Source organism: Enterobacter sp. 22499 (genome assembly GCF_052044815.1).
Taxonomy (GTDB): domain Bacteria; phylum Pseudomonadota; class Gammaproteobacteria; order Enterobacterales; family Enterobacteriaceae; genus Enterobacter; species Enterobacter bugandensis.
In genome coordinates this window covers 344,529-459,044 of record NZ_JBQENR010000002.1, presented here as the reverse complement: position 1 = coordinate 459,044, position 114,516 = coordinate 344,529, and the positions used below count along the sequence as shown (strand labels likewise).

Genomic DNA, 114,516 nt, shown 5'->3' with positions numbered 1-114,516 from the left:
AAATCCACCGCCCACGCCAAGGTGCTGAATGCGACCTCGAACGTCGGCGGCCTGCTGCTGTTTATCATTGGCGGCAAGGTTATCTGGGCAACCGGGTTTGTGATGATGGCAGGGCAGTTTTTGGGCGCGCGCGCAGGCTCGCGTCTGGTATTAAGCAAAGGGCAAAAACTGATCCGCCCGATGATTGTTGTCGTCTCGGCGGTGATGAGCGCCAAACTTCTTTATGACAGCCATGGACAGGAGATCCTCACCTGGTTGGGGATGAACTAATGAACAGTACGCATAAATACGAACAGCTGATTGAGATCTTCGATAGCTGTTTTGCTGATGATTTTAATACCCGTCTGATTAAAGGCGACGACGAACCGATCTATCTTCCTGCTGATGCAGAGGTTCCATACAACCGCATCGTCTTTGCCCACGGCTTTTACGCCAGCGGTTTGCACGAGATTTCGCACTGGTGCATCGCGGGGAAAGCGCGTCGCGAGCTGGTGGACTTCGGTTACTGGTACTGTCCGGACGGGCGCGACGCCGCCACCCAGGGCCAGTTTGAAGATGTGGAAGTGAAGCCGCAGGCGCTGGAATGGCTGTTCTGCGTGGCGGCGGGCTTCCCGTTCAACGTGAGCTGTGACAACCTTGAAGGCGACTTCGAGCCAGACCGTATCGTCTTCCAGCGCCGCGTGCATGCGCAGGTGATGGAGTATCTTGAGAAAGGCATCCCGGAACGTCCGGCGCGCCTGATCGAGGCTTTACAGAATTATTACCACACGCCGGAGATCACGGCGGAATGCTTCCCTTGGCCGGAAGATCTTTAACAGAGGAAAGAAGATGATCGCAGAATTTGAATCACGCATTCTGGCGTTAATTGATGACATGGTGGAACACGCCAGTGATGATGAGCTGTTCGCCAGCGGTTATCTGCGTGGTCACCTGACGCTGGCGGTAGCCGAGCTGGAAGCAGGTGACGATCACTCTGCCGACGCCGTTCACGCTGAAGTCACGCGCAGCCTGGAAAAAGCCATTCTGGCCGGGGAGCTCTCTCCGCGCGACCAGTCTCTGGTGCTGGGGATGTGGGACAATTTATTCCAGCAGGCTAAACGCTAAGCCGCTGCCCTCTCTTCCCTCTCCCCTTTGGGGAGAGGGGATTCGACCGCACCCTACTTAACCATTTTCCCCTTCAGCAGTTTCCGTACCCACAGTCGATTCGGGTTCAGCCCCGCAAGCGTGGTTCTGTCCAGCGGAACAGGCTCATTACTCATTTGCGCGGCTAACGTTTCAGCCAGCAGCGGCGCGGAGCACAATCCTCGCGATCCTAATCCGCCCAGCATGAACAGTTCCGGATAAACCGGGGCACTTACCGCCGTTTCCTTGTTTTCTGCCAGATCCTGATAGGCCTCAAGCGTCGTGTCGTAGTCCGGCACGTTTCCCGCCATCGGCAGATGATCGCGGGTCGCGCAGCGCACGCCGCAGCGCGCTTCGCCCTCGCTCACGTCAACCTCTTTCGCCCACGCCGCGTCCGGGAAGCAGTCAATCAGGCGCTGGCGGTTTTGCTGCTGATCCGCTTCGCTGTAGCGCATATCCGCTTCGCCACGATGGTAGCTGGCGCCGATGCAGTGATGGCCGTTGGACGGATTTTGTGGCGTCAGATAGCCGTCATAGCACAGCACCTGGCGCAGCTTGCTCAGTTCGGGCGCGGTCGGAATATGGCTTACCTGGCCGCCGACCGGATAAACCGGCAACGTCTCGGTCTGGATAAACTGGCTGATGTTATGTCCGTTTGCCAGCACAACGCTGGCATGGTGTGCCGCTTTGCCATCAGCAAAATGCAGAGTCCACCGTTCTGACCGGCTAAGCGATTCAACCTTATGAGCATAATGCACCCTTAGCCCGCATGACTGCGCCAGGCTAATCGCCGCCGCGGTCAGTTCAGCCGGGCACAGCCAGCCGCCGAGCGGATATTGAATGCCGCCACAGCCGGTTTCCACGCCCGCGGTGTCTGCCACCTCTTGCGCACTGACCGCGCGGGCAATCTCCTCCGGCAGACCCAGCGACAGCATCTGGGCGATTTTTTGCTGGCTCTTTTCATCCCAGCCGAGCTGCGTCACGCCACACCAGTCGTGGTCGAATGCCACTGGCAGCGCGTCGTACAGGCGACGGGCGAAGGTAAAGGCCGCGGGGAAAAACTGGAACAGGGCCGGGTCGTGCGCGCTTAAAAGCGGGTAAAGCGCGCCCTGGCGGTTGCCGGACGCGCCGCTGGCTGGTGCCTCGTCAGCGCAGTAGAGCGTCACCTGCCAGCCCCGGTGCAGCAGCGCGAGAGAGAGCAGGGCGCTGGCAATTCCTCCGCCAACGATCGCCACTTCGCGCGATGCGCTGGCGCTGCGCGCAAACCAGGGAGCCCGAGCGGGAACGTCCAACGTCCGTTCCATCGTGCCGACCAGCATGTCGCGCTTGCGGCCAAAGCCTTTGGTCTTCTGCATGGTAAAGCCCGCGTCCTGCAGGCCGCGGCGAACAAAGCCGGCCGAGGTAAAGGTGGCGAGCGTTGCGCCGGGACGCGCCAGCCGGGCCATCGCGCTAAACAGATGCTGGCTCCACATGTCCGGGTTCTTGGCGGGCGCAAAGCCGTCAAGGAACCACGCGTCCACCGTCTGGTTCATCGCGTCGTCGAGCGTATCGGTCAGGTCGTTAATGTCGCCCAGCCATAAATCCAGCGTCACCCGTCCGCCGTCCAGAATCAGACGGTGGCAGCCGCCGATATGCGGCGGCCACTGCGCCTGAAGCTGCTCCGCCCAGGCTGCAAGCTCCGGCCAGCGCTGGTGGGCGAGCCGCAGATCGTGCGCGGTAAGCGGAAATTTTTCAAAACTGATGAAATGTAATCTTTGTAGCGTAGCCTCAGGGTGCGCAGCGTGAAACTGGTCAAACGCCTGCCAGAGGGTTAAAAAATTGAGCCCGGTGCCGAATCCGCTTTCCGCAACAACGAACAGGCTGCGCGGGTGCGCAGGGAAGCGGGCGCTGAGCTGGTTTCCCTCGAGGAAAACATAGCGGGTTTCTTCGAGTCCGTTATCATTAGAAAAGTAAACGTCATCAAAATCTCGGGAAACAGGTGTACCCTCAGCGTTGAATTCGAGGTTGGCGGGTTGTATAGCGTTTTGTTTCACGTAAGTTACTCGTCTGACAGGCAGTGGCACGATCTTAACGATGTGAGTCCATCGGTGCAAATTTCCGCAGAAAATGTCTGATCGGACTTGTTCGGCGTACAAGTGTACGCTATTGTGCGACTCGAAACTTTTTATAGTGCGACTTACAGAGGTATTGAATGAAACGTGCAGTGATTACTGGCCTGGGCATTGTTTCCAGCATCGGTAATAACCAGCAGGAAGTCCTGGCATCTCTGCGTGAAGGACGCTCCGGGATCACTTTCTCTGAAGAGTTTAAAGATTCAGGTATGCGTAGCCACGTATGGGGTAACGTCAAACTGGACACCACCGGTTTGATTGACCGCAAAGTGGTTCGTTTCATGAACGATGCCTCTATTTATGCTTATCTCTCCATGCAGGAAGCGATCAAAGATTCCGGCCTGAGCGAAGAGGTTTATCAGAACAACCCGCGCGTGGGCCTGATTGCCGGTTCCGGCGGTTCCTCTAAAGCGCAGGTATTCGGTGCTGACGCAATGCGTAGCCCGCGTGGTCTGAAAGCGGTAGGTCCGTACGTGGTCACGAAAGCTATGGGTTCTGCGGTTTCCGCGTGCCTGGCGACCCCGTTCAAAATCCACGGTGTGAACTACTCCATCAGCTCCGCGTGTGCGACTTCCGCACACTGTATCGGTAACGCTGTTGAGCAGATCCAGCTGGGTAAACAGGACATCGTATTTGCTGGCGGCGGCGAAGAGCTGGGCTGGGAAATGGCCTGTGAGTTCGACGCGATGGGCGCACTGTCCACCAAGTACAACGAAACCCCAGACAAAGCCTCCCGTACCTATGACGCGCACCGTGACGGTTTCGTCATCGCGGGCGGCGGCGGTATGGTTGTGGTTGAAGAGCTTGAGCACGCGCTGGCGCGCGGCGCGCACATCTACGCTGAGATCGTGGGCTACGGCGCAACGTCCGACGGCGCCGACATGGTTGCTCCGTCCGGCGAAGGCGCGGTGCGCTGCATGAAGATGGCGATGCACGGCGTTGACACCCCAATCGACTACCTGAACTCCCACGGTACCTCTACTCCGGTAGGTGACGTGAAAGAGCTGGGTGCGATCCGCGAAGTGTTCGGCGACAACAGCCCGGCTATCTCTGCCACCAAAGCCATGACCGGTCACTCTCTGGGTGCGGCGGGCGTGCAGGAAGCGATCTACTCTCTGCTGATGCTGGAAAACGGCTTTATCGCCCCAAGCATCAACATCGACGAGATGGACGAGCAGGCGGCTGGCCTGAACATCGTGACCAAACCAACGGAAGCGACGCTGACCACCGTCATGTCCAACAGCTTCGGCTTCGGCGGCACCAACGCCACGCTGGTTATGCGCAAGCTGAAAGCATAAGCGTTTGAATGTATAATAGAAGGGAGCCGGAAGGCTCCCTTTTTTTATGCCTGAACACGGAGTTATGCATGAAGGCTGTTACCCCCGAGAAGGGCACTCCTTCCGGGAACCTTTCTCTTTTCCGCATCGCCTTTGCGGTATTCCTGACCTACATGACCGTTGGCCTGCCGCTGCCGGTGATCCCGCTGTTCGTTCATCAGGAACTCGGCTATGGCAACACCATGGTCGGCATTGCTGTGGGCATTCAGTTTTTAGCCACGGTATTAACCCGCGGCTACGCAGGACGGCTGGCCGATCAGCACGGTGCAAAACGCTCGGCGCTGCAGGGCATGTTTGCCTGCGGTCTGGCGGGGGGCGCGTGGCTGCTGGCCGCTCTCCTGCCGGTCGACGCCGCGTATAAATTTGCGCTGCTGGTGGTGGGCCGTTTAATCCTTGGCTTCGGTGAAAGCCAGCTGCTGACCGGCACCCTGACCTGGGGGATGGGGCTGGTGGGGCCTGCGCGCTCCGGCAAAGTGATGTCCTGGAACGGGATGGCGATTTATGGCGCACTGGCTGCAGGTGCGCCGCTGGGTTTGCTGATCCACAGCCAGTTTGGTTTTGCGGTACTGGCAGCAACCACCATGGTATTACCGCTGCTGGCGTGGGCTTTTAACGGTTCGGTACGCAAGGTACCCGCCCATAAAGGCGAACGTCCTTCGCTGTGGAGTGTGGTGGGGCAAATCTGGCAGCCAGGGCTGGGGCTGGCGCTTCAGGGAGTAGGCTTCGCGGTGATTGGTACCTTCGTCTCCCTCTATTTCATGAGCCGCGGCTGGGCAATGGCGGGCTTTACGCTGACGGCCTTTGGCGGCGCGTTTGTCCTGATGCGTGTCCTGTTCGGCTGGATGCCGGATCGCTTTGGCGGCGTGAAGGTGGCGGTGGCATCGCTGGTGATTGAAACCGTTGGGCTGGTGCTGCTCTGGCAGGCGCCGGTCGCCTCCGTTGCGCTGCTTGGTGCGGCGTTAACCGGCTGCGGCTGCTCGCTGATCTTCCCGGCGCTGGGCGTTGAGGTGGTGAAGCGCGTGGCGCCGCAGGTCCGCGGTACGGCGCTGGGCGGCTATGCGGCGTTTCAGGATATCTCATACGGCGTAACCGGGCCGCTGGCGGGTCTGTTAGCCACCTCGTTTGGCTACCCGTCCGTCTTCCTGGCCGGCGCGGTTTCTGCGGTGGTGGGGATCGTGGTGACGCTGGTGGCGTTTCGCAGAAATTAACTGTTGTCGCCGGGTGGCGGCTGCGCCTTACCCGGCCTACGGTTCGAGCCGTTCTAGGCCCGGTAAGCGTAGCGCCACCGGGCAAATCCTCAGGCAACCAGCCAGAAAATCGCCAGCGCAATCAATAATGCAATCAACATTAATCCCGGGCGGGCAGAGAGCGTTCTGAACGTCTCCACAACGGGCGCAAACAGCGGGCTGTAGATCGGCTGAACGTTTCTTACCTCCGGCACGCCGCCTTCCCGCTCGGCGCGGCGAACAAAGATCTGATTCAGCACATCCTGCACCTGCGCGGTGGTCAGTACCGTTTGCGGCGTGGCCTGCCAGTTCTGCTGGGCGTAATCCCGAATCACCTCGAACTCGTGCGGTTCCAGCGGCTGTTTAAGCGCCGCCTGAACGGTATGCAGGGTAGGGGCGCTCTGGGTGCTGAGCGTCTGGCGCGCCTGGAGCCAGGTCACCAGATGGGTAAACTGTTTGGCCGGAATCAGCTCGCCCGCCTTCACGCCGGACAGTTCCAGCATGGATTGCCAGATAAGCTTCGTCGACTCGCCGGTGGCGGCGGCCAGTTTGGTCACCATCTGGTTCAGCGTGTTGTGCTCGGCAGGCTGCAGCGGGCGCTCGGTTGAGGGGCGCACCTGAGGCTGCGGAATAGACAACTGATTGTTCTGCAACAGCGTCAGCACGGTTTTAAGCTGGTCTGGCGTCAGCTGGCTCAGGGCGGTCTGGCCATACTGCTGACGGATAAAGTCACTGACAGCCTGACGGTTATTTCCCTGGCCCAGCAGCTCGGTCAACTGCGTGACAATCTGACGCGTGGTGTGGTTCTGCTGCGCGGTCGTAATACGCTGGTTGAGATTTTGCTCGGCGGCAGGGAAATGGCGCGACTGCAGCGGTGCGTCGTTCCTCACGCCTAAATCATGCTTTACCCCGGCCCAGACTTCCGCGTTTTGCTGCGAAGTCAGCGCTATCAGGCGCGTGATCAGTCGCTCCAGCACGGTGCGCTGTTGCGTGGATAGTGGCTGTTCACCGGCAACGTTTGGCGTGACAGGGCCCTCACCCGGAGGGCGTGGCGGCGTACCTGAAATGGGCTGCATCGTCAAAAATCCTTAAAGTCAAAACTCAGCGTAAACCCGGCATACGTATATGCCTGGCGGCCAGATTATGGCACACTTGGCAGGTTTTCTTCCTCTCAAACAGGTACTCAGACGTGAAAATCCTCGTTGATGAAAATATGCCTTACGCCCGCGAGCTGTTTAGCCGCCTCGGCGACGTTAAGGCTGTCCCTGGTCGCCCGATCCCGGTTAACGAACTGGATGACGCAGACGCGCTGATGGTGCGCTCGGTGACCAAAGTAAATGAGGCGTTGCTTGCCGGTAAAGCGATTAAGTTTGTCGGAACCGCAACGGCAGGGACCGATCATGTGGATGATCAGTGGCTGAAGCAGGCCGGAATCGGTTTTTCCGCCGCGCCGGGCTGTAACGCCATTGCCGTCGTGGAATACGTTTTCTCCTCGCTGCTGATGCTGGCCGAGCGCGATGGTTTTGCGCTGAAAGACCGCACCGTGGGAATTGTCGGCGTGGGTAACGTCGGCGGACGTCTGCAAAAGCGCCTTGAAGCGTTAGGTATCCGCACGCTGCTGTGCGATCCGCCGCGTAAAGACAACGGTGACGACGAGGATTTCCGCGCGCTGGATGAGCTGGTTGAACAGTGCGATGTGCTGACGTTCCACACGCCGCTGTTTAAAGAGGGGCCGTATAAGTCCCTGCATCTGGCGGACGAGGCGCTGATTCGCCGTCTGAAGGCTGGCACTATTCTGATAAATGCCTGTCGTGGCCCGGTGGTGGATAATGCCGCGCTGCTGAAATGTCTGAATGAAGGACACGATCTCAGCGTGGTGCTGGACGTCTGGGAGCCGGAGCCGGATCTCAACGTTGAGCTGCTGAACAAGGTTGACGTTGCCACCGCGCATATCGCGGGCTATACGCTTGAAGGCAAAGCGCGCGGCACGACGCAGGTGTTTGAAGCCTATAGCGCCTTTATCGGCCATCCGCAGCAGGTGGCGCTTGATACTCTACTCCCCGCGCCTGAATTTGGCCGCATTACCCTGCATGGCCCGCTCGATCAGGCAACGCTGAAAAGGCTGGTGCATTTGGTGTATGATGTGCGCCGCGACGATGCGCTGCTGCGTAAGGTGGCGGGGATCCCGGGTGAATTTGATAAGCTGCGCAAGAACTACGTTGAGCGCCGCGAGTGGTCTTCCCTGTATGTGATGTGCGACGACGCAGCGGCTGCGACGTTGCTCAAGAAACTGGGTTTTAACGCCGTTCATCACCCGGCGCATTAATGTCTTCTTAATGCTCCCTGTCGGATACGCCGACAGGGACGCTTTTTTATTTCTGGAGTAAACCACCATGTCTGAAGGCTGGAACATTGCCATTTTAGGTGCCACGGGTGCCGTGGGCGAAGCCCTGCTCGAAACTCTTGCCGAGCGTCAGTTCCCGGTGGGAGATATCTATGCGCTGGCGCGCACCGACAGCGCGGGCGAACATCTGCGTTTTGGCGGTAAATCCGTGATGGTTCAGGATGCGGCCGCGTTTGACTGGACCCAGGCGCAGCTGGCGTTTTTTGCCGCAGGTGCTGAAGCCACGGCGTCTTACATTGAAGAGGCGACCAATTCGGGCTGCCTGGTGATCGACCTGAGCGGTCTGTTCTCCCTGGAGCCGGACGTGCCGCTGGTGGTCCCGGACGTCAATCCGTTTGTGCTGGCTGACTACCGCAACCGTAACGTTATCGCGGTACCGAACAGCCTGACCAGCCAGCTGCTGACTGCCCTGAAACCGCTGATTGACGACGGCGGCCTGTCGCGCATTACCGTCACCAGCCTGCTGTCCGCGTCGGCGAACGGTAAAAAGGCCGTTGACGCGCTGGCCGGGCAGAGTGCGAAGCTGCTGAACGGCATCCCGATCGACGAAGATGATTTCTTTGGCCGCCAGCTGGCGTTCAACATGCTGCCGCTGCTGCCGGATCGTGAAGGTTCCGTGCGCGAAGAGCGTCGTCTCGTCGACGAAGCGCGCAAGATTCTGCAGGACGAGGGGCTGATGATTTCCGCCAGCGTCGTACAGTCCCCGGTCTTCTACGGCCACGCGCAGATGGTCGGTTTTGAAGCCCTGCGCCCGCTGGCGGCAGAGGAAGCGCGCGACGCGTTTGGCCGCGGTGAAGATATCGTCCTTTCCGAAGAGAGCGAGTTCCCGACCCAGGTGGGCGACGCCACCGGCAGCGCGCATCTTTCCGTTGGCTGCGTGCGTAACGACTACGGTATGCCGGAGCAGGTTCAGTTCTGGTCCGTTGCCGATAACGTTCGCTTTGGCGGCGCGCTGATGGCGGTCAAGATCGCCGAGAAGCTGGTGCAGGAGTATCTGTACTGATGTCCGAAGTGGATCCAAAGCCGGTTCATAAAATTGCCCTCGGTATTGAGTACGATGGCAGTAAATATTATGGCTGGCAGCGTCAGAATGAGGTGCGCAGCGTTCAGGAAAAGCTGGAAAAAGCGCTCTCTCAGGTGGCAAACGAGCCGATTAACGTCCTGTGCGCGGGGCGTACGGACGCGGGTGTTCATGGCACGGGGCAGGTGGTTCACTTTGAAACCACCGCCGTGCGTAAGGATGCCGCCTGGACACTGGGTGTAAATGCGAATTTACCTGGTGACATCGCGGTGCGTTGGGTGAAAGCTGTGCCGGATGATTTTCACGCGCGCTTCAGCGCAACGGCGCGTCGCTATCGCTATGTCATCTACAACCAGCGTCTGCGCCCGGCGGTGTTAAGCCAGGGTGTGACGCATTTTTATGAACCGCTCGATGCAGAACGCATGCATCGCGCGGCGCAGTGTCTGATTGGTGAAAATGACTTTACGTCGTTTCGTGCGGTGCAGTGTCAGTCCCGCACGCCGTGGCGTAACGTCATGCACATTAACGTCAGTCGTTATGGCGCGTATGTGGTGGTGGATATCAAAGCCAATGCCTTTGTACATCATATGGTGCGGAATATCGTGGGCAGCCTGATGGAAGTGGGCGCCGGACACCAGCCGGAGAGCTGGATTGCAGAACTGCTGGCAGCGAAGGACAGAACGCTTGCGGCAGCAACGGCGAAAGCGGAAGGGCTTTATCTGGTCTCGGTAGACTATCCGGATCGGTTTGACCTGCCAAAACCGCCAATGGGCCCGCTGTTTTTAGCGGACTAAACAAAGGTGCAATTAAGGCTTAAACAATATGGACGTAATACGTTTTCTGATTGATTTCATTCTGCATATTGATGTTCACCTGGCGGAGCTGGTCGCGCAGTACGGCGTCTGGGTTTACGCCATTCTGTTCCTGATTCTGTTCTGTGAAACCGGTCTGGTCGTTACCCCGTTCCTGCCGGGGGACTCGCTGCTGTTTGTGGCCGGTGCGTTGTCGGCGCTGCCCACCAATGATTTGAACGTGCATCTGATGGTGGTGTTGATGGTGATTGCCGCGATTGTCGGGGATGCGGTCAACTATACGATTGGCCGGGTGTTCGGTGAGCGGTTGTTCAGTAATCCGGACTCGAAAATTTTCCGCCGCAGCTATTTAGACAAGACCCATGCCTTCTATGAACGTCATGGTGGAAAAACCATTATCCTTGCGCGTTTTGTGCCTATTGTGCGCACATTTGCACCGTTTGTGGCGGGAATGGGCCATATGTCCTATCGTCATTTTGCAATGTATAACGTGGTGGGCGCACTGCTTTGGGTGTTGCTCTTTACCTATGCAGGCTACCTGTTTGGCGACTTGCCGGTGGTTCAGGAAAACCTTAAGTTACTGATTGTAGCGATTATTGTGCTTTCCGTTCTGCCGGGTGTTATCGAAATCATTCGTCACAAACGCGCGGCAGCAAAGCAAGCGAAGTAAATGCACGCTGGCGGTTCGACCACTTTTTTATCCAAAGTTTCGGGCTGTTATGTTTTAATGTGCAACATTCATGGTCTGTTGGAGGCAAAAATGGCATTATTCGCCTCTTATAGCAAAACTGGCATACGACCAGGTTCAGGCAGAAAGGTTATCAATGAGCTGGATTGAACGAATTAAAAGCAACATTACCCCGACGCGCAAAGCGAGCATTCCTGAAGGGGTATGGACGAAGTGTGATAGCTGCGGCCAGGTTCTGTATCGCGCAGAGCTGGAACGCAATCTTGAGGTGTGTCCGAAGTGTGACCACCACATGCGTATGTCGGCGCGCAACCGCCTGCATAGCCTGCTGGACGAAGGTTCTCTGGTAGAACTGGGCAGCGAGCTTGAGCCAAAAGACGTGCTGAAGTTCCGCGATTCCAAAAAATACAAAGATCGTCTGGCCTCTGCACAGAAAGAGACCGGCGAGAAAGACGCGCTGATCGTCATGAAGGGCACCCTGCACGAGATGCCGGTGGTTGCCGCTGCGTTTGAGTTCTCCTTTATGGGCGGCTCAATGGGCTCCGTGGTCGGCGCGCGTTTCGTGCGTGCCGTTGAGCAGGCGCTGGAAGACAACTGTCCGCTGATCTGCTTCTCCGCCTCCGGTGGTGCGCGTATGCAGGAAGCGCTGATGTCCCTGATGCAGATGGCGAAAACCTCTGCGGCGCTGGCGAAAATGCAGGAGCGCGGTCTGCCGTACATCTCCGTGCTGACCGACCCAACCATGGGTGGCGTCTCCGCAAGCTTCGCGATGCTGGGTGACCTGAACATCGCTGAGCCAAAAGCGCTGATCGGCTTTGCCGGTCCTCGCGTCATCGAGCAGACCGTTCGTGAAAAACTGCCGCCGGGCTTCCAGCGCAGTGAGTTCCTCATTGAGAAAGGCGCTATCGATATGATCGTCCGCCGTCCGGAAATGCGCCTGAAACTGGCCAGCATTCTGGCGAAGCTGATGAATCTGCCAGCGCCTAACCCGGATGAGCCGCGCGAAGGCGTGGTGGTACCGGATCAGGAACCCGAGGCCTGATAACTGAAAAGGGCAGGGCCAGATGGCGCTGCCCTTTTGCTTTATAACCTGTTAATGACAACCGGGCATTATGGAAAATAAAAGCATTCCCCAAGCCACGTCGCCCCTGGCCGCGTGGCTTTCTTATCTGGAAAACCTGCACAGTAAAACCATCGATATGGGCCTTGAGCGCGTAAGCCAGGTTGCCGCGCGTCTCGACGTGCTGAAACCGGCTCCGTTCGTGTTCACTGTTGCAGGTACTAACGGTAAAGGGACGACCTGCCGCACGCTGGAGTCAGTCCTGATGGCGTCGGGGTACAAGGTTGGCGTTTACAGCTCACCGCATCTGGTGCGCTATACCGAGCGCGTGCGGGTGCAGAACACCGAGCTGGCGGAATCTGCCCATACGGCGTCGTTCGCGGCTATCGAAGCGGCGCGCGGGGAAACCTCATTAACCTATTTTGAATACGGCACCCTGTCGGCGCTATGGCTGTTCAAACAGGCGCAGCTGGACGTGGTGATCCTGGAAGTGGGGCTGGGCGGGCGTCTGGATGCCACCAATATGGTGGATGCGGACGTGGCGGTGGTCACCAGCATCGCGCTGGATCATACCGACTGGCTGGGCCCGGACCGTGAAAGCATTGGCCGCGAGAAGGCCGGTATTTTCCGGGCGAATAAGCCCGCCGTGGTGGGCGAGCCGGACATGCCGCATACCATTGCCGACGTGGCGAAAGAGAAGGGCGCACATCTGTTGCGCCGAGGCGTTGACTGGCAGTATGAGGTGCAGGGCAACGGCTGGCGCTTCAGCGATGCGCAGGGCGTGCTGGAGAATCTGCCGCTGCCGCAGGTGCCACAGCCTAACGCTGCAACCGCGCTGGCGGCACTGCGCGCCAGCGGATTAGCTGTAAGTGAGCAGGCGATCCGTGACGGCATTCAGAATGCGCTGCTGCCGGGTCGTTTCCAGATAGTCAGCGAGTCACCGCGTCTGATTCTGGATGTGGCGCACAACCCGCATGCGGCGGCGTATCTCGCAGGACGTCTCAAATCGTTACCAAAAACCGGGCGCGTGCTGGCGGTTATCGGTATGCTTCATGATAAAGATATCGGCGGCACGCTAGCCTGCATGGAGAGTGTGGTCGATAGCTGGTATTGTGCTCCTCTGGAGGGGCCGCGCGGTGCGACTGCTGAGCAGTTGATGGAACATCTCGGCAAAGGTGCAATCTACAGTAGCGTGGCGCAGGCCTGGCATGCCGCGATGGCGGATGCTAAACCAGAAGATACCGTGCTGGTGTGTGGCTCTTTCCACACGGTGGCACATGTCATGGAAGTGATGGACGCGGGGAGAACCGGTGGCGAGTAAGTTTCAGAACCGTTTAACAGGAACCATTGTGCTGGTCGCGCTCGGGGTGATTATTCTTCCCGGGCTGCTCGACGGGCAGAAAAAACATTATCAGGACGAGTTTGCAGCCATTCCGCTGGTGCCGAAGCCGGGCGACCGCGATGAGCCGGATATGCTGCCTGCGGCGACTCAGGCGCTGCCTGCTCAGCCGCCTGAAGGGGCGGCGGAAGAAGTTCGCGCGGGCGATGCCGCTGCACCGTCACTCGACCCGTCGCGTCTGGCGGCGAATAACAACATCGAGATCGATCCGGTACCGGTAGAGAAGCCTAAGCCTGCTGAAAAACCGAAGCCGGTAGAGAAACCGCAGCCGAAGCCTCAGCAACAGCGAGATAAAGCAGCAGAGCAGCTGGCTGCAGCGTCTGAAACCCCACCACCGGCGAAGCAAGACGCAGCGCCGACCGGCAAAGCCTACGTTGTGCAGTTGGGGGCGCTGAAAAACGCCGATAAAGTCAACGAGGTTGTGGGTAAACTGCGCAGCGCGGGCTATCGCGTTTACACTTCACCTTCCACGCCGGTACAGGGTAAAATTACCCGTATCCTCGTGGGGCCGGAGGCGTCGAAAGACAAGCTGAAAGGGTCGCTGGGCGAGCTGAAGCAGATCTCCGGGCTGAGTGGTGTGGTGATGAGCTACAGCGCGAACTAAGTACGACCTGCTCCTTTAGAGAGAGGCGATAAGCCACGGCGTTGAACATTTTTTCAGCGCCTTTTTTATTTACGCGCGGGAAGGAAATCCCTACGCAAACGTTTTCTTTTTCTGTTAGAATTCGCCCCGAACTGGATGACAGGGCGTTTAATCGTGGGACACATATGGTCTGGATTGATTACGCCATCATTGCGGTGATTGGTTTTTCCTGTCTGGTTAGCCTGATCCGTGGCTTTGTTCGTGAAGCGTTATCGCTGGTAACCTGGGGTTGTGCTTTCTTTGTTGCCAGTCATTACTACACTTACCTGTCTGTCTGGTTCACGGGCTTTGAAGATGAACTGGTCCGAAATGGAATCGCCATCGCGGTGCTGTTTATCGCGACGCTGATTGTCGGCGCTATCGTGAATTACGTGATAGGTCAGCTGGTCGAGAAAACCGGTCTGTCAGGAACGGACAGGGTACTCGGGATCTGTTTCGGGGCATTACGAGGCGTGCTGATTGTGGCCGCGATCCTGTTCTTCCTGGATACCTTCACCGGGTTCTCCAAAAGCGAAGACTGGCAAAAATCGCAGCTCATTCCAGAGTTCAGCTTCATCATCAGATGGTTCTTTGACTATCTGCAAAGCTCGTCGAGTTTTTTGCCCAGGGCATAAACCCTGAGATGTGGCTTAACGAGGAAAAGACGAATGTGCGGTATTGTCGGTATCGCCGGTTTCATGCCGGTAAACCAGTCGATTTATGACGCGTTAACGGTGCTTCAGCACCGTGGGCAGGATGCTGCGGGTATCATCACCATTGATGCAAACAACTGCTTCCGTTTACGTAAGGCCAATGGCCTGGTAAACGATGTGTTTGAAGCCCGCCATATGCAGCGTCTGCAAGGTAATATGGGGATCGGTCACGTTCGTTATCCTACTGCTGGCAGTTCCAGCGCCTCTGAGGCACAGCCTTTCTACGTCAACTCACCGTATGGCATCACGCTTGCCCATAACGGCAACCTGACCAACGCTCATGAGCTGCGTAAGAAGCTGTTCGAAGAGAAACGTCGCCACATTAACACCACCTCTGATTCAGAAATCCTGCTCAATGTGTTCGCCAGCGAGCTGGATAACTTCCGTCACTACCCGCTGGAAGCAGACAATATCTTCGCTGCCATTGCCGCGACCAACCGCCAGATCCGCGGTGCGTACGCCTGCGTGGCGATGATCATCGGTCACGGCATGGTCGCCTTCCGCGATCCAAACGGCATTCGTCCGCTGGTGCTGGGCAAGCGCGACCTCGGCGATGGCCGTACCGAATATATGGTTGCCTCTGAGAGCGTGGCGCTGGATACCCTGGGCTTCGAATTCCTGCGCGACGTTGCGCCGGGCGAAGCGGTGTATATCACCGAGAAGGGCCAGCTGTTCACCCGTCAGTGTGCCGACAACCCGGTCAGCAACCCGTGCCTGTTTGAATACGTCTATTTTGCCCGTCCGGATTCATTCATCGACAAGATTTCCGTCTACAGCGCGCGCGTCAATATGGGCACGAAGCTCGGCGAGAAGATTGCCCGCGAGTGGGACGATCTCGACATCGACGTGGTGATTCCTATCCCGGAAACCTCCTGCGATATCGCCCTGGAGATCGCCCGCATTCTGGACAAGCCGTACCGTCAGGGCTTCGTGAAGAACCGCTACGTTGGCCGCACGTTTATCATGCCGGGCCAGCACCTGCGCCGTAAGTCCGTTCGCCGCAAGCTGAACGCCAACCGCGCGGAATTCCGCGACAAAAACGTTCTGCTGGTGGATGACTCCATCGTTCGCGGCACCACCTCTGAGCAGATTATCGAGATGGCGCGCGAAGCGGGTGCGAAGAAAGTCTACCTGGCGTCTGCCGCGCCGGAGATTCGCTTCCCGAACGTGTACGGCATTGATATGCCAACCGCCAACGAGCTGATTGCTCACGGCCGTGAAGTGGATGAGATTCGCCAGATCATCGGTGCCGACGGCCTGATTTTCCAGGATCTGAACGATCTCATCGACGCGGTGCGCGCCGAGAACCCGGAGATTCAGCAGTTCGAATGCTCCGTGTTCAATGGCGTCTACGTGACGAAAGACGTTGACCAGCAGTACCTCGACTACCTTGATTCGCTGCGCAACGACGATGCGAAAGCCGTTCAACTGCAAAACGATCTCGAAAGCTTAGAGATGCACAACGAAGGTTAATCTCTCCGCAGGTGAGGGCGCTCGCCCTCACTTGCAACTCCCCGCAAAATCCTGCACAGTCAGCCCAGAATTCAGCAAGGGCGAAATCATGAAACGACTCATAATAGGCATCAGCGGTGCCAGCGGCGCGATTTACGGCGTACGCCTGCTACAGGTTTTGCGTAACGTGGCAGAAGTGGAAACGCATCTGGTGACGAGCCAGGCGGCGCGGCAAACCCTCTCCCTTGAAACGGATCTCTCCCTGCGCGATGTCCAGGCGCTGGCGGACGTGGTTCACGATGCCCGCGATATCGCCGCCAGCATCTCCTCAGGCTCGTTTAAAACCGCCGGTATGGTGATCCTGCCCTGTTCAATCAAAACGCTCTCCGGGATTGTGAACAGCTATACCGACACGCTGGTAACGCGCGCGGCGGACGTGGTGCTGAAGGAGCGCCGCCCGCTGGTGCTCTGCGTGCGGGAAACGCCGCTGCACCTGGGCCATCTGCGCCTCATGACCCAGGCCGCCGAGTTGGGCGCAGTGATCATGCCGCCGGTGCCGGCGTTCTATCACCGACCGCAGTCGCTGGACGATGTGATCAATCAGACCGTCAATCGCGTGCTGGATCAGTTTGACATCGACCTGCCCGAAGACCTCTTCACCCGCTGGCAGGGAGCCTGATTCTGTGCACAAATGCTGTGCATGAAAAAAGACGTTGCCCTGTTTCAGGGCAATTATGCAACGGCGATCATATCCTCGACATTTAATTCGCTTTTTCCCTTTTTCTCTTTCCGGTTCGTTCGGCAGACCTGCTATCTTTCACCATTAAGGCAATATCGCAACGTTTTATTAACATATTTAACGTCGAAGTTTTGACCAGACGGCAATGTGGCATAAGACCTGCAAGAGAAGCCTGCAACACAACACACAACACAATACATAATAAAATCACGGTACTTGAGGGTAAATGTATGAAGAAGACGGTTCTGGCTCTGTCTTTGCTGGTGGGGTTAAGTGCGGCGGCAGGTAGCTACGCAGCGCTTCCACAGACGGTTCGTATCGGTACAGACGCAACCTACGCGCCATTCTCTTCCAAGGATGCGAAAGGCGATTTCGTGGGGTTTGATATCGATTTGGGAAATGAAATGTGCAAACGTATGGAAGTGAAATGCACATGGGTGGGCAGCGACTTCGACGCGTTAATCCCGTCGCTGAAGGCAAAGAAAATCGACGCCATTATCTCTTCTCTCTCCATCACCGAAAAACGCCAGCAGGAGATTGCCTTCTCTGACAAGCTCTACGCTGCGGATTCGCGTCTGATTGCCGCGAAAGGTTCCCCGATCCAGCCGACCATCGACTCGCTGAAAGGCAAGCATGTGGGCGTGCTCCAGGGCTCGACCCAGGAAGGTTACGCGAATGCCAACTGGCGCGAGAAGGGCGTCGACGTGGTGGCTTACCAGAACCAGGATCTGATCTACTCTGACCTGGCGGCAGGCCGTCTGGATGCCGCGTTCCAGGATGAAGTCGCGGCGAGCGAAGGCTTCCTTAAGCAGCCGGCCGGTAAAGATTACGCCTTTGCGGGCCCGTCCGTGAAAGACAAAAAATACTTTGGTGACGGCACCGGCATCGGCCTGCGTAAGGACGATAAAGAGCTGAAAGCCGCCTTTGACAAAGCATTCACGGAACTGCGCAAAGACGGTACCTACGACAAACTGGCGAAGAAATACTTCGACTTCAACGTCTACGGTGACTAACGCACCAGCGTGGTGCGTCGCGGGTGTGGATGATTCAATATGGTGCAATTTGTGCACCATATTGGGTCGCTACGTGCATACTTAAGCATTTATAATGCAAAAATTCCCGTCTGAAAGGCATTATTCTTTGCCTGACAGCGTGGATTAATGGCACATTAACCCCACCCCGTCGTCGTAAAAAAACCGTATGAAGACAGTTTGTTGAGGACAAATATGAAAAAACTCGTGTTGTCATTATCTCTGGTACTGGCCTTTTCCAGCGCCACCGCGGCCTTCGCAGCCATTCCGCAGAAAATTCGTATTGGCACCGATCCAACCTACGCGCCGTTTGAATCGAAGAATTCAAAGGGTGAACTGGTGGGTTTTGACATCGATCTGGCCAATGAGCTGTGCAAACGCATCAAAGCACAGTGTACTTATGTAGAGAACCCGCTGGATGCGCTGATCCCTTCACTGAAAGCTAAAAAAATAGACGTGATTATGTCCTCGCTTTCCATCACCGAGAAACGTCAGCAGGAGATTGCCTTCACCGACAAGCTCTATGCGGCCGATTCACGTCTGGTAGTGGCTAAGTCTTCTGACATTCAACCGACCCTTGAGTCGCTGAAGGGGAAACGCGTAGGCGTGCTGCAGGGCACCACGCAGGAAACCTACGGTAACGAACACTGGGCGCCGAAGGGGATCGAAATCGTCTCCTATCAGGGCCAGGAAAATATTTACGCAGACCTGACGGCAGGCCGTATTGATGCGGCATTCCAGGATGAAGTCGCGGCAAGCGAAGGTTTCCTGAAGCAGCCGGTAGGTAAAGATTACAAGTTCGGCGGTCCGTCCATTAAGGACGAGAAGCTCTTTGGCGTGGGTACCGGTATGGGCCTGCGTAAGGAAGACAACGAACTGCGTGAGGCGCTGAACAAAGCGTTTGCTGAAATGCGCGCTGACGGTACCTACGACAAACTGGCGAAAAAGTACTTCGATTTCAATGTGTACGGCGGCTAATCGCTCCGTCAAATAACGTGCGGCCCCTCCCGCTGGGGGAGGGGATAAGACACGGTTTACCACTCACGATACGACAGGGCTCGCGGTATGCTGTACGGATTTTCTGGCGTTATTTTACAGGGCGCGCTTGTCACCCTTGAGCTGGCTATCAGCTCCGTGGTGCTGGCGGTGCTGATAGGTCTGGCGGGCGCAGGGGCGAAGCTTTCGGCTAACAAACCGCTGGCGCTCATTTTCGAAGGCTATACCACGCTCATTCGCGGCGTACCCGATCTGGTGCTGATGCTGCTTATTTTTTACGGCCTGCAGATTGCCCTGAACAGCGTGACGGATGCGATGGGCATGGGACAAATTGATATCGACCCGATGGTGGCCGGTATTATCACCCTCGGTTTTATCTACGGTGCCTACTTCACGGAAACCTTCCGTGGCGCTTATATGGCGGTTCCCAGAGGACACATTGAAGCGGCAACCGCATTTGGTTTTACCTCTTCACAAACGTTTCGCCGGATTATGTTCCCGGCCATGATGCGCTATGCGCTGCCGGGCATCGGCAACAACTGGCAGGTTATCCTCAAAGCGACGGCGCTGGTCTCGCTGCTCGGTCTGGAAGACGTCGTGAAAGCGACTCAGCTGGCGGGCAAGAGCACCTGGGAGCCGTTCTACTTTGCGGTGGTCTGCGGCGCGATCTATCTGGTCTTTACGACCGTCTCCAATGGTGTGCTGCTTCTGCTCGAGCGTCGCTACTCCGTGGGAGTGAAGAGGGCTGACCTGTGATTGAGATTATTCAGGAATACTGGAAATCCCTGCTGTGGACGGATGGCTACCGCTTTACCGGCGTGGCGATCACGCTCTGGCTGCTGATTTCTTCCGTGGTGATGGGCGGCATTCTGGCGGTGTTTCTCGCCATCGGTCGCGTGTCGAACAATAAATTTATTCAGTTCCCGATTTGGCTGTTTACCTATGTGTTTCGCGGCACGCCGCTGTACGTGCAGCTGCTGGTGTTCTATTCGGGGATGTATACGCTGGAGATCGTAAAAGGCACGGAAATGCTGAATGCGTTCTTCCGCAGTGGCCTGAATTGTACGGTGCTGGCGCTAACGCTCAACACCTGCGCCTATACCACCGAGATTTTCGCCGGGGCCATTCGTTCCGTGCCGCACGGTGAGATCGAGGCGGCGCGCGCGTACGGCTTCTCCTCGGTGAAGCTTTACCGCTGCATTATTCTGCCGTCGGCGCTGCGTATTGCGTTACCGGCGTACAGTAACGAAGTCATTTTGATGCTGCACTCGACCGCGCTTGCCTTTACCGCCACGGTGCCGGACCTGCTCAAAATCGCGCGCGATATCAACTCCGCGACCTATCAGCCGTTTACCGCGTTTGGTATTGCGGCGGTGCTCTATTTAATTATCTCTTATGTTCTGATTAGCCTGTTCCGTAAGGCTGAAAAACGCTGGTTGCAGCATATAAAACCTTCTTCGACGCACTGAGAAAGATGATGGCTGAGAACAAATTAAACGTTATTGATTTGCACAAACGCTACGGCGAACATGAAGTGCTGAAAGGGGTGTCGCTGCAGGCTAACGCGGGCGACGTGATCAGTATCATCGGTTCATCCGGCTCGGGTAAAAGTACCTTCCTGCGCTGCATTAACTTCCTCGAAAAGCCGAGCGAAGGCTCGATTGTGGTGAGCGGGCAGAACATCAACCTGGTGCGTGACAAAGACGGCCAGCTGAAGGTGGCGGATAAGCATCAGCTGCGCCTGCTGCGTACGCGCCTGACGATGGTGTTCCAGCATTTCAACCTCTGGAGCCACATGACGGTGCTGGAGAACGTGATGGAAGCGCCGGTTCAGGTGCTCGGCTTAAGCAAGCAGGAAGCCCGGGAACGCGCGGTGAAATACCTGGCGAAAGTGGGTATCGACGAGCGCCAGCAGATGAAGTATCCGGTACACCTTTCCGGCGGCCAGCAGCAGCGTGTCTCTATCGCCCGCGCGCTGGCGATGGAGCCGGAAGTGCTGCTGTTCGACGAACCGACCTCTGCGCTGGACCCGGAACTCGTCGGCGAAGTGCTGCGCATCATGCAGAAGTTGGCCGAAGAGGGCAAAACGATGGTGGTGGTGACGCACGAGATGGGCTTCGCCCGCAACGTCTCGAACCACGTGATTTTCCTGCATCAGGGGAAAATTGAAGAGCAGGGGCACCCTGACGAGGTGCTGGCAAACCCGCAGAGCCCGCGTTTGCAGCAGTTCCTTAAAGGATCTCTGAAATAAAGAGGGCATCAGCCCGCAGTGCAGCCCAATCGCCCGGTGACGCTTCGCTTACCGGGCCTACAAAACCCCAGGCCGGGCAAACGCAGTACCGCTCGGCATTCAGGCCGCACCACACTCCAGGCGATACACCCAGTCGTCATACCGCACGCCGTCAATCTCATACGCCTTTTCAAGCACCTGCGTGCGCACAAACCCGGCTTTCTCAAGCACCCGTACAGAGCCGCCGTTGTCCGCCAGCACGTACGCGTTAATCGCCTTCACGCCGGTCTGGTTGAACGCATAATCACACACCGCGCGCAGCGCTTCGCTGGCGATCCCTTTTCCCTGCGCGGCAGGCACAACCGTATAACCGATATCCGCCTCTTCACGATTCTCAGGACTGATTTGCAGGCCAATATCGCCCAGCGGCGTATCTTCATTCAGAAAGCGGATCACGAAGACATGCTCCGCCATCAGGCGTGCGGCAAACACGCGTCGGGTCTCTTTCTCAGGCGCAATCGCGGCCATATAGCGCATAATATCGCGGTTTTCGCGCAGCGAGCGGAAGAACGCCCAGTCAGAGGGTTCGAAAGGGGTGAGATGAAGCCGGGGAGTGGTGATGGTTGCCATTGTTACGCCATTTCATCGGAACATGGCGTATCACTGTAACATATTCAGCGTACCACATCCCCCAGCGCCTCTTCTAAGTCATACCAGCGAAACGCAAACCCGGCCGCTTCCAGCCGTTTTGGCAGCGCGCGCTGACCGCCCAGCACCAGCACGGACGCTTCGCCCATCAACAGGCGAATTGCCGTCGCAGGCACGCGTAATATCGCCGGGCGATGCAGGGCATGCCCCAGCGCGTGGGCAAACTGTTCATTTCGCACCGGATACGGCGCAACCATGTTAAACGGCCCGCGCAGATCGTTATCCAGCAGCCAGATAATGCCGTTCACCATATCGTCGATATGGATCCAGGCCAGGTACTGTCGCCCGTTGCCGATCGGCCCGCCGAGCCCCAGCCTGAAGGGCGGAAGCATTTTACCCAGAATGCCGCCTTTCGGCGCAAGCACCACGCCGGTACGCAGCAGGCAGACGCGGGTATTATCGCTTTGCGCCGCGCAGGCGATACGCTCCCACTGGGCGCAGAGTTTATGGGTGAACTCGTTGTGGGGCGGCTCTTCCTCGGTCACCACCACTTCGCCGAGATCGCCGTAATAGCCCGTCGCAGAGCCTGAAATCAGCACCGACGGCGGGGTCTGGCTGTTGCGAATCAGCTCAACCAGCTTCTCGGTGATGTTCCAGCGGCTGCTGCACAACCGCTGTTTCTGCTCTTCGGTCCAGCGCTTATCGGCGATGGGTTCGCCCGCAAGGTTGATGACGGCGTCGAAGCCGTCCAGATTCTGCCTATCGGCCAGCCCTTTCCAGATATCGACTCCCGCGCCCAGCACCTGGCGCGCTTTCTCCGGGCTGCGGGTCACTACGGTAATGTCGTGATGCAGCGCCTGCAAACGCGCAATGAGATGGCGCCCAATCAGGCCTGTACCGCCGGTCAGCAGAATCTTCATACAACCTCCAGGTTTACGCCTGGCGTCGCCAGCTTAACGTCATGGAGACGGAGTCGGCATAGCGCAGGGCGTGAAGTTTATCGATCTCTACTTCAGCATAAGTGACCCAGTGATGATCGCGTGCGATATCGAGCACATCCTGAGTTAATTTCTCCAGCAGCGAGAAGCGGTTGTTTTCCACGTACTGGATGATGTTTTTGGTTATCGTGCGATAGTTCAGCGCGTCATTGATGTCTTCACTGGCCCGCGCTTTGTCTGCCGGGTAGTGAATCACCACATTAATGACAATATCCTGACGGTTGGCAATCTCTTCCTCTTTGATACCAATGAACGTGCGCAAGCGTAAATTTTTTATACGAATAATAGCGTCTGGCTGTGACATTGCAGGTCTTCTCCGTGTCAGTATTTCCCGCCCATAATACATGAGTGCCTCTCAGCCACCCAGCCTCATAGGTGATTAAACCTGCTGGATTTTTTGCATTGCGCGTTCGGTGGCCGGGCGGGTCCGGATACGCTCAAACCAGTTGTTCACTGCCGGGTAAGACGCTAAGTCAATCCGGTGTTTATCATGCGTATTTACCCACGGCCAGCAGGCGATATCTGCAATGCTGTAATGGTCGCCCCCGAGCCACGGCGTTTTCTCCAGCCGCTGGTTCAGAACGCCGTAAAGACGCTGGGTTTCAACCTGATATCGCTCAATGGCGTAAGGAATGGTCTGCGGCGCGAAGGCGGTGAAGTGGTGGTTCTGCCCCAGCATCGGCCCAAAGCCGCTTGACTGCCAGAAAAGCCACTGCAGAGTGTGGTGACGCTCGCGCAGTTCACCGCTCAGCAGCTTGCCGGTTTTCTCTGCCAGATAAAGCAAAATTTCACCGGATTCAAACAGGCTTAACGGCCTGCCTCCGTCCGCCGGCTGGCTATCAATAATGGCCGGAATTTTATTGTTGGGCGAAATAGCCAAAAACACAGGGTTGAACTGTTCGCCTTTGCTGATATCCACGCGGATGATTCTGTAATCCAGTTCAGCTTCTTCGAGAAAGAGGGTGATCTTGTGGCCGTTTGGGGTAGGGGCGTAATAAAGGTCAATCATTCTCAACTCCTGTCCATGCGAATAGTGGTGCCATGACAAATGAGTATAGGTGCTTGTTGTAAATCGTGAGTTTTCATCAAGTGACAGCGAAGCAAAGAGATTATATGTTGAGTAAAAACCGATCAGCCGATGAGGATGTTATGAACCAGCCCGTAATTACGTTGTGGTCCGATGCAAATTTCTTTTCTCCCTATGTTATGAGCGTTTACGTCGCGCTGGCCGAAAAGGGGCTCTCTTTTACGCTGAAGACCGTCGATCTCGACGGTGGTGAACACCTCAAACCCCAGTGGCAGGGTTACGACCTGACGCGACGCGTGCCGGTGCTGGAACTGGATGGTTTTGCACTGAGCGAATCCTCGGCGATCGATGAATATCTGGAAGATCGTTTTGCGCCGCCGGAGTGGGAGCGCATCTATCCTCACGATCTGCAAAAGCGCGCCCGCGCCCGGCAGATCCAGGCGTGGCTGCGTAGCGACCTGGTGCCGATTCGCGTCGAGCGCTCTACGGATGTCGTGTTTGCCGGTGTGAAAAAGCCAGCGCTCAGCGCTGAAGGCGTCGACAGCGCGCAAAAGCTGATTGAAACTGCAGCCTCGCTGCTCGCTCACGGCAACCCGAACCTGTTCGGTGAATGGTGTATTGCCGATACCGATCTGGCGCTGATGCTGAACCGTTTGATCCTCAACGGCGATGAGGTCCCTCAACTGCTGGTGGACTATGCGGCGTTCCAGTGGCAGCGAGCCTCCGTACAGCGCTATGTGGCACTCTCCGCTAAGCGCGCGGGCTGATAAGCCCTGACGCTTCAGGTATGATAAGGGGAGTTTTTTTACCAGGGAGTGACGGATGAAACTGATGTTTGCGTCAGATATCCATGGATCGCTGCCCGCGACCGAGCGAGTGCTTTCTCTGTTTTCGCAAAGCGGGGCCCAATGGCTGGTGATTCTGGGGGATGTGTTAAATCATGGTCCGCGTAATGCGCTGCCGGAAGGCTATGCCCCGGCGCAGGTGGCGGAAAAGCTTAACCCGTTTGCCTCGCGCATTATCGCCGTTCGCGGTAATTGCGACAGCGAAGTCGACCAGATGCTGCTGCATTTTCCCCTTACCGCGCCATGGCAACAGGTTCTGCTGGAAAACAGCCGCCTGTTTCTGACCCACGGACACCTTTTCGGCCCGGATAATCTCCCGGCGCTCGCGGCTGGCGATGTCCTGGTTTACGGCCATACTCATATTCCGGTGGCTGAAAAACGCGGTGAGATTTACCACTTTAACCCGGGGTCGGTCAGCATCCCGAAAGGCGGATATCCTGCGAGCTATGGCCTGCTCGATGGAAATACCCTGAGCGTTATCGCACTTAATGATCAGCAAGTTATTGCGCAGGTAGCGATTAATCCGTAAGTTACACCACAACTGCAAACGCGCCGAAAGAGCGCTTAGACGAGAAGGTTTCCCGATGGTGGAGCAGAATCATTTGGCAAGTACTGAATGGGTTGACATTGTCAGCGAAGAAAATGAAGTGATCGCGCAGGCGAGCCGCGAACAAATGCGTGCAGAGCGCCTGCGTCACCGTGCAACGTACATCGTTGTGCATGACGGCATGGGCAAGATTCTGGTCCAGCGCCGCACGGACACCAAAGATTTTCTTCCGGGCATGCTTGATGCCACCGCAGGCGGCGTCGTGCAGGCCGATGAAGTGCTGCTGGATTCCGCACGTCGTGAAGCGGAAGAAGAGTTAGGTATCGCCGGGGTGCCGTTTGCCGAGCACGGGCAGTTCTATTTCGAAGACGAACATTGCCGCGTCTGGGGTGGACTGTTTAGCTGCGTTTCCCATGGGCCTTTCGCCCTGCAGGAAGAGGAAGTGAGCGAAGTCTGCTGGATGACGCCGGAAGAGATTACCGCCCGCTGCGACGAGTTCACGCCGGATTCGTTAAAAGCGCTGGCGCTGTGGATGACCCGCAACGCCAAAAACGAATCCGCTAAGCCGGAAAACAAAGCGGAAAAAGAGGAAGAGGCTGAGTAAGCCTTAACAGCTTTCCCGCAGGCACAGGCTGGACGCGATGGTTTTTTGGTCGCGCCAGTCTCCGTCATTCAGACGTTCCAGTAGCGCTTTACCTGCCTCAATCCCAATCTTTCGATGCGGTACCGCCATCGTCGTCAGCGGCGGCTGGCAGACGCGGCTCACATCGCTATCGCCAAAGCCCACGACAGCCAGATCGTCCGGCACTTTAATGCGTCGACGCTGACACTCATACAGCGCGCCGCAGGCCAGCTCGTCTGATACGCACACCAGCGCATCCAGCTCCGGCCACGCCAGCAAGAACTCTGGCAGTTGTGCCGCGCCGGTCGAGAAGCTCGGCGGCATCGCCGCGTTAATCACCCGGTTTGGCGACAGATGATGGCGCAGCATCGCCTTGTACCAGCCCTGCAAATGCTGCTGGAAAATCCACTGCTCCTGGTTGGCGCACAGCAGGCCGATATTCTGGTAGCCGCGCCTAATCACCATTTCTGTCAGCTCGTACATGGCCGCCACGTTATCGATCCCGATATTCATATCGATCGGATCGGCGCGCATCGCACCCATCTCCATTACCGGAATCGAGGCGTTTTTCAGCCAGTGGCGAACAGTGTCGGTGTGCTCGACGCTGAGCAAAATCGCGGCGGCGATATTTGACGCCAGCAGGGTCTCAAGCAGCTTCTCTTCCTGCTCAAGCCGATGCTGGGACTCTGCCAGCATGATCTGGTATCCGGCGGGCTGCAGCACCTGCTGTAGGCCCGCAAACATTTCAGAGCAACCGGCTTCGGAAAGGTTGGGAACAACCATCGCAATCGTCCATGAGGACGCGGATGCCAGTGCGCTGGCGGCGAGATTGGGCATATAACCCAGCTCCTGCACCGCAGCTTCAATTTTTTCACGCAGTTTATCGGAAACCTGTTCGGGCGTGCGGAGCGCACGGGAGACGGTCATCGTGCCGACTCCGGCAAGCTGCGCGACATCAGCGAGCGTGACTTTTCCGGTACTGCGCCGTTTTCGGGTTAAAGACATACACCTTCCTGCTGACCAGACGCGTTCTTTTTCCTTCATTTCAGGTGACAGGCAGTATACGCCTTAAATCCCTTTTTTTGCTGTGATTTCACACCATGATTACATTTTGATAGCGCTATCACATTTCTGCATGTTGGTAATTGGTAGCGCTATCTTTGTGATCGCGATCGCAGTCAATGATTGATGGGTTGAATAAAGTTTGCCCATCTTTAGCGTTTGGCGGGAGGGAAAATGCTCAAAAAGTGGATATATGATACAACCATCACGCTGCAGGATAGCGTGGAAAGCTGGCCACAGGCGCTGGAGATATGCGCGAAACCGCTGCTGGATCTGCAGGTGATTGCACCGGAGTACGTGACGGCAATCATTCAGCAGCACCATACGTTAGGACCCTATTATGTGCTGGCACCAGGGCTAGCCATGCCGCATGCGCGGCCGGAGGAAGGCGCCAAAGGACTGGGCTTGTCATTACTAAAACTAAAACAGGGCGTCTCTTTTGGTGCCGGAGAGTTTGACCCTGTCGATCTGATTATTATGCTTGCGGCACCGGATAAACATAGCCATATCGAAATGATATCCGCGCTCGCTGAATTATTTTCCAGCGACGAAGATATGGAGAAATTACATCAGGCGAATACCCTGGAGGACATTAAAACCATTATTGACCGCTTCTGATTTAATTTTTTAATCCGATTATTCACAACATTACGCGCCAGCGTGATGGGGCGTGCTCTACTCAAAATAAGGGGACAACAATGAAAATCATGGCTATTTGCGGTTCTGGCCTGGGCAGCAGTTTTATGGTCGAAATGAACATTAAAAAAGTGCTTAAAAAGCTGGACATTGAGGCCGAGGTTGAACACTCCGATCTCTCCTCCGCCACGCCGGGCGCGGCGGACCTGTTCGTGATGGCGAAAGACATTGCGGCCAGCGCCAGCGTGCCGGAAAGCCAGCTGGTGGTGATCAACAACATCATTGATATCAACGAACTCGAAGCGCAGCTGCGCGCCTGGTTCGACAGACAATAACCCTGATAAGGCGAGGTGGATATGTTTATCCTTGAAACGCTGAATTTCGTTGTCGATATTTTAAAAGTCCCTTCGGTGCTGGTGGGTTTAATTGCGTTAATTGGTCTGGTCGCGCAGAAAAAAGCATTTTCTGATGTCGTGAAAGGCACAATTAAAACGATTCTCGGCTTTATTGTACTGGGCGGTGGCGCCACGGTGCTGGTGGGGTCGTTAAACCCGTTAGGCGGCATGTTTGAGCACGCTTTTAATATCCAGGGCATTATTCCAAACAATGAAGCGATTGTGTCGATCGCGCTGGAAAAATACGGTGCCTCGACCGCGCTGATCATGGCCTTCGGCATGGTGGCGAACATTGTCGTCGCGCGCTTTACCCGCCTGAAGTACATCTTCCTGACCGGGCACCACACCTTCTACATGGCGTGCATGATCGGCGTGATCCTGACGGTCGCGGGCTTTGAAGGGGTGGGGCTGGTCTTTACCGGTTCACTGATCCTCGGCCTGATTATGGCCTTTTTCCCGGCGATTGCGCAGCGCTATATGAAGCGTATTACCGGCAACGATGAGATCGCCTTCGGTCATTTCGGTACGCTGGGCTACGTGCTGTCCGGCTGGATTGGCAGCAGGGTCGGCAAAGGCTCGCGCTCCACCGAAGAGATGAACCTGCCGAAAAACCTCAGCTTCCTGCGCGACAGTTCGATCTCCATCTCCCTGACCATGATGATTATCTACCTGATCATGGCGGTAAGCGCCGGGCGTGAGTACGTGGAATCCACCTTCAGCGGCGGGCAAAACTACCTGGTCTACGCCATCATCATGGCGATCACCTTCGCGGCGGGCGTGTTCATCATCCTGCAGGGCGTGCGCCTGATTCTGGCGGAAATCGTCCCGGCCTTTACCGGCTTCTCGGAAAAACTGGTGCCGAACGCGCGTCCGGCGCTGGACTGCCCGGTGGTCTACCCGTATGCGCCAAACGCGGTGCTGATTGGCTTCCTGTTCAGCTTCCTCGGGGGAATTGTGGGGTTGTTGATCTGCGGTCAGTTTAGCTGGGTGCTGATCCTGCCGGGCGTAGTGCCGCACTTCTTCACCGGCGCAACGGCAGGCGTGTTCGGAAACGCCACCGGTGGACGCCGCGGGGCAATGATAGGCGCCTTTGCTAACGGCCTGCTGATTACCTTCCTCCCGGTCCTGCTGCTGCCGGTACTGGGTGCGATTGGTTTTGCTAACACCACCTTCTCGGACGCCGACTTCGGCGCGGTCGGGATTGTGCTGGGCAACCTGGCGCGCTTCCTGTCACCGCTTGCCATCACCGGGCTGGTTGTGGCGCTGTTCGCGCTGCTGGTGGCCTACAACATCTTCGCGAAAAACAAACCTGCGGGTAGTAACGCGCAGGAAAATACCGGAGCCAAATCATGAATGAGAACGAGATAACCGAACTGGCGCGTCAGATCCGTCTTGAAACCCTCAAATCCCTGACGCAGCTGGGCTTTGGGCACTACGGCGGCAGCATGTCGGTGGTGGAAACCCTGGCGGTGCTGTACGGCGCCGTGATGAAGATCGACCCGGCGGATCCGGACTGGCCTGAGCGCGATTACTTTGTGCTGTCGAAAGGTCATGCAGGCCCGGCGCTCTACAGCACCCTGGCGATTAAGGGCTACTTCCCGGTTGAAGAGCTGAGCACGCTGAACCAGAACGGCACGCGTCTGCCCAGCCACCCGGACCGCCTGAAAACGCGCGGCGTGGATGCTACCACCGGCTCGCTGGGGCAGGGGATCTCCATTGCGGGCGGTATGGCACTCTCGCACAGGTTGGCCGGGCGACCGAATCGGGTCTTCTGCATCGTTGGCGACGGCGAGCTGAACGAAGGCCAGTGTTGGGAAGCGTTCCAGTTTATCGCTCACCATCGTCTGAACAACCTGACCGTGTTCGTGGACTGGAACAAACAGCAGCTCGACGGCGAACTGGACGAAATCATCTGTGCCTTCGACCTTGAGGGCAAATTCCGCGCCTTTGGCTTTGATGTGGTGACGGTCAAAGGGGATGACATTCCGGCACTGCTGAAGGTGACTTCAAGGGTACCGGAGGCCGATGCGCGTCCGCGGGTGGTGATCCTCGACAGCATCAAAGGGCAGGGGGTGCCGTATCTGGAACAGCTCAGCAACTCGCACCACCTGCGATTAACCGCGGAGAGCAAAGCGGCCCTCAATGAGACGATTCGCCAACTGGAGGCTTCACATGATTAAGGTTGCACCGGCAGGACAGAAAGACGCCGTTGAGATGCGCAAGGTCTACGCGGGCTTTGTGGCAAAGCAGATTGAGGCTGGCAGCGAGATTATCGCCCTGGAAGCGGACCTGATGAGCTCAATGGCGATGGACGGCGTAGCGCGCGATTATCCGCAGCACGTGATTAACTGCGGCATTATGGAGGCCAACGTCATCGGCACTGCGGCGGGGCTGTCGCTCACCGGCCGTAAGCCGTTCGTGCACACTTTCACCGCGTTTGCCAGCCGCCGCTGCTTCGACCAGCTGTTTATGTCCCTGGACTACCAGCGCAACAACGTGAAGGTGATTGCCTCGGATGCGGGCGTGACGGCCTGCCACAACGGTGGGACGCACATGTCCTTCGAGGATATGGGCATCGTGCGCGGTCTGGCGCACTCCGTGGTGCTGGAGGTGACCGACGCGGTGATGTTCGAGGACGTGCTGCGCCAGCTTATCGATCTCGAAGGCTTCTACTGGGTGCGCACCATCCGCAAGCAGGCGCCGAGCGTCTATGCGCCGGGCTCAACCTTTACCATTGGCAAAGGCAACGTGTTGCGCGAGGGAAGCGATATCACGCTGATTGCCAACGGCATCATGGTGGCGGAAGCGCTGGAGGCGGCGCGCCAGCTTGAACAGGAGGGGGTAAGCGCAGCGGTCATCGACATGTTTACCCTGAAGCCTATCGATCGGATGCTGGTGAAAAACTATGCCGAGAAAACCGGGCGCATCGTCACCTGCGAAAACCACAGTATTCACAACGGTCTCGGGTCAGCGGTGGCGGAAGTGCTGGTGGAGACCTGCCCGGTGCCGATGCGTCGCGTGGGCGTGAAGGAGCGTTACGGCCAGGTGGGCACACAGGACTTCCTGCAAAAAGAGTATGGCCTGACGGCGCATGACATTGTGTCGGCGGCGCGGGAGCTGCTGTAATAAAAAAAGGCGACCGTGTGGTCGCCTTTTTGTTGCCCGGTGGCGCTGGCGCTTACCGGGTCTACGGTCCTGTAGGCCGGATAAGCGAAGCGCCATCCGGCAAAACATTACTGCTGCTGCGAAGACTGAATCGCCGTCAGCGCGATGGTGTAGACGATATCGTCAACCAGCGCACCGCGGGACAGGTCGTTCACAGGCTTGCGCATGCCCTGCAGCATTGGCCCGATGGAGATCAGGTCGGCAGAACGCTGTACCGCTTTGTAGGTGGTGTTACCGGTGTTCAGATCCGGGAAGATGAACACGGTAGCGCGACCGGCAACCGGCGAGTTCGGCGCTTTGGATTTCGCCACGTCAGCCATTACCGCGGCGTCGTACTGCAGCGGGCCGTCGATCATCAGGTCTGGACGTTTTTCCTGCGCAATACGGGTCGCTTCACGGACTTTCTCTACGTCGCTACCTGCACCAGAGGTGCCGGTGGAGTAGGAGAGCATTGCTACGCGCGGCTCGATACCGAAAGCGGTCGCGGAGTCCGCAGACTGGATAGCGATTTCTGCCAGCTGTTCTGCGGTAGGATCCGGGTTGATCGCGCAGTCGCCGTAAACGTAAACCTGTTCAGGCAGCAGCATGAAGAACACGGAGGAGACCAGCGAGCTGCCCGGTGCGGTTTTGATCAGCTGCAACGGTGGACGGATGGTGTTCGCGGTGGTGTGAACCGCACCGGAAACCAGACCGTCAACTTCGTCCTGCTCCAGCATCAGCGTGCCCAGCACGACGTTGTCTTCCAGCTGCTCGCGCGCAACGGCTTCGGTCATGCCCTTGTTCTTACGCAGCTCAACCAGACGGGCAACGTAGCTTTCGCGCACCACTTCCGGGTCAACGATTTCGATGCCTGTGCCCAGCTCAACGCCTTGAGACGCCGCAACGCGGTTGATCTCATCCGGGTTACCCAGCAGCACGCAGGTCGCGATACCGCGCTCTGCACAGATGGCCGCCGCTTTAACGGTACGTGGCTCGTCGCCTTCTGGCAGAACCACGCGTTTGCCCGCTTTACGCGCCAGCTCGGTCAGCTGGTAGCGGAAGGCTGGAGGAGACAGACGACGGCTGCGCTCGGAGGTAGCAGTCAGGGATTCAATCCAGTCTGCGTCGATGTAGCCCGCAACGTATTCCTGAACTTTCTCGATACGCTCGTGGTCATCAACCGGCACTTCCAGGTTGAAGCTTTGCAGGCTCAGAGAGGTCTGCCAGGTGTTGGTGTTCACCATGAAGACTGGCAGGCCTGTCGCGAACGCACGTTCGCACAGCTTGCTGATGCGAGCGTCCATTTCGTAGCCGCCGGTCAGCAGGATTGCACCGATTTCCACGCCGTTCATCGCCGCCAGGCAGGCAGCAACCAGCACGTCCGGACGGTCTGCGGAGGTCACCAGCAGGGAACCTGCGCGGAAGTGCTCCAGCATGTGCGGAATGCTGCGTGCGCAGAAGGTCACGGACTTCACGCGGCGGGTGTTAATATCGCCTTCGTTAACGATGGTCGCGTTCAGATGACGCGCCATATCGATTGCACGGGTGGCAATCAGATCGAAGCTCCAAGGCACTGCGCCGAGTACAGGCAGCGGGCTGGATTCCTGCAGCTTTGCCGGATCAACCTTGATGACTTTCGCTTTGGAAGAGTCGTCGAAGATTTCGGACAGGTCAGGACGCGTACGGCCCTGTTCATCAACCGGTGCGTTCAGTTTGTTAACGATCACGCCGGTGATGCTGGTGTTTTTCGCGCCGCCGAAGCTGCTGCGCGTCAGTTCGATACGCTCTTTCAGCTGCTCTGGGGTATCAGTACCCTGAGACATCACGAAAACGATCTCTGCGTTCAGGGTTTTCGCGATTTCAAAGTTCAGGGACTGGGCAAACTGGTGTTTGCGGGTCGGGACCAGGCCTTCAACCAGAACCACTTCCGCGTCCTGCGCGTTAGCGTGGTAGTTGGCGATGATCTCTTCCATCAGCACGTCTTTCTGGTTGCTGGAGAGCAGAGACTCAACGTGGCTCATCTTCAGCGGTTCAGCCGCAGGAAGATTGGAATTCTTACGCACGATGGTGGTGGTCTGGTCTGGCGCATCGCCACCGGCACGAGGCTGGGCAATAGGCTTAAAGACGCTCAGACGAACGCCTTTGCGTTCCATAGCGCGGATCACGCCGAGGCTGACGCTGGTCAGGCCGACGCTGGTTCCGGTAGGGATCAGCATAATAGTACGGGACACGGTTTATCCTCTTTCGTTACCGCCGCGTTGGGCGGGTTACAAAACAGCACCGCCAGCATTGCTGGCGGTGTGGAATCAGGCAGTCAGGCGGCACGCGTCTTGCGCGATGACCAGCTCTTCGTTAGTTGGGATTACGATAGCCGGGCGGGTGCCTTCTTTGTTGATGAAGCCAGACTTGCCGAAGCGGGCAGCCAGGTTACGCTCGTGATCGACTTCGAAGCCCAGTACGCCCAGTTTGCCCAGGGACAGTTCACGTACCATTGCCGCGTTCTCACCGATGCCGCCGGTGAAGATAACCGCGTCCAGACGACCATCCATCAGCGCGGTGTAAGAACCGATGTACTTCGCCAGACGGTGGCAGTAAACGTCCATTGCACGCTTCGCGTCTTCTTTGCTGTCGTAGTTGTCTTCAACGTAACGGCAGTCGCTGGTGACTTCGGTCAGACCCAGCAGGCCAGACTCTTTGGTCAGCATTTTGTTGATGTCGTCAACGCTCATGCCCAGAGTGTCGTGCAGGTGGAAGATGATCGCCGGGTCGATGTCACCGGAACGGGTACCCATCACCAGACCTTCCAGCGGGGTCAGACCCATAGAGGTATCAACACATTTACCGTTGCGGATAGCAGAAACAGAACCACCGTTGCCCAGGTGGCAGGTGATGATGTTGACTTCTTCAACCGGCTTGTTCAGGACTTTTGCGGCTTCCTGAGTCACATAGAAGTGGCTGGTGCCGTGCGCGCCGTAGCGACGTACGCCGTGCTCTTTGTACAGGCTGTACGGCAGGGCATAGAGGTAAGACTCTTCCGGCATGGTCTGATGGAACGCGGTATCAAACACGGCCACGTTTTTGTCTTTCAGATTCGGGAAGGACTTCAGCGCTTCAGCGATACCGATCAGGTGCGCCGGGTTATGCAGCGGAGCAAAAGAGGCAGAGTCTTTGATGCCCTGGATAACAGAGTCGTCGATGACAACGGAGCTGGTGTATTTTTCGCCGCCGTGGACGATACGGTGACCAATCGCAGTCAGCTGAGCAGACAGTTCTGGTTTTTGTGCCAGAATAGTGTTAACGATAAAGTTCAGCGCTTCACTGTGAGCGGCGCCTGCACCTAAAGCCGCTTCTTGTTTGCTGCCGTCCATCTTCCACTTGATACGTGCTTCAGGCAGATGGAAACATTCGGCCAAACCAGAGAGGTACTCGTCACCGTTGAGCGCATCGATGATGGCGAATTTCAGTGAAGAGCTACCGCAGTTCAGAACCAGTACTAACTTACTCGACATGGAAGTACCTATAATTGATACGTGGCTAAAAAAACGTCAATGAGCCTAAAAGCGTAACGCAAGCTGACCCAGACGTTTATGATTAACATCATGCCAAACGAACATTCTGGCAGGATGGAAGAAATACCTATGATTTTAAGCCATTTTGAACATTTTTCAGACAATGGCATAATATGCGATAATTTGACGAGTTAACGCTTCTCGTCTACGGCCCTATCAGGCTGGCACAGAATACCCGATACGGGGTAGCGATGACAAAATATTTTGAACGTTGTCATAGCCTGTTGTGGTTTTGCACAAAAATTTTAATTTTTATATGTGAAGTTGAGGTACAGCCATGTCGACACCCGAAATCCCGTCCGTGAGCTTTTTCTGTCTGTTTCGTCGGGGACAGCATTACGCAAAGACGTGGCCAATGGAAAAGCGCCTTGCGCCAATGTTTATTGAGAATCGCACGATCCGCGCCACGCGCTATGCGATTCGCTTTATGCCTCCGGTCGCTATCTTTACTCTGTGCTGGCAAATCGCCCTCGGTGGGCAGCTTGGTCCTGCCGTCGCAACGGCGCTCTTCGCGTTAAGCCTGCCGATGCAGGGGCTGTGGTGGTTAGGCAAACGCTCTATTACGCCGCTTCCGCCTTCTATTTTACACTGGTTTTATGAAGTGCGTGGAAAACTGGAGGAGGCCGGGCAGGCGCTGGCCCCGGTTGAAGGCAAGCCGGATTACCAGGCGCTGGCGGACACGTTAAAGCGTGCTTTTAAGCAGCTGGATAAAACATTCCTCGATGACTTGTGATTGATCATCGAAACGACTAACAAAAGAAGGCACAGTAACACACCGTTACCGTGTCTTTTTTTTACAGTGCAATGCGCTACAGGAGTCGAAAGATGGAAATGACCCATGCTCAACGTCTGATTTTGTCTAACCAGTACAAGATGATGACTATGCTTGATCCCGATAACGCTGCGCGCTACAGCCGCCTGCAAACCATCGTCGAACGCGGTTTTGGTTTGCAAATGCGCGAACTGGACCGCGAGTTTGGCGAGCTGAAAGAAGAAACCTGCCGCATCGTGATCGACATTATGGAGATGTATCACGCTCTGCACGTCTCCTGGACGAATCTCAAAGACCAGCAGACCATTGACGAACGTCGCGTGACCTTTTTAGGCTTTGATGCCGCGACGGAAGCGCGCTATCTGAGCTATGTTCGCTTTATGGTGAACACCGAAGGGCGCTACACCCATTTTGATGCGGGAACGCACGGCTTCAACGCCCAAACCCCCATGTGGGATAAATATCAACGTATGCTGAGCGCGTGGCACGCCTGCCCGCGTCAGTACCATTTAAGCAGCAACGAAATTCAACAAATCATTAATGCCTGACGGAGGTGCGTGTGCAGTGTAAAGGTTTTCTGTTTGATCTGGACGGTACGCTGGTGGATTCGCTGCCGGTGGTGGAACGCTCGTGGTGCCACTGGGCCGACCGGCACGGCATCGACCATCAGGACGTGCTGAATTTTATCCATGGCAAACAGGCCATTACCTCATTGCGGCACTTTTTAGCGGGGCGTTCTGAGGAAGAGATCCAGGCGGAGTTCAAATACCTGGAGCAGATTGAGGCCACCGACACCGAGGGCATTACCGCGCTGCCCGGGGCGCGCGAACTGCTTGAGCATCTGAATGAAGCGCAAATCCCGTGGGCTATCGTCACCTCCGGCTCTGTTCCGGTCGCGCATGCCCGCCATAAGGCGGCCGGTTTACCGAAGCCAGAGGTGTTCATTACGGCTGAGCGCGTTAAACGCGGCAAGCCGGAGCCGGATGCATTTCTGCTTGGTGCAGAAATGCTGGGCTTCGCGCCTGCAGAGTGTGTGGTGGTGGAAGATGCGGCCGCTGGCGTGCTGGCCGGGCTGAACGCCGGGAGCCACGTCATTGCCGTTAACGTTCCGGCGGGATCTCCACGCCTGGACGAGGCGGACTTTGTGATTCATTCCCTGACGGCGCTGGCGGTGTCAAAAGCGCCCGACGGAGTTGTAACCGTCTCGCTAAAAATGTAATCCCATGATATAGCCCCACGCTGCTGGGGCTTTTTTATGGCAAAATTTCTCATCTTCCACTGACAAGGATAGGTTGTGAACGGTGAACTGATCTGGGTTCTGAGCCTGCTTTTAATCGCCATTATTCTCTTCGCCACAGGCAAGGTGCGCATGGATGCCGTCGCCCTGTTTGTCATCGTCGCGTTTGTGCTGAGCGGCACGCTCACGCTACCGGAAGCCTTCTCCGGGTTCAGCGACCCCAACGTTATCCTTATAGCTGCCCTGTTTATCATCGGCGACGGCCTTGTTCGCACCGGCGTGGCGACCATCATGGGCGCGTGGCTGGTTAAGGTGGCCGGCAGCAGTGAAACCAAAATGCTGATCTACCTGATGCTGACGGTCGCCGGGCTGGGGGCGTTTATGAGCTCAACGGGCGTGGTCGCTATTTTTATCCCGGTGGTGCTGAGCGTTTCAATGCGGATGCAGAGCTCGCCGTCGCGCCTGATGATGCCTCTGAGCTTTGCCGGTTTGATCAGCGGAATGATGACGCTGGTGGCGACGCCGCCGAACCTGGTTGTCAACAGCGAGCTGATTCGTGAAGGGTTTCAGGGCTTCAGCTTTTTCAGCGTCACCCCGCTTGGACTGGTGATTCTGGCGATGGGCGTGGTCTACATGCTGCTGACCCGTTTTGCCCTCAAAGGCGATAAACAGGATAAGAATAAAGAGGGGTGGAAGCGACGTACCTTCCGCGATCTGATCAAAGAGTACCGCCTCACCGGGCGGGCGCGCCGTCTGGCCATTCGCCCCGGCTCGCCGATGGTCGGCCAGCGGCTCGACGACCTTAAGCTGCGCGAGCGTTATGGCGCGAACGTGATCGGGGTTGAGCGCTGGCGTCGTTTTCGTCGGGTGATCGTTAACGTGAACGGGGTATCAGAGTTCCGCGCGCGTGATGTCCTGCTGATTGATATGTCAACGGCGGACGTGGATCTGCGAGAGTTCTGTAGCGAGCAGCTGCTGGAGCCGATGGTGCTACGCGGCGAGTATTTCTCCGACCAGGCGCTGGATGTGGGGATGGCCGAAGTGTCGCTGATACCGGAATCGGAACTGCTGGGTAAAACCGTGCGTGAAATGGGTTTCCGTACCCGCTATGGCCTGAACGTAGTGGGGCTGAAGCGTGATGGCGTGGCGATGGAAGGGGCCGTCGTCGATGAGCCGATCCTGCTGGGAGATATCTTCCTCGTGGTCGGCAACTGGAAGCTGATAAGCCAGCTCGGGCAAAAAGGGCGTGATTTTGTGGTGCTCAACATGCCGGTCGAGGAGAGCGATGCCTCCCCGGCGCACAGCCAGGCGCCCCATGCGATTTTCTGTCTGGTACTGATGGTGGCGCTGATGCTGACCGATGAAATCCCTAATCCGGTCGCAGCCATTATCGCCTGCCTGCTGATGGGGAAATTCCGCTGCATTGACGCCGAAAGCGCGTATAAAGCCATTCACTGGCCGAGCATTATTCTTATCGTCGGGATGATGCCCTTTGCCCTGGCACTGCAAAAAACCGGCGGGGTGGATCTGATCGTAAAAGGCTTGATGGACGTGGGCGGCGGGTATGGACCGTACATGATGATGGTCTGTCTGTTTGTCATGTGCGCCACGATAGGGTTATTTATCTCGAATACCGCGACGGCGGTGCTGATGGCGCCCATTGCGCTGGCGATGGCGAAATCCATGGGGGTGTCGCCGTACCCGTTTGCGATGATGGTCGCGATGGCGGCATCCGCGGCGTTTATGACGCCGGTTTCATCGCCGGTGAACACGCTGGTGCTGGGGCCGGGGAATTATAAGTTCAGCGATTTCGTGAAGCTGGGCGTGCCGTTCACCGTGCTGGTGATGGTGGTGTGCGTGGTGTTAATTCCGGTTTTATTCCCGTTTTAGCGTGAGCGCAGAAACGTAGGCCGGGTAAGGCGAAGCCGCCACCCGGGTAAAATTACAACGGAGAATCCTGGCTAATCTCGTCCAGCGATAGATGGAAGCTCGGCACAAATACCTGCATGAAGTAGTCCATCTCTTCGCTGCGGCGGGATTCCAGCGTTTTTTCCAGACGCGTTTTCGCCAGTAAAAACTCATTATTGCCCGCAGACAGCTCTTCCAGACACTTCAGATAGGCGCACAGCGCGTCGGCCTGTTTGACCAGCGACTTTTCATCTTCCGTATACTGATGCTCGTCGATGAGCGGTTCAAAGATATCGCGCAGCTCTTCGGGCATCATCTCGATAAGCTTTTGCTGGGCAATCTTCTCGATAGCCTTATATTCCTGAGCAATCTGAGAATTGAAATATTTCACTGGCGTAGGCAGGTCGCCGGTCAGCACCTCTGATGCGTCGTGGTACATCGCCAGCAAAGCGATGCGCTCGGCATTCACCTGCCCGTTAAATTTGCGATTCTTAATGGCAGCCAGCGCATGAGCAACCATAGCAACCTGCAGGCTGTGCTCAGACACGTTCTCTGTACGCACGTTGCGCATTAGCGGCCAGCGGTTGATCAGTTTCAGGCGGGAGAGGTGGGCAAAGAAATGGCTCTGACTCATAGGTTACCTTTTGTCTTCACTGCGACAGGACTTCATTGTGCGGGGAGGGGAGGGAAGATGCAAATCAGGCTACCGAAGTAGCCTGATTTTAAGATTACTGATGGTATCCAGAGAGGAATCGCCCGAAGCGGCTGATAGCCATTTCGAGATCGTCTTCACGTGGCAGGGTCACGATACGCACGTGGTCCGGCCACGGCCAGTTAAACGCCGTCCCCTGAACCAGCAGCACTTTTTCCTGCAACAGGAAATCGAGCACCATTTTCTGATCGTCGTGGATATTGAAGCGCTTCGCGTCAATTTTCGGGAACATATACAGCGCCCCGTTCGGCTTCACGCAGGAGACGCCCGGGATATCGTTGATCAGTTCCCATGCGCGGTTACGCTGTTCGTACAGGCGACCGCCAGGGACGATAAACTCGCTGATGCTCTGGTAGCCGCCCAGCGCCGTCTGGATCGCGTGCTGCGCAGGCACGTTGGCGCAAAGACGCATCGACGCCAGCATCTCAAGCCCTTCAATATAGCCTTTTGCGTGCTTTTTCGGGCCGTTCAGCACCATCCAGCCCTGACGGAAACCGGCCACGCGGTAGGTTTTAGACAGTCCGTTAAAGGTGACGGTCAGCAGGTCGGGTGCCAGCGCGGCGATAGAGTGGTGCTGCGCCGCGTCGTACAGGATCTTGTCGTAGATTTCGTCAGCGAAGATGATCAGGTTGTGCTGGCGGGCGATCTCCACGATTTCCATCAGCAGCTCTTTTGAATAGACCGCGCCCGTCGGGTTGTTCGGGTTGATGATCACAATCCCACGCGTGCGAGGCGTGATTTTCGCGCGAATGTCATCCAGATCCGGGAACCAGTCAGAGGATTCGTCGCAAAGATAATGTACCGCTTTACCGCTGGAGAGCGATACGGCAGCGGTCCACAGCGGATAGTCCGGCGCGGGAACCAGCATTTCGTCACCGCTGTTCAGCAGCGCCTGCATGGCCTGAACGATAAGTTCGGAGACGCCGTTGCCGATATAGATATCTTCGACGGTAACGTCACGCATACCGCGCGCCTGGTAGTGCTGCATAATGGCTTTACGGGCGGAGTAAAGTCCCTTTGAGTCACAATAGCCTTGTGCCGTAGGCAGGTTGCGGATCACATCAACCAGAATTTCATCCGGCGCTTCAAAACCAAATGGCGCGGGGTTGCCGATGTTGAGCTTCAGAACCTTGTTGCCTTCTTCTTCAAGGCGTTTTGCCTCTTTCAGAACCGGGCCACGGATGTCATAACAGACGTTATCTAGCTTGCTGGATTTTTCGATAGGGGACATGAACCTTTAACCTTTTCGCTATTATTGCCACTCCCTGCCGTGGAAGTCAGCACGGAATAATGTACTCCCCCCACGCTTCGTTTTGAAGGGTGTGCAGAAGAAGATTTTGTGCTCATAGCGAAATTGTGATGAATCTTTTTAACTATTGACTGACGCTTTCACTGCCTTAACGTAATGTACAAACCATAAATAAAGGTTTATTGTGCTGTGAATTTATGTGAATTATGTATATTGTACTGATGGAAAATAAAAAACGCGCAGACAACAAGCAGAAGTTACGCTGGGTGACATTTCGTAAAACCTGAGTGTTGAAGGCATCTTGCAGTAATAGCCCGGAGCGGCTAAAAGTTAATCATGTGAAATTAATGTTAAGTGTTATTAATGAATGACCATAATCTAAATTAAAATTTATTTATTATTAACCAACAAAATGCAACTTTAGTTAATTCTAATAAAATTAGTTTAGAAGCTTAACAAACCTCTTTAATCCCGAATATTGCAATAAGACTTATAAATAAAGTGGATTTGGGTTAAGATGTCTATACGGAAAGCAGTAGAAAGATGCAGTGGTTTTGCATTTTTGAAACTGATTTTCCGATTTAATTGATTGTTATTGTTGGAGTTATCTCTGGCTGGAATGTGTCAAACATCTCCTGCTACGTTGACAGCGCTGCGAAAAAGATGGCAGAAAAAGTGTTACGCCTTTAATGTAATTTACATAACCCTGCGAACATCTAAATATCCTGAACGTTTAAGAGAATAAAAATAACGTCATGAAACGTGCTTTCTGACTGTTGATATAAAGCAGCACAATAACTATCTGTCAGGCAGTCTGCCGGGCCGGGATGCGAGGGAAAACCTTCAGAAGGAATTGCTTAACTGTTACACACAGCTTCAACCCGGGCAGCTCCGCACGAGCAACCTGAAAGTGAATAGATATGATAAATGCAAATCGTCCGATAATGAATCTCGACCTCGATCTGCTGAGAACGTTTGTTGCGGTCGCCGATCTCAACACTTTTGCAGCAGCTGCTGCCGCCGTCTGCCGAACTCAGTCCGCCGTTAGCCAGCAAATGCAGCGGCTGGAGCAACTGGTTGGGAAAGAGCTTTTTGCCCGTCACGGGCGTAATAAGCTCTTAACGGAACACGGTATTCAGCTACTGGGTTATGCCAGGAAAATTCTTCGCTTTAATGATGAAGCATGTATGTCATTAATGTTTAGCAACCTTCAGGGGGTGTTAACCTTAGGGGCATCTGATGAGTCAGCGGATACAATATTGCCGTTTCTTCTCAACCGAATTAGCTCGGTTTATCCGAAGCTTGCGCTGGATGTGAGCGTAAAGCGTAATGCCTTTATGGTTGAGATGTTAAATGAGAACAAGGTCGACCTGGTGGTCACGACGCATCGTCCCGGACAGTTTGATTGTCTGACCTTGCGCACATCGCCAACGCACTGGTATTGCGCAGCGGAATACGTGTTGCAAAAAGGGGAACCCGTACCGCTGGTTTTACTGGACGATCCGAGTCCTTTCCGGGATATGGTGCTTACGGCGTTAAATGAAGCCAACATTCCGTGGCGTCTGGCCTATGTAGCGTCCACGCTGCCTGCGGTGCGTGCCGCCGTGAAAGCGGGTCTTGGCGTAACGGCCCGTCCGGTAGAGATGATGAGCCCCGATCTGCGCGTTCTCGGTAAATCTGATGGTCTCCCAGCGCTGCCGGATACCGAGTATCTGCTTTGCCATAACGCGTCCAGTCATAACGAGCTGGCGAAGGTGGTGTTTGAGGCGATGGAAAATTACCATAACCCATGGCAGTTCGAGCATGTTACCTCCGAAGGGGGGGATGATTCCCTGATCGTTGAAGGTGACTTTGAGTGATCAAAAGCTCAAAATTCTGGTAACAAATTGTAAGTGTAAAAAAAAGCCACTCGTGCCGTTTTCGCACGCAGTGGCTTTTTTTTGCCATTATTATCCTCTTTCGTTACAGGGTTTTCATAAATAAAACATACATATCAAGGGAATAAATGCTTCTGCTTAAATCTTGTTCACTTTCCGTTCTAACTTCATCCATAACCCCTTGATGTTAAAAAAGCAGCAAATATGTTGCCGGTTTTTTGGGTGAATTAACAAAAGCGTGTCTCAGATCAAGAAAATACTCCTATTTGGGGGGAGGAATCGTTGGCAAATCCTGTCAAAATAGGAGGGTTATTTTTTTTACTTCCAAAACGGACACGATTCAACAACATGCATTTGACGAAAAGTCAGGTAACCACCAGGGTTAAAGGGCACCAAATGTTAATGAGAATCGCTCGATGTAATTTAATGTGAAGAAACCTTTGTTAAAGTTGACAATAGGTTATAGAAAGGAGTAAAAAACCCCATCATTTTGCTGTCTACGTCTCATTTCAGACAGTTAGTGTAAGGTTATTTGTTCCTCCCCATGAATCGATGTGATGCCCATCTGCCAGCAAGAGCAGTGTCGTCGGTATCACTTTTGATGAGTAAGCAATGAGTATGTCAACATCCACAGAAGTCATCGCTCATCACTGGGCATTCGCAATCTTTCTTATTGTAGCCATTGGCCTGTGCTGCCTGATGTTAGTCGGCGGCTGGTTCCTGGGCGGTCGCGCCCGTGCAAGGCACAAAAACACACCTTTCGAATCAGGTATTGATTCAGTAGGTTCCGCTCGCTTACGCCTGTCTGCCAAGTTCTATCTGGTAGCGATGTTCTTCGTCATCTTTGACGTGGAAGCGCTCTACCTGTTCGCATGGTCGACCTCCATTCGCGAAAGTGGTTGGGTGGGCTTTGTCGAGGCCGCAATTTTCATTTTAGTGCTACTGGCCGGTCTGGTTTATCTGGTGCGTATTGGCGCGCTTGACTGGACGCCTGCGCGTTCACGTCGTGAACACATCAACCCGGAAAACAGTATCTCTAATCGTCAGCAGTAACAGCGAGGCAATAAGATGGATTATACGCTCACCCGCATAGATCCTAACGGTGAGAATGACCGTTACCCCCTGCAAAAACAGGAGATCGTAACCGACCCCCTGGAGCAAGAAGTCAATAAAAGCGTGTATATGGGCAAACTCGAACATGCCATGCACGATATGGTCAACTGGGGTCGTAAGAACTCCATCTGGCCATACAACTTTGGCCTTTCTTGCTGCTACGTTGAAATGGTGACGTCATTCACTGCGGTGCATGACGTTGCGCGTTTTGGGGCCGAGGTACTGCGTGCTTCCCCACGTCAGGCTGACCTGATGGTGGTGGCCGGTACCTGCTTTACCAAAATGGCACCTGTTATTCAGCGTCTGTATGACCAGATGCTGGAGCCAAAATGGGTTATTTCCATGGGCGCATGTGCAAACTCCGGCGGTATGTACGACATTTATTCCGTTGTGCAGGGCGTTGATAAGTTCATTCCGGTGGATGTTTACATCCCGGGCTGCCCGCCGCGCCCAGAAGCCTATATGCAGGCGCTGATGCTGCTGCAGGAGTCTATCGGTAAAGAACGTCGCCCACTCTCATGGGTTGTTGGCGATCAGGGTGTCTATCGCGCGAACATGCAGTCCGAGCGCGAGCGTAAACGTGGTGAACGTATTGCCGTCACCAACCTGCGTACGCCTGACGAAATTTAATTTGCGCCTGTAGGCCTGGAGAAAACCTTCGCATATCACTACTCAAATAGCGCGAAGCCAGGCTTAACAGTCACCACGGACCATTTGCAATGGTGAACAATATGACCGACTTAACCGCGCAAGAAGCCGCCTGGCAGACCCGGGATCATCTTGATGACCCCGTTATTGGCGAACTGCGCAACCGTTTTGGGCCGGATGCCTTTACCGTTCAGGCGACCCGCACCGGGGTACCCGTTGTTTGGGTGAAGCGTGAACAATTGCTGGAAGTTGTCGATTTCCTCAAGAAATTGCCAAAACCTTACGTCATGCTGTTTGACTTACACGGCATGGACGAACGTCTGAGAACGCACCGCCAGGGTCTCCCTGCTGCGGATTTTTCCGTTTTCTACCACCTGATCTCAATAGACCGCAACACGGATATCATGCTCAAGGTGGCATTGTCTGAAAACGACATGCATCTGCCGACGATCACCAAACTTTTCCCGAACGCTAACTGGTATGAGCGTGAAACCTGGGAAATGTTCGGCATGACCTTCGACGGCCACCCGCACCTGACGCGCATCATGATGCCGCAGACCTGGACCGGCCACCCGCTGCGTAAAGACTACCCGGCACGTGCGACCGAATTCGATCCGTTTGAGCTGACCAAAGCCAAGCAGGATCTGGAGATGGAAGCGCTGACCTTCAAGCCGGAAGACTGGGGCATGAAGCGCGGTACTGAAAACGAGGACTTCATGTTCCTCAACCTCGGTCCGAACCACCCGTCTGCGCACGGTGCATTCCGTATTATTCTTCAGCTTGATGGCGAAGAGATTGTCGACTGCGTCCCTGACATCGGCTACCACCACCGCGGTGCTGAGAAGATGGGCGAGCGTCAGTCCTGGCACAGCTACATTCCGTATACCGACCGTATCGAGTACCTCGGCGGGTGCGTAAACGAAATGCCATACGTGCTGGCCGTTGAGAAACTGGCAGGCATCACCGTACCGGATCGCGTTAACGTGATTCGCGTTATGCTGTCAGAACTGTTCCGCATCAACAGCCACCTGCTGTACATCTCCACGTTCATTCAGGACGTGGGCGCGATGACCCCGGTCTTCTTCGCCTTTACCGATCGTCAGAAAATCTACGATCTGGTGGAAGCGATTACCGGCTTCCGTATGCACCCGGCCTGGTTCCGTATCGGCGGTGTGGCACACGATCTGCCGCGCGGCTGGGACCGCCTGCTGCGTGAATTCCTCGACTGGATGCCGAAACGTCTGGCCTCCTACGAGAAAGCCGCGCTGCGCAACACCATCCTGAAAGGCCGTTCCCAGGGCGTTGCTGCCTACGGCGCGAAAGAAGCGCTTGAGTGGGGGACTACAGGTGCTGGCCTGCGCGCGACCGGTATTGATTTCGACGTGCGTAAAGCCCGTCCTTACTCTGGCTACGAGAACTTCGACTTTGAAGTCCCGGTTGGCGGCGGTGTTTCCGACTGCTACACCCGCGTGATGCTGAAAGTGGAAGAGCTGCGCCAGAGTCTGCGCATCCTCGAGCAGTGCCTCAACAACATGCCGGAAGGCCCGTTCAAGGCGGATCACCCGCTGACGACGCCGCCACCGAAAGAGCGCACGCTGCAGCATATCGAAACCCTGATCACCCACTTCCTGCAGGTTTCCTGGGGCCCGGTCATGCCGGCGCAAGAATCCTTCCAGATGATTGAAGCGACCAAGGGTATTAACAGTTACTACCTGACCAGTGACGGCAGCACCATGAGCTACCGTACCCGCGTGCGTACGCCGAGCTTTGCGCACCTGCAGCAGATCCCGTCCGCCATCCGCGGCAGTCTGGTCTCTGACCTGATTGTGTATCTGGGTAGTATCGATTTTGTTATGTCAGATGTGGACCGCTAATTATGCACGAGAATCAACAACCACAAACCGAGGCTTTTGAGCTGAGTGAAGCAGAGCGTGCCGCCATTGAGCACGAGATGCACCACTACGAAGACCCGCGTGCGGCGTCCATTGAAGCGCTGAAAATCGTACAGAAACAGCGTGGTTGGGTGCCGGATGGGGCGATTTACGAGATCGCAAAAGTGCTGGGCATTCCGGCAAGTGACGTAGAGGGCGTAGCCACGTTCTACAGCCAGATCTTCCGTCAGCCGGTAGGCCGCCATGTGATCCGCTACTGTGACAGCGTCGTCTGCCACATTACCGGCTATCAGGGCATTCAGGCTGCGATTGAGAAAAAGCTCAATATTAAGCCGGGCCAGACCACGTTCGATGGACGCTTTACTCTGCTGCCAACCTGCTGCCTGGGTAACTGCGACAAGGGGCCGACCATGATGATTGATGAGGACACTCACAGCCATCTGACGCCGGAAGCGATTCCTGACCTGCTGGAGCAGTACAAATGAAAACTGTAATTCGTACTGCTGAGACGCATCCGCTGACCTGGCGTCTGCGCGATGACAAACAGCCGGTATGGCTCGACGAATACCAGAGCAAAAACGGCTATGCCGGTGCGCGTAAAGCCCTCGGCGGCATGGCGCCGGACGACATCGTTAATGCGGTGAAAGATTCCGGTCTGAAAGGCCGCGGCGGTGCGGGCTTCTCCACTGGTCTGAAGTGGAGCCTGATGCCGAAAGACGAATCCATGAACATCCGTTACCTGCTGTGTAACGCCGATGAAATGGAGCCAGGCACCTATAAAGACCGCCTGCTGATGGAGCAGCTGCCGCACCTGCTGGTGGAAGGCATGCTGATCTCCGCGTTTGCGCTGAAAGCGTACCGTGGCTACATCTTCCTGCGCGGTGAGTACATCGAAGCGGCGGAAAACCTGCGTCGCGCGATTGCCGAAGCCACTGAAGCCGGCCTTCTGGGTAAAAACATCCTGGGTACCGGGTTTGACTTCGAACTGTTCGTGCACACTGGTGCCGGGCGTTACATCTGCGGTGAAGAAACTGCGCTGATTAACTCCCTGGAAGGCCGCCGTGCGAACCCACGTTCCAAGCCACCGTTCCCGGCAAGCTCCGGCGTGTGGGGTAAACCGACCTGCGTAAACAACGTCGAAACCCTGTGTAACGTTCCGGCTATCCTCGCCAACGGCGTGGAGTGGTATCAGGGCATCTCCTCAAGCAAAGATGCCGGTACCAAGCTGATGGGCTTCTCCGGTCGCGTTAAAAACCCTGGCGTCTGGGAACTGCCGTTCGGTACCACCGCACGCGAAATTCTTGAAGACTACGCCGGCGGCATGCGCGATGGCCTGAAATTTAAAGCCTGGCAGCCGGGCGGGGCAGGGACAGACTTCCTGACCGAAGCCCACCTTGACCTGCCGATGGAATTCGAAAGCATTGGTAAAGCAGGCAGCCGTCTGGGTACGGCGCTGGCGATGGCTGTCGATCACGAGATCGGCATGGTCTCGCTGGTACGTAACCTGGAAGAGTTCTTTGCTCGCGAGTCCTGCGGCTGGTGTACACCGTGCCGTGACGGTCTGCCGTGGAGTGTGAAGATCCTGCGCGCCATCGAGCGCGGCGAAGGCCAGCCTGGCGATATCGAGACACTTGAGCAACTGTGTCGATTCTTAGGGCCAGGTAAAACCTTCTGCGCCCACGCACCGGGTGCCGTCGAGCCGCTGCAGAGCGCGATTAAATATTTCCGCGACGAATTCGAAGCAGGCATCAAGCAGCCGTTCAGCAATACCCATTCGATCAATGGTATTCAGCCGAACCTGCTGAAAGCGCGCTGGTAACGACAAGAATTTTGATTAACGCTCGGTTTCGACTGAGCCAACTGGAAGCATGCTAATGGCTACGATTCATGTAGACGGCAAAGAATACGAAGTCAACGGGGCGGACAACCTGCTGGAAGCTTGTCTGTCTCTTGGCCTCGATATTCCGTACTTTTGCTGGCATCCGGCGCTGGGCAGCGTCGGTGCTTGCCGCCAGTGTGCGGTGAAGCAATATCAAAACGCGGAAGACACGCGTGGTCGCCTGGTGATGTCCTGTATGACGCCAGCCACCGAAGGCACCTTTATTTCGATTGATGACGAAGAAGCCAAACAGTTCCGCGAAAGCGTGGTGGAGTGGTTGATGACCAACCACCCGCACGACTGTCCGGTTTGTGAAGAGGGCGGTAACTGCCACCTTCAGGATATGACCGTGATGACCGGTCACAGCTTCCGTCGCTATCGCTTTACCAAGCGTACCCACCGTAACCAGGATCTGGGGCCGTTCATCTCTCACGAAATGAACCGCTGCATCGCCTGCTACCGCTGCGTGCGTTACTACAAAGACTACGCGGATGGTCAGGATCTGGGCGTGTATGGCGCACACGACAACGTCTACTTCGGCCGTCCGGAAGACGGCGTGCTGGAGAGCGAATTCTCCGGTAACCTGGTAGAAATCTGTCCGACCGGCGTATTCACGGATAAAACCCACTCCGAGCGTTACAACCGTAAATGGGACATGCAGTTTGCGCCAAGCATCTGCCAGCAGTGTTCCCTCGGTTGTAACACCAGTCCGGGTGAGCGCTACGGCGAACTGCGTCGTATCGAAAACCGTTACAACGGTACCGTTAACCACTACTTCCTGTGCGACCGCGGTCGTTTCGGCTATGGCTATGTGAACCTGAAAGACCGTCCGCGTCAGCCGGTTCAGCGCCGTGGCGACGACTTCATTACCCTGAACGCTGAACAGGCGATGCAGGGCGCGGCAGATATCCTGCGCCAGTCGAAGAAAGTGATCGGTATCGGCTCCCCGCGCGCCAGCATCGAAAGCAACTTCGCGCTGCGCGAGCTGGTCGGGGCGGAAAACTTCTATACCGGCATCGCCCAGGGCGAGCAGGAACGTCTGCAGCTGGTACTGAAAGTGCTGCGTGAAGGCGGTATCCATACCCCTGCGCTGCGCGAAATTGAATCCTATGATGCGGTCCTGGTGCTGGGTGAAGACCTGACGCAGACCGGCGCCCGCGCGGCTCTGGCGGTTCGTCAAGCGGTGAAGGGTAAAGCACGTGAAATGGCAGCGGCGCAGAAAGTGGCTGACTGGCAGATTGCGGCGATCCTCAACATCGGCCAGCGTGCGAAGCATCCTCTGTTTGTGACTAACGTCGACAATACCCGTCTGGACGATATCGCGGCGTGGACCTACTGCGCGCCGGTTGAAGACCAGGCGCGTCTTGGCTTTGCCATTGCCCACGCGCTGGACAACAGCTCACCGGCCGTTGAGCTGGATCGCGACCTGCAAAACAAGGTCGACGTGATTGTTCAGGCCCTCGCAGGTGCGAAGAAACCGCTGATTATCTCCGGAACCAACGCCGGTAGCGCTGAAATCATTCAGGCCGCCGCGAACGTTGCCAAAGCCCTGAAAGGCCGCGGTGCAGACGTCGGCGTGACCATGATTGCCCGTGCGGTGAACAGCATTGGTCTGGGCATGATCGGCGGCGGCTCGCTGGAAGCCGCGTTGAGCGAACTGGAATCCGGTGCCGCTGACGCCGTGGTGGTGCTGGAAAACGACCTGCATCGCCACGCCTCTGCCGCCCGCGTTGACGCCGCGCTCTCCAAAGCGCCGCTGGTGATGGTGATTGACCATCAGCGCACCGCGATCATGGACAAAGCGCATCTGGTGCTCTCTGCGGCAAGCTTCGCAGAAAGCGACGGTACCGTTATCAACAACGAAGGCCGCGCCCAGCGTTTCTTCCAGGTTTATGACCCGGCGTACTACGACAGCAACACCGTGATGCTGGAAAGCTGGCGCTGGCTGCACTCCCTGCACAGCACCGTGCAGAGCCGTGAAGTGGACTGGACGCAGCTCGACCACGTTATCGACGCGGTGGTGGAAAAACTGCCTCAGCTGGCAGGCATTAAAGATGCCGCACCTGAAGCAAGCTTCCGCATCCGCGGCCAGAAGCTGGCGCGTGAACCGCACCGCTACAGCGGCCGTACCGCGATGCGTGCCAACATCAGCGTGCACGAACCGCGCCAGCCGCAGGATAAAGACACCATGTTCGCCTTCTCCATGGAAGGGAACAACCAGCCGTCTGCCCCGCGTTCGCAAATTCCGTTCGCATGGGCTCCGGGCTGGAACTCCCCGCAGGCGTGGAACAAGTTCCAGGCTGAAGTGGGCGGCTCCCTGCGCCACGGCGATCCGGGCGTGCGTCTGATTGAAGCTTCCGAAACCGGTCTGGACTTCTTCACCACCGTACCGGCGAGCTTCCAGGCGCAGGACGGTAGCTGGCGTATTGCCCCGTACTACCACCTGTTCGGTAGCGACGAGCTGTCCCAGCGTTCACCGGTCTTCCAGACCCGTATGCCGCAGCCGTACATCAAGCTCAACCCGGCGGATGCCGCGAAGCTTGGCGTTAACGCGGGCGCGAACATCGCCTTTAGCTATGACGGCCAGACCATCAGCCTGCCGCTGATTATTTCTGAAAATCTGACAGCAGGGCAGGTCGGTCTGCCGATGGGTATGCCTGGCATCGCGCCGGTTCTGGCGGGTGCGCGTCTTGATAATCTGCAGGAGGCAAAAGCATGAGTTGGTTAACGCCGGATCTTATCGACATCCTGCTGAGCATTCTGAAAGCGATTGTGATCCTGCTGGTGGTGGTCACCTGCGGCGCGTTCATGAGCTTTGGTGAACGTCGTCTTCTCGGTCTGTTCCAGAACCGTTACGGACCGAACCGCGTGGGCTGGGGTGGTTCACTCCAGCTGGTCGCGGACATGATCAAGATGTTCTTTAAAGAGGACTGGATCCCGCGCTTCTCGGATCGCGTGATCTTTACTCTGGCACCGATGATCGCCTTCACCTCGCTGCTGCTGGCGTTTGCTATCGTTCCGGTCAGCCCGACCTGGGTGGTCGCTGACCTGAACATCGGCATTCTGTTCTTCCTGATGATGGCAGGTCTCGCGGTTTACGCGGTCCTGTTCGCAGGCTGGTCCAGTAACAACAAATACTCGCTGCTGGGTGCGATGCGTGCTTCCGCGCAGACGCTGAGCTACGAAGTGTTCCTGGGGCTCTCCCTGATGGGCGTGGTGGCGCAGGCCGGTTCATTCAACATGACCGACATCGTCAACAACCAGGCCGACATCTGGAACGTTATCCCGCAGTTCTTTGGGTTTATTACCTTTGCTATCGCGGGCGTGGCCGTGTGTCACCGTCACCCGTTTGACCAGCCGGAAGCCGAACAGGAACTGGCCGACGGTTACCACATTGAATATTCCGGCATGAAGTTCGGTCTGTTCTTTGTGGGCGAGTACATCGGTATCGTCACCATTTCCGCGTTGATGGTAACGCTGTTCTTTGGTGGCTGGCATGGCCCGTTCTTACCGCCGTTCATCTGGTTCGCGCTGAAAACCGCGTTCTTCATGATGATGTTCATTTTGATTCGCGCAGCGTTACCGCGTCCACGTTATGACCAGGTAATGTCCTTCGGCTGGAAAGTGTGCCTGCCGCTGACGCTCGTCAACTTGTTGGTAACGGCAGCTGTCATTCTCTGGCAGCAGCCATAAGGGGCTATAGACCATGACCTTAAAAGAATTACTGGTAGGTTTCGGTACCCAGGTACGCAGTATCTGGATGATCGGCCTGCACGCGTTTGCTAAACGCGAAACCCGGATGTACCCGGAAGAGCCGGTATATCTGCCGCCGCGCTACCGTGGCCGTATCGTGCTGACGCGCGACCCGGACGGTTCCGAGCGCTGCGTTGCCTGTAACCTGTGTGCGGTAGCGTGTCCGGTCGGCTGTATCTCTCTGCAGAAAGCCGAGACGGTAGACGGCCGCTGGTACCCTGAGTTCTTCCGCATCAACTTCTCACGCTGCATCTTCTGCGGTCTGTGTGAAGAAGCGTGCCCAACCACGGCGATTCAGCTGACTCCAGACTTCGAGTTGGGTGAGTACAAGCGTCAGGACCTGGTGTACGAGAAAGAGGATCTGCTGATTTCCGGTCCGGGCAAATACCCGGAATATAACTTCTACCGGATGGCGGGTATGGCAATCGACGGCAAAGATAAGGGCGAAGCAGAGAACGAAGCTAAGCCTATCGACGTCAAGAGCCTGTTACCGTAAGGAGAGGGCAATGGAATTCGCTTTTTATATCTGTGGCCTTATCGCCATCCTGGCTACGCTGCGAGTGATTACGCACACCAATCCGGTGCATGCGCTGCTGTACTTAATCATTTCGCTGCTGGCTATTTCCGGGGTGTTCTTCGCACTGGGCGCGCACTTCGCCGGTGCGCTGGAGATCATCGTTTACGCCGGGGCCATCATGGTGCTGTTCGTGTTCGTCGTGATGATGCTGAACCTGGGCGGCTCTGAAATTGAGCAGGAACGTCAGTGGTTAAAACCGCAGGTGTGGATTGGCCCGGCAATTTTGTCGGCCATCATGCTGGTGGTGATCGTTTACGCCATTCTGGGCGTGAACGATCAGGGCATCGACGGCACGCCAATTGGTGCGAAAGAGGTGGGTATCACGCTCTTTGGCCCATACGTTCTGGCGGTGGAACTGGCCTCTATGCTGCTGCTGGCAGGCCTGGTGGTGGCTTTCCACGTTGGCCGCGAAGAGCGTGCTGGCGAGGTGCTGAGCAACCGCACTGACGACCGCGCGAAAAGAAAAACGGAGGAGCGCGCATGATCCCCTTAACACATGGACTGATCCTCGCTGCGATTTTATTCGTTCTGGGTCTGACCGGTCTGGTTATCCGCCGCAATCTGCTGTTTATGCTGATCGGCCTGGAAATCATGATTAACGCCTCCGCGCTGGCCTTCGTGGTCGCCGGAAGCTACTGGGGCCAGACCGATGGTCAGGTGATGTACATTCTCGCCATCAGCCTCGCGGCTGCTGAAGCGAGTATTGGCCTGGCGCTGTTGCTGCAGCTCCATCGTCGCCGCCAGAATCTGAACATCGATTCAGTAAGTGAGTTGCGTGGATGAACATGCTTGCCTTAACCATTATTTTTCCGCTGATTGGCTTCGTGCTGCTGGCGTTTTCTCGCGGCCGCTGGTCTGAGAATCTGTCCGCGACCGTTGGCATGGGCTCTGTCGGCCTGGCCGCGCTGGTCACAGCGTATGCGGGTATCGACTTCTTTAACAACGGACGCCAGCCTTTCAGCGTGCCGCTGTGGACCTGGATGTCGGTCGGTGATTTCAACATCGGTTTCAACCTGGTGCTGGACGGTCTCTCGCTGACCATGCTCTCCGTGGTCACCGGCGTCGGCTTCCTGATCCACATGTTTGCCTCCTGGTATATGCGCGGTGAAGAGGGTTACTCCCGCTTCTTCGCCTACACCAACCTGTTTATTGCCAGCATGGTCGTTCTGGTGCTGGCCGATAACCTGCTGCTGATGTATCTGGGCTGGGAAGGCGTGGGCCTGTGCTCTTACCTGCTGATCGGTTTCTACTATACCGATCCGAAGAATGGCGCAGCGGCCATGAAAGCGTTCGTCGTGACCCGCGTGGGTGACGTCTTCCTCGCGTTCGCGCTGTTCATTCTTTACAACGAACTGGGCACGCTGAACTTCCGCGAAATGGTGGAACTGGCGCCAGCACACTTCGCCGCAGGCAACAACATGCTGTGGTGGGCAACGCTGATGCTGCTGGGTGGTGCCGTGGGTAAATCCGCGCAGCTGCCGCTGCAGACATGGCTTGCCGACGCGATGGCGGGTCCAACCCCTGTCTCCGCGCTGATCCACGCCGCGACCATGGTTACCGCCGGTGTCTACCTGATTGCGCGTACCCATGGCCTGTTCCTGATGACTCCGGAAATTCTGCATCTGGTGGGTATCGTCGGTGCGGTCACGCTGGTGCTGGCAGGCTTTGCCGCGCTGGTTCAGACCGACATCAAGCGCGTTCTCGCGTACTCCACCATGAGCCAGATTGGTTACATGTTCCTGGCGCTGGGCGTTCAGGCGTGGGACGCGGCCATTTTCCACCTGATGACGCACGCGTTCTTCAAAGCGCTGCTGTTCCTCTCATCCGGTTCGGTGATTCTGGCCTGCCATCACGAGCAGAACATCTTCAAGATGGGCGGACTGCGTAAGTCCATCCCGCTGGTCTATGTCTGCTTCCTGGTGGGCGGCGCGGCGCTGGCGGCACTGCCGCTGATCACCGCGGGCTTCTTCAGTAAGGACGAAATCCTTGCGGGTGCCATGGCGAATGGTCATATCAATCTGATGGTTGCGGGTCTGGTCGGTGCGTTCATGACCTCCCTGTATACCTTCCGTATGATTTTCATCGTATTCCACGGTAAAGAACAAATTCACGCTCACGCAGGGAAGGGGATTACCCACCACCTGCCGCTGATTGTGCTGCTGGTACTCTCCACCTTCGTTGGCGCGATGATTGTGCCACCGCTGCAGGGCGTACTGCCAGACACCACCGAGCTTGAGCACGGTCGCGTTCTGACGCTTGAAATCACCTCCGGTGTGGTCGCTATCGCGGGTATCCTGATTGCGGCATGGCTGTGGCTGGGCAAACGTACGCTGGTCACTGCCGTGGCCAACAGTGCGCCGGGCCGCCTGCTGGGCACCTGGTGGTACAACGCGTGGGGCTTCGACTGGCTGTACGACATGATCTTCGTTAAGCCGTTCCTGGGCGTTGCGTGGCTGCTGAAGCGCGACCCGCTGAACAGCCTGATGAACATCCCGGCGATCCTCTCCCGCTTTGCAGGTAAAGGCCTGCTGTACAGCGAGAACGGTTACCTGCGCTGGTATGTGGCGTCCATGAGCATCGGTGCGGTTGTGGTGCTGGCGCTGCTGATGGTATTGCGTTGATCGTTAAGTGAATTTTATTCGAATTCGTTGAAAATCAGGCCCCTGCTGGGGGCCTTAAAAAGGAATGTAAATCGCCATGTTACTACCCTGGCTAATATTAATTCCCTTCATCGGCGGCTTCCTGTGCTGGCAGACCGAACGCTTTGGCGTGAAGATGCCGCGCTGGATCGCGCTGATCACCATGGGATTGACGCTCGCGCTTGGCCTGCAACTGTGGTTGCAGGGCGGTTACTCACTGACCCAGTCTGCGGGCATTCCGCAGTGGCAGTCTGAGTTCATCCTGCCGTGGATCCCGCGTTTCGGCATTACGATCCACCTGGCGATTGACGGTCTGTCGCTGCTGATGGTGGTGCTGACCGGTCTGCTTGGCGTTCTGGCGGTACTCTGCTCCTGGCGAGAAATCGAAAAATACCAGGGCTTCTTCCACCTGAACCTGATGTGGATCCTGGGCGGCGTGATCGGCGTGTTCCTTGCCATCGACATGTTCCTGTTCTTCTTCTTCTGGGAGATGATGCTGGTGCCGATGTACTTCCTGATCGCGCTGTGGGGCCACAAGGCGTCCGACGGTAAAACGCGTATCACGGCGGCAACCAAGTTCTTCATCTATACCCAGGCGAGCGGTCTGGTAATGCTGATTGCCATTCTGGCGCTGGTGTTCGTTCATCACAACGCAACCGGCACCTGGACCTTCAACTACGAAGACCTGCTGAAGACCCCGATGTCACACGGCGTTGAATACCTGCTGATGCTGGGCTTCTTCATTGCCTTCGCGGTGAAAATGCCGGTGGTTCCTCTGCACGGCTGGCTGCCAGACGCGCACTCCCAGGCACCAACGGCGGGTTCCGTTGACCTGGCGGGCATCCTGCTGAAAACGGCGGCCTACGGTCTGCTGCGTTTCGCACTGCCGCTGTTCCCGAATGCCTCCGCGGAGTTCGCTCCGATTGCCATGTGGCTGGGTGTGATCGGTATCTTCTACGGTGCCTGGATGGCCTTCACGCAATACGACATCAAGCGTCTGATTGCTTATACCTCCGTTTCCCACATGGGCTTCGTGCTGATTGCTATCTACACCGGCAGCCAGCTGGCGTACCAGGGCGCGGTGATCCAGATGATTGCGCACGGTCTGTCCGCAGCCGGTCTCTTCATCCTGTGCGGCCAGCTGTACGAACGTCTGCATACCCGCGACATGCGTATGATGGGTGGTCTGTGGAGCAAAATTAAATGGCTGCCAGCGCTCTCCATGTTCTTCGCGGTGGCTACCCTGGGGATGCCGGGTACCGGTAACTTCGTCGGCGAATTCATGATTCTGTTCGGCAGCTTCAAAGTGGTACCGGTGATTACCGTGATCTCCACCTTTGGTCTGGTGTTTGCTTCCGTGTACTCGCTGGCGATGCTGCACCGCGCTTACTTCGGTAAAGCGAAGAGCGAAATTGCTGCACAAGAACTGCCGGGGATGTCGCTGCGTGAGCTGTTCATCATCCTGCTGCTGGTCGTACTGCTGGTGCTGTTGGGCTTCTTCCCGCAGCCGATTCTGGATACCTCGCACAGCGCGATGGGCAATATCCAGCAGTGGTTTGTTAATTCTGTTTCTACTACAAGGCCGTAATTCGCCATGACAATAACTCCACAACAACTGATCGCGCTGCTACCGCTGCTGATCGTCGGATTGACGGTGGTGGTTGTGATGCTCTCCATTGCGTGGCGACGCAATCACTTCCTGAATGCCACGCTGTCGGTCATCGGCCTGAATGCCGCGTTAGTCTCACTCTGGTTTGTTGGCCAGGGCGGGGCGATGGACGTCACCCCGCTGATGCGCGTTGACGGTTACGCCATGCTCTACACCGGGCTGGTGCTGCTGGCGAGCCTGGCAACCTGTACCTTTGCTTACCCGTGGCTCGAAGGCTACAACGACAACAAAGAAGAGTTTTACCTGCTGGTACTGATTGCCGCGCTGGGCGGCATTCTGCTGGCGAATGCCAACCATCTGGCCGCGCTGTTCCTCGGTATTGAGCTGATCTCTCTGCCGCTGTTCGGCCTGATTGGTTACGCCTTCCGTCAGAAGCGCTCTCTGGAAGCGAGCATCAAGTACACCATTCTGTCTGCTGCCGCGTCGTCCTTCCTGCTGTTTGGTATTGCGTTGCTGTACGCTCAGTCCGGTAACCTCTCCTTCATGGCGCTCGGCAAGAGCCTCGGCGACGGCATGCTCCATGAGCCGCTGCTGCTGGCGGGTCTGGGCATGATGATCGTTGGCCTCGGCTTCAAGCTCTCTCTGGTTCCGTTCCACCTGTGGACGCCAGACGTATACCAGGGTGCGCCTGCTCCGGTGTCGACCTTCCTGGCGACGGCGAGCAAAATCGCTATCTTCGGTGTGGTCATGCGTCTGTTCCTGTACGCGCCGGTGGGTGATAGTGAAGCCGTTCGCGTGGTGCTGGGCATCATCGCGTTCGTCTCCATCATCTTCGGTAACCTGATGGCGCTGAGCCAGACCAACATCAAGCGTCTGCTGGGCTACTCGTCCATCTCTCATCTGGGCTACCTGCTGGTGGCGCTGATTGCGCTGCAGAGCGGTGAGATGTCGATGGAAGCCGTGGGCGTGTATCTGGCCGGTTACCTGTTCAGCAGCCTCGGCGCCTTCGGCGTGGTAAGCCTGATGTCCAGCCCGTACCGTGGTCCGGATGCCGATTCACTGTTCTCCTACCGTGGTCTGTTCTGGCACCGTCCAATTCTATCCGCGGTAATGACCGTGATGATGCTCTCTCTGGCGGGTATCCCGATGACGCTGGGCTTTATCGGTAAGTTCTACGTGCTGGCCGTCGGTGTGCAGGCGCACCTGTGGTGGCTGACTGCCGGTGTCGTTATCGGCTCCGCGATTGGCCTCTACTACTACCTGCGTGTGGCCGTGAGCCTGTACCTGAGCGCGCCTCAGCAGCTCAACCGCGATGCTCCAGGCAACTGGCAGTACAGCGCCGGTGGTATCGTGGTGCTTATCTCCGCGCTGCTGGTGCTGATCTTCGGTATCTATCCGCAGCCGCTGATTGATATCGTGCAGCGAGCGATGCCATTAATGTAAAAACAAAAAACCCGCCTCGGCGGGTTTTTTATGGTTTGCGCCCTCTCCCTGTGGAAGAGGGATGGGGTGAGGGCACCAGCCCGCACAGAACCTAAGCCAGCTGCTTCCTGCTTATAAGCGGCCCGCCAATCTTCTTCATGGAACGATCCAGCACTTCCTCAATCACCGACGACAGCTCGTTCAGCTCAAACTTCGCCACGTACCCGTCCGCCTTCACCTTGCGAATATGATCTTCGTTGGCGTTGCCGGAAAGGGAGGAGTGGATCACTACCGGAATATCCTTCAGAACCGGGTCGGTTTTGATTTTGCGCGTCAGCGTAAATCCGTCCATCTCCGGCATTTCGAGGTCGGTCAGCACCAGAGCGATCTTATCGGTGATGGGAACGCCTTCAGCCTGCGCCTGCGCGGCCAGAACCCCAATTTTTTCCCACGCGTCTTTGCCGGTGATGTGCAGCTGCGCTGGGATCTCCATCGCCTGTAGACCTTTCTCCAGCATCGAACGCGCCACTTTGGAATCTTCCGCCACAATCGCGACTGCGCCCGGCTTGATGTTGAACTTGGTGGTTTTCAGATTGGTGGCGTGCAGATCGTGGTTGGCTGGGGTGATGTCATAGAGGATCTGCTCAACGTCCAGCACCATCGCCAGATCGTTGGTATCCGTTTTCTCATCCAGGCAGGCAATGCTGGTGATATAGCGGCCGCTGACGGCGGTTTCCGCCGCGTGCACCTGCTTCCAGTCCAGACGCATGATGTTTTCAACCGACTCCACGGCAAAGGCCTGTACGCTGCGGGCATATTCGGTGATAAGCAGGATGTTCAGCCCGGTGGTAGGCTTACAGCCCGCCACGGCGGCCAGGTCGATCACCGGGATCACCTGATCGCGAATATTCACCATCCCCATCAGCGGTGATTTCATCCCGGCGGGTTTTGTGAATTCCGGCATCGGCACAATTTCACGCAGCTTAAAGACGTTAATGCCAAACAGCTCGGATTTATTTTCGTTCAGAGAGGTGCCAAGACGGAACAGCAACAGTTCAAAACGGTTCGACAGGGTGAGATTCGCCCTGTCATCAATATCTTTCTGGAAATTATCCATTCTACCCTCGAGAGAAATGCTGACCTTTTAATCGTTATCGGCATTCTGAGAGAAAAATGAAGGGCTAAACGCTGACCTTAGCGAAATCTTCGGCCAGCTCGCACGCCGGGAACACTGCCAGGCACTCTGCCAGCAGGCTTGCACACCCCCGCGCGTCGTAGCGGGAACTGATGTGAGTGACGATCAGCCTCCCGACGCCCGCGTCGCGGGCAAGCTGTGCCGCCTGACGCGTTGAGCTATGGCCGCGGCCGTTGGCTTTCTCTTCCATCGCCGTTTCTAGCGTGGCTTCGTGCACCATCACGTCAACGCCCTGGGCAAGCTGAAGGGCGGCAGGGCACGGGGCCGTGTCGCCAAAGATAGCCAGCTTCTTGCCCGGCTCGGGCGCGGCGAGATAATCCTGACCGTTGATGACGCGACCGTCCTCCAGCGTGACGGTCTCGCCGTGCTTCAGGCGCTGGAACAGCGGTCCGGGTTTTACGCCCGCGGCCATCAGCGCGGCGGCGTCCAGCGCGCCGGGTTTGTCATGCGCTTCAATGCGATAGCCATAGCACTCAACGGGATGATTCAGCGGCTGCGCGCTCACCTTATAATCACCGTCATCGAAAACCAGGCCTTCGCTAATCTCAACGATCTCCAGCGGATAATCGGTCCATGATCCGCTCAGGCGCAGCGCGGTTTCAACAAATTCACGCACACCCGCAGGCCCGTAAATCGTCAGCGGATTGGCGTTGCCGGCCATGGAGCGGCTGCACAGCAGGCCCGGCAGGCCAAACAGATGGTCGCCGTGCAGGTGAGTAATAAAAATTTTATCCAGCTTGCCGGGGTGATACGCGGTGTGCAGCAGCTGATGCTGCGTCCCTTCACCGCAGTCAAACAGCCACAGCCCGCCGCGGGTGGGGTGCTTAAGATCCAGCAGAATTGCCGTCACGTTTCGTGAGCGGGTTGGCACGCCAGCGGACGTACCCAGAAAAATCAGTTCCATAACGCAATCAGCCCTTTGCCGAACGGGGAGGGGTTTAGTATAACGTGATGAACCCCAGGAAGGAGAAAGAGATGATCCAGTGGCAAGATTTACATCATAGTGAGCTCACCGTTCATTCGCTCTACGCGCTGCTTAAACTGCGCTGCGAAGTGTTTGTGGTTGAACAGACGTGCCCGTATCAGGACATCGACGGGGATGACCTCGTTGGCGAAAACCGCCATATCCTCGGCTGGAAGGATAACGAGCTGGTGGCGTATGCGAGGATTCTGAAAAGCGAGGACGATGTCGAGCCCGTGGTGATAGGCCGCGTCATTATCAGCGGTAACGCTCGGGGTGAGAAACTGGGCTATCAGCTGATGGAAAAAACGCTGGAGTCATGCCAGAAACAGTGGCCGGACAAGGCGTTATACCTGGGCGCGCAGGCGCACCTGCAATCCTTCTACGGTCATTTCGGTTTTATGCCGGTCACCGAGGTGTACGACGAAGACGGTATTCCGCACATCGGCATGGCGCGGGAAGCGAAACAGGCGTAATGGCGCGTCGTTGTCTATAGTTAGCGGACTGGTGTACTAACATGGAGAAAAATATGTCATTTCAATCCTGGGATACCCGTATCGACGACGACCTGACCTTACTGAGCGAAACGCTGGAAGAGGTGTTACGTTCCTCGGGCGACCCTGCCGATCAGAAATATATCGAGCTGAAAGCCCGTGCCGAGCAGGCGCTCCACGACGTTAAAAACCGCGTCAGCCATGCGTCTGATACTTACTACTACCGCGCCAAAAAAGCGGTTTATCGTGCCGATGATTACGTCCATGAAAAACCGTGGCAGGGCATTGGGGTGGGCGCAGCCGTAGGGCTGGTGCTGGGTCTGCTGCTGGCCCGTCGTTAAGCCGTTTAACCACTCCCTATACGTGGGTACTGATATTTCTTATGGTACCCCGTATAATATGAGGTTTTAACAGGGAGAGGTTCGCGTGAATTCGATTTTCCTCGCGCTGGAACAATTACGTAGCCATCTTTCGCAAGCGTTACCTGCCACATCCGGCCTGCGTCATTTCGACGTCTCTTTCCCGTTAAACGATGCCTTCGATCCCCTTGCCTGGCTGGGCGAGCAGCAGTGCTATCCTCAGTTTTACTGGCAACAGCGTAACGGCGATGAAGAGCTGGCCGCGCTGGGAGCGGTCGTCCAATTCTCCTCTCTGGCGTTAGCCTCGCAGTTTTTAAGTGCGCAACACGCCCCTGAAGATACCCGAATCTGCGGCCTGAACGCGTTTAACCCGGAGCAGGGCAGCCTCTTTTTACCGCGTCTGCTGTGGCGACGTACCGCTGGCAACGCCACGTTGCGTCTGCAGCTGTGGAGCGACAGCTCGCTTGAGGACGATGCAGACACCGCGCGGGCGTTCTTACAGCAACTGCTTCCCGCCAGACCGATCCGTCCGCTCTCCGTGCAGGTTGAGCGCGAAACCCATCACCCGGAAAAACCGCAATGGCTTAGCCTTATCGGCAAAGCGACAGAGACAATTGCACGCGGTGATTTCGAAAAGGTCGTTCTCGCCCGAGCCACCGACCTGCAGTGTAAACAGCGCGTTAACCCCGTCGCGCTGATGGCCGCCAGCCGCGCCCTGAATTTAAACTGCTATCATTTCTGCATGATATTCGACGCCAGCAACGCGTTTCTCGGCTCCACGCCCGAGCGTCTCTGGCGGCGGCGCGGCAATCTGCTGCGCACCGAAGCGTTGGCGGGCACCGTCGCCAGCCATACTGACGATAAACAGGCGCAGCGTCTGGGCGAGTGGCTGCTGAATGACGATAAAAACCAGCGCGAAAATATGCTGGTGGTGGAAGATATCTGCCAGCGTCTTCAACACCATACGCAGACGCTGGAGGTGTTGCCGGCTCAGGTCGTCCGCCTGCGCAAAGTGCAGCACTTACGCCGCTGTATCTGGACCGAGCTCAAGCAGGCCGACGATGAGCTGTGCCTGCACGTGCTACAGCCGACGGCGGCGGTTGCCGGGCTTCCGCGACAGCCAGCGCGCGAGTTTATTCAGCACGTTGAACCCTTTAACCGCGAGTGGTACGCCGGTTCGGCCGGGTATTTATCCCCCGAACAAAGCGAATTCTGCGTGGCGCTGCGCTCGGCGCGCGTACAGGAAGACGCTCTGCGGCTTTACGCCGGAGCGGGCATTGTCAGCGGCTCTGACCCGGAGCAGGAGTGGCAGGAGATCGAAAACAAAGCCGCCGGATTGCGCTCTCTGCTCCTAAGGGATTAATACTGATTCGCGCAATCCCGATTCATATCAAAATTCCAATTTTTTCTATTATTTATACTGTGTCGCATTCTTGATACCGGACAATCTCATGTCAGTAAGTTCTTTTAACCGACGCTGGGCGGCGGTGATCCTTGAAGCCCTGACGCGCCATGGCGTCAGGCACGTGTGTATTGCACCGGGTTCTCGCTCAACGCCGCTGACGCTGGCGGCGGCTGAAAACCGGGCGTTTGTTCACCACACCCACTTTGACGAGCGAGGTCTGGGACATCTCGCGCTCGGGCTGGCGAAGGTCAGCAAAGAACCCGTGGCGGTGATTGTCACTTCCGGTACCGCCGTGGCGAACCTCTATCCGGCCCTGATTGAAGCCGGGTTAACCGGTGAAAAACTGATCCTGCTGACGGCCGACCGTCCGCCTGAGCTAATCGACTGCGGCGCCAATCAGGCCATTCGCCAGCCCGGACTTTTTTCTACGCACCCTTCGCAGACGGTTTCGTTACCGCGTCCCACCCAGGATATTCCTGCAAGCTGGCTGGTCTCCACCGTCGATCACGCCATGGCGACATTGCGCAGCGGGGCGCTGCATATCAACTGCCCGTTTGCCGAGCCGCTGTACGGCGAGCTGGACGATACCGGCCTTGACTGGCAGCGGTCGCTCGGCGAATGGTGGCAGAGCGAAAAGCCGTGGCTGCGCGAGCAGACGCATCTTGAGAGCGCGAAACAGCGCGACTGGTTCTTCTGGCGGCAGAAGCGAGGCGTGGTCATCGCCGGGCGCATGAGCGCCGCCGAAGGCAGGCTGGTCGCCGAATGGGCGCAAATCCTCGGCTGGCCGCTGATTGGCGACGTGCTTTCCCAGACCGGCCAGCCGCTGCCATGCGCCGATCTCTGGCTGGGTAACGCGAAAGCGGTTACTGAGCTTTCGCAGGCGCAGATTGTGGTCCAGATCGGCGCAAGCCTGACCGGAAAACGTCTGCTGCAGTGGCAGGCGACCTGCACGCCGGAAGAGTACTGGGTGGTGGACGCGCTGGAAGGGCGGCTTGACCCGGCGCACCATCGCGGCCGTCGTCTGGTGAGCAAAATTGATAGCTGGCTGGAACTGCACCCGGCGGAAAAACGTCAGCCCTGGGCGGTGGCGATCCCTGAGCTGTCGCGTCAGGCGTGGGAAATCACCAAAGCGCGCTGTGAGACATTCAGCGAGGCCGGGCTGGCGCACCGTATTCGCCAATACCTGCCGGAACAGGGGCAGCTGTTTGTCGGCAACAGCCTGGTCGTGCGGCTGATCGATGCCTTTTCGCAGCTGCCGGCGGGCTACCCGGTGTACAGCAACCGCGGTGCCAGCGGCATCGACGGGCTGATCTCGACGGCGGCGGGGGTGCAGCGCGCCAGCGCGAAATCGACGCTGGCGATCGTGGGCGATCTCTCCGCGCTCTACGATCTTAACGCGCTGGCGCTACTGCGTCAGGCGTCCGCGCCGTTTGTGCTGATTGTGGTCAACAACAACGGCGGGCAGATTTTCTCCCTGTTGCCAACGCCCCAGAGCGAGCGCGAGCGCTTCTACCTGATGCCGCAGAACGTGCAGTTTGAACACGCCGCGGCGATGTTCAGCCTGAAATACCATCGCCCGGAAAGCTGGGAACAGCTGGAAGCGGCGTTAAGCACCGCCTGGAAGCAGCCGGGCGCGACGCTGATTGAGCTGGTGGTGAACGAGGCCGATGGCGCGCAGACCCTGCAAAGCCTGCTGGCGCAGGTGAGCCAGCTGTGATCCTCTCGGGCGTGCAGCAGGCCGGAAAAGCAGGCTATCCCTGGCTGGTCTTTTTGCACGGTTTTTCCGGCGACTGCCGCGAGTGGCAGGCTGTCGGGAAGCAACTTGGCGAGTATTCCCGGCTCTATCTTGACCTGCCGGGCCACGGTGAGTCCGGGAATATTGCCGTGACGGGGTTCGACGAGATGAGCACGTTACTTACCCGAACCCTGCTTAGTTACAACATACTGGACTACTGGCTGGTGGGGTACTCCCTCGGCGGCCGCGTTGCGATGTTTCATGCCTGCCAGCAGCCAAAGGGGCTGCTGGGGGTGATCGTTGAAGGTGGACATCCGGGCCTGCTTGATGAGGATGAGCGTCACGCGCGGTGGACATCCGACCGCCGCTGGGCGACGCGTTTTCGCACCGAACCGCTGGAAAAGGTCTTTACCGACTGGTATCAACAGCCGGTATTTGCTTCCCTCACTGACCACCAGCGCAAGGCGCTTATTGCCCTGCGCAGCCAGAACAACGGCGCGACGCTGGCGAAGATGCTTGAAGCAACGTCGCTGGCCGTGCAGCCCGATTTGCGTGCCGCGATTAGCGTATGCAATTTCCCTTTTGACTATATCTACGGTGAACGTGACAAGAAGTTCGCGGCCCTGGCCGCTGAACTGGACGCCGTTCGCCATGCGATTCCAAACGCCGGACACAACGCTCACCGGGAAAATCCCGACGCGGTTGCCGCGAGTCTGGCTCAGATACTGCGTCTTCGAATAAAGGACACTCTATGATCTATCCTGATGAACACATGCTTTATGCGCCGGTTGAATGGCAGGACTGCTCCGAAGGCTACACCGACATTCGTTACCACAAATCCGCCGACGGCATTGCCAAAATCACCATCAACCGTCCGCAGGTGCGTAACGCCTTCCGTCCGCTGACCGTCAAAGAGATGATTCAGGCCCTGGCGGATGCGCGCTACGACGACAATATCGGCGTGATCGTGCTGACCGGTGAAGGCGAGAAGGCCTTCTGCTCCGGTGGCGATCAGAAGGTGCGCGGCGACTACGGCGGATACCAGGACGATGCGGGTACGCACCACCTGAATGTCCTCGATTTCCAGCGCCAGATCCGCACCTGCCCGAAACCGGTTGTCGCGATGGTGGCGGGCTACTCCATCGGCGGCGGCCACGTGCTGCACATGATGTGCGACCTGACCATTGCTGCTGAAAACGCCATCTTCGGCCAGACCGGCCCGAAAGTGGGCTCCTTCGACGGCGGCTGGGGTGCCTCTTATATGGCGCGCATCGTCGGGCAGAAAAAAGCTCGCGAAATCTGGTTCCTGTGCCGCCAGTACAACGCACAGGAAGCGCTGGATATGGGCCTGGTGAATACCGTGGTGCCCCTTGCCGATCTCGAAAAAGAGACCGTGCGCTGGTGCCGCGAGATGCTGCAAAACAGCCCGATGGCGCTGCGTTGCCTGAAAGCGGCACTCAATGCCGACTGTGACGGTCAGGCGGGTCTGCAGGAGCTGGCGGGTAACGCCACCATGCTGTTCTACATGACCGAAGAGGGTCAGGAAGGACGCAACGCGTTTAACGAAAAACGCCAGCCAGACTTCAGCAAATACAAACGGAACCCGTAATGCGTCGTGCGCAGGTTTACCGCTGGCAGATACCGATGGACGCGGGCGTGGTGCTGCGTGAACGGCGGTTAAAAACCCGTGACGGCTTCTTCGTGCATCTTCAGCAGGACGAGCAGGAAGGCTGGGGCGAGATTTCGCCTCTGCCGGGCTTTAGCCTGGAGTCGCTGGATGAGGCGCAGTCTGCATTGCTGACGTGGGTAAAGGCGTGGCGTGAGGGCGCAAACCCGGCGTTACCGGACGCGCCTTCCGCCGCCTTTGGCATCAGCTGCGCGCTGGCGGAGCTGGACGGTAGCCTGCCGGAAGAAGCTAACTATCGCGCGGCACCGCTCTGCACGGGCGACCCGGACGAGCTGTTCGCGCTGCTCGCCGCCATGCCGGGCGAGAAAGTGGCGAAAATCAAAGTCGGTCTCTACGAAGCGGTGCGTGACGGCATGGTCGCCAACCTGCTGCTGGAAGCAATCCCCGATCTGCACCTGCGTCTGGATGCCAACCGCGCGTGGACGCCGCTTAAGGCGCAGCAGTTCGCCAGGTACATCAACCCGGCGTACCGCAGCCGCATTGCCTTCCTCGAAGAACCGTGCAAAACCCGCGATGACTCGCGCGCCTTTGCCCGCGAAACGGGGATCGCCATCGCCTGGGATGAAAGCCTGCGCGAGGACGATTTTGAATTTGTCGCCGAGCCCGGCGTCAGCGCGGTGGTGATTAAGCCGACGCTAACCGGCAGCCTGGCGAAGGTGCGCGAGCAGGTCTCGGCGGCGCACGCGCTGGGGCTGACGGCGGTGATCAGCTCGTCGATAGAGTCCAGCCTGGGGCTGACCCAGCTGGCGCGCATTGCCGCCTGGTTAACGCCGGACACGGTTCCCGGCCTCGACACGCTGAACCTGATGCAGGCTCAGCTTCTCCGCAAGTGGCCTGCCAGCACGCTGCCGTGCCTCGACGCAGAGGCGCTGGAGCCGTTGCTATGAGTTTTACCGACTGGCCCTGGCGTCACTGGCGCGCGCTTTTTGCCGATAAACCGGCCCTGAGGCTGAATGATGAAGCGCTCACCTGGCAGCAGTTGTGCGTGCGCGTCGACCGCCTTGCGGCAGGGTTTCACCAGCAGGGCGTGGCGGAGGGCGACGGCGTACTGCTGCTGGCCTATAACCACCCGCAAACGCTGCTGGCATGGCTGGCGCTGCTTCAGTGCGGGGCACGTATTCTTCCCGTTAATCCGCAGCTGCCGCGCCCGCTGCTCGACGTGCTGATCCCGCAGATGACGCTGCGCTTTGCGCTGGTGCTGGACGGCAGCTACGACGGCCTTCACGGCCTGAGCATGTGCGAGCCAGCGGATGCGTACTGCGCTGCGTGGCAGCCGTCGCGGCTGGCCACCATGACGCTCACCTCCGGCTCCACCGGGCTGCCGAAGGCGGCGGTGCATACCTGTGCCGCCCATCTTGCCAGCGCCCTCGGCGTGCTGTCGCTGATGCCCTACGGGGATAATGACGACTGGCTGCTTTCGCTGCCGCTGTTTCACGTTTCCGGCCAGGGGATTTTATGGCGCTGGCTGCAGGCCGGTGCGCGCTTAACCGTGCGCGAGAAGCAGCCGCTGGAGCAGGCGCTACGCGGCTGCACCCACGCCTCGCTGGTGCCGACCCAGCTCTGGCGTCTCCTGAATAGCGAAAGCCACATCGCACTGAAAGCGGTGCTGCTCGGCGGGGCGGCCATTCCCGTGACGCTGACGCAAAAGGCCCGGGAACAGGGCGTTCGGACGTACTGCGGCTACGGCCTCACCGAGTTTGCCTCTACCGTCTGCGCAAAAGAGGCTGACGGCGATCCGGACGTGGGCCGTGCGCTGCCGGGCAGAGAGGTGCAGGTTGTTAACGGTGAAGTCTGGATCAAAGCGCAGAGCATGGCTTCCGGCTACTGGCGGGACGGCGCCCTGATACCGCTGACCAACGCGCAAGGCTGGTTTGCCACTCGCGATCGTGGGGAATGGCATGGCGACCGTCTGACGATTTTAGGCCGCATGGACAATCTCTTTTTCAGCGGTGGAGAGGGGATCCAGCCGGAATCGCTGGAGCGCGTTATCGCCGCGCATCCGCAGATTAACCAGGTGTTTATCGTCCCGCTGGATGACGCCGAGTTTGGACAGCGTCCGGTGGCGGTGGTGGAGTGCGAGCCGGGAACGGATATCACCCGTTTCCCGACCTGGGTACAGGGCAGGCTGGCGCGCTTTGAGCAGCCCGTTCACTGGCTGGTGCTGCCGTCTGAGCTAAAAAATGGCGGGATTAAGATCTCCCGCCAGGCGTTAAAGCAGTGGGTCAATGCCCAGCTGTCCGTATAGTTAGCCGATATCCGGCTCCGGTTTGCGCTGGCGACGACGCAGCAGGCGCAACACCGGCGGCACCACAATCACCATGACCGCGAGAGCTAACAGAACCTTCGCGACGCTGCTGTCCCACAGTATCGACACATTACCGTTGCTGATGGACAGGGCGCGGCGCAGGTTCTGCTCCAGCATCTCACCCAGCACAAAGCCCAAAATCAGCGGAGACATTGGGAAGTGCATTTTTCGCAGGATGTAGCCGAACACGCCGAGGACCACCATCAGCACCAGGTCAAACGTGGTGCTGTGCACCGCGTAAACCCCCACCGCAGAGACGGCGGCAATGGCGGGTACCAGGAACCACAGCGGAATCGTCAGCATGCGGGTGAACAGCCCAATCAGCGGGATATTCATCACCAGCAGCATCACGTTGGCGATCAGCAGCGCGGCAATCAGCCCCCAGACAATATCAGGCTGCTCGGTAAACATCGCCGGGCCGGGCGTAATGTTATAGAGCGTCAGCGCGCCCATCATCACCGCCGTGGTGCCGGATCCCGGCACGCCCAGGGTCAGCATCGGGATAAACGAGCCGCAGGCCGAGGCGTTATTGGCCGCCTCAGGCGCGGCGACGCCGCGAATATCGCCTTTACCAAAGCTGTCGCTATTGCCGCTGAGCTTCTTCTCGGTCATGTAGGTGATGGCGCTGGCGATAGTGGCCCCGGCGCCCGGCAGGATGCCGACGAAGAAGCCAATCACCGACGAGCGCAGCGTGGCGCCGATGCACTGCGCGCCCTCTTTAGCGCTAAAGAGCATCCGGCCGGTTTTGCGCACCAGCGTCTGCCCGCTGCTGGTATGCTCCAGCATCAGTAAGATCTCAGAAACAGAGAACAGGCCGATCACGACGACAATGAACTGCACGCCATCGGACAGGTGAACGCTGTCGAAGGTAAAGCGATAGACCCCGGTGTTGGCATCCACGCCGACGGTGGCTAACCCTAAGCCAATCAGCGCGGATAAAAACGACTTCAGCGGATTTTGCGCCATCATGCTGCCGAGGCAGGCAATGGCGAACACCATCAGGGCAAAATATTCTGCCGGACCAAACGCCAGCGACCACTGGGCCAGCGCAGGAGCGAACAGAATAATGCCGCCAATGGCAATCAGTGAGCCAAAGAATGAACTGACCGCAGAGATGGAGAGCGCCACGCCGCCGCGTCCCTGCCGCGCCATTGGGTAGCCGTCCAGCGCGGTCATGATCGCCGCCGCATCCCCCGGCACGTTAAGCAGGATCGACGAAATGCGTCCGCCATATTCACAGCCGATGTAGACCGTTGCCAGCAGGATCAGCGCCGATTCCGCAGGCAGATGCAGGGCAAACGCCAGCGGGAGTAAAATCGCCACGCCGTTGATCGGCCCAAGGCCCGGCAGCAGGCCGACAATCGTGCCCACGAAACAGCCGATCAGGGCGATCACCAGGTTTTCCGGGGTCATCGCCACGGCGAACCCCTGCGAAAGGTAAATCCAGGTATCCATAGCGTGCTCCGTTAATTAAGCCAGGCGCCGAGCGGTAACGTCACGTCCAGCAGGCGGTCAAAGGCGTACCACAGTAAAATCCCCATCACCACGCCTGAGATCCCCGCCGCGGGGAGGGTGGCGTTAAACAGCATGCCGATGACCATCGTCAAAATGGCGGTCGCCACCGGGAAGCCGAGCCACTCAAAGCCCCAGGCATACATCAGCAGGACAATCACCATCACCAGCAGACGCTGCAGAATGCGGCGCGGCGGCCACTCGACGGTATCCGGGTGGCGAAGCAGCAGCGCCACCGAGCAGAGCAGCATCAGGCCGACGATGCCCATCGGGAAGGGACGGGGTCCCACGGGTTCATAGCTGTATTCGCTATGGATCTGCCAGGCGACAAACATCCCGCCAACGCAGAGCAGCAGCCATATCCCGGCAAAAATACGATCGCTCATAGCGCCTCCGGTTATTTCGCCAGGCCAAAGGCTTTCGCCTGTTCGCGGTAGTCATTCACCTGTTTTTTTACGTACTCATCCAGTGGCTTACCGGTCAGGTTAAACTCAAACAGTCCGCGCAGATCGCGCTGTTTCTTAAACTCTTCGGTCTGCTGGAGTTTGTTGAACGCGTCGACCCACCACTGGTACTCGGCGTCGGTCACTTTTGGCCCGACGAAGAAGCCGCGGATGATCGGCCAGACCAGGTTATAACCCTGCTCTTTGGCGGTCGGGACGTTCGCCAGCTGGCCCGGCAGACGGTTTTCCGAGAAGACCGCCAGCACGCGGATTTTATCCCCGCTCAGGTACGGCACCATCTCGCTGAGATCGCCGGAAACAGCCTGAACGTGGTTGCCCATCAGCGCCGTGACCGGTTCGCCGCCGCCCTCAAAGGCCACGTAGCGCATCTTATGCGGGTCAACCTTCGCCTGCTGGGCGAGAAGGGCCGCTTTCATCCAGTCCTGGCTGCCGATAGACGCCCCTGCGCCAATCACCACGCTGTTCGGATCTTTTTCCATAGCGGTCAGCAGATCTTTCAGGGATTTCCACGGGGAATCGGCACGCACGGCAATCATTCCGTAGTCGGTGCCGACGGTCGCCAGCCAGCGCACGTCGTCCACACCGTAGCGGCCAAACTTGCCCTGCGACAGGTTCAGCAGCGAGCCGCCGGAGAAGGCCACCACCGTTCCCGCTTCCGCCGGACGTTGCGCGACAATCGCGTTATAGGCCACCGCGCCCACGCCGCCTGGCATGTAGGTGACGCGCATCGGTTTCTCAATGGCCTTCGTCTCCAGCAGGCTGACCTGAATAAGCTTGCAGGTGAGATCGAAACCGCCGCCCGGTTTGGCCGGGGCGATACATTCGGTACGGGACGGAGCGTCCTGGGCCTGCACGACAGAGGTACTCAACAGCAATACGCTTGCAGCAAGGGTAGAAAGTAATTGTTTTTTCATCGTTTATCCTCACGCCGGGGGTACGGGTCTTTTTTTCTGATTATGTGAACCACCTTGTAGCGGTTCCGTTGCGTGATTGTTAAAACAATAACCTTTCATTTCCCTTTCAACGGGACACCAACTTTACAGGATGTGACATGCGTCTCTTACTCGCAGAAGATAATCGTGAGCTGGCTCACTGGCTGGAGAAAGCGCTGGTGCAGGAAGGCTTTGCCGTGGACTGCGTCTCCGACGGACGTGCCGCCGACCATCTGCTGCAGGGTGAAAACTACGCGGTCGCTATTCTGGACATCGGCATGCCCGGTTTTGACGGCCTGGAAGTGGTCCACCGCCTCAGAAAACGGGGGCAGACGCTGCCGGTGCTGTTTCTTACCGCCCGCAGCAACGTGGCGGATCGGGTGAAGGGACTGAACGCCGGGGCAGATGACTATCTGCCAAAACCTTTTGAGCTGGAGGAGCTTGACGCGCGTCTGCGCGCCCTGTTGCGCCGAAGCGAGGGTCGAACGCAGGAGCGCCAGCGCCTTGGGGAGCTGGAGTATGACGACGAGGGCTTTTTCCTGCTGCGCGATGAACCGCTTTCCCTGACGCCGCGGGAGCTCTCTCTGCTGAAAGTGCTGATGCACCGCCGGACCCGTCCGGTTTCACGACAGCAGCTTTTCGACCAGGTGTTCAGCCTGAACGACGACGTCAGCCCTGAAAGCATCGATCTCTATATTCACCGGCTGCGTAAGAAGCTGACCGGCAGCGGCGTGCGGATAACCACCCTTCGGGGGCTTGGGTACGTGCTGGAGTGCGGCGATGAGGTGGGTTAAGCCGCAGTCGCTCTATCTGCAGCTGCTGCTTTTCCTGGGGCTGCCGCTGCTGCTGCTGTGGGGATTGTCGGCCTTTAACAGCTACGTTAGCGCGCTGCAGGCGGCCACGCAGGCCTACGATCGCACGCTGTTATCCTCTGCCCGCACCATCTCCGAGCGGCTGGAGGTGCGCAACGGCAGGCTGGCGGTGGACGTGCCCTGGGTGGTGCTCGACAGCTTTGAGCTCAACATGAACGACCGGCTCTACTATAAGGTGGTCGACCCCGACGGACGGGTGATCTCCGGCTATGACGATCTGCCGAAGATGCCGCCTGCGACGTCGCGCACCACGCTCTATCCGGCGCTGGCCTGGTTTTACCACACCGAATATCGCGGCCAGGCGATTCGGGTGGCGCGCCTGCTGCAGCCCGTAAATGAAGATAATGTTTTTGGCATGGCGGAGATTTACGTCGCCGAGACGCTCCAGTCCCGCCGCTATCTCGCCAGCCAGTTGCTCTTTTCATCCTGGGTTTCACAGGGGCTGCTGGTGCTGCTGACGCTGGTGCTGACCGCATGGCTGCTGCGCCGCGTGCTGCGCCCAATGCGCCAGCTTTCGTCACTGATGGTGCGGCGCGAGCCGGGCCTGCTCGCACCGCTGCCGGAGCTGCTGCCCTGGTCCGAGACCCGGCTGCTGATAGTCGCCTTTAACCGCTATATCGACCGGCTGCGCGGCGTGCTTTCGCGTCAGGAACGCTTTAACGCGGATGCGTCGCACCAGCTCAAAACGCCGCTGGCGGTGCTTAAAACCCAGGTCTCCGTCGCCCTCGCGCGTCAGGATCCCGCCCTGTGGCAGGAGAGTCTGCGGGCAATGAATGCCACCCTGGACGACACTATCGTGCTCACCGAGCGGCTGCTGCAGCTTTCAGCGGTGAAGGGAAAAGAGCAGGGGGATCGTCATTTTACGCCTGTGGATCTGGTTCAGGTGGTGCAGAACTGCTGCTTTTCCCGGCTGGCGCAGGCGCGGAGCAAGGCGATCGATTTAGGATATGACGGTGTACAGCAGCCGGTCACGATCGAAGGCGATGACGTTCTGCTGGGCGAGCTGTGCGCCAACCTGCTGGAGAACGCGATTAAATATACGCCTGCAGGCGGGACCGTGACCGTTTTCCTGCGCGTGGATGGCGGCGCCGTTGAGCTGAGCGTTGAGGACAGCGGCCCCGGCATTGAAGAGGATCAGATCTACCAGGCGATGCAGCCTTTCCACCGTCTGGACAACGTCGGGAACGCCGCCGGTTCCGGGATTGGGCTGGCGCTGGCGGGGGATATCGCCCGGCTGCACCGCAGCCATTTGCAACTGACTCGCAGCGAAACGCTGGGTGGCCTTTGCGTCAAAATGCGCTTTCTGCTGCTTACGTAAAAAAGCCTGGGGTTTCAAATCGTTACAATCTTCCTGTCCGCCGCACGCAGAGTGCTTGATCCCCCGGAGACTCAGGTTAAAATCTCGCGGTTTTGGGGACTTCTCTATAATTATGCAGGATCGCGATAATGAAAAAAGTGGCATTACTGGGCCTCGGCCTGATGGTTGTATCTGCGGCGGCTAACGCCATTAGCATTAATGGTTCGGCGGGTCAGGACTATACCCACCTCGGTTTTGGCATGGGTACTGAGACCTCCGGTCTGGCAATGACCGGCGGCTGGACGCACAACGATGACGACGGCGACGCGGCAAGCCTCGGCCTCGGTCTTAATATTCCTCTTGGCCCATTCCTGGCCACCGTTGGCGGTAAAGGTATCTACACCAACCCAAATGACGGTGATGAAGGGTATGCGGCGGCTGTGGGCGGCGGTCTGCAGTGGAAAATTGGCGACAGCTTCGGCCTGTTTGGCGAGTACTACTACTCTCCGGATTCCCTCTCCAGCGGCATCGACAGCTATGAAGAAGCCAACGCCGGCGCGCGCTGGACCATCATGCGTCCGATTACCATCGAAGCGGGCTACCGTTATCTGAACCTGGCCGGTAAAGACGGCAACCGCGATAACGCGCTGGCTGACGGCCCGTACGTGGGCGTGAGCGCAGGCTTCTAATCGTTCCGGCGCGGCGTTCCGTCGCGCCAGTTTCTCTCATCTCCACCCCGCGTTTGCGCTATAGTGTTTTGACCAAATAAGCGGGAGAACACAATGATTAACGTGGAGATGTTATCCACCGGCGACGAAGTGCTGCACGGACAGATTATTGATACCAATGCTGCCTGGCTTGCCGATCTTTTCTTTGAGCAAGGATTACCGTTAACGCGCCGCAATACGGTAGGAGACAACCTTGAGTCCCTGGTCAGCATTTTGCGCGAGCGTAGCGAACAGTGCGACGTGCTGATCGTGAATGGCGGGCTCGGCCCCACCGGTGACGATCTCAGCGCGCTGGCCGCCGCGACCGCAAAGGGCGAAGGGCTGGTGCTGCACGAGGCGTGGCTTTCGCAGATGGAACGCTTCTTCTCCGAACGTGGACGCGTTATGGCTCCCAGCAACCGCAAGCAGGCTGAAATTCCCGCCAGCGCCGAGCTGGTTGATAACCCGGTCGGTACCGCATGCGGGTTTGCCATGCAGCTGAACCGCTGCCTGATGTTCTTCACGCCGGGCGTGCCCTCCGAATTTAAGGTAATGGTCGAGCAGCAGATCCTGCCGCGCCTTCGCCAGCGTTTTACCCTGCCTGAACCTCCGCTGTGCCTGCGCCTGACCACCTTTGGCCGCTCGGAAAGCGATCTGGCCCAGAGCCTTGACCACCTTCCGCTGCCGCCGGGCGTCTCCATGGGCTATCGCTCCTCTATGCCGATCATTGAACTCAAATTAACAGGACCGACCACGCAGAAAGAGGCGATGCTGGCCCTGTGGCCTGAGGTGCAGCGCGTGGCGGGCGAAAGCCTGATTTTTGAAGGGACGGAAGGGTTGCCTGAGCAGATTGCAAAACATCTGCAGACTCGCCAGCTCAGCGTGACCTTAAGCGAGCAGTTCACCGGTGGCCTGCTGGCGCTGCAATTGTCGCGCGTCAACGCGCCGCTGCTCGCCAGCGAAGTGGTGCCGTTTCAGCAGGAGACCCTGGCGCAAACCGCCCGCTGGGCTTCCGAAAGAAGGGTGAAGCATTTTGCCGGTCTGGCGCTGTTTGTCGGCGGGCTGGATGAGGATTACCTCAACTTCGCGCTGGCGACGCCGGAAGGCACCTGGGCGCTGCGGGTAAAAATGAGCATCACCCGCCACAGCCTGGCGGTGCGTCAGGAGGTGTGCGCCATGATGGCGCTGAATATGCTGCGCCGCTGGCTCAACGGCAAAGAGGTCGCCAGCGAGCACGGCTGGATTAACGTTGTCGAGTCGCTGTTCGTTGAGTAATGCCTGTGCCGGGGCCTTTCGCCCCGGCAACGTTCAGCCCAGCGCTTTCGCCAGCAGGGTAATCGGATGTTCGCAGCGCTTGCTGGTGGACATCTCAATCTGCCATTTACAGGTTTCGCAGTCCGTCACCACGATATCCGCGCCGCTCTCTTCAATCTGGCGGAACAGCGGGGCACCAATTGCCTGCGAGGTTTCGTAGTTTTCACGCTTAAAGCCGTAGGTGCCTGCGATGCCGCAGCAGCGCGAATCCAGCACCGTCAGCTCCAGCCCCGGAATTAACCGCAGCAGCTCCAGCGTATAGAGCGACCAGCCCATTTTCTCCATATGACACGGGGTGTGGTAGACCACCTTCAGCGGCAATGTTCCCAGCGGCAATGTCTTTCCGCTGTCCAGCTTGCGCCAGAGGAAGCGCGTCGCCAGCTCGATGTGCTCGCGCAGTCCGGCGTTATCCACGTCCAGCAGGTGCGGATACTCATCGCGCAGGGTGAAGGTGCAGGTGGACGACGTCGCCAGCACCGGCATGCCTTTATCGACAATCGCTTCGCGCAGGGAGGTGACGTTGCTTTTGGCCTGCCTGCGCGCTTTATCGGTAAACCCGTTGGCAATCAGCGGCACGCCGCAGCACTTCTCTTTGCTAAGCAGCTGTACGCCGGTTCCCATGGCGTTCAGCACCTTCAGCAGGTCTTTTCCCAGCTGCGGGTGGTTGTAGTTCACATAGCAGCCGTGGAAAAAGGCTACCCGATCGTCGTACTGCGCCTGCTGCTCCGCGACGGTTTTATACCAGCGACGGAAGGTGCCGTGAGAATATTTTGGCAGGCTGCGGTGATGGTCTATTTTAAGCGTGGCATCCAGCAGCTGACGCACCGGCTTGAGTGAGGTTGCGGCATTCACCAGCGGGGCAAACGGCGTGGAGACGCTGCCCATCAGATCGGTATGGCTCAGGATCGCATCGCGCAGTGTCGGCTTTTGCGTGCTGTNCTGGATGATGTCGCCGATTTTTACGTCCGACGGGCAGGCGACCTCGCAGCGCTTGCAGTTGATGCAGTATTTCAGCGCCTCGTCGTACAGCCTGCCGTCCTTCAGGCGCAGGCGCTCGCCGTCCGGCCCGGCCTGCTTTGGCCCAGGGTAGCGCGGGTTTACGCCGCTGACCGGGCAGACGGTGGTACAGACCGTGCATTTAATGCAGCTTTCGAAACGGGTGTCGTTCATTGTTCAGCCTCCACGCGCTGGATAATCTGCTCGGCTACATACAGCGCCGTGACGGCGCAAACCCCACCGCCGCATCCCTGGGGGATCGGATCGTATCCGCCCAGCAGCGAGCCGATGGCAAAAAGATTACCGACGGGCATACCGGAAAGCTGCGGATGTAGCCGGTTATCGACAATTACGCCAAACTGCTGCCAGGGCTGCGGCGTGAAGAAATCACACTGATACCAGTCCGCGCGGGAAGCGGTTTGCCGCACATCCAGCCCCATAATCGCTTCCCGGATGCCCTCCCGGCTGCTCAGCAGCCCGTTGCTGAAAAAGCTCCCGCTCGCCAGCACCGTATAGCGGGCGCGAAGCGGAATATCCTCGTGGTTGCGCGTCCAGATTTCGCTCACCGCGCCGTCGGTCAGGGTGATTCTTTTCACCTCGTCACCCGCCATCCACACGCCGCCCTGCGCAACAAACTGGCGCTGAAGCTGGGTGTGCAGACGAATGCCGGGTACGGAAGGGGGAAGCGTCGGCAGTAAACCGAGCGTGCAGGGCAGACGATCCGAGAGCCAGCGCCAGAGCCGGTTGTCGTTTAAACCAAAGCAGGCGGGCATTAACAGGGCATCGCAGGTTTCACCGAGCGGCCTGAGCGCGTCATACAGCAGCGGCCATTTGTCCTCGCTATCCAGAAAACGGGCGATATTCACCGCGCGAAACTCGCTCGGGTTATCGCGCAGGATATCCAGCTCGGGCAGCTCTATTTCTGCCGTGTCGGCGTTGATGCCCTGGCGACAGAGCGAGGCCGCCGCGAGATGGGGTTGAAAATCCAGAAAGCCGCTAATACCCACCACCCGCACTCGTCCCGCGTTGACGGGGGCCACGGGGACTTCCTCCGGGCTGAGCCACGCGGAGCGCAGGGTGCCGAGCGGCGTGATGCGCTGGTGATTTTGCCTGGCGCTTCCCTTCAGACGCGCGCCGCAGCCCGCCAGCAGCGCTTCGGCTTCCAGCGCAAAGCGGTCAATATGCTGCGCGCCAACCAGGTGATAGGGGTGCTCCGGCGGCAGCCTGTCGCGGTACGCTTCGTCCACCAGATCCAGCGATCCCGACGAGAAGTGCAGGGCGCTCTGGCCGCGGGTGATAATGGCACAGCGCAGCCCCTGTTTCGTGAGTTTGATGCCGCAGAGCAAGCCTGCCAGCCCGCCGCCGACGATTACGGTATCAAATTTCATCGTGTTGCTCCTTCTCCAGGCCGCAAAGCCCCTGATAGACCCAGCGGGTAAATTCGCTTTCGCGCAGGGCATCGCCCCAGGCGACAGGCTGAATGCCTTTCCAGCGCTCGTTCAAAAACGCGCTGAGCTGATCGAGCGACTGGGTGGCGGTGGTGGTATGAAAACGCTGCAGCAGCCCGGCGGCACGACAGGCGCACAGCTCGCCCTGACAGGTCCCCATTCCGACGCGGGTGCGGCGGCGGAGATCCAACAGGCTGTTGACCGTCAGGTTCTCTACCGCGTACTGCACTTCGCCTGCGGTCACGGCTTCGCACTCGCACACCAGGCTGCGGCTCAGTCGTCCTTCACCGAGCCACTGCGGCGTTCTGTCGCCGTGGCGGTAGATGGCCGAACCGCGCAGCGGCGCGGGCAGGGAGATGATTTTTTGCAGCGTTTTTTCGGTAGACTGGCGCGATCCCGGCAACGGCTGTTCTGCGGTAACGCACGGTTCGGTATTTCCGAGCTTGCGGCAGACGGCATCGGTCGCCCACTCGGCCATCAGCCGGTAGGTCATCAGCTTGCCGCCGGTAATGGTGATAAACCCGTCCATGCCGTCGCGCTCGGCGTGATCGAGCAGCACGATGCCCCGGCTGACGTTACGTCCGCTCGGATCGTTATCGCTGGCGACAAGGGGACGCACGCCCGCGTAGGCGCGCAGAATACGCGTCTGCGCCATCACCGGCGCCAGCTTTTCCCCTTCGCGCAGCAGAATATCCACTTCTTCGGCGGTGACCCGGTTGACGTCAATGTCGCTGTAGTCAACGTGCGTTGACGTCGTACCGATGAGCGAAATGGTGTCGCCCGGCACCAGAATGTCGGCGTCAGACGGTTTGCGGCAGCGGTTGATGACGTGGTTATTGATGCGGTGGTCAAGGATCAGCAGCGAACCTTTGGCCGGGAACATGCGGATGGATAAATCGGCGTATTCTGCGATGCGCTGGCCCCAGATCCCCGCCGCGTTGACCACCACGGCGGCGTGCAGCTCGCTGTGCTCGTTATACTGCGTATCAAACACCCGCACGCCGCAGATGCGATGACCCTCGCGGATAAGCCCGGTCACTTCATGTCCGGTCAGAATGCGCGCGCCATGCTCGCGGGCGTCCAGCATGTTGGCGGCGGTCAGGCGGAACGGATCGACGGTGCCGTCAGGCACCTTCACCGCGCCGATCAGCGTCGGGTTCACCGATGGCTCCAGCCGCCGGGCCAGCGCCGGATCCATGGCCTCCGCCTGAATGCCCGCTGCAGTACAGGCGGTTATAAAGGTTGACTGAAAGGCGAGGTCATCTTCGGGAAGGGTAATAAAGAGGCCGTCGGTTGGCTCTATGCAGTGTCGGGCGATACGCTTGAGGATCTGGTTTTCAGCGATGCATTCGCGCGCGGATTCACCGTCGGTGACCGCATACCGCGCGCCGCTGTGCAGCAGGCCGTGGTTACGCCCCGTCGCGCCGGTGGCGATATCGTGGCGCTCCAGAAGCGTGACGCTTAAGCCGCGAAGGGCGCAGTCGCGTGCGATGCCGGCGCCGGTTGCGCCACCGCCAATGATAATCACATCGCTGTAGCGTGGATCGTGAATTGTCATTGCCTTTCCTCTATGTTCGTTTTTTTAGCATTTAGCCACATAGATCGTGTGGTTTGTTTGATTTCGAACATAAACGCGCGAAATTCGAAACTGAAACGTGATTTCATGCGCTTTTTTGCGCATTCTGTCATATTTCTGTAACAATCTGTGCGTTGATTCACAGTAACAAACCGCATGTTTTTTTAACATCCCCGCCTCTGTAACCGGGCGCGAGATGCCTGGTCATTTTTTGAAAGGCCACGGAGGCTGTTATGCTCAGTATCTTCAAACCTGCGCCGCATCGGGCGCGACTGCCAGAGGCAGAGATCGATCCTCTCTACCGCCGTCTGCGTTGGCAAATCTTCCTCGGGATCTTCTTCGGGTATGCGGCGTACTATCTTGTACGTAAAAACTTTGCGCTCGCCATGCCGTATCTGGTGGAGCAGGGCTTCTCTCGCGGCGACCTGGGCTTCGCGCTGTCGGGGATCTCCATCGCCTACGGTTTTTCCAAATTCATCATGGGTTCCGTGTCGGACCGCTCGAATCCGCGCGTGTTCCTGCCCGCCGGTCTGATCCTCGCGGCAGCGGTCATGCTGTTCATGGGCTTTGTGCCGTGGGCGACGTCCAGCATTGCCATCATGTTCGTGCTGCTGTTCCTCTGCGGCTGGTTCCAGGGGATGGGGTGGCCGCCGTGCGGACGTACCATGGTGCACTGGTGGTCGCAGAAGGAGCGTGGCGGCATTGTGTCGGTGTGGAACTGCGCGCATAACGTCGGGGGCGGGCTTCCACCTCTGCTGTTCCTGCTGGGGATGGCCTGGTTCAACGACTGGCACGCGGCGCTCTACATGCCTGCCTTTGGTGCTATTCTGGTGGCGATTATTGCCTTCGCCCTGATGCGCGACACGCCGCAGTCCTGCGGGCTGCCGCCAATCGAAGAGTACAAAAACGACTATCCGGATGACTACAGCGAGAAGCACGAAGAAGAGCTGACCGCTAAACAGATCTTCATGAAGTACGTGCTGCCGAACAAGCTGCTGTGGTACATCGCGGTGGCGAACGTGTTCGTATACCTGCTGCGCTACGGCATCCTCGACTGGTCCCCGACCTACCTGAAAGAGGTGAAGCACTTCGCGCTGGATAAATCCTCCTGGGCGTACTTCCTGTATGAATACGCCGGGATCCCGGGCACGCTGATTTGCGGCTGGATGTCGGACAAAGTGTTTAAAGGCAACCGCGGCGCAACGGGCGTGTTCTTTATGACCCTGGTGACCATCGCGACTGTCGTTTACTGGCTTAACCCGCCGGGTAACCCATCAGTAGACATGGCCTGTATGATCGTTATCGGCTTCCTGATTTACGGCCCGGTGATGCTGATCGGTCTGCACGCGCTTGAGCTGGCGCCGAAAAAAGCGGCGGGCACGGCGGCAGGCTTTACCGGTCTGTTTGGCTACCTCGGCGGTTCCGTCGCGGCGAGCGCTATCGTGGGCTACACCGTTGACTTCTTCGGCTGGGACGGCGGCTTTATGGTGATGATCGGCGGCAGCGTGCTGGCGGTTCTGCTGCTGGTTGTTGTGATGATCGGCGAGAAACGTCACCACGCGGAAGTGCTGGCGCGTCGTCAATAAGGAGCATTGCGATGAAATTAACTCCATTAACCACCGGCCTGCTGCTGGCAGGCCTGATGACAGGCTCTGCCCTGGCGGCGGATAAAATCGTTATCGCCCACCGCGGTGCCAGCGGCTATCTGCCGGAGCATACGCTGCCGGCGAAAGCGATGGCCTATGCCCAGGGCGCGGATTACCTGGAGCAGGATCTGGTGATGACGAAGGACGACCAGCTGGTCGTCCTGCATGACCACTATCTTGACCGCGTCACGGACGTGGCGGAGCGTTTCCCGGACCGCGCGCGCAAAGACGGTCGTTACTACGCCATCGACTTTACCCTGGATGAAATTCGCTCTCTGAAGTTTACCGAAGGCTTTGAGATTGAAAACGGCAAGAAGGTGCAGGTCTACCCGGGACGTTTCCCGATGGGCAAATCTGACTTCCGGATCCATACCTTCCAGGAAGAGATTGAGTTTGTTCAGGGGCTGAACCACTCCACCGGTAAAAACATCGGTATCTACCCGGAAATCAAAGCGCCGTGGTTCCACCATCAGGAAGGGAAGGACATTGCCGCGAAGACGCTGGAGGTGCTGAAACAGTACGGCTACACCAGCAAGAAGGACAAAGTTTACCTGCAGTGTTTTGACGCAGCCGAGCTGAAGCGCATCAAAACCGAGCTGGAGCCGAAGATGGGGATGGATCTCAATCTGGTGCAGCTGATTGCCTACACCGACTGGAACGAAACCCAGGAGAAACAGCCGGACGGGAAGTGGGTGAACTACAGCTACGACTGGATGTTCAAGCCGGGCGCGATGAAGCAGATTGCGCAGTACGCTGACGGCATCGGGCCGGATTATCACATGCTGGTGGCGGAAGGCTCAACGCCTGGCCACGTGAAGCTGACGGCGATGGTGAAAGAGGCGCACGCCAGCAAGATGCAGGTGCATCCGTACACGGTGCGTGCCGACCAGCTGCCGCCATATGCCACCGATGTGAATCAGCTTTACGAGGTGTTGTATAAGCAGGCGGACGTGGACGGGCTGTTTACGGATTTCCCGGATAAAGCGGTGACGTTCTTAAAATAGAAAAAGGGCCGTAAGGCCCTTTTTTACATCTCGATCTCAATATCGCCTTTTGCCCGGCAGCAGCAGGGCAAAATTTCCCCTTCACTGATAAAGGCCAGCGGTTCGGTCAGCCAGTCCACCTGGCCTGCGACCAGACGGCAGCGGCAGGAGCCGCAATAGCCTTCACGACACTGGTACTCTACCTCCACCTGATGCGCTTCAAGCGCCACCAGAAGGGAAGGGTGCTCATCCTGGCACAGCACTTGGGTGCCAGAAAGGCTCAGCGTTACGCGCGTCATCAGAGCTGGAAGTCGCTCAGGTCGTCGGTGTTGACTTCAGAATCAATCTGACCGACCAGATAAGAGCTCACTTCCACTTCCTGCGGCGCAACCTGCACGTTATCGGATACCAGCCAGGTGTTGATCCACGGAATCGGGTTAGAGCGCGTCTGGAACGGCAGGTCCAGACCAACCGCCTGCATGCGGATGTTGGTGATGTACTCCACGTACTGGCACAGAATATCTTTGTTCAGACCAATCATGGAGCCGTCGCGGAACAGGTAGTCTGCCCACTCTTTCTCCTGCTGAGCCGCCAGCACGAACAGGTCGTAGCACTCCTGCTTGCACTCTTCGGCGATTTCCGCCATCTCCGGGTCGTCCGTACCGCTGCGCAGAAGGTTCAGCATGTGCTGGGTGCCGGTCAGGTGCAGGGCTTCGTCACGAGCGATCAGACGGATGATTTTGGCGTTGCCTTCCATCAGCTTGCGCTCGGCAAAGGCGAAGGAGCAGGCGAAGCTCACGTAGAAGCGGATCGCTTCCAGGGCGTTAACGCTCATCAGGCAGAGGTACAGCTGCTTTTTCAGCGCGCGCAGGTTCACGGTAACGGTTTTGCCGTTTACGGTGTGGGTACCTTCGCCCAGCAGATGCCAGTAGCTGGTCATCTCGATCAGCTCGTCGTAGTAGTGCGCAATGCCTTCCGCGCGCTTCTGGATCTGCTCGTTAGTGACGATATCGTCAAACACCACCGCCGGATCGTTCACGATGTTGCGGATGATGTGGGTATAAGAGCGGGAGTGGATCGTCTCGGAGAACGCCCAGGTTTCCACCCAGGTTTCCAGCTCAGGAATCGAGATCAGCGGCAACAGCGCCACGTTCGGGCTACGGCCCTGAATGGAGTCCAGCAGCGTCTGGTACTTCAGATTGCTGATGAAGATATGCTTTTCGTGATCCGGCAGCGACTGGTAATCAATACGGTCGCGGGAAACGTCAACTTCTTCCGGACGCCAGAAGAAGGAGAGTTGCTTTTCAATCAGCTTTTCGAAGATGTCATATTTTTGCTGATCGTAGCGTGCCACGTTGACCGGCTGGCCGAAGAACATTGGCTCTTTGAGCTGGTCGTTTTTCGTCTGTGAAAAGGTGGTATATGCCATGAGTGTGTCCTGTCTTACGAAATAAAGGCGGGGATATCCCCGCCCTTCATTAGATCTTACATGCGCCGCTTTCGCAGCCATCGTCCTGAATTGACGGTACCAGGTCGTCCTGCGCGTCTTCTGCACCGTCACGGGTGTTGTGATAGTACAGCGTTTTCACGCCAAATTTGTAGGCGGTCAGCAGGTCTTTCAACAGCTGCTGCATTGGTACCTTGCCGGACGGGAAGCGCGTCGGGTCGTAGTTAGTATTGGCAGAGATCGACTGGTCGATAAACTTCTGCATGATACCCACCAGCTGCAGGTAGCCGTCGTTGTTTGGCATCTCCCACAGCAGCTCGTAGTTGTTGCCCAGCGTTTCGTAATCCGGCACCACCTGACGCAGCACGCCGTCTTTCGACGCTTTAATGCTGACGTGGCCGCGCGGTGGCTCAATACCGTTGGTGGCGTTGGAGATCTGCGAAGAGGTCTCGGACGGCATCAGGGCAGAGAGCGTGGAATTACGCAGGCCGTGCGTTTTGATGGACTCGCGCAGGCCTTCCCAGTCCAGGTGCAGCGGCTCGCTGACGATCGCATCCAGGTCTTTCTTATAGGTGTCGATCGGCAGAATGCCTTTTGCATAGGTGGTTTCGTTGAACCACGGGCACGCGCCTTGCTCTTTCGCCAGCTCGTTAGAGGCTTTCATCAGGTAGTACTGAATCGCTTCGAACGTCTGGTGCGTCAGGTTGTTAGCACTGCCGTCGGAGTAACGCTTGCCGTTTTTCGCCAGCCAGTAGGCGAAGTTGATCACGCCGATACCCAGGGTACGACGGCCCATTGCGCCGCGTTTAGCGGCCGGGATTGGGTAATCCTGGTAGTCCAGTAGGGCATCCAGCGCACGTACCGCCAGCACGGCCAGCTCTTCCAGCTCGTCCAGGCTCTTGATGGCACCCAGGTTGAATGCGGACAGCGTACACAGCGCAATTTCGCCGTTTTCGTCGTTCACGTCTTCCAGCGGTTTGGTTGGCAGGGCGATCTCCAGGCACAGGTTAGACTGGCGCACTGGCGCAACCGCCGGATCAAACGGGCTATGGGTGTTGCAGTGGTCAACGTTCTGGATGTAGATACGGCCGGTAGAGGCGCGCTCCTGCATCATCAGGGAGAACAGGTCTACCGCCTTCAGGCGCTGTTTACGGATGCTGTCGTCTTTTTCATATTTGGTGTACAGACGCTCGAACTCGTCCTGATCGGCGAAGAACGCGTCGTACAGGCCCGGGACGTCGGACGGGCTGAACAGGGTGATGTCTTCCCCTTTCAGCAGACGGGTGTACATCAGCTTGTTGATCTGCACGCCGTAGTCCATGTGACGCACGCGGTTGCCTTCCACGCCGCGGTTGTTTTTCAGTACCAGCAGGCTTTCCACTTCCAGGTGCCACATTGGGTAGAACAGGGTCGCTGCGCCGCCGCGCACGCCGCCCTGAGAGCAGGATTTTACCGCCGTCTGGAAGTGCTTATAGAACGGGATACAGCCGGTGTGGAACGCTTCACCGCCGCGAATCGGGCTGCCCAGCGCGCGGATGCGACCGGCGTTGATGCCGATACCGGCACGCTGGGAGACGTATTTCACGATGGCGCTGGAGGTGGCGTTGATGGAATCCAGGCTGTCACCACACTCGATCAGTACGCAGGAGCTGAACTGACGGGTAGGGGTGCGCACGCCAGACATGATCGGCGTTGGCAGAGAAATTTTGAACGTCGATACCGCATCGTAGAAACGCTTCACGTAGTCCAGACGGGTGTCGCGCGGGTAGTTTGAGAACAGGCAGGCAGCCACCAGAATATAGAGGAACTGGGCGCTTTCGTAGATCTCACCGGTCACACGGTTCTGAACCAGGTATTTGCCTTCGAGCTGCTTCACCGCCGCGTAGGAGAAGTTCATGTCGCGCCAGTGATCGATAAACCCGTTCATCTGCTCGAACTCTTCTTCCGTATAGTCTTCCAGCAGATGCGTGTCGTATTTGCCCAGCTCAACCATTTTCACCACGTGATCGTAAAGCTTTGGCGGCTCGAACTGGCCGTAGGCTTTCTTACGCAGGTGGAAAATCGCCAGACGCGCAGCGAGGTACTGATAATCCGGTGCGTCGCGGGAGATCAGATCCGCCGCTGCTTTGATAATGGTTTCGTGGATATCAGACGTTTTGATGCCGTCGTAGAACTGAATGTGAGAACGCAGTTCAACCTGGGATATAGATACGTTATTCAGTCCTTCTGCTGCCCAGTCGAGAACTCGATGGATTTTGTCCAGATTGATACGCTCGGTAGTACCGTCGCGCTTTGTCACCAGCAGACTCTGATTCATGTGGGTTTTACCTGTCCGTGAAATAAAAAATATCCCCCGCTTATCCACAGATCCGTCTTGTGACTAACTCTGTGGATAAATACTACATATAGGGGGTTTGCGATAAGAAAAACGCTATATGGTGAGTATTCTAGTATCGAATCTTTTCAGCACAAGGGTTGATTTTGAGGTTAAATTGAGGTTGTGAAAGGGTAAAAAAGCGTAAGTCCTCGTACCGTAAGGCCTGGAAGAGATGTCAATAATTTAGAAAAAAAATTCAAAATTTGATCGAGTGCTGATTTCTTCAACGGGAGGTCAGAATTGCGCAACATGATGTCGCGCAATCATTATAAGAATAATGGATGACGTTAGTCGTTTTTGGCGGTTGTATGCAACATATAGTTAACATCCACGCCCGGGGCAAGTTTGAATTTGTCCGTTAGCGGGTTGTAGTGCAGGCCCGTGATGTGCTGCTCCTTAAGCCACGTCTGGTCAACCCAGCCCAGCAGTTCGGCAGGCTTGATAAACTTCTTCACGTCGTGCGTCCCTTTCGGCACCATGCGCAGCACATATTCTGCGCCGACCACGGCCATCAGCCAGGCTTTACCGTTGCGGTTAATTGTCGAGAAGAAGACCTGGCCGCCCGGCTTCACCAGTTTTGCACAGGCGTTTACCACGGACTGCGGATCCGGAACGTGCTCCAGCATCTCCATGCAGGTCACCACGTCGTACTGGTGGGCATGTTTTGCCGCGTGCTCTTCCACGGTTTCCTGCACATATTCCACCTGTATACCGGACTCCAGCGCATGAAGACGGGCAACCTGTAGAGGCTCGAAGCCCATGTCCAGGCCGGTGACGGTGGCCCCTTCGCGCGCCATGCTCTCCGCCAGGATGCCGCCGCCGCAGCCGACGTCGAGCACTTTCTTACCGAACAGACCGCCGGAACGCTCCGCGATATAGCCCAGACGCAGCGGGTTAATGCGATGCAGCGGTTTGAACTCACCTTCGAGATCCCACCAGCGGGACGCCACCGCTTCAAATTTGGCAATCTCTTCGTGGTCAACGTTGTGTGCCACCGGGGATTTTTCGGCATTCATGGGCGCTTTTACTCCTTATTTAGCAAGACAAATGAGTATATCAGGCAATCCCTGTGAATAAAGCGTATAGGTTTACCTGTATCACCGCGGCTGTGTTATAATTTGCGACCTTTGAATCCGGGATACAGTAGAGGGATAGCGGTTAGATGAGCGACCTTGCGAGAGAAATTACACCGGTTAACATCGAGGAAGAGCTGAAAAGCTCCTATCTGGACTATGCGATGTCGGTCATTGTTGGCCGTGCGCTGCCGGACGTCCGCGATGGCCTGAAGCCGGTACACCGTCGCGTACTTTACGCCATGAACGTATTGGGCAATGACTGGAATAAAGCCTACAAAAAATCTGCCCGTGTCGTTGGTGACGTAATCGGTAAATACCATCCCCATGGTGATTCCGCGGTGTACGACACCATTGTCCGTATGGCGCAGCCGTTCTCGCTGCGTTACATGCTGGTAGATGGTCAGGGTAACTTTGGTTCTATCGACGGCGACTCCGCCGCGGCAATGCGTTATACGGAAATCCGTCTGGCGAAGATTGCCCATGAACTGATGGCCGACCTGGAAAAAGAGACGGTTGATTTCGTTGATAACTACGACGGCACGGAAAAAATTCCTGACGTTATGCCAACGAAGATCCCTAACCTGCTGGTGAACGGCTCGTCCGGTATCGCCGTGGGTATGGCGACCAACATTCCGCCGCACAACATCACGGAAGTGATCAACGGCTGCCTGGCCTATATCGACGATGAAGACATCAGCATTGAAGGGCTGATGGAACACATCCCGGGCCCGGACTTCCCGACGGCGGCGATCATCAACGGTCGTCGCGGCATTGAAGAAGCGTACCGCACCGGTCGCGGCAAGATTTACATCCGTGCCCGCGCCGAAGTAGAAGCGGACGCCAAAACCGGCCGTGAAACTATCATTGTTCACGAGATCCCGTATCAGGTGAACAAAGCGCGTCTGATTGAAAAAATCGCCGAGCTGGTAAAAGAGAAACGCGTTGAAGGCATCAGCGCGCTGCGTGACGAGTCTGACAAAGACGGTATGCGCATCGTGATTGAAATCAAGCGCGACGCGGTGGGTGAGGTTGTGCTGAACAACCTGTACTCCCAGACTCAGCTTCAGGTCTCCTTCGGTATCAACATGGTTGCGCTGCACCATGGTCAGCCGAAGATCATGAACCTGAAAGAGATCCTGAGCGCGTTCGTGCGTCACCGCCGTGAAGTGGTGACCCGTCGTACCATATTCGAACTGCGCAAAGCGCGCGATCGTGCTCATATCCTTGAAGCACTGGCCGTTGCGCTGGCGAACATCGACCCGATCATCGAGCTGATCCGCCGTGCGCCGACGCCGGCAGAAGCGAAAGCGTCGCTGGTTGCGCGTCCGTGGGATCTGGGCAACGTGGCGGCGATGCTGGAACGTGCGGGCGACGACGCCGCGCGTCCTGAGTGGCTCGAGCCTGAATTCGGCGTGCGTGACGGTCAGTACTACCTGACTGAACAGCAGGCCCAGGCGATTCTGGATCTGCGCCTGCAGAAGCTGACCGGCCTTGAGCATGAAAAACTGCTCGACGAGTACAAAGAGCTGCTGGAGCAAATTGCTGAGCTGCTGCACATCCTGGGTAGCGCCGAGCGCCTGATGGAAGTGATCCGCGAAGAGCTTGAGCTGGTCCGCGATCAGTTCGGCGACGAGCGTCGTACCGAAATCACCGCGAACAGCTCTGATATCAACATTGAAGATCTGATCAACCGCGAAGACGTGGTAGTGACCCTGTCTCACCAGGGCTACGTGAAGTATCAGCCTCTGACCGACTACGAAGCACAGCGTCGTGGCGGTAAAGGTAAATCTGCGGCACGTATTAAAGAAGAAGACTTCATTGACCGTCTGCTGGTGGCTAACACCCACGATACGATCCTCTGCTTCTCCAGCCGTGGCCGTCTGTACTGGATGAAGGTCTATCAGCTGCCGGAAGCGAGCCGTGGCGCGCGTGGACGTCCAATCGTCAACCTGCTGCCGCTGGAAGCGAACGAACGTATCACCGCCATCCTGCCGGTACGCGAGTACGAAGAGGGCGTGAACGTCTTTATGGCGACCGCCAGCGGTACCGTGAAGAAAACCGCGCTGACCGAGTTCAGCCGTCCGCGTTCTGCCGGTATTATTGCGGTAAACCTGAACGAAGGCGATGAGCTGATCGGTGTGGATCTGACCTCTGGTTCTGATGAAGTGATGCTGTTCTCTGCGGCCGGTAAAGTGGTGCGCTTCAAAGAGAACGCCGTGCGCGCAATGGGTCGTACGGCGACCGGCGTGCGCGGTATCAAGCTGGCGGGTGAAGACTCCGTTGTTTCCCTGATCGTTCCACGTGGCGAAGGCGCAATCCTGACCGTCACCCAGAACGGCTACGGTAAACGTACGGCGGAAAGCGAATACCCGACCAAGTCACGCGGCACGCAGGGCGTTATCTCCATCAAGGTTACCGAGCGCAACGGGTCCGTTGTGGGCGCGGTGCAGGTGGACGATGCCGACCAGATCATGATGATCACCGATGCCGGTACGCTGGTGCGTACGCGCGTATCCGAGATCAGCGTGGTGGGCCGTAACACCCAGGGCGTTATCCTCATCCGTACGGCGGAAGATGAAAACGTGGTGGGTCTGCAACGCGTTGCTGAGCCGGTGGACGACGAAGAGCTCGATTCCATCGACGGCAGCGTCGCGGAAGGTGATGATGAAATCGCACCGGAAGCAGAGAGCGACGACGACGCAGCGGATGACGCTGACGAGTAATCTCTTCTGACGCATAAAGGGCCGGATTCCGGCCCTTTTCTTTTGCAGATGCAGATACGTGAACGTTGCGACAAGCCGCGTTTACCGCTACCTTAACCACATTCTTTTGACCCCGACGGCGGAGCCTCGCCCCTTTGAAATACCTCGTCTCCTTTCGTACCACGCTGAAAGTTTCTCGCTATCTGTTCCGGGCGCTGGCGCTCCTGCTTTGGCTGCTGGTGGCCTTGCTGTCGGTGTTTTACATCGTCAATGCGCTGAACCAGAAAGAAGCGGAGATCCGCCAGGAGTTTAATTTAAGCTCCGATCAGGCCCAGCGCTACATTCAGCGAACGTCTGACGTGATGAAGGAGCTGAAGTATATTGCCGAAAATCGGCTGACGGCAGAAAACGGTATCCTTGCCCTGCGCGGGCGCAATGACAAAACCGAAGTGCCGGACTTCCAGCCGCTGTTCCCGGACTCTGATTGCTCCACCATGAGCAGCACCTGGCGCGGGTCGCTGGAATCTCTCGCCTGGTTTATGCGCTACTGGCGCGACAACTTCTCCGCCGCCTACGACCTTAACCGCGTATTCCTGATTGGCAGTGAAAACCTCTGCATGGCTGACTTTGGCCTGCGCGATGTGCCCGTCGAGCGCGATGATGCGCTGAAAAGCCTGCACGAGCGTATTGTGAAATATCGCAATGCGCCGCAGGACGAGCGCGGGAACAACATTTTCTGGATTAGCCAGGGGCCGCGCATGGGCGTGGGCTATTTCTACGCGCTGACGCCGGTCTACCTGGGTAATCGTCTGCAGGCGCTGCTGGGGATTGAACAGACCATCCGCATGGAAAACTTCTTCACGCCGGGCAGCCTGCCGATGGGCGTGACCATTCTGGATGAAAACGGGCATCAGCTGATCTCACTCGCCGGGCCGGATAAAAGTTTGAACGTCGATCCGCACTGGATGCAGGAACGCTCATGGTTTGGCTACACCTCTGGCTTCCGCGAGCTGGTGCTGAAAAAAAGCCTGCCGCCATCGTCGCTGAGCATTGTTTACTCGCTGCCGGTGGATATGGTCCTTGAGCGGATACGCATTCTTATTATGAATGCGATCCTGCTGAACCTGCTGGTGGGCGGGGCGCTGTTTACGCTGGCGCGCATGTATGAGCGGAGAATCTTTATTCCCGCCGAAAGTGACGCCCAGCGTCTGGAGGAGCACGAGCAGTTCAACCGCAAGATTGTCGCCTCGGCTCCGGTGGGGATCTGCATTCTTCGTACCCAGGACGGGACCAACATCCTGAGTAACGAGCTGGCGCACAACTACCTGAACATGCTGACGCACGAGGACCGGCAAAGGCTGACGCAAATCATCTGCGGCCAGCAGGTGAACTTTGTCGACGTGCTCACCAGCACCCACACTAACCTGCAGATCAGCTTTGTTCATTCCCGCTATCGTAATGAAAACGTAGCGATTTGCGTGCTGGTGGATGTCTCCGCGCGCGTGAAGATGGAAGAGTCGCTGCAGGAGATGGCGCAGGCCGCGGAGCAGGCCAGCCAGTCGAAATCCATGTTCCTGGCTACCGTCAGCCACGAGCTGCGTACGCCGCTGTACGGGATTATCGGCAACCTCGATCTGCTGCAGACGAAGGAATTGCCGAAAGGCGTCGACCGGCTGGTAACGGCGATGAACAACTCCTCCAGCCTGCTGCTGAAGATCATCAGTGATATTCTCGACTTCTCTAAAATTGAGTCTGAGCAGCTGAAAATCGAGCCGCGCGAGTTTTCGCCGCGTGAGGTCATGAACCACATCAGCGCCAACTATCTGCCGCTGGTGGTGCGTAAACAGCTGGGGCTCTACTGCTTCATCGAACCGGACGTGCCGCTGACGCTGCACGGCGACCCGATGCGCCTGCAGCAGGTCATCTCTAACCTGCTCAGCAATGCCATCAAATTCACCGATATCGGCTGCATTGTGCTACACGTCTGCCGGGCGGGAGATTACCTCAGCATCCGCGTGCGCGACACGGGGGTGGGAATACCGGCTAAAGAGGTGGTGCGTCTGTTCGACCCGTTCTTCCAGGTCGGCACCGGCGTGCAGCGTAACTTCCAGGGCACCGGTCTGGGGCTGGCGATTTGCGAGAAGCTCGTCAGCATGATGGACGGCGACATTTCCGTGGATACCGAGCCCGGCATGGGCAGCCAGTTCACCATCCGCATTCCGCTCTATTCCGCGCAGTATCCGGCAAAAGCCACGGTTGACGGGCTGAGCGATAAGCGCTGCTGGCTGGCGGTCAATAATGCCTCGCTGAATGACTATCTGACGGCACTGCTCGCCCATAGCGGCGTGAGGGTCTGCCGCTATGAAGGCCAGACGCCGGACGTGGACGATGTGCTCATTGCCGACGAGATGCCGGAACAGCCGTGGCAGGGGAGAGGAACGGTGCTCTTCTGCCGTCGCCACATTGGCATTCCGGTTGAACGTGCGCCGGGGGAATGGGTGCACAGCGTCGCAACGCCGCATGAGCTGTTGAGCCTGCTGGCCCGTATCTATAAAGTCGAGCTGGAAGAGAACGACGGTGCAGTCGCGCTGCCGTCACCGGAAGGTCTGGCGTCAGTGAATGACGATATGATGATTCTGGTGGTGGATGACCATCCGATTAACCGCCGCCTGCTGGCTGACCAGCTCGGATCGCTGGGCTATCAGTGCAAAACCGCCAATGACGGCGTGGATGCGCTGAATGTGCTGAGTAAAAATCATATTGATATCGTGCTGAGCGACGTCAACATGCCTAACATGGACGGCTACCGGCTGACGCAGCGCATCCGACAGCTTGGCCTGACGCTGCCGGTCGTGGGCGTAACGGCGAACGCGCTGGCGGAAGAGAAACAGCGCTGTCTGGAGTCGGGCATGGACAGCTGCCTGTCGAAACCGGTGACGCTGGACGTGCTCAAACAAACGCTGTCTGTTTATGCGGATCGCGTGAGAAAAACCAGAATATAAAAAAGGCCCGTAAGGGCCTTTTTTATTTGCCCGGCGGCGCTGCGCTTGCGCGGGCCTACGGGTTCTGAAGGCCGGGTAAGCGTGAACGCCATCCGGCATTTACAGTGGGGGATCAATCCTTATCCGATGCGCTCAGCGTAACGGAGGAGAGATAGTTCAGCAGGGCAATATCGTTGTCCACGCCCAGCTTCATCATTGCTGATTTTTTCTGGCTGCTGATGGTTTTAATGCTGCGGTTCAGCTTCTTGGCAATCTCGGTCACCAGGAAACCTTCGGCGAACAGGCGCAGAACTTCGCTCTCTTTCGGCGACAGGCGTTTGTCACCGTAGCCACCCGCGCTGATTTTTTCCAGCAGACGAGAGACGCTCTCAGGCGTGAACTTCTTGCCTTTCTGCAGCGCAGCCAGCGCTTTTGGCAGATCGGTCGGGGCGCCTTGCTTCAGCACAATCCCTTCGATATCCAGATCCAGCACGGCGCTCAGGATCGCCGGGTTGTTGTTCATGGTCAGAACAATAATCGAGATGTCCGGGAAGTGACGTTTAATATATTTGATGAGCGTGATCCCATCACCGTATTTGTCTCCAGGCATAGAGAGATCGGTAATGAGCACGTGCGCATCAAGCTTTGGGAGGTTATTGATCAGTGCTGTAGAGTCTTCAAATTCACCGACTACATTCACCCACTCGATCTGTTCAAGTGATTTGCGAATACCGAACAGTACAATCGGATGGTCATCGGCAATAATTACGTTCATATTGTTCATGTATAAGGCTACCTTGCTACAGCAAGCTTTTGACGTAGGCGTCAATGTCGCTGATGTATTTTTCAATGCCAGAGGCATCTTTCTCACGAATTAGATGTTCCAGCGTTTCACATAACTGCTTGCCGGGAACCAGATTAAGCATGGCAAACACCCCTTTAAGCCGGTGTGCTGTCTGTGCCAGCGCTGCAAAATCATTCGCAGCGGACTCAGTATACAACCGCTTCACATCATCTGGTACTGTATCAACAAAGAGGGAATAGTATCCGCTGGCGTGAAGCTCGGCATTTTCATTACCGCCTAACGGGGATTCCGTTATCTCTTCCTGCGCCAGCTGCTCTTCTATTAGTTGTAGTACAGCTTCCTGCATCGCATTGCTTATATTAAAGTTGACGCGCAGCTGGCCAGGGCCGATTTTCCGCACGCGTGACTCATCATCGCTTAAAAGCAAGCCCGAGGCAGTAAGATTAGACGGATTATCAGTTAAAAACAGATCAAATTCTTGACTTGCCAGCCTTTCATCCGGCGTGATGCAGGCCGCGCCCCAGTTTTCGAGCTGACGAACCACAATATTGCGGATCTCGTTTGAGGTCACATCCACCATCACCACAACGTCATCCAGCAGGCGTTCTTCATCTTCTTCCTGCGGATTGGCGGCCATTTTCACGTGCAGAGAGTAACGGGTGCCGAGCGATTCACGGGCCTTGATATTCAGATGGCCGCCGAGCTTACGCGCCAGCTGATCGCACAGCCAGAAGGTCAGGGCGTTAGCCTTGCCGTAATGATCGCTTTGCGTGTCATTCAGGAACGGGAAGTGCAGATTATCAATTTCACTCGCCGTCACGCCTTCCCCGGTGTCCAGAATGCGGAACGTCAGGCGATCTTCCGCCGACTCGTCGGTGCTCACTTCAAGCGTGATCTTGCCGATCTGCGTGGTGGTCACGGCGTACTGAATAATCATCAGCAGAATACGACGCAGCGCCTCGCGGTCGCCGTGACGTTCGTCATTGGCGGGTAAATGGTTGTTGATTAGCAGCTGCAGCCCTTTGCGCTTAATTACGGGCAGGACTTCGGGAACCACTTCATCGATCAGATCCTGAATGGAGAAGAGAGAAGGGGTGCCTTTCCAGAAATCATTCTCCAGCATGTTTGCCAGCTGGATCTCATCCACCATGCGGACCAGCGAGTCGGCCTGGCAGGCGAGCTGGTGGCTTTCAGACGTGTTTAACGCTGCCGCCTGGGTCGCCAGCGTTTTTAACGGCTGCTTGAAGGCATCGCCAATATTCTGCATGAATGCCGCGCGCCCCTGCTGGTTCTTCTCATACAGCCTTTGCGCCTGCTTGAGCTTTTTATTCACCAGCACTTCGCGATCCTGATCGCGAATGATGAAGATTTGCGTACGCGGGGCCACCTGGCTGCGGAACTGACGGATCTCGTACAGTTCATTGTTAATGGTGGCCTGAATAACCCCCTGGTGCTGATCCGCCATAGTGGTGATGTTCTGCAGGTTAAGGTGCGGCAGCAGATGGTCAGCAATTTTATTGCTCATCACCGTGCGATTCGATTCCTGATCGTGAACTAACACCCCTAGCGGCAGCACGGAGACAATCTCTTCATTGAGCGCGCGCAATACGCGCAGCTCGTTGGTATTGCCCGCGGAGACCGCAGACGCGTCGCTCTGGCGTCCCGGCTGGAAGCGGAAGGTGCTGTAGCCAAACAGGGCCAGCGCCAGCAGACCAATATTCAGCAGCAGCGGCAGCAGAATATTTTGCAGGGTATCAAGCAGCAGCGTGCCGAACGGTACCTGCCACACCAGACGCATGCCGGTTGAGTTCAGTGACGAGGCAATTTCAATTTTCGAGCCGTTAAAGGAGATTGTGACGCTCTCTGCGGCCTCTTTATCGGACGCCGCACGCATGTTCTGGGTGCTGCTGTCCGGCTCCAGACGGAAGCTGTCGAGCGGCATATCCGGCGGGATCAAATCATTAATGGGTAAATCGAAGGCCACGACCGTCGCCAGATGACCCGGCTGGTTAAAGGTGGTACGCAGGGTAAAATAGTGACCATTCTGCCAGGCCAATCGGCGCAGCGATGAGAAGCTCTCACGTTCATCAAGGGCGTTGGCCTGCTGCAGCATTTCTGCCCGACGGGAGTCGACAATGCTGCCGACCGTCGTCTCTTTAAATCCGGAAGAGAGATCTTTTAACGGCAGCGTCGAAATCAGGATCATGCTGTTGTCCTGACCGTTCAGATAGTACATCGACCACGGCACCGTTTCGGCGCCCCAGAGGGTATCCAGGTAGGTCGAAATACGCTGCGTCATCTCAAGGGTCGCGCTGTCGTGAGAGCCAAAGATAAGCGCTTCAGTCTTACGCTGCGGTTTTTCGAGATAGTAGACATCCTGCTTCAGCCGCGTCTCCTGAAGCCCATCTCCGGATGAGCTGGCAGGCGCTGCCGCAATGTTGTCGTAAATCTGCCAGGTGGCGTAGCGCCAGGTATCAATGCGCTTGTGTACGGCGTGGGTAATATCCACCACCTGATAGCTCTTATCCTTCAGCCAGGCGTTAACCGCGCTCTGCACCATCACGCCCATTGTGACTAACAGCACCACGATCAAAAGAAGAAAGAAACGGGTGATGCTCCCGGGCAGGAGGGAGAATTTGCTCTGGGCGGTAGTTTCAGTCTGACTCATTGATATCTTTAACCCGTGATGGTCGTGCTCTGTGGCGATAGGGCAGTATAAAGGGTAATAACTGAATTTCCAGCGCCACTGTCCTTCAACAAGCGACTTTTTCGATGACCCGTGCGAGAGAGGAAGTACGCCTTAAATGTGTACAAGCACATAATGTATGTACAAATAAAAAATGCATTTCGTCAGAAAATAGCACGAATTAACAAGAAATTATGTTTTGAGCGAATTTTCCCGTTATGCACAGGGGCGTGCGTGAATTTAGTTAATAGTCGTTACAATTACGCGGCGGTAGCACAAAAAAGGAAAAGTTACGTAAAGAAGGGTAAAAAAAAACCGAATGCGACGCATCCGGTTGAATTAGGGATAAACAGACATTCAAAGCTGAATGACGGTAATAAATAAAGTTAATGATGATAGCGAGAGTTATTTTAGAGACTGGAGTCGATCTTGTTTTGTCATTCAGTGCGGTAACGTTTTTTATTTTAACTCTTTGATATGTATTGGGTCATTTTTCGTTTTGATTATAAGTGCTAAATTTCTAAGCTTTTTGTGCTTTGTAAAAGTTCCTTTTCATTTACATCTTGAAACATGTTGATGGATAAATGAAACATCTTCAAAGTTTTCGTATCATATTCGCATTGGATTATTCTGTAATTTTGCGGAGAATGAATTTGCCGACTGGTTAATGAGGGTTAACCAGTAAGCAGTGGCAATTATAAGGCATATAACAGAGGGTTAATAAAATGAAAGTTAAAGTACTGTCACTCCTGGTACCAGCACTACTGGTAGCAGGCGCAGCAAATGCGGCCGAAATTTATAACAAAGATGGCAACAAATTAGATCTGTACGGCAAAGTTGATGGTCTGCACTATTTCTCTGACGACAAGAGTGCTGACGGCGACCAGACCTACATGCGTCTTGGCTTCAAAGGCGAAACTCAGGTTAACGATCAGCTGACCGGTTACGGCCAGTGGGAATACCAGATCCAGGGCAACACGACTGAAAGCGACAACCAGTCCTGGACGCGTGTGGCGTTTGCTGGTCTGAAATTCGCTGAAGCGGGCTCTTTCGATTACGGTCGTAACTACGGCGTGATCTACGATGTAACTTCCTGGACTGACGTTCTGCCAGAATTTGGCGGCGATACCTACGGCTCAGACAACTTCCTGCAGTCTCGTGCTAACGGCGTGGCGACCTATCGTAACCAGGACTTCTTTGGTCTGGTGGATGGCCTGAACTTTGCGCTGCAGTATCAGGGTAAAAACGGTAGCGTAAGCGGTGAAAACGTCGGTGGACGCAGCCTGCTGAAACAGAACGGCGACGGCTACGGTGCATCCGTAACCTATAACCTGGGCGAAGGCTTCAGCGTGGGTGGTGCGATGTCCTCCTCCAAACGTACCGCTGACCAGAACGCACCGGGCGTTTATGGTAACGGCGATCACGCAGAAGTCTATTCTGGCGGCCTGAAATACGATGCCAACAACATCTACCTGGCTGCGCAGTACTCTCAGACCTACAACGCAACCCGCTTCGGTACCTCTAACGGCAGCAGCCCGACTACCGCTTACGGTTTTGCTAACAAAGCGCAGAACTTCGAAGTGGTTGCTCAGTACCAGTTCGATTTCGGCCTGCGTCCATCCGTGGCTTACCTGCAGTCCAAAGGTAAAGACATCGAAGGTTACGGCGATCAGGATCTGCTGAAATATGTTGATGTGGGTGCGACTTACTACTTCAACAAAAACATGTCCACCTACGTGGATTACAAAATCAACCTGGTTGATGAAAATGAGTTCACCCGTCAGGCCGGTATCGGCACTGATGATATCGTCGCGCTGGGTCTGGTTTACCAGTTCTAATCGCGTCATCGTGTGACTAAGGGGCCTGAAGGCCCCTTTTTTGTGCTTTTTTTTGGCCTCACAACGCAACCGTTTTGGTGTACTCTTGCCGCCCTGGCATGAGGATAATAATGAATGGACATGACTTTTTTACGCGCCAGCTTTCTGGCTATGCTTTTTTTCCTGACCGCGTGTGACGATTCCGCGCCCGTGGCGAAAACCGATGCACCCGCCGCGACGGTGCTCGAAGGCAAAACGATGGGCACCTTCTGGCGCGTCAGCGTGATGGGCCTGGATAAAACGCGCGCTGATGAACTTCGCGGTAAAATCCAGTCTCAGCTGGACGCCGACGACCAGCTGCTCTCAACCTATAAAAATGACTCGGCGCTGATGCGCTTCAATCTTTCCACCAGTACCTCCCTGTGGCCGGTGAGCGAAGCGATGGCCGATATCGTCACCGAATCAATGCGCGTGGGATATAAAACCAACGGCGCGATGGATGTCACCGTCGGGCCTCTGGTCAATCTCTGGGGATTTGGCCCGAACAAACAGCCGGATACCACACCCGAACAGTCGGCCATTGATGATGCCCGCGCCCGGACAGGGCTAAAGCATCTGACGGTGATCAACCAGTACGGCCAGCAGTATCTGCAGAAAGATATCCCCGATCTGTTTGTCGATCTGTCGACGGTAGGTGAAGGTTACGCGGCGGATCACCTTGCCGAGCTGATGACGCAGGAAGGGATATCGCGCTACCTGGTCTCCGTGGGGGGCGCGTTAGTCAGCCGGGGCATGAACGCCAGCGGTAAACCGTGGCGCGTGGCGATTCAAAAACCGACCGATCGGCAAAACGCCGTACAGGCCATTGTGGATATTAACGGGCACGGCATCAGCACTTCCGGGAGCTACCGTAACTATTACGAGCTCGACGGGAAGCGAATTTCGCACGTGATCGATCCGCTGACCGGACGTCCCATCACGCATAACCTGGTCTCGGTGACCGTGATTGCCCCCACTGCGCTGGAAGCCGACGCCTGGGATACCGGATTAATGGTTCTCGGCCCGGAAAAAGCCAAAGAGGTGGTTCGTCAGGAAGGACTGGCGGTTTATATGATCACTAAAGAGGGCGACGGGTTCAAAACCTGGAGCTCGCCGCAGTTCAACAGCTTCCTGGTGAGCGACAAAAATTAAAAAGCAAGGATGCGGGTTTTTTATCACTGGCACTCGGGCACGCTAAAGGTATGCTTGTAAGAGGAGCTGATGATGAAAAATCCAACCTATATGAATGATGAGGATCGCTGGCAGGCCGTTCTGGCTCGCGATCCGCGCGCTGACGATCGGTTTGTCTTTGCCGTGCAGACGACGGGGATTTTCTGCCGCCCGTCATGCCGCGCCCGTCACGCGCTGCGTAAAAACGTCTGCTTTTATCCCGATGTCCAGCATGCCGTTCAGGCAGGGTTTCGCCCGTGTAAGCGCTGCATGCCGGACAAACGCGATCCGAATCAGCAAAAGCTGGCGAAAGTGGAGCACGCCTGTCGCCTTCTGGAGCAGGATCCCGCGCTGACGCTTGAAGGTCTGGCGCAGCAGGTCGCCATGAGTCCTTTCCATTTCCACCGGCTGTTTAAGTCCGTCACCGGGATGACGCCAAAAGCCTGGCAGCAGGCGGCGCGGGGGCAGCGTCTGCGCGCGGCGCTTGCGCAGGGAAACAAAATTACCGATGCCGTGCTGGCGGCAGGGTTTCCCGACAGCAGCAGCTATTACCGCAAAGCCAACGATGCGCTGGGCATGACGGCGAAGCAGTACCGCAAAGGCGAGGTGGCGGTGCGTTACGCCATTGGCGACTGTTCGCTAGGACGCTGCCTGGTTGCGGAAAGTGAGCGGGGGATTTGCGCGATACTGCTGGGCGACAACGATACCAAACTGGCAGAAGAATTTGCGACGCTGTTTCCAAACGCGGAGCATGCCCCGCAGGAAGATGCCTTTGCCCAGCGTATCAGCCAGGTCATTGCCAGTATTGATAACCACGCGGTGCCGCTGGCGCTGCCGCTGGATATACGCGGCACCGCGTTCCAGCAGCGGGTCTGGCAGGCCCTTAGTGACATCCCCTGCGGGGAAACGGCCAGCTATCAGCAGGTGGCGAAGGCGATTGGCCAGCCCAACGCGGTGCGTGCCGTCGCGGGTGCCTGTGCGGCAAACAGGCTGGCGATTGTGATCCCCTGTCACCGCGTGGTCCGCAACGACGGCGCGCTGTCGGGCTATCGCTGGGGGGCGGCGCGAAAAGCGCTATTACTGAAACGTGAGGCGAAACGCCGGGAGGGATAATGCTCGATCTTTTTGCGGATGCTGAACCGTGGCAGGAGCCGCTTGCGCCCGGGGCAGTGATCCTGCGCCGCTTTGCACTCTCCCGTGCGGCGGCATTGCTTGCCGGTATTGAAGAGGTCACGGCGGTTTCACCGTTTCGCCATATGGTGACGCCGGGCGGCTACACCATGTCGGTGGCCATGGCCAACTGCGGCGAACTGGGGTGGGCGACGAACGAACGTGGGTATGTGTATGCCCCGAACGATCCCACGACCGGCCGGCCGTGGCCTCCCATGCCTGCGGTGTTTCAGGCGCTTTGTCACGAGGCTGCCGTTGCAGCAGATTACCCTGACTTCCGGCCGGACGCCTGCCTGATTAACCGCTACGCCATCGGTGCGAAGCTCTCGCTGCATCAGGACAAAGATGAGCCCGATCTGCGCGCGCCCATTGTCTCGGTATCGTTGGGTCTGCCCGCCGTCTTCCAGTTTGGCGGATTGCGCCGCAACGATCCGCTCAGGCGCATTATGCTGGAGCACGGCGACGTGGTGGTGTGGGGCAGGGAGTCACGGCTGTACTATCACGGCATTCAGCCCCTGAAGTCCGGGGTTCATCCCCTCACTGGCGAGTACCGCTATAATCTGACTTTCCGTCAGGCGGGATTGAACAAACAAAAATAAGAATTATTCTTGATGTCCGCTCAGGGCAGTTTACACTGCTGGCTGATTTTTATTGTCCGGATTGCCTGCATGCAACTACTTCTTCTTGTCTGGCGTCAGTACCGCTGGCCCTTCATTTCCGTAATGGCCTTAAGCCTTGCCAGCGCGGCGCTGGGTATTGGCCTGATCGCGTTTATAAACGTGCGGCTGATCGAAATGGTCGATACCTCACTCTCGGTTCTGCCGGAGTTTCTCGGCCTGCTGCTGCTGTTGATGGCGGTTACGCTCGGCTCTCAGCTGGCGCTGACCGCGCTTGGTCACCATTTCGTTTTCCGCCTGCGCAGCGAGTTCATCAAGCGGATCCTCGACACGCAGGTTGAGCGCGTGGAGCAGCTCGGCAGCGCCTCCCTGCTGGCGGGGCTGACCAGCGACGTGCGTGCGATTACCATCGCGTTTGTCCGCCTGCCGGAGCTGGTGCAGGGGATCATCCTGACCTTTGGCTCGGCGGCCTATCTCGCCTGGCTTTCTACCAAAATGCTGGCGGTGACCGCGGTGTGGATTGCCATCACCATCTGGGGCGGTTTCGTGCTGGTATCGCGCGTCTATAAACACATGGCGGTCCTGCGCGAAACGGAAGATAAGCTCTATAACGATTACCAGACGGTGCTGGAAGGGCGCAAAGAGCTGAACCTCAACCGCGAGCGTGCCGAGCATATCTTCAATAACCTCTATATCCCGGACGCGCGCGAATACCGGCACCACATTATTCGCGCCGATACCTTCCACCTGAGCGCGGTGAACTGGTCCAACATTATGATGCTGGGCGCCATTGGCCTGGTATTCTGGATGGCGAACAGCCTGGGCTGGGCGGACACCAACGTGGCGGCGACCTACTCGCTGACCCTGCTGTTTCTGCGTACGCCGCTGCTCTCGGCCGTCGGCGCATTGCCCACCTTGCTGAGCGCGCAGGTGGCGTTTAACAAGCTTAAGAAGTTCGATCTGGCGCCATTTAAGGCTGAATTCCCGCGCCCGCAGGCCTTCCCGAACTGGCAGACCCTGGAGCTGCGCGACGTGACGTTCCGCTATCAGGACAACGCCTTCTCCGTGGGACCGGTCAACCTGACGATTCACCGCGGCGAACTGCTGTTTCTCATCGGCGGCAACGGTAGCGGAAAATCCACACTGGCGATGTTGCTCACCGGACTTTACCAGCCGCAGTCGGGCGAGATCCTGCTGGACGGTAAGGCGCTGAGCGCGGAGAAACCCGAGGATTACCGCAAGCTTTTCTCAGCGGTATTCACCGATGTCTGGCTGTTTGACCAGTTGCTGGGGCCGGAAGGGCAGCAGGCCAATCCGGCGCTGGTTGAGAAATGGCTTGCGCAGCTGCAGATGTCGCACAAGCTGGAGCTCCAGGACGGCAAAATCCTGAACCTCAAGCTCTCTAAGGGGCAGAAAAAGCGCGTGGCGCTGCTGCTGGCGCTGGCGGAAGAGCGTGACATCATCCTGCTGGATGAATGGGCGGCGGATCAGGACCCGCACTTCCGTCGCGAGTTTTATCAGGTGCTGCTGCCGCTGATGCAGGAGATGGGCAAGACCATTTTCGCCATCAGCCACGACGATCATTACTTCATTCACGCCGACCGTCTGCTGGAGATGCGCGACGGCAGGCTGAGCGAGCTGACCGGCGACGAGCGCGATGCGGCGTCGCGTGACGCGGTGGCGCGCACGGCCTGATGCCCTCACTCTAACCCTCTCCCACGGGGAGAGGGGATAATCGTGGCCGTAATGCCGCTTTTTTCTCCATCCCGCCTCGCTGTTTATTCTTATTTACATATCCTCGCGCTATGCTTAGTCTCAACTCATTTAATGGATTTATGATTGATGTCGGTATTAAAGAAAAACAGCGCCAGGCAGCGTGACCAGGAACGTGCGCGACTCATCTGGCTTCTCACGACCGATAAAGCGGTCACGTCTACGCTATTAGGCAAACTGACCCTGGCTGAGCAATATGATGTCGGCACCTTAGCCGACGATATTGCTGAGGTAGGTGCGCTGGTTGCTCATTTACCGCCGCCGGATCTGGCGGATACCCTGGAAGCGCTTCCTTCGGAAGAGCGTCACGCCCTCTGGCGCCTGGTACAGGATCACGAGCGCGGCCAGGTTCTGCTTGAAGCCTCCGAAAACGTCTGGGATGACCTGATCGACGAGATGAGCGATCGGGATATCCTCGACGCCCTGCAAACCCTGGATATCGACGAGCAGATTTACCTTGTACAGCATCTGCCGCGTAACCTGACCGGCCGCCTGCTGGCCTCTCTGCCTGCCGATGAACGTGCGCGTGTGCGTCAGGTGATGCACTACGAGAAAAACAGCGTCGGCGCGATCATGGAGTTCGGCGTTATCACGGTACGTCCGGACGTCACGCTCGGTACCGTGCAGCGCTACCTGCGCCGCCTGGGCAAAATGCCGGACAACACCGATAAGCTGTTTGTCACCTCGCGGGATAAAACCCTGCTCGGCGAGCTGGAGCTGAAAACTATCCTGCTCAACAGCGCCCAGCAGCGGGTGAGCGAGGTGATGGAAAACGAGCCGATGGTCTTCTCCCCGGAGGACGATGCGGAAAAAGCGGCGCGTACCTTTGAACGTGATGACCTTGTGAGTGCGGCGGTCGTAGACTCCGTTGGCAAGCTGATGGGCCGTCTGACCATCGATGAAATCGTTGACGTGGTTTATGAAGAGACCGATAACGACCTGCGCGCGCTAGGCGGGATCAGCGCCGAAGATGACGTTCACGCCTCCGTCGGTAAGGCGGTAAAAACACGCTGGGCCTGGCTGGCTATTAACCTGTGTACCGCCTTCATCGCTTCTCGCGTGATTGACGGCTTTGAACACACCATCTCGCAGCTGGTGGCGCTGGCCTCGCTGATGCCGATTGTGGCCGGAATTGGCGGCAACACCGGAAACCAGACCATCACCATGATCGTCCGCGCGCTGGCGCTGGAAAATATTCAGCCCGGTAACTTCGCCTTTCTGATCTTCAGGGAAATGGGCGTGGCGCTGATTAACGGCCTGGTATGGGGCGGCATTATGGGCGGCATCACGTGGTGGCTGTATGACGATATGGCCTTAGGCGGCGTGATGATGCTGGCGATGGTGCTGAATTTGCTGGTGGCATCGATGATGGGCGTCATTATCCCGCTGACGATGACCAAACTGGGGCGCGACCCCGCGGTGGGGTCGAGCGTGATGATCACCGCCATCACCGATACCGGCGGTTTCTTTATTTTTCTTGGGCTGGCAACGATTTTTCTGCTTTAACCCGACGCTTAATGCGGGCGGGGATCAGTGCCATGACGATAATCCCGCCCAGCACGCCAACCGCCAGGTTGCCGGTTGATACCGTGGCGGCTACCGTCACCAGCATCACCACCGTTTCGGCAATCGGGGCGTTTTTTATCGTGGCGGGCTGAAGGCTGTGCCAGCTGAAGGTTTTGACGGCAACAATCGCCATAATCCCCGCCAGCACAGCCATAGGGATTTTGGCCATCACTTCGCTGAGCGCCGTTACCAGGAGCAGCAGCACGATGCCCGCCGCAATGGTTGAAATGCGGCTTCGTCCTTTCCCCATCTCCACGTTAACGATGGTTTGTCCGATCATCGCGCAGCCCGCAATGCCACCGTAGAGCCCGGCCATGATATTCCCCACGCCCAGCCCGATGCTCTCGCGACGCTTGCTGGAAGGCGTAACCGTCAGTTCATCCACGAGTTTTGCCGTCAGCAGGGACTCCAGCAGACCGACGAAGGCAATACTCAACGCGCAAGGCCAGATAATGTTCAGCGTCTGTAAATTAAGCGGCACCAGCAGCTCGGTAACTCCAGGCAGACCGCCAGTCATTGAGCCTTCATCACCGACAGTCGGCAGGATCTGACCGCTGGTGACGGTGAAAAGGGTTAACAGCACAATCGCAATCAGCGGGGAAGGGACGCTTTTAATATAGCGCGGCACCCACAGCACAATCAGCAGCGTCAGCACGAACAGGCCCACAATCAGCGGGCTTCGGCTCCAGAAATGCGGCACCTGAGCGAAGAAAATCAAAATGCCAAGGGCGTTAACAAATCCGGTCATCACCGACTGGGGAATAAAGCGCATCAGCCTTGCCATGCCCAGCACGCCAAACAGAATCTGGATCACGCCAGCCATCAGCACGGCCGGAAGAATGTACTGTACCCCGTGCTGATGCACCATCGGGCCAATCACCAGCGCTACGGAACCGGCCGCAGCCGTGACCATCGCCGGACGACCGCCCAGCACGGAGAGAGCAAGACACAGCACCACGGAGGCGATCAGGCTGACCTTCGGGTCAACGCCCGCCACCACGGAAAATGAGATCACTTCGGGGATCAGCGCCAGAGCGGTAATCACGCCCGCCAGCGTTTCACGCGCCAGTTGTTTAGGGGAGTGCTGCACGCTGGCTACACTGTCTTCAGGGGATACGGCAGAATGAGGTAAGGACATAACAGTTCGCTGGTTAGGGCAGGCTTCCGTGCGCGCGATCACAAAGTGCAGCATAGTAGCCATAAATTCCTCCTTATACCAGTTGCACGCCGCAATCCCCTACAAACAATCCATCATTAAATTTCACAATTACAATAATTTCGTAACCTTTAAACAATATTTAAAAGTTGTTACCGTGCCCACGCAGCTTTTTTCACCTGCAATTTCCACGCATCAAGCACTTTTACACTAAGGCATAAATTATGAAAAAAATGACTGCCATGCTCTTTTCTCTGGCCGTCGGGCTCAACGCCGTCTCAATGGCAGCGAAAGCAGACGCACCAAAAGAGCAGGAAACGGACGTCCTTTTAATTGGTGGCGGTATCATGAGCGCCACGCTGGGAACCTATCTGCAAGAACTGCAGCCGGACTGGTCCATGACCATGGTCGAGCGCCTCGATGGCGTGGCGCAGGAGAGTTCGAACGGCTGGAATAACGCTGGTACGGGCCATTCGGCACTCATGGAACTGAACTATACGCCGCAGAAAAAGGACGGTTCCATTAGTATCGAGAAGGCGGTAGAGATCAACGAAGCGTTCCAGATCTCGCGTCAGTTCTGGTCCCACCAGGTCAACAGCGGCGTGATGCACGACCCGCACTCCTTCATCAATACCGTGCCGCACATGAGCTTTGTGTGGGGCGAGCAAAACGTGAATTTCCTGCGCGCACGCTACGCTGCGCTGCAGCAGAGCACCCTGTTCCGCGGGATGAAATACTCCGAAGACCACGCGCAGATTAAAGAGTGGGCGCCGCTGGTCATGGAAGGCCGTGACCCGAACCAGAAAGTGGCGGCGACCCGTACCGAAATTGGCACCGACGTGAACTACGGCGAAATTACCCGTCAGCTGGTGGCGTCCCTGAAGAAGAAAGATAACTTCAATTTGCAGCTCAGCACCGAAGTGCGCGGCTTTAAGCGCAATGCGGACAACAGCTGGAGCGTGACCGTTGCCGATCTGAAAAACAATGAAGCCGAGCACGTCATTAAGGCGAAATTTGTCTTCATCGGTGCGGGCGGCGCGGCGCTGAAGTTGCTGCAGGAGTCCGGTATTCCTGAAGCTGACGACTACGCGGGCTTCCCGGTCGGCGGCCAGTTCCTGGTGTCCGAGAACCCGGAAGTGGTGAACCGTCACCTGGCAAAAGTGTACGGTCAGGCTTCCGTCGGTGCGCCACCGATGTCCGTCCCGCATATCGATACCCGTATGCTTGACGGTAAACGCGTGGTGCTGTTCGGACCGTTCGCGACCTTCTCAACCAAGTTCCTGAAAAACGGCTCCCTCTGGGATCTGCTGAGCGCGACCACCACCTCTAACGTCAAACCGATGATGGACGTGGGCCTGGATAATTTCGACCTGGTGAAATACCTGATTAGCCAGGTGATGCTTTCTGATGAAGAACGCTTCGAGGCGCTGAAAGAGTACTATCCGCAGGCGAAGAAAGAAGACTGGCGTCTGTGGCAGGCGGGTCAGCGCGTGCAGATCATCAAGCGCGATCCGAAAGAGGGCGGCGTGCTGCGTCTGGGTACCGAAGTGGTGAGCGATAAGGATGGCACGATTGCCGCGCTGCTGGGTGCGTCACCGGGTGCATCTACCGCTGCGCCAATCATGCTGCACCTGATGGAAAAAGTGTTTAAAGACAAAGTTGCCAGCCCGGAGTGGCAGGCGAAGCTGAAAACCATTATTCCATCCTACGGCACGAAGCTGAACGGTAACGTGGATGCGACGGAACAAGAGCTGGAGTACACCAGCCGCGTGCTGCAGCTGCAGTACGTGAAGCCGCAGGCTGCGGATGCTGCGCCGAAGGCGGAGCTGAAGCCTCAGCCGGAAAACAAGCCGGTTGCGGATATCGCGCTGTAAGGTAAAAGCAAAACGGTAACATCTGTTACCGTTTTTAGTTTAGTAGGTCGGGTAAGGCGAAGCCGCCACCCGACTTGTTTTTAACGTACTACCGCTTGTCCGACCGTCTCTTCTGCCTTCCACACGCGATATTTTACTTCCACGTTTTCAGGCGTATATACCACGATCGGCAACTTGCTGTTGTAACGCAGCAGGCTGTTGTCGCCCAGATAGGCCGTCACAAATTTCTTCTCTTTTTTGCCGTCCGGGCAGGCCATCATGGTAGAGACCGGAGAGGTCACTTTATCAAAGACGTAATAGTCATAACCCCAGCCTTCCAGGGTTTTGCTTTCCAGCTGGCCGCCCAGACGATGCTGATTGCAGTCCACTTCCAGCGTCTTGCCAATTAACAGTTCGACTTTGTAATTCGCTTCGTCCTGCTGAACCGGCAGTTGAATCACCTGACGCTTCATGCCTTTTTCCGCTTGCGGATAGGGTGCAACTTTTTCCAGCGGCTGCGCTTTTTGGGCGTCGCTGGCGAAAGCGCTGGTGCTGACGCACGCGGCGGCGAGAAGCGCGATGGCAAATTTAGGTGCGTTTTTCATTGTCATTCCTTTATGTCAAAACGGTCCTGAACAGACTAACATAACGAGTATGAATGATTGGTGTGATTTACTTACATTTTCATTATATGCAGCGTAATAAACTTAATATTAACCGTTTTGGCAGGTTTTTGTACTGGTGTGGAGTGTGACGGGCGTTCGTGTTATTTTAGTCCATCGATAATGTTATTCATCTGTGAAAGGGAAGAGAGATGGTTCGTGCAAAACTGAAAACACCTGAAGGCCGCAAGTTCCTCCTGGCGCTACTCGTCGTGTTTATGATTGCTGCCGCGTGCGTCGGGCGGGCCACCATTGTTGGCGTCATTGAACAGTACAACATTCCTCTCTCCGCCTGGACTACCAGCATGTATGTGCTGCAGTCGGCGATGATCTTCGTTTACAGCCTTGTCTTCACCGTTCTGCTGGCCATTCCGCTGGGCATTTTCTTCCTGGGCGGACGTGAAAAACACTGAGCATTCACCTGCTATAAGAAGCCAGCCTGCGGGCTGGCTTTTTTATGTGTGATGATATTTATTCGCATTTCCAGGGTATTCTGTGTCGAACAAGGTCGTTCGACATAAATCAGGAGATGTTCAATGTTATCCCGGTTTGCAACGCTCAGCCGGATCCCGAAAGGCGTCTGGGTTGTGGGTGGGGTCAGTATGCTGATGGATATCTCCTCGGAGATCATTCACAGCCTGCTGCCGCTGTTTATGGTCACGACGCTGGGAGCCAGCGTGATTTTCATTGGCTTGATTGAAGGCCTGGCTGAAGCCACCGCGCTGTTTATCAAAGTTTTTTCCGGTGCCATCAGTGACTACCTGGGTAAACGTAAAGGACTGGCGGTGTTGGGCTACGGTCTTGGCGCGCTGAGTAAGCCGCTTTTCGCTATCGCCTCTTCGTCGGGCATGATTCTGGGGGCACGCTTAATCGACCGGGTAGGGAAGGGGATCCGGGGCGCGCCGCGCGATGCGCTGGTCGCTGACGTTACGCCGCCGGAACTTCGCGGCGCGGCCTTTGGGCTGCGTCAGTCGATGGATACCGTCGGCGCATTTCTCGGGCCGCTGCTGGCCGTAGGCTTAATGCTGCTGTGGAACGATGATTTCCGTACTATCTTCTGGATCGCGGTGATCCCCGGCGTCCTCGCCGTGGCGCTGCTTTTTTTCGGCCTGCATGAGCCGAAAGCGCCCGTCGAACATAAACGCACGAACCCCATCAAAAAAGAGAACCTCAGGCGTCTCGGGAAAGGCTGCTGGTGGGTCATTGGCCTGGGCGCCATCTTTACGCTCGCACGTTTCAGTGAAGCCTTTCTTGTCCTGCGCGCACAGCAGTCGGGGGTGCCGCTGGCGCTGATCCCGCTGGTGATGGTGGCCATGAATTTGCTCTATTTCCTGTCAGCCTATCCGTTTGGCAAGTTATCGGACGGGATGAGCCACACCCGACTACTGCAGTGGGGCCTGGTGATGCTGATTGGGGCAGATATTGTGCTGGCGCTAAGCACCCACTGGGCTGGAATGCTTCTGGGCGTTGCGCTTTGGGGAGTGCATATGGGGATGACGCAGGGGCTGCTGGCGGCAATGATCGCAAAAACGGCACCTGCGGATCTGCGCGGTACCGCCTACGGCATTTTTAGTCTGGTCAGCGGCGTGGGATTGTTAGTCGCCAGCCTGGGCGCCGGGGCCATCTGGGAAACGTTTGGCGCGGAATATACGTTTTATGCCGGAGCCGTGATTTGTCTGGTTACGCTGATGTACCTGCGCAAAACACCGGACGAGGCAAAATAAAAAACCAGCCGTAAGAGGCTGGTTTTCAATGTGTTTTTGGTCGGCACGAGAGGATTTGAACCTCCGACCCCCGACACCCCATGACGGTGCGCTACCAGGCTGCGCTACGTGCCGACGCATAGAAAGAATACTACTCGATTCCGTTTCGAATGCAAGGGAATCCGTCGCTAACTGGTTTATTATTAATCAGTTAGCGATGAAGCGCTTCTCATCCGTCAGAACCTGTAACAGCAGGCTAAGCTGTGGTTTCTGGTCCTTCAGCCGTTCACCCTGCAGATTATAGGTCTGATAGTTCCCATTGCTGTTCAGCACCAGCGTCAGCTTCGGCGTGGTCACCACCAGCGTGTTGCCGTCAGCTGCAGTCACCCAGTTATGGCGGCGCGTGGCGCTGAAGAGATCCTGCCCCTGCGAATACTCGTTTGCTGGCGTACTGACGTGCAGCAGGCGCTGCATCAGGGTCGTCATGACGTCTTTATGTTCTGTGAGCATATTGATGCGCTGCGCCGGCGTTCCCGGCCAGTGGATCACCAGCGGAACATGCAGGTTTGGACGTGACCAGCTCATGCTCTTCGTCTCGTCGCCTAACGGTACGCCATGCCCCGCGGTCACGATCACGACCGTGTTATCAAGCTTGCCTGATTCACGTAGCGCGTCAAGCACGCGGCCAATCTGTGCGTCAACATCGCTGGCCGCGCGGCCGTAGCGGCGCGCAAAGCCAGCCTGGTTGCTGTCGTTAAGCGTTGTGCCGTTAAAGGCCACCCACGAGAACCAGCGGTTATCTTCCTGCGCGTAGCGCTGCAGCCAGTTTATCCACTGGTTTGCGGTCTGGGCATCAGACTGGCTCTGCGCGGCAGGCAGTGAGAAATCAGAGAGCAGCGCCTGGCGGTACAGTGAACTGTTGAAGCCGTCCGATGCGAACAGCCCTAACTGATAGCCCTGCTGATTAAGCCCGGTGATCAGCGCCGCAGGAATGCGCGCAGACAGCACGCCGTCCATGTATCCGGCAGAAATGCCATAGAACAGGCCAAAGATACCCGCATCGGTTGAGTTACCTGAACTCATATGCTGGGTAAATGATACGTTCTGACTCGCGAAATCGGCCAGCGCAGGCATCTGCTTCTCGTAACGAGAATAGTTGAGGCCATCGACGGTAATCAGCAGGACGTTTTGCCCGCGACCCATATCGCGATAGCGCAGATCGCTCAGTGGATACTGCACGCTAACCGCTTCCGGATTACCCTGTTCGACCAGACGGCGCTGGTACTCCTGGGCATCAAGCAGGCCGTGTTTCTCAAGGAAACGACGGGCCGTCATCGGATAAGAGAGCGGCAGGTTAGCGCGCTGCATGGTAATAGGGCGATAGAAGTTCGCATCCGCCCAGATATACATGAGGTGCGAACTGATAAATGAGACGAAAAAGAGCGCGGCGACGGGCTTCGCGTAATGGCGGCGTCGGGTCAGGCTGCGGAGCTTTTGCCAGCTCCAGGTGGCAAACAGCATCTCGATCAACAGGATCACCGGAACGCTGATGAACATCAGCTGCCAGTCGCGGGCCGTTTCGTTCTGGTCGGGGTTGATCACCAGTTCCCAGACGATAGGGTTGAGATGCAGGTGGAACCGGGTGAACACTTCACTGTCGATAAGCAGCAGCGTCATCCCCACCGTCGCAAGGATTGCGGACAAGAACCGCATCAAACGCTGCGACATGACGATAAACGTCAGAGGAAACAGGATCAGCAGATAGGTGGCGAATACCAAAAAGCTAAAGTGACCAACAACGCTTATCCAGGAGTAGATACGCCCGGTTAGCGTTGTGGGCCAGTCTGCGACAAACAGATAACGACAGCCAATTACCGTCGCTAGCAGAATGTTGAACAGGGCAAACCAGTGTCCCCAACTGACCATCTGGGAGACTTTTTCACGGTAGCGCTGACGATTCGTCACCATAAACTGTTGTTCGTTTCCCTTAATGGGCCTGGTCGTTGCTGACGGATGACTGTAACGCCTGGGCGAAAGATTTGGCGATCGCCTGACGCTGAGCCGGAGCAACGCTGGTGTTGATAAGGTTGGTGACCATATTTCCCAAAACCATCAGGGAGAGATCGGTCGGCGTTTTATGTTTTTCCAGTACGTTGACCAGCTCACTGAGCAGTTGTTCAACGTGTTCATCACTGTAGCGGGAATGTTGTGGCATAAATCAAAATCAGTTTGTTGATGAAAGGGCAACATATTACCGTAGCAACAGCTTTTTTTCCCCTTTTTTATCTGTTGTTGCACACATGTCCTGGTGGTGGTTGAATACCGCCCGGTCTAAAAGGAGAGTTTATCATGAGTCTGGAAATCAACCAGATTGCCTTGCACCAGCTTATCAAGCGTGATGAGCAAACCCTTGAAGTGGTGCTACGCGATTCGTTACTGGAACCCACGGCAACCGTTGTGGAAATGATGGCAGAGCTGCATCGCGTCTACAGCGCTAAAAATAAAGCCTATGGTCTGTTCAGTGAAGAGAGTGAACTGGCCGATAGCCTGCGCCTGCAGCGTCAGGGCGAGGAGGATTTCCTGGCGTTTAGCCGCGCGGCAACCGGGCGTCTGCGCGACGAGCTGGCGAAATATCCGTTCGCCGACGGCGGTATTGTCCTGTTCTGCCACTATCGTTACCTGGCGGTCGAGTACCTGCTGGTTACCGTGCTGAATAACTTAAGCAGCATGCGCGTGAACGAGCAGCTGGACATCAGCTCAACGCACTATCTGGATATCAACCATGCGGATATTGTGGCGCGTATTGATTTGACCGAGTGGGAAACTAACCCGGAGTCGACCCGCTACCTCACCTTCCTGAAGGGGCGGGTGGGCCGCAAAGTGGCGGATTTCTTTATGGACTTCCTCGGTGCCAGCGAAGGCCTGAACGCCAAAGCGCAGAACAAAGGGCTGCTGCAGGCCGTTGATGACTTCACGGCGGAAGCGCAGCTCGATAAATCTGAACGCCAGACCGTGCGTCAGCAGGTTTACAGCTATTGCAACGAGCAGCTGCAGGCGGGGGAAGAGATTGAACTGGAGTCCCTGTCAAAAGAGCTGGCGGGCGTCAGCGAAGTGAGCTTCCAGGAATTCACCGCGGAGAAGGGCTATGAGCTTGAGGAGAGCTTCCCGGCGGATCGCAGCACGCTGCGTCAGTTAACCAAATTTGCCGGCAGCGGCGGTGGGTTAACCATCAACTTTGACGCCATGCTGTTGGGGGAACGCATCTTCTGGGATCCGGCCACCGATACCCTGACCATCAAAGGTACGCCGCCGAACCTGCGCGATCAGCTTCAGCGCCGCACGTCTGGCGGTAAATAGCAGCCATAAAAAAACCCCGCGGAAGCGGGGTTTTCTCGACAGGTTTGCGATTACGCGCGAACGAAGTCGATGTGAGTCAGTTTTGGCTTGAACGCGTGACGCTGAACAGCCTGAACCTTCACTTTTTCTTCTTTACCGCCAACAACGATGGTCAGAACTTCGCTGTAGAACTCAGCTTTGGTCTGCATGTTCCACACTTTGTCGTGATCCAGTTCGATAGCAACTGGAGCAGCTTCGCCACCGTAAACGATAGCCGGGAACTTGTTAGCGTTACGCAGGCGGCGGCTCGCACCCTTACCCTGCACGTTACGTACTTCTGCTTCGATAGTGAACATTGATTTCTCTCTGTATTTAAAACCCTACTACAGGCGACCCAGCAGCAGGTGAGTGTTCTGCCCCACGGATGTGAAGCGGGCGGCATTTTATACTCAAATGCCCCGCACATCAATGAAAAGTCCCGTTAACCGCGCAATTCATTTGCCCGACGGAAGCGACCTTCATAGTCAAAGACCTTCTCGCGAACCTGCCAGAACTGGCCTTTCTTACGGGCGACCACGAAGTCGGGGTGGCGCAGCAGCGCCTGCTGATGCACGATATCCGCCACGGTTATCCAGCGCAGCGGCACGCCAGGCGTGCGGGTATGTGGCCGGATAAACAGCTGCTCAAATGCCGTGCGCTGGGCAGGCGTCTGAACCCTGAACCGTTCGCTGACGTCAGCGCCATCCTCGTCGTAATAGGTGATTTTCAGCCATTCGCCTTTTTCATCCGCGCCGGGCTGAAGCGCCATGCCGGAGCAGCGCAGCACCAGCGCATCTTTCAGCTTCAGCGCCGCTTTCAGCATGTCGTCCGGGTCCACCAGCACCGTGTCGCACTCGCGGCAGCGGCGGGCGGCGATGTCATTTTCGGCGTTGCACTGCGGGCAGTTTTTGAAGCGGAAGCGGAAATCGCACTGCTCGCGATGCCCCTCATCATCCTCAAACCAGCCCTGACAGCGGCGGCCAAAGTGTTCAATCAGCGTGCCGTCGGCGGTGGTTTTTCCCCAGAAGGTGTTGGCAAAGCCGCAGGCCGGGCAAAACACCTGTACCGGCACGTTGTCGCTTTTGCCTTTTGGCGCGCCCACTTCCGGGGAGTACAGATCGTGCGGGTTGCCGGCGTAATCCAGTATCAGGCAGTCGGTTTTGCCCGGCGCCAGGCGCAGGCCACGGCCGACAATCTGCTGATACAGGCTGACGGATTCCGTCGGGCGCAGAATCGCAATCAGGTCGACGTGCGGGGCGTCAAACCCGGTGGTTAATACGGAGACATTCACCAGGTAGCGGAACTGCTGGGCTTTGAAAGCCTCAATCAGCCTGTCGCGCTCCGGGCCGGGCGTTTCGCCAGTGATCAGCGCTGCGTCGTCAGCGGGTAGCAGGCCGGTGATTTCGCGCGCGTGTTCGACGGTGGCAGCAAAAATCATCACCCCTTTACGCGTTTGCGCGAACTCTTCAATCTGGCTGATGATATGCGGCGTGATCCGCTTCTGTTTTTTCAGCTCGTGGTTAAGATCCGCCTCGCTGAACAGCCCGTTGCTCTGCGCCTGTAAGCGGCTGAAATCGTACTGCACGACCGGCATATCCAGCCGCTCGGGCGGCGTCAGGTAGCCGTGCTTAATCATGTAGCGCAGCGGAAGTTCATAGATACAGTCGCTGAACAGCGCTTTCTCGTCGCCGCGCACCATGCCGTGATAATGAAAGCGGTAGATCCAGCCTTTGCCCAGACGAAACGGGGTTGCCGTCAGGCCGAGCAGGCGTAAGTGAGGGTTCACCTCTTTAAGGTGAGTGAGGATTTGCTGATACTGGCTGTCGTCGTCATCGCTGATGCGGTGACATTCGTCGACAATCAGCAGCGAAAACTCGCTGCGGAACAGATCCAGGTTGCGGGCCACCGAC

103 protein-coding genes and 1 tRNA gene (2 of these 104 running past the window's edge) are annotated in these 114,516 nt (G+C 57.0%); 72 read left to right on the top strand and 32 right to left on the bottom strand.

Going from position 1 to position 114,516, the window contains the following annotated elements; translation table 11 throughout:
* The 3 genes in view from ACTJI7_RS10020 to ACTJI7_RS10010 are tightly spaced (at most 13 nt apart) and all read left to right on the top strand, a layout consistent with a single transcriptional unit that may run on beyond the window.
* Window positions 1–270 carry the 3' end of a sulfite exporter TauE/SafE family protein gene (locus ACTJI7_RS10020; protein WP_041908882.1) on the top strand. It extends 540 nt beyond the left edge of the window, so the window shows 270 of its 810 coding nt (coding positions 541–810); its start codon lies off the left edge, out of view; its stop codon occupies window positions 268–270.
* A complete protein-coding gene (locus ACTJI7_RS10015; RefSeq protein WP_045259677.1) occupies window positions 270–815 on the top strand; it encodes an elongation factor P hydroxylase in 546 nt (181 codons plus the stop codon). Before ACTJI7_RS10020 ends, ACTJI7_RS10015 begins: the two co-directional genes overlap by 1 nt.
* Before the next feature lie 13 nt (window positions 816–828).
* On the top strand, window positions 829–1,104 hold the full coding sequence (locus tag ACTJI7_RS10010) for a YfcL family protein (protein ID WP_028013966.1): 276 nt from the start codon (window positions 829–831) through the stop codon (window positions 1,102–1,104).
* A 53-nt stretch (window positions 1,105–1,157) separates the two neighbouring features.
* Here ACTJI7_RS10010 and mnmC read toward each other — a convergent pair whose 3' ends face one another.
* On the bottom strand, window positions 1,158–3,155 hold the full coding sequence (gene mnmC, locus ACTJI7_RS10005) for a bifunctional tRNA (5-methylaminomethyl-2-thiouridine)(34)-methyltransferase MnmD/FAD-dependent 5-carboxymethylaminomethyl-2-thiouridine(34) oxidoreductase MnmC (protein ID WP_440670140.1): 1,998 nt from the start codon (window positions 3,153–3,155) through the stop codon (window positions 1,158–1,160).
* A gap of 158 nt (window positions 3,156–3,313) precedes the next feature.
* Between mnmC and fabB the strand changes: the two genes are divergently transcribed.
* Together fabB and ACTJI7_RS09995 are read left to right on the top strand one after the other, a co-directional pair.
* Window positions 3,314–4,531 (top strand): beta-ketoacyl-ACP synthase I, encoded by a 1,218-nt coding sequence (gene fabB / locus ACTJI7_RS10000; RefSeq protein WP_023336433.1) that lies wholly within the window; start codon window positions 3,314–3,316, stop codon window positions 4,529–4,531.
* A gap of 68 nt (window positions 4,532–4,599) precedes the next feature.
* Window positions 4,600–5,778 (top strand): MFS transporter, encoded by a 1,179-nt coding sequence (locus ACTJI7_RS09995; RefSeq protein ID WP_045259679.1) that lies wholly within the window; start codon window positions 4,600–4,602, stop codon window positions 5,776–5,778.
* Between the two features lie 89 nt (window positions 5,779–5,867).
* Here the strand turns inward: ACTJI7_RS09995 and flk are convergent, their stop codons facing one another.
* A complete protein-coding gene (flk, locus tag ACTJI7_RS09990) occupies window positions 5,868–6,872 on the bottom strand; it encodes a flagella biosynthesis regulator Flk (RefSeq protein WP_028013964.1) in 1,005 nt (334 codons plus the stop codon).
* Between the two features lie 113 nt (window positions 6,873–6,985).
* Here flk and pdxB point away from each other — a divergent pair, with 113 nt between their 5' ends.
* The 15 genes from pdxB to hisP all read left to right on the top strand — a co-directional run bounded on the left by pdxB (window position 6,986) and on the right by hisP (window position 20,984).
* Window positions 6,986–8,122: a 4-phosphoerythronate dehydrogenase PdxB gene (gene pdxB, locus ACTJI7_RS09985; protein ID WP_045631484.1), complete on the top strand. Its 1,137-nt coding sequence runs from the start codon at window positions 6,986–6,988 to the stop codon at window positions 8,120–8,122.
* 67 nt (window positions 8,123–8,189) lie between these two features.
* Window positions 8,190–9,203 carry an aspartate-semialdehyde dehydrogenase gene (locus ACTJI7_RS09980; RefSeq protein WP_028013962.1) on the top strand — a complete coding sequence of 338 codons (1,014 nt, stop codon included), beginning with the start codon at window positions 8,190–8,192 and terminating at the stop codon, window positions 9,201–9,203.
* Window positions 9,203–10,015, top strand: coding sequence for a tRNA pseudouridine(38-40) synthase TruA (gene truA, locus ACTJI7_RS09975; RefSeq protein WP_126326756.1), 813 nt, complete (start codon window positions 9,203–9,205; stop codon window positions 10,013–10,015). Before ACTJI7_RS09980 ends, truA begins: the two co-directional genes overlap by 1 nt.
* Window positions 10,016–10,043: 28 nt before the next feature.
* Window positions 10,044–10,703 carry a DedA family protein gene (locus tag ACTJI7_RS09970; RefSeq protein WP_008502599.1) on the top strand — a complete coding sequence of 220 codons (660 nt, stop codon included), beginning with the start codon at window positions 10,044–10,046 and terminating at the stop codon, window positions 10,701–10,703.
* A gap of 154 nt (window positions 10,704–10,857) precedes the next feature.
* Window positions 10,858–11,763 carry an acetyl-CoA carboxylase, carboxyltransferase subunit beta gene (accD, locus tag ACTJI7_RS09965; protein WP_003861408.1) on the top strand — a complete coding sequence of 302 codons (906 nt, stop codon included), beginning with the start codon at window positions 10,858–10,860 and terminating at the stop codon, window positions 11,761–11,763.
* 70 nt (window positions 11,764–11,833) lie between these two features.
* Window positions 11,834–13,102: a bifunctional tetrahydrofolate synthase/dihydrofolate synthase gene (gene folC, locus ACTJI7_RS09960; protein WP_192979246.1), complete on the top strand. Its 1,269-nt coding sequence runs from the start codon at window positions 11,834–11,836 to the stop codon at window positions 13,100–13,102.
* The gene (gene dedD, locus ACTJI7_RS09955; protein WP_045631481.1) at window positions 13,092–13,784 is read left to right on the top strand and encodes a cell division protein DedD; all 693 of its coding nucleotides are present in this window, start codon (window positions 13,092–13,094) and stop codon (window positions 13,782–13,784) included. The genes folC and dedD overlap by 11 nt, the downstream gene beginning before the upstream one ends.
* Window positions 13,785–13,948: 164 nt before the next feature.
* Window positions 13,949–14,437, top strand: coding sequence for a colicin V production protein (cvpA, locus tag ACTJI7_RS09950; RefSeq protein WP_000262116.1), 489 nt, complete (start codon window positions 13,949–13,951; stop codon window positions 14,435–14,437).
* A gap of 33 nt (window positions 14,438–14,470) precedes the next feature.
* Window positions 14,471–15,988, top strand: a complete 1,518-nt coding sequence (purF, locus tag ACTJI7_RS09945) for an amidophosphoribosyltransferase (RefSeq protein ID WP_014884664.1) — start codon at window positions 14,471–14,473, stop codon at window positions 15,986–15,988.
* Window positions 15,989–16,076: 88 nt separating this feature from the next.
* The gene (locus ACTJI7_RS09940; protein ID WP_063155060.1) at window positions 16,077–16,646 is read left to right on the top strand and encodes a UbiX family flavin prenyltransferase; all 570 of its coding nucleotides are present in this window, start codon (window positions 16,077–16,079) and stop codon (window positions 16,644–16,646) included.
* Between the two features lie 290 nt (window positions 16,647–16,936).
* Window positions 16,937–17,719 carry a lysine/arginine/ornithine ABC transporter substrate-binding protein ArgT gene (gene argT / locus ACTJI7_RS09935; protein ID WP_028013956.1) on the top strand — a complete coding sequence of 261 codons (783 nt, stop codon included), beginning with the start codon at window positions 16,937–16,939 and terminating at the stop codon, window positions 17,717–17,719.
* Window positions 17,720–17,932: 213 nt separating this feature from the next.
* The gene (gene hisJ, locus ACTJI7_RS09930) at window positions 17,933–18,715 is read left to right on the top strand and encodes a histidine ABC transporter substrate-binding protein HisJ (RefSeq protein WP_047367997.1); all 783 of its coding nucleotides are present in this window, start codon (window positions 17,933–17,935) and stop codon (window positions 18,713–18,715) included.
* 87 nt (window positions 18,716–18,802) lie between these two features.
* Window positions 18,803–19,489: a histidine ABC transporter permease HisQ gene (locus tag ACTJI7_RS09925; RefSeq protein ID WP_028013954.1), complete on the top strand. Its 687-nt coding sequence runs from the start codon at window positions 18,803–18,805 to the stop codon at window positions 19,487–19,489.
* Window positions 19,486–20,202, top strand: coding sequence for an ABC transporter permease (locus ACTJI7_RS09920; protein ID WP_028013953.1), 717 nt, complete (start codon window positions 19,486–19,488; stop codon window positions 20,200–20,202). The genes ACTJI7_RS09925 and ACTJI7_RS09920 overlap by 4 nt, the downstream gene beginning before the upstream one ends.
* A gap of 8 nt (window positions 20,203–20,210) precedes the next feature.
* Window positions 20,211–20,984, top strand: coding sequence for a histidine ABC transporter ATP-binding protein HisP (gene hisP, locus ACTJI7_RS09915; protein ID WP_010433274.1), 774 nt, complete (start codon window positions 20,211–20,213; stop codon window positions 20,982–20,984).
* Window positions 20,985–21,083: 99 nt separating this feature from the next.
* On the opposite strand, the gene ACTJI7_RS09910 is transcribed toward hisP, so the two are convergent.
* The 4 genes from ACTJI7_RS09910 to yfcG form a co-directional block, all read right to left on the bottom strand.
* Window positions 21,084–21,593 (bottom strand): GNAT family N-acetyltransferase, encoded by a 510-nt coding sequence (locus ACTJI7_RS09910; protein WP_047367996.1) that lies wholly within the window; start codon window positions 21,591–21,593, stop codon window positions 21,084–21,086.
* A 44-nt stretch (window positions 21,594–21,637) separates the two neighbouring features.
* Complete coding sequence (locus ACTJI7_RS09905; protein WP_047367995.1) at window positions 21,638–22,531, bottom strand: TIGR01777 family oxidoreductase; 894 nt, start codon at window positions 22,529–22,531, stop codon at window positions 21,638–21,640.
* Between the two features lie 13 nt (window positions 22,532–22,544).
* Complete coding sequence (gene folX / locus ACTJI7_RS09900) at window positions 22,545–22,913, bottom strand: dihydroneopterin triphosphate 2'-epimerase (RefSeq protein ID WP_028013950.1); 369 nt, start codon at window positions 22,911–22,913, stop codon at window positions 22,545–22,547.
* Between the two features lie 75 nt (window positions 22,914–22,988).
* Entirely contained in the window at window positions 22,989–23,618 is a 630-nt protein-coding gene (yfcG, locus tag ACTJI7_RS09895) for a GSH-dependent disulfide bond oxidoreductase (RefSeq protein WP_028013949.1), read from the bottom strand.
* Window positions 23,619–23,758: 140 nt separating this feature from the next.
* On the opposite strand from yfcG, the gene yfcF reads away from it, so the two are divergent.
* From yfcF to yfcD, 3 genes are read left to right on the top strand one after another with little or no spacing between them, the layout of a single operon-like run.
* Window positions 23,759–24,403: a glutathione transferase gene (gene yfcF, locus ACTJI7_RS09890; protein WP_047367994.1), complete on the top strand. Its 645-nt coding sequence runs from the start codon at window positions 23,759–23,761 to the stop codon at window positions 24,401–24,403.
* Between the two features lie 55 nt (window positions 24,404–24,458).
* The gene (yfcE, locus tag ACTJI7_RS09885; protein ID WP_028013947.1) at window positions 24,459–25,010 is read left to right on the top strand and encodes a phosphodiesterase; all 552 of its coding nucleotides are present in this window, start codon (window positions 24,459–24,461) and stop codon (window positions 25,008–25,010) included.
* A gap of 55 nt (window positions 25,011–25,065) precedes the next feature.
* Window positions 25,066–25,632, top strand: a complete 567-nt coding sequence (gene yfcD / locus ACTJI7_RS09880; RefSeq protein WP_006811396.1) for an NUDIX hydrolase YfcD — start codon at window positions 25,066–25,068, stop codon at window positions 25,630–25,632.
* 3 nt (window positions 25,633–25,635) lie between these two features.
* Here yfcD and ACTJI7_RS09875 read toward each other — a convergent pair whose 3' ends face one another.
* On the bottom strand, window positions 25,636–26,655 hold the full coding sequence (locus tag ACTJI7_RS09875; protein WP_028013946.1) for a LacI family DNA-binding transcriptional regulator: 1,020 nt from the start codon (window positions 26,653–26,655) through the stop codon (window positions 25,636–25,638).
* Window positions 26,656–26,886: 231 nt separating this feature from the next.
* Between ACTJI7_RS09875 and ACTJI7_RS09870 the strand changes: the two genes are divergently transcribed.
* From ACTJI7_RS09870 to ACTJI7_RS09850, 5 genes are all read left to right on the top strand, one after another.
* Window positions 26,887–27,330, top strand: a complete 444-nt coding sequence (locus ACTJI7_RS09870; RefSeq protein ID WP_047367993.1) for a PTS sugar transporter subunit IIA — start codon at window positions 26,887–26,889, stop codon at window positions 27,328–27,330.
* An 80-nt stretch (window positions 27,331–27,410) separates the two neighbouring features.
* Window positions 27,411–27,683 carry a PTS sugar transporter subunit IIB gene (locus tag ACTJI7_RS09865; protein WP_041908914.1) on the top strand — a complete coding sequence of 91 codons (273 nt, stop codon included), beginning with the start codon at window positions 27,411–27,413 and terminating at the stop codon, window positions 27,681–27,683.
* A gap of 21 nt (window positions 27,684–27,704) precedes the next feature.
* Window positions 27,705–29,096 carry a PTS ascorbate transporter subunit IIC gene (locus tag ACTJI7_RS09860; RefSeq protein ID WP_045631476.1) on the top strand — a complete coding sequence of 464 codons (1,392 nt, stop codon included), beginning with the start codon at window positions 27,705–27,707 and terminating at the stop codon, window positions 29,094–29,096.
* Window positions 29,093–29,923: a transketolase gene (locus tag ACTJI7_RS09855; protein ID WP_028013942.1), complete on the top strand. Its 831-nt coding sequence runs from the start codon at window positions 29,093–29,095 to the stop codon at window positions 29,921–29,923. The genes ACTJI7_RS09860 and ACTJI7_RS09855 overlap by 4 nt, the downstream gene beginning before the upstream one ends.
* Window positions 29,916–30,869 (top strand): transketolase family protein, encoded by a 954-nt coding sequence (locus ACTJI7_RS09850; protein ID WP_045259691.1) that lies wholly within the window; start codon window positions 29,916–29,918, stop codon window positions 30,867–30,869. The genes ACTJI7_RS09855 and ACTJI7_RS09850 overlap by 8 nt, the downstream gene beginning before the upstream one ends.
* A 107-nt stretch (window positions 30,870–30,976) precedes the next feature.
* On the opposite strand, the gene pta is transcribed toward ACTJI7_RS09850, so the two are convergent.
* Together pta and ackA are read right to left on the bottom strand one after the other, a co-directional pair.
* Window positions 30,977–33,118, bottom strand: coding sequence for a phosphate acetyltransferase (gene pta, locus ACTJI7_RS09845; RefSeq protein WP_041908921.1), 2,142 nt, complete (start codon window positions 33,116–33,118; stop codon window positions 30,977–30,979).
* 75 nt (window positions 33,119–33,193) lie between these two features.
* Window positions 33,194–34,396, bottom strand: coding sequence for an acetate kinase (gene ackA, locus ACTJI7_RS09840; RefSeq protein ID WP_041908924.1), 1,203 nt, complete (start codon window positions 34,394–34,396; stop codon window positions 33,194–33,196).
* A gap of 337 nt (window positions 34,397–34,733) precedes the next feature.
* Between ackA and yfbV the strand changes: the two genes are divergently transcribed.
* The 4 genes from yfbV (at window position 34,734) to ACTJI7_RS09820 (ending at window position 38,355) form a co-directional block, all read left to right on the top strand.
* Window positions 34,734–35,189, top strand: a complete 456-nt coding sequence (gene yfbV / locus ACTJI7_RS09835; protein WP_440670146.1) for a terminus macrodomain insulation protein YfbV — start codon at window positions 34,734–34,736, stop codon at window positions 35,187–35,189.
* A 92-nt stretch (window positions 35,190–35,281) separates the two neighbouring features.
* Window positions 35,282–35,776, top strand: a complete 495-nt coding sequence (locus tag ACTJI7_RS09830) for a YfbU family protein (protein ID WP_003861461.1) — start codon at window positions 35,282–35,284, stop codon at window positions 35,774–35,776.
* Window positions 35,777–35,787: 11 nt separating this feature from the next.
* Window positions 35,788–36,447, top strand: a complete 660-nt coding sequence (locus tag ACTJI7_RS09825) for a sugar phosphatase (RefSeq protein WP_041908926.1) — start codon at window positions 35,788–35,790, stop codon at window positions 36,445–36,447.
* A 75-nt stretch (window positions 36,448–36,522) separates the two neighbouring features.
* Window positions 36,523–38,355: an SLC13 family permease gene (locus ACTJI7_RS09820; protein WP_028013936.1), complete on the top strand. Its 1,833-nt coding sequence runs from the start codon at window positions 36,523–36,525 to the stop codon at window positions 38,353–38,355.
* Between the two features lie 52 nt (window positions 38,356–38,407).
* Here the strand turns inward: ACTJI7_RS09820 and yfbR are convergent, their stop codons facing one another.
* Together yfbR and alaA are read right to left on the bottom strand one after the other, a co-directional pair.
* Window positions 38,408–39,007 (bottom strand): 5'-deoxynucleotidase, encoded by a 600-nt coding sequence (gene yfbR / locus ACTJI7_RS09815; RefSeq protein ID WP_248188134.1) that lies wholly within the window; start codon window positions 39,005–39,007, stop codon window positions 38,408–38,410.
* 94 nt (window positions 39,008–39,101) lie between these two features.
* Entirely contained in the window at window positions 39,102–40,316 is a 1,215-nt protein-coding gene (alaA, locus tag ACTJI7_RS09810) for an alanine transaminase AlaA (protein ID WP_003861471.1), read from the bottom strand.
* Between the two features lie 938 nt (window positions 40,317–41,254).
* Between alaA and lrhA the strand changes: the two genes are divergently transcribed.
* The 14 genes from lrhA to nuoN all read left to right on the top strand — a co-directional run bounded on the left by lrhA (window position 41,255) and on the right by nuoN (window position 57,764).
* The gene (lrhA, locus tag ACTJI7_RS09805) at window positions 41,255–42,193 is read left to right on the top strand and encodes a transcriptional regulator LrhA (protein ID WP_028013934.1); all 939 of its coding nucleotides are present in this window, start codon (window positions 41,255–41,257) and stop codon (window positions 42,191–42,193) included.
* 630 nt (window positions 42,194–42,823) lie between these two features.
* The gene (gene nuoA, locus ACTJI7_RS09800; protein ID WP_014171000.1) at window positions 42,824–43,264 is read left to right on the top strand and encodes an NADH-quinone oxidoreductase subunit NuoA; all 441 of its coding nucleotides are present in this window, start codon (window positions 42,824–42,826) and stop codon (window positions 43,262–43,264) included.
* Window positions 43,265–43,279: 15 nt separating this feature from the next.
* Window positions 43,280–43,954, top strand: a complete 675-nt coding sequence (nuoB, locus tag ACTJI7_RS09795; protein ID WP_003861482.1) for an NADH-quinone oxidoreductase subunit NuoB — start codon at window positions 43,280–43,282, stop codon at window positions 43,952–43,954.
* Window positions 43,955–44,043: 89 nt separating this feature from the next.
* Complete coding sequence (gene nuoC, locus ACTJI7_RS09790) at window positions 44,044–45,846, top strand: NADH-quinone oxidoreductase subunit C/D (protein ID WP_028013933.1); 1,803 nt, start codon at window positions 44,044–44,046, stop codon at window positions 45,844–45,846.
* A gap of 2 nt (window positions 45,847–45,848) precedes the next feature.
* The gene (gene nuoE, locus ACTJI7_RS09785; protein WP_006176513.1) at window positions 45,849–46,349 is read left to right on the top strand and encodes an NADH-quinone oxidoreductase subunit NuoE; all 501 of its coding nucleotides are present in this window, start codon (window positions 45,849–45,851) and stop codon (window positions 46,347–46,349) included.
* Entirely contained in the window at window positions 46,346–47,683 is a 1,338-nt protein-coding gene (gene nuoF / locus ACTJI7_RS09780) for an NADH-quinone oxidoreductase subunit NuoF (protein WP_006811381.1), read from the top strand. The genes nuoE and nuoF overlap by 4 nt, the downstream gene beginning before the upstream one ends.
* 55 nt (window positions 47,684–47,738) lie before the next feature.
* Complete coding sequence (nuoG, locus tag ACTJI7_RS09775) at window positions 47,739–50,462, top strand: NADH-quinone oxidoreductase subunit NuoG (RefSeq protein WP_440670149.1); 2,724 nt, start codon at window positions 47,739–47,741, stop codon at window positions 50,460–50,462.
* Window positions 50,459–51,436, top strand: a complete 978-nt coding sequence (gene nuoH, locus ACTJI7_RS09770; RefSeq protein WP_008500211.1) for an NADH-quinone oxidoreductase subunit NuoH — start codon at window positions 50,459–50,461, stop codon at window positions 51,434–51,436. Before nuoG ends, nuoH begins: the two co-directional genes overlap by 4 nt.
* A gap of 13 nt (window positions 51,437–51,449) precedes the next feature.
* Window positions 51,450–51,992, top strand: a complete 543-nt coding sequence (gene nuoI / locus ACTJI7_RS09765) for an NADH-quinone oxidoreductase subunit NuoI (RefSeq protein ID WP_003861491.1) — start codon at window positions 51,450–51,452, stop codon at window positions 51,990–51,992.
* Window positions 51,993–52,002: 10 nt separating this feature from the next.
* Complete coding sequence (gene nuoJ / locus ACTJI7_RS09760) at window positions 52,003–52,557, top strand: NADH-quinone oxidoreductase subunit J (RefSeq protein ID WP_008500212.1); 555 nt, start codon at window positions 52,003–52,005, stop codon at window positions 52,555–52,557.
* Complete coding sequence (nuoK, locus tag ACTJI7_RS09755) at window positions 52,554–52,856, top strand: NADH-quinone oxidoreductase subunit NuoK (RefSeq protein WP_003861496.1); 303 nt, start codon at window positions 52,554–52,556, stop codon at window positions 52,854–52,856. Before nuoJ ends, nuoK begins: the two co-directional genes overlap by 4 nt.
* On the top strand, window positions 52,853–54,694 hold the full coding sequence (gene nuoL, locus ACTJI7_RS09750) for an NADH-quinone oxidoreductase subunit L (protein WP_045629894.1): 1,842 nt from the start codon (window positions 52,853–52,855) through the stop codon (window positions 54,692–54,694). Before nuoK ends, nuoL begins: the two co-directional genes overlap by 4 nt.
* A gap of 76 nt (window positions 54,695–54,770) precedes the next feature.
* A complete protein-coding gene (gene nuoM / locus ACTJI7_RS09745; RefSeq protein ID WP_008500214.1) occupies window positions 54,771–56,300 on the top strand; it encodes an NADH-quinone oxidoreductase subunit M in 1,530 nt (509 codons plus the stop codon).
* A 6-nt stretch (window positions 56,301–56,306) separates the two neighbouring features.
* Entirely contained in the window at window positions 56,307–57,764 is a 1,458-nt protein-coding gene (nuoN, locus tag ACTJI7_RS09740) for an NADH-quinone oxidoreductase subunit NuoN (RefSeq protein WP_028013929.1), read from the top strand.
* Window positions 57,765–57,855: 91 nt separating this feature from the next.
* Here nuoN and ACTJI7_RS09735 read toward each other — a convergent pair whose 3' ends face one another.
* Both ACTJI7_RS09735 and rbn read right to left on the bottom strand, forming a co-directional pair.
* The gene (locus ACTJI7_RS09735) at window positions 57,856–58,860 is read right to left on the bottom strand and encodes a chemotaxis protein (protein ID WP_028013927.1); all 1,005 of its coding nucleotides are present in this window, start codon (window positions 58,858–58,860) and stop codon (window positions 57,856–57,858) included.
* Between the two features lie 64 nt (window positions 58,861–58,924).
* Window positions 58,925–59,842, bottom strand: a complete 918-nt coding sequence (rbn, locus tag ACTJI7_RS09730) for a ribonuclease BN (RefSeq protein WP_440670151.1) — start codon at window positions 59,840–59,842, stop codon at window positions 58,925–58,927.
* A gap of 71 nt (window positions 59,843–59,913) precedes the next feature.
* On the opposite strand from rbn, the gene ACTJI7_RS09725 reads away from it, so the two are divergent.
* The 8 genes from ACTJI7_RS09725 (at window position 59,914) to menE (ending at window position 67,824) form a co-directional block, all read left to right on the top strand.
* Window positions 59,914–60,375 (top strand): GNAT family N-acetyltransferase, encoded by a 462-nt coding sequence (locus tag ACTJI7_RS09725; RefSeq protein WP_045259696.1) that lies wholly within the window; start codon window positions 59,914–59,916, stop codon window positions 60,373–60,375.
* 53 nt (window positions 60,376–60,428) lie between these two features.
* Entirely contained in the window at window positions 60,429–60,734 is a 306-nt protein-coding gene (gene elaB / locus ACTJI7_RS09720) for a stress response protein ElaB (RefSeq protein WP_028013924.1), read from the top strand.
* 85 nt (window positions 60,735–60,819) lie between these two features.
* Window positions 60,820–62,115, top strand: a complete 1,296-nt coding sequence (gene menF, locus ACTJI7_RS09715) for an isochorismate synthase MenF (RefSeq protein ID WP_048960709.1) — start codon at window positions 60,820–60,822, stop codon at window positions 62,113–62,115.
* A gap of 88 nt (window positions 62,116–62,203) precedes the next feature.
* Window positions 62,204–63,874 (top strand): 2-succinyl-5-enolpyruvyl-6-hydroxy-3-cyclohexene-1-carboxylic-acid synthase, encoded by a 1,671-nt coding sequence (gene menD, locus ACTJI7_RS09710; protein WP_192979346.1) that lies wholly within the window; start codon window positions 62,204–62,206, stop codon window positions 63,872–63,874.
* On the top strand, window positions 63,871–64,647 hold the full coding sequence (gene menH / locus ACTJI7_RS09705; RefSeq protein ID WP_192979347.1) for a 2-succinyl-6-hydroxy-2,4-cyclohexadiene-1-carboxylate synthase: 777 nt from the start codon (window positions 63,871–63,873) through the stop codon (window positions 64,645–64,647). The genes menD and menH overlap by 4 nt, the downstream gene beginning before the upstream one ends.
* On the top strand, window positions 64,644–65,501 hold the full coding sequence (menB, locus tag ACTJI7_RS09700; RefSeq protein WP_045351809.1) for a 1,4-dihydroxy-2-naphthoyl-CoA synthase: 858 nt from the start codon (window positions 64,644–64,646) through the stop codon (window positions 65,499–65,501). Before menH ends, menB begins: the two co-directional genes overlap by 4 nt.
* Window positions 65,501–66,466: an o-succinylbenzoate synthase gene (gene menC, locus ACTJI7_RS09695; protein ID WP_440670155.1), complete on the top strand. Its 966-nt coding sequence runs from the start codon at window positions 65,501–65,503 to the stop codon at window positions 66,464–66,466. Before menB ends, menC begins: the two co-directional genes overlap by 1 nt.
* On the top strand, window positions 66,463–67,824 hold the full coding sequence (menE, locus tag ACTJI7_RS09690; RefSeq protein WP_440670157.1) for an o-succinylbenzoate--CoA ligase: 1,362 nt from the start codon (window positions 66,463–66,465) through the stop codon (window positions 67,822–67,824). Before menC ends, menE begins: the two co-directional genes overlap by 4 nt.
* On the opposite strand, the gene ACTJI7_RS09685 is transcribed toward menE, so the two are convergent.
* Genes ACTJI7_RS09685 through ACTJI7_RS09675 form a run of 3 tightly spaced genes read right to left on the bottom strand, consistent with a single transcriptional unit; the run spans window position 67,825 to window position 70,774 of the window.
* On the bottom strand, window positions 67,825–69,339 hold the full coding sequence (locus ACTJI7_RS09685; protein WP_041908947.1) for a tripartite tricarboxylate transporter permease: 1,515 nt from the start codon (window positions 69,337–69,339) through the stop codon (window positions 67,825–67,827).
* A gap of 11 nt (window positions 69,340–69,350) precedes the next feature.
* Window positions 69,351–69,782 (bottom strand): tripartite tricarboxylate transporter TctB family protein, encoded by a 432-nt coding sequence (locus ACTJI7_RS09680; RefSeq protein WP_014884622.1) that lies wholly within the window; start codon window positions 69,780–69,782, stop codon window positions 69,351–69,353.
* 11 nt (window positions 69,783–69,793) lie between these two features.
* The gene (locus ACTJI7_RS09675; RefSeq protein ID WP_047363034.1) at window positions 69,794–70,774 is read right to left on the bottom strand and encodes a Bug family tripartite tricarboxylate transporter substrate binding protein; all 981 of its coding nucleotides are present in this window, start codon (window positions 70,772–70,774) and stop codon (window positions 69,794–69,796) included.
* 137 nt (window positions 70,775–70,911) lie between these two features.
* On the opposite strand from ACTJI7_RS09675, the gene tctD reads away from it, so the two are divergent.
* The 4 genes from tctD (at window position 70,912) to ACTJI7_RS09655 (ending at window position 74,943) form a co-directional block, all read left to right on the top strand.
* Window positions 70,912–71,586: a transcriptional regulator TctD gene (gene tctD, locus ACTJI7_RS09670; RefSeq protein ID WP_028013915.1), complete on the top strand. Its 675-nt coding sequence runs from the start codon at window positions 70,912–70,914 to the stop codon at window positions 71,584–71,586.
* Window positions 71,573–72,982, top strand: coding sequence for a sensor histidine kinase (locus tag ACTJI7_RS09665; RefSeq protein ID WP_059355181.1), 1,410 nt, complete (start codon window positions 71,573–71,575; stop codon window positions 72,980–72,982). The genes tctD and ACTJI7_RS09665 overlap by 14 nt, the downstream gene beginning before the upstream one ends.
* Before the next feature lie 128 nt (window positions 72,983–73,110).
* Window positions 73,111–73,650, top strand: a complete 540-nt coding sequence (locus ACTJI7_RS09660; protein ID WP_047367983.1) for a YfaZ family outer membrane protein — start codon at window positions 73,111–73,113, stop codon at window positions 73,648–73,650.
* Window positions 73,651–73,743: 93 nt separating this feature from the next.
* Window positions 73,744–74,943: a nicotinamide mononucleotide deamidase-related protein YfaY gene (locus ACTJI7_RS09655; protein WP_440670160.1), complete on the top strand. Its 1,200-nt coding sequence runs from the start codon at window positions 73,744–73,746 to the stop codon at window positions 74,941–74,943.
* 33 nt (window positions 74,944–74,976) lie between these two features.
* Here the strand turns inward: ACTJI7_RS09655 and glpC are convergent, their stop codons facing one another.
* The 3 genes from glpC to glpA are packed head-to-tail and all read right to left on the bottom strand — an operon-like array spanning window position 74,977 to window position 78,984.
* Window positions 74,977–76,152: an anaerobic glycerol-3-phosphate dehydrogenase subunit GlpC gene (gene glpC, locus ACTJI7_RS09650; RefSeq protein WP_440705158.1), complete on the bottom strand. Its 1,176-nt coding sequence runs from the start codon at window positions 76,150–76,152 to the stop codon at window positions 74,977–74,979.
* Window positions 76,149–77,366 carry a glycerol-3-phosphate dehydrogenase subunit GlpB gene (gene glpB, locus ACTJI7_RS09645; RefSeq protein WP_440670164.1) on the bottom strand — a complete coding sequence of 406 codons (1,218 nt, stop codon included), beginning with the start codon at window positions 77,364–77,366 and terminating at the stop codon, window positions 76,149–76,151. The genes glpC and glpB overlap by 4 nt, the downstream gene beginning before the upstream one ends.
* Entirely contained in the window at window positions 77,356–78,984 is a 1,629-nt protein-coding gene (gene glpA, locus ACTJI7_RS09640; protein ID WP_028013909.1) for an anaerobic glycerol-3-phosphate dehydrogenase subunit A, read from the bottom strand. The genes glpB and glpA overlap by 11 nt, the downstream gene beginning before the upstream one ends.
* Before the next feature lie 251 nt (window positions 78,985–79,235).
* Here glpA and glpT point away from each other — a divergent pair, with 251 nt between their 5' ends.
* A complete protein-coding gene (gene glpT, locus ACTJI7_RS09635) occupies window positions 79,236–80,588 on the top strand; it encodes a glycerol-3-phosphate transporter (RefSeq protein ID WP_028013908.1) in 1,353 nt (450 codons plus the stop codon).
* 11 nt (window positions 80,589–80,599) lie between these two features.
* The gene (gene glpQ / locus ACTJI7_RS09630) at window positions 80,600–81,652 is read left to right on the top strand and encodes a glycerophosphodiester phosphodiesterase (protein ID WP_041908960.1); all 1,053 of its coding nucleotides are present in this window, start codon (window positions 80,600–80,602) and stop codon (window positions 81,650–81,652) included.
* A 23-nt stretch (window positions 81,653–81,675) separates the two neighbouring features.
* On the opposite strand, the gene yfaE is transcribed toward glpQ, so the two are convergent.
* From yfaE to ubiG, 4 genes are all read right to left on the bottom strand, one after another.
* A complete protein-coding gene (gene yfaE / locus ACTJI7_RS09625) occupies window positions 81,676–81,930 on the bottom strand; it encodes a class I ribonucleotide reductase maintenance protein YfaE (protein ID WP_088204780.1) in 255 nt (84 codons plus the stop codon).
* Complete coding sequence (nrdB, locus tag ACTJI7_RS09620; protein WP_045629882.1) at window positions 81,930–83,060, bottom strand: class Ia ribonucleoside-diphosphate reductase subunit beta; 1,131 nt, start codon at window positions 83,058–83,060, stop codon at window positions 81,930–81,932. Before nrdB ends, yfaE begins: the two co-directional genes overlap by 1 nt.
* A gap of 49 nt (window positions 83,061–83,109) precedes the next feature.
* The gene (nrdA, locus tag ACTJI7_RS09615) at window positions 83,110–85,395 is read right to left on the bottom strand and encodes a class 1a ribonucleoside-diphosphate reductase subunit alpha (protein ID WP_028013905.1); all 2,286 of its coding nucleotides are present in this window, start codon (window positions 85,393–85,395) and stop codon (window positions 83,110–83,112) included.
* A 347-nt stretch (window positions 85,396–85,742) separates the two neighbouring features.
* Window positions 85,743–86,471 carry a bifunctional 2-polyprenyl-6-hydroxyphenol methylase/3-demethylubiquinol 3-O-methyltransferase UbiG gene (ubiG, locus tag ACTJI7_RS09610; RefSeq protein WP_020690665.1) on the bottom strand — a complete coding sequence of 243 codons (729 nt, stop codon included), beginning with the start codon at window positions 86,469–86,471 and terminating at the stop codon, window positions 85,743–85,745.
* Window positions 86,472–86,617: 146 nt separating this feature from the next.
* Between ubiG and gyrA the strand changes: the two genes are divergently transcribed.
* Together gyrA and rcsC are read left to right on the top strand one after the other, a co-directional pair.
* A complete protein-coding gene (gene gyrA, locus ACTJI7_RS09605; RefSeq protein WP_028013903.1) occupies window positions 86,618–89,254 on the top strand; it encodes a DNA topoisomerase (ATP-hydrolyzing) subunit A in 2,637 nt (878 codons plus the stop codon).
* Window positions 89,255–89,388: 134 nt separating this feature from the next.
* Window positions 89,389–92,235, top strand: coding sequence for a two-component system sensor histidine kinase RcsC (gene rcsC / locus ACTJI7_RS09600; protein WP_049000394.1), 2,847 nt, complete (start codon window positions 89,389–89,391; stop codon window positions 92,233–92,235).
* A 112-nt stretch (window positions 92,236–92,347) separates the two neighbouring features.
* Here the strand turns inward: rcsC and rcsB are convergent, their stop codons facing one another.
* Window positions 92,348–92,998: a response regulator transcription factor RcsB gene (rcsB, locus tag ACTJI7_RS09595; protein ID WP_006176468.1), complete on the bottom strand. Its 651-nt coding sequence runs from the start codon at window positions 92,996–92,998 to the stop codon at window positions 92,348–92,350.
* Window positions 92,999–93,014: 16 nt separating this feature from the next.
* Complete coding sequence (gene rcsD / locus ACTJI7_RS09590) at window positions 93,015–95,687, bottom strand: phosphotransferase RcsD (protein WP_028013900.1); 2,673 nt, start codon at window positions 95,685–95,687, stop codon at window positions 93,015–93,017.
* 743 nt (window positions 95,688–96,430) lie between these two features.
* Here rcsD and ACTJI7_RS09585 point away from each other — a divergent pair.
* From ACTJI7_RS09585 to mgtE, 6 genes are all read left to right on the top strand, one after another.
* A complete protein-coding gene (locus tag ACTJI7_RS09585) occupies window positions 96,431–97,543 on the top strand; it encodes a porin OmpC (RefSeq protein ID WP_028013899.1) in 1,113 nt (370 codons plus the stop codon).
* A gap of 114 nt (window positions 97,544–97,657) precedes the next feature.
* Complete coding sequence (gene apbE, locus ACTJI7_RS09580) at window positions 97,658–98,713, top strand: FAD:protein FMN transferase ApbE (protein ID WP_440670168.1); 1,056 nt, start codon at window positions 97,658–97,660, stop codon at window positions 98,711–98,713.
* 72 nt (window positions 98,714–98,785) lie between these two features.
* A complete protein-coding gene (gene ada / locus ACTJI7_RS09575; protein WP_440670279.1) occupies window positions 98,786–99,844 on the top strand; it encodes a bifunctional DNA-binding transcriptional regulator/O6-methylguanine-DNA methyltransferase Ada in 1,059 nt (352 codons plus the stop codon).
* On the top strand, window positions 99,844–100,500 hold the full coding sequence (gene alkB / locus ACTJI7_RS09570) for a DNA oxidative demethylase AlkB (protein ID WP_440670170.1): 657 nt from the start codon (window positions 99,844–99,846) through the stop codon (window positions 100,498–100,500). The genes ada and alkB overlap by 1 nt, the downstream gene beginning before the upstream one ends.
* A gap of 69 nt (window positions 100,501–100,569) precedes the next feature.
* Window positions 100,570–102,213 (top strand): multidrug ABC transporter permease/ATP-binding protein, encoded by a 1,644-nt coding sequence (locus ACTJI7_RS09565; protein WP_440670172.1) that lies wholly within the window; start codon window positions 100,570–100,572, stop codon window positions 102,211–102,213.
* Window positions 102,214–102,360: 147 nt separating this feature from the next.
* On the top strand, window positions 102,361–103,797 hold the full coding sequence (gene mgtE, locus ACTJI7_RS09560) for a magnesium transporter (protein ID WP_028013894.1): 1,437 nt from the start codon (window positions 102,361–102,363) through the stop codon (window positions 103,795–103,797).
* Here mgtE and ACTJI7_RS09555 read toward each other — a convergent pair.
* Window positions 103,760–105,049 (bottom strand): SulP family inorganic anion transporter, encoded by a 1,290-nt coding sequence (locus ACTJI7_RS09555; protein WP_440670281.1) that lies wholly within the window; start codon window positions 105,047–105,049, stop codon window positions 103,760–103,762. The genes mgtE and ACTJI7_RS09555 overlap by 38 nt on opposite strands.
* Before the next feature lie 188 nt (window positions 105,050–105,237).
* On the opposite strand from ACTJI7_RS09555, the gene mqo reads away from it, so the two are divergent.
* A complete protein-coding gene (gene mqo, locus ACTJI7_RS09550) occupies window positions 105,238–106,887 on the top strand; it encodes a malate dehydrogenase (quinone) (protein WP_028013892.1) in 1,650 nt (549 codons plus the stop codon).
* Between the two features lie 80 nt (window positions 106,888–106,967).
* Here mqo and eco read toward each other — a convergent pair whose 3' ends face one another.
* Window positions 106,968–107,471, bottom strand: coding sequence for a serine protease inhibitor ecotin (eco, locus tag ACTJI7_RS09545; RefSeq protein WP_028013891.1), 504 nt, complete (start codon window positions 107,469–107,471; stop codon window positions 106,968–106,970).
* Window positions 107,472–107,680: 209 nt separating this feature from the next.
* Between eco and ACTJI7_RS09540 the strand changes: the two genes are divergently transcribed.
* Together ACTJI7_RS09540 and ACTJI7_RS09535 are read left to right on the top strand one after the other, a co-directional pair.
* Entirely contained in the window at window positions 107,681–107,941 is a 261-nt protein-coding gene (locus ACTJI7_RS09540) for a DUF2534 family protein (protein WP_008500962.1), read from the top strand.
* A gap of 123 nt (window positions 107,942–108,064) precedes the next feature.
* A complete protein-coding gene (locus ACTJI7_RS09535; RefSeq protein ID WP_063437073.1) occupies window positions 108,065–109,252 on the top strand; it encodes an MFS transporter in 1,188 nt (395 codons plus the stop codon).
* A 37-nt stretch (window positions 109,253–109,289) separates the two neighbouring features.
* Here the strand turns inward: ACTJI7_RS09535 and ACTJI7_RS09530 are convergent.
* The 3 genes from ACTJI7_RS09530 to ACTJI7_RS09520 form a co-directional block, all read right to left on the bottom strand.
* Window positions 109,290–109,366 (bottom strand) — tRNA-Pro (locus tag ACTJI7_RS09530).
* 72 nt (window positions 109,367–109,438) lie between these two features.
* Window positions 109,439–111,199 carry an LPS biosynthesis-modulating metalloenzyme YejM gene (gene yejM, locus ACTJI7_RS09525; protein ID WP_063155047.1) on the bottom strand — a complete coding sequence of 587 codons (1,761 nt, stop codon included), beginning with the start codon at window positions 111,197–111,199 and terminating at the stop codon, window positions 109,439–109,441.
* A gap of 19 nt (window positions 111,200–111,218) precedes the next feature.
* A complete protein-coding gene (locus tag ACTJI7_RS09520; RefSeq protein WP_014884596.1) occupies window positions 111,219–111,446 on the bottom strand; it encodes a YejL family protein in 228 nt (75 codons plus the stop codon).
* Window positions 111,447–111,580: 134 nt separating this feature from the next.
* Here ACTJI7_RS09520 and yejK point away from each other — a divergent pair, with 134 nt between their 5' ends.
* Entirely contained in the window at window positions 111,581–112,588 is a 1,008-nt protein-coding gene (yejK, locus tag ACTJI7_RS09515; RefSeq protein ID WP_008500957.1) for a nucleoid-associated protein YejK, read from the top strand.
* Window positions 112,589–112,638: 50 nt separating this feature from the next.
* Here the strand turns inward: yejK and rplY are convergent, their stop codons facing one another.
* The gene (gene rplY / locus ACTJI7_RS09510) at window positions 112,639–112,923 is read right to left on the bottom strand and encodes a 50S ribosomal protein L25 (RefSeq protein ID WP_028013887.1); all 285 of its coding nucleotides are present in this window, start codon (window positions 112,921–112,923) and stop codon (window positions 112,639–112,641) included.
* 125 nt (window positions 112,924–113,048) lie between these two features.
* Window positions 113,049–114,516 carry the 3' portion of a DEAD/DEAH box helicase gene (locus ACTJI7_RS09505; RefSeq protein ID WP_047363059.1) on the bottom strand. The gene runs 293 nt beyond the window's last position, so 1,468 of the gene's 1,761 nt are visible here — the last part of the coding sequence; its start codon lies beyond the right edge, outside the window; the stop codon is at window positions 113,049–113,051.

What these genes read in the sequence shown, in the direction of transcription:
- ACTJI7_RS10015 (WP_045259677.1), top strand. Translation starts at nt 270, where the DNA reads ATGAACAGTACGCATAAATACGAACAGCTGATTGAGATCTTCGATAGC.
- ACTJI7_RS10010 (WP_028013966.1), top strand. Translation starts at nt 829, where the DNA reads ATGATCGCAGAATTTGAATCACGCATTCTGGCGTTAATTGATGACATG.
- fabB (WP_023336433.1), top strand. Translation starts at nt 3,314, where the DNA reads ATGAAACGTGCAGTGATTACTGGCCTGGGCATTGTTTCCAGCATCGGT.
- ACTJI7_RS09995 (WP_045259679.1), top strand. Translation starts at nt 4,600, where the DNA reads ATGAAGGCTGTTACCCCCGAGAAGGGCACTCCTTCCGGGAACCTTTCT.
- flk (WP_028013964.1), bottom strand. Translation starts at nt 6,872, where the DNA reads ATGCAGCCCATTTCAGGTACGCCGCCACGCCCTCCGGGTGAGGGCCCT.
- ACTJI7_RS09980 (WP_028013962.1), top strand. Translation starts at nt 8,190, where the DNA reads ATGTCTGAAGGCTGGAACATTGCCATTTTAGGTGCCACGGGTGCCGTG.
- truA (WP_126326756.1), top strand. Translation starts at nt 9,203, where the DNA reads ATGTCCGAAGTGGATCCAAAGCCGGTTCATAAAATTGCCCTCGGTATT.
- ACTJI7_RS09970 (WP_008502599.1), top strand. Translation starts at nt 10,044, where the DNA reads ATGGACGTAATACGTTTTCTGATTGATTTCATTCTGCATATTGATGTT.
- accD (WP_003861408.1), top strand. Translation starts at nt 10,858, where the DNA reads ATGAGCTGGATTGAACGAATTAAAAGCAACATTACCCCGACGCGCAAA.
- folC (WP_192979246.1), top strand. Translation starts at nt 11,834, where the DNA reads ATGGAAAATAAAAGCATTCCCCAAGCCACGTCGCCCCTGGCCGCGTGG.
- cvpA (WP_000262116.1), top strand. Translation starts at nt 13,949, where the DNA reads ATGGTCTGGATTGATTACGCCATCATTGCGGTGATTGGTTTTTCCTGT.
- purF (WP_014884664.1), top strand. Translation starts at nt 14,471, where the DNA reads ATGTGCGGTATTGTCGGTATCGCCGGTTTCATGCCGGTAAACCAGTCG.
- ACTJI7_RS09940 (WP_063155060.1), top strand. Translation starts at nt 16,077, where the DNA reads ATGAAACGACTCATAATAGGCATCAGCGGTGCCAGCGGCGCGATTTAC.
- argT (WP_028013956.1), top strand. Translation starts at nt 16,937, where the DNA reads ATGAAGAAGACGGTTCTGGCTCTGTCTTTGCTGGTGGGGTTAAGTGCG.
- hisJ (WP_047367997.1), top strand. Translation starts at nt 17,933, where the DNA reads ATGAAAAAACTCGTGTTGTCATTATCTCTGGTACTGGCCTTTTCCAGC.
- ACTJI7_RS09925 (WP_028013954.1), top strand. Translation starts at nt 18,803, where the DNA reads ATGCTGTACGGATTTTCTGGCGTTATTTTACAGGGCGCGCTTGTCACC.
- hisP (WP_010433274.1), top strand. Translation starts at nt 20,211, where the DNA reads ATGGCTGAGAACAAATTAAACGTTATTGATTTGCACAAACGCTACGGC.
- ACTJI7_RS09910 (WP_047367996.1), bottom strand. Translation starts at nt 21,593, where the DNA reads ATGGCAACCATCACCACTCCCCGGCTTCATCTCACCCCTTTCGAACCC.
- ACTJI7_RS09905 (WP_047367995.1), bottom strand. Translation starts at nt 22,531, where the DNA reads ATGAAGATTCTGCTGACCGGCGGTACAGGCCTGATTGGGCGCCATCTC.
- folX (WP_028013950.1), bottom strand. Translation starts at nt 22,913, where the DNA reads ATGTCACAGCCAGACGCTATTATTCGTATAAAAAATTTACGCTTGCGC.
- yfcG (WP_028013949.1), bottom strand. Translation starts at nt 23,618, where the DNA reads ATGATTGACCTTTATTACGCCCCTACCCCAAACGGCCACAAGATCACC.
- yfcF (WP_047367994.1), top strand. Translation starts at nt 23,759, where the DNA reads ATGAACCAGCCCGTAATTACGTTGTGGTCCGATGCAAATTTCTTTTCT.
- yfcE (WP_028013947.1), top strand. Translation starts at nt 24,459, where the DNA reads ATGAAACTGATGTTTGCGTCAGATATCCATGGATCGCTGCCCGCGACC.
- yfcD (WP_006811396.1), top strand. Translation starts at nt 25,066, where the DNA reads ATGGTGGAGCAGAATCATTTGGCAAGTACTGAATGGGTTGACATTGTC.
- ACTJI7_RS09875 (WP_028013946.1), bottom strand. Translation starts at nt 26,655, where the DNA reads ATGTCTTTAACCCGAAAACGGCGCAGTACCGGAAAAGTCACGCTCGCT.
- ACTJI7_RS09870 (WP_047367993.1), top strand. Translation starts at nt 26,887, where the DNA reads ATGCTCAAAAAGTGGATATATGATACAACCATCACGCTGCAGGATAGC.
- ACTJI7_RS09865 (WP_041908914.1), top strand. Translation starts at nt 27,411, where the DNA reads ATGAAAATCATGGCTATTTGCGGTTCTGGCCTGGGCAGCAGTTTTATG.
- ACTJI7_RS09860 (WP_045631476.1), top strand. Translation starts at nt 27,705, where the DNA reads ATGTTTATCCTTGAAACGCTGAATTTCGTTGTCGATATTTTAAAAGTC.
- ACTJI7_RS09855 (WP_028013942.1), top strand. Translation starts at nt 29,093, where the DNA reads ATGAATGAGAACGAGATAACCGAACTGGCGCGTCAGATCCGTCTTGAA.
- ACTJI7_RS09850 (WP_045259691.1), top strand. Translation starts at nt 29,916, where the DNA reads ATGATTAAGGTTGCACCGGCAGGACAGAAAGACGCCGTTGAGATGCGC.
- ackA (WP_041908924.1), bottom strand. Translation starts at nt 34,396, where the DNA reads ATGTCGAGTAAGTTAGTACTGGTTCTGAACTGCGGTAGCTCTTCACTG.
- yfbV (WP_440670146.1), top strand. Translation starts at nt 34,734, where the DNA reads ATGTCGACACCCGAAATCCCGTCCGTGAGCTTTTTCTGTCTGTTTCGT.
- ACTJI7_RS09830 (WP_003861461.1), top strand. Translation starts at nt 35,282, where the DNA reads ATGGAAATGACCCATGCTCAACGTCTGATTTTGTCTAACCAGTACAAG.
- yfbR (WP_248188134.1), bottom strand. Translation starts at nt 39,007, where the DNA reads ATGAGTCAGAGCCATTTCTTTGCCCACCTCTCCCGCCTGAAACTGATC.
- alaA (WP_003861471.1), bottom strand. Translation starts at nt 40,316, where the DNA reads ATGTCCCCTATCGAAAAATCCAGCAAGCTAGATAACGTCTGTTATGAC.
- lrhA (WP_028013934.1), top strand. Translation starts at nt 41,255, where the DNA reads ATGATAAATGCAAATCGTCCGATAATGAATCTCGACCTCGATCTGCTG.
- nuoA (WP_014171000.1), top strand. Translation starts at nt 42,824, where the DNA reads ATGAGTATGTCAACATCCACAGAAGTCATCGCTCATCACTGGGCATTC.
- nuoB (WP_003861482.1), top strand. Translation starts at nt 43,280, where the DNA reads ATGGATTATACGCTCACCCGCATAGATCCTAACGGTGAGAATGACCGT.
- nuoC (WP_028013933.1), top strand. Translation starts at nt 44,044, where the DNA reads ATGGTGAACAATATGACCGACTTAACCGCGCAAGAAGCCGCCTGGCAG.
- nuoE (WP_006176513.1), top strand. Translation starts at nt 45,849, where the DNA reads ATGCACGAGAATCAACAACCACAAACCGAGGCTTTTGAGCTGAGTGAA.
- nuoF (WP_006811381.1), top strand. Translation starts at nt 46,346, where the DNA reads ATGAAAACTGTAATTCGTACTGCTGAGACGCATCCGCTGACCTGGCGT.
- nuoG (WP_440670149.1), top strand. Translation starts at nt 47,739, where the DNA reads ATGGCTACGATTCATGTAGACGGCAAAGAATACGAAGTCAACGGGGCG.
- nuoH (WP_008500211.1), top strand. Translation starts at nt 50,459, where the DNA reads ATGAGTTGGTTAACGCCGGATCTTATCGACATCCTGCTGAGCATTCTG.
- nuoI (WP_003861491.1), top strand. Translation starts at nt 51,450, where the DNA reads ATGACCTTAAAAGAATTACTGGTAGGTTTCGGTACCCAGGTACGCAGT.
- nuoJ (WP_008500212.1), top strand. Translation starts at nt 52,003, where the DNA reads ATGGAATTCGCTTTTTATATCTGTGGCCTTATCGCCATCCTGGCTACG.
- nuoK (WP_003861496.1), top strand. Translation starts at nt 52,554, where the DNA reads ATGATCCCCTTAACACATGGACTGATCCTCGCTGCGATTTTATTCGTT.
- nuoL (WP_045629894.1), top strand. Translation starts at nt 52,853, where the DNA reads ATGAACATGCTTGCCTTAACCATTATTTTTCCGCTGATTGGCTTCGTG.
- nuoM (WP_008500214.1), top strand. Translation starts at nt 54,771, where the DNA reads ATGTTACTACCCTGGCTAATATTAATTCCCTTCATCGGCGGCTTCCTG.
- nuoN (WP_028013929.1), top strand. Translation starts at nt 56,307, where the DNA reads ATGACAATAACTCCACAACAACTGATCGCGCTGCTACCGCTGCTGATC.
- ACTJI7_RS09735 (WP_028013927.1), bottom strand. Translation starts at nt 58,860, where the DNA reads ATGGATAATTTCCAGAAAGATATTGATGACAGGGCGAATCTCACCCTG.
- rbn (WP_440670151.1), bottom strand. Translation starts at nt 59,842, where the DNA reads ATGGAACTGATTTTTCTGGGTACGTCCGCTGGCGTGCCAACCCGCTCA.
- ACTJI7_RS09725 (WP_045259696.1), top strand. Translation starts at nt 59,914, where the DNA reads ATGATCCAGTGGCAAGATTTACATCATAGTGAGCTCACCGTTCATTCG.
- elaB (WP_028013924.1), top strand. Translation starts at nt 60,429, where the DNA reads ATGTCATTTCAATCCTGGGATACCCGTATCGACGACGACCTGACCTTA.
- menD (WP_192979346.1), top strand. Translation starts at nt 62,204, where the DNA reads ATGTCAGTAAGTTCTTTTAACCGACGCTGGGCGGCGGTGATCCTTGAA.
- menB (WP_045351809.1), top strand. Translation starts at nt 64,644, where the DNA reads ATGATCTATCCTGATGAACACATGCTTTATGCGCCGGTTGAATGGCAG.
- menC (WP_440670155.1), top strand. Translation starts at nt 65,501, where the DNA reads ATGCGTCGTGCGCAGGTTTACCGCTGGCAGATACCGATGGACGCGGGC.
- menE (WP_440670157.1), top strand. Translation starts at nt 66,463, where the DNA reads ATGAGTTTTACCGACTGGCCCTGGCGTCACTGGCGCGCGCTTTTTGCC.
- ACTJI7_RS09685 (WP_041908947.1), bottom strand. Translation starts at nt 69,339, where the DNA reads ATGGATACCTGGATTTACCTTTCGCAGGGGTTCGCCGTGGCGATGACC.
- ACTJI7_RS09680 (WP_014884622.1), bottom strand. Translation starts at nt 69,782, where the DNA reads ATGAGCGATCGTATTTTTGCCGGGATATGGCTGCTGCTCTGCGTTGGC.
- ACTJI7_RS09675 (WP_047363034.1), bottom strand. Translation starts at nt 70,774, where the DNA reads ATGAAAAAACAATTACTTTCTACCCTTGCTGCAAGCGTATTGCTGTTG.
- tctD (WP_028013915.1), top strand. Translation starts at nt 70,912, where the DNA reads ATGCGTCTCTTACTCGCAGAAGATAATCGTGAGCTGGCTCACTGGCTG.
- ACTJI7_RS09665 (WP_059355181.1), top strand. Translation starts at nt 71,573, where the DNA reads ATGAGGTGGGTTAAGCCGCAGTCGCTCTATCTGCAGCTGCTGCTTTTC.
- ACTJI7_RS09660 (WP_047367983.1), top strand. Translation starts at nt 73,111, where the DNA reads ATGAAAAAAGTGGCATTACTGGGCCTCGGCCTGATGGTTGTATCTGCG.
- ACTJI7_RS09655 (WP_440670160.1), top strand. Translation starts at nt 73,744, where the DNA reads ATGATTAACGTGGAGATGTTATCCACCGGCGACGAAGTGCTGCACGGA.
- glpB (WP_440670164.1), bottom strand. Translation starts at nt 77,366, where the DNA reads ATGAAATTTGATACCGTAATCGTCGGCGGCGGGCTGGCAGGCTTGCTC.
- glpA (WP_028013909.1), bottom strand. Translation starts at nt 78,984, where the DNA reads ATGACAATTCACGATCCACGCTACAGCGATGTGATTATCATTGGCGGT.
- glpT (WP_028013908.1), top strand. Translation starts at nt 79,236, where the DNA reads ATGCTCAGTATCTTCAAACCTGCGCCGCATCGGGCGCGACTGCCAGAG.
- glpQ (WP_041908960.1), top strand. Translation starts at nt 80,600, where the DNA reads ATGAAATTAACTCCATTAACCACCGGCCTGCTGCTGGCAGGCCTGATG.
- yfaE (WP_088204780.1), bottom strand. Translation starts at nt 81,930, where the DNA reads ATGACGCGCGTAACGCTGAGCCTTTCTGGCACCCAAGTGCTGTGCCAG.
- nrdB (WP_045629882.1), bottom strand. Translation starts at nt 83,060, where the DNA reads ATGGCATATACCACCTTTTCACAGACGAAAAACGACCAGCTCAAAGAG.
- nrdA (WP_028013905.1), bottom strand. Translation starts at nt 85,395, where the DNA reads ATGAATCAGAGTCTGCTGGTGACAAAGCGCGACGGTACTACCGAGCGT.
- ubiG (WP_020690665.1), bottom strand. Translation starts at nt 86,471, where the DNA reads ATGAATGCCGAAAAATCCCCGGTGGCACACAACGTTGACCACGAAGAG.
- gyrA (WP_028013903.1), top strand. Translation starts at nt 86,618, where the DNA reads ATGAGCGACCTTGCGAGAGAAATTACACCGGTTAACATCGAGGAAGAG.
- rcsB (WP_006176468.1), bottom strand. Translation starts at nt 92,998, where the DNA reads ATGAACAATATGAACGTAATTATTGCCGATGACCATCCGATTGTACTG.
- rcsD (WP_028013900.1), bottom strand. Translation starts at nt 95,687, where the DNA reads ATGAGTCAGACTGAAACTACCGCCCAGAGCAAATTCTCCCTCCTGCCC.
- ACTJI7_RS09585 (WP_028013899.1), top strand. Translation starts at nt 96,431, where the DNA reads ATGAAAGTTAAAGTACTGTCACTCCTGGTACCAGCACTACTGGTAGCA.
- apbE (WP_440670168.1), top strand. Translation starts at nt 97,658, where the DNA reads ATGGACATGACTTTTTTACGCGCCAGCTTTCTGGCTATGCTTTTTTTC.
- ada (WP_440670279.1), top strand. Translation starts at nt 98,786, where the DNA reads ATGAAAAATCCAACCTATATGAATGATGAGGATCGCTGGCAGGCCGTT.
- alkB (WP_440670170.1), top strand. Translation starts at nt 99,844, where the DNA reads ATGCTCGATCTTTTTGCGGATGCTGAACCGTGGCAGGAGCCGCTTGCG.
- ACTJI7_RS09565 (WP_440670172.1), top strand. Translation starts at nt 100,570, where the DNA reads ATGCAACTACTTCTTCTTGTCTGGCGTCAGTACCGCTGGCCCTTCATT.
- mgtE (WP_028013894.1), top strand. Translation starts at nt 102,361, where the DNA reads ATGTCGGTATTAAAGAAAAACAGCGCCAGGCAGCGTGACCAGGAACGT.
- ACTJI7_RS09555 (WP_440670281.1), bottom strand. Translation starts at nt 105,049, where the DNA reads ATGCTGCACTTTGTGATCGCGCGCACGGAAGCCTGCCCTAACCAGCGA.
- mqo (WP_028013892.1), top strand. Translation starts at nt 105,238, where the DNA reads ATGAAAAAAATGACTGCCATGCTCTTTTCTCTGGCCGTCGGGCTCAAC.
- eco (WP_028013891.1), bottom strand. Translation starts at nt 107,471, where the DNA reads ATGAAAAACGCACCTAAATTTGCCATCGCGCTTCTCGCCGCCGCGTGC.
- ACTJI7_RS09540 (WP_008500962.1), top strand. Translation starts at nt 107,681, where the DNA reads ATGGTTCGTGCAAAACTGAAAACACCTGAAGGCCGCAAGTTCCTCCTG.
- ACTJI7_RS09535 (WP_063437073.1), top strand. Translation starts at nt 108,065, where the DNA reads ATGTTATCCCGGTTTGCAACGCTCAGCCGGATCCCGAAAGGCGTCTGG.
- yejM (WP_063155047.1), bottom strand. Translation starts at nt 111,199, where the DNA reads ATGGTGACGAATCGTCAGCGCTACCGTGAAAAAGTCTCCCAGATGGTC.
- ACTJI7_RS09520 (WP_014884596.1), bottom strand. Translation starts at nt 111,446, where the DNA reads ATGCCACAACATTCCCGCTACAGTGATGAACACGTTGAACAACTGCTC.
- yejK (WP_008500957.1), top strand. Translation starts at nt 111,581, where the DNA reads ATGAGTCTGGAAATCAACCAGATTGCCTTGCACCAGCTTATCAAGCGT.
- rplY (WP_028013887.1), bottom strand. Translation starts at nt 112,923, where the DNA reads ATGTTCACTATCGAAGCAGAAGTACGTAACGTGCAGGGTAAGGGTGCG.